Below are 115,343 nucleotides of genomic sequence, written 5' to 3'. Positions count from 1 at the left end.
CTCGGCCCCGAAGTGACCAAGCTGTCGCCACCGGAGATCATCAAGGCCATTCTGCTCGCACCGGTCGATCTGCTGTGGAACGGCGGCATCGGCACCTACATCAAGGCTGCTTCCGAGACCGATGGCGAGGTGGGCGACAAGTCCAACGACGCAGTCCGTGTCAATGCGAATGCGCTGCGGGTCAAGGTGATCGGCGAGGGCGGTAACCTCGGCGCGACCGCGCTCGGCCGCATCGAGTACAGCCGTGGCGGCGGCCGGATGAACACCGACGCGATGGACAACTCGGCGGGTGTCGACTGCTCCGACCACGAGGTCAACATCAAGGTGCTGCTGGACGCAGTCGTCTCCAGCGGTGAGCTCGCAGTCGCCGAGCGCAATCCACTGCTCGCTTCCATGACCGACGAGGTCTCCGAATTGGTTCTGCGCGACAACATCTCGCAGAACTTCCGCATGGGCATGTCGCGCGCCGATGCGGTGGCCATGTCGGGTGTGCACCGGCGGTTGCTCGCCGATCTCGAAGCGCGCCGCGGTCTAGATCGCAGGCTCGAAGCGCTGCCGACGGATACGGAGTTGGAGCAGCGCGCCGCAGAGGGTCGTGGGCTGACCTCGCCGGAATTGGCGAATCTCATGGCACACGTGAAGCTTTCGCTGAAGGCCGATCTGCTTGCAGGGGACCTGCCCGACAGTCCGGCGTTTGCCTCGGTGCTGCCGAATTACTTCCCGTCACCGCTGCGCGAGCGGTTCGCCGCCGCCATCCGCCGCCATCCGCTGCGTCGGGAGATCGTCGCGACCGTGGTGATCAATGATGTGGTCGACTACGGCGGCATCACCTACGCCTTCCGCCTCGCCGAGGAGGCAGGTGCGACCACCGATGATGCGGTGCGCGCCTTCACCGCTGCGGTCGAAATCTTCGATCTGCACGCGCTGTGGCAGCGGATCCGGACCACCCCGATGGCCACCGAGGTGCGCAACGAGCTCGAGCTCGAGACCAAGCGCACCCTGGACCGGGCCTCCAGGTGGCTGCTGGCCAACCGGCCGCAGCCGATCGCGATCGGCGCCGATATCGCCCGCTACCGTGACGGTGTCCGTGCCCTCACCAGCAAGGCGCCTGCCTGGCTGACCGGTTACCTCGCCGACGATCTCATCGCGCGCTCGCACGGCTCGGTCGAACGCGGTGCACCGCAGGACCTGGCCGAGGAAGCGTTCGGGCTCATCCACCTGTTCCCGCTGCTGGATGTGATCGACATCGCCGACATCACCGAGCGTGACTCGGTGGAGGTCGGGGTGCTGCACGCCGCGCTCAACGAGCACTTCGAGATCGAACGGCTGCTGACCGCGGTCGGCAACCTCGAACGCGGCGACCGGTGGCGCACGCTGGCCCGACTCGCAGTCCGCGACGATCTGTACGATTCGCTGCGCTCACTGACGCTGGATGTCTTGAGCGCCACCGAACCGGATGAGAGCGCCGCGGAGAAGATCGCCTACTGGGAATCCACCAACCGGTCTCGCTTGGCAAGGGCCAGTGCGTCGCTCGGGCAGATCTTCGACGTCGGCAGCTACGACCTTGCGACGCTGTCGGTGGCGGCGCGGCAGGTGCGCAGCATGGTGAGCGGTGGCGAGACCACCGCGGTCGCGCCGACCGTCATCGGCTGATATCGACCGCGGGTGTCCGGAGGTTCGACGCGAAAGCGTCAGCCTCCGGACACTTGCGTTCCGCAACTGCCGCAGAACTTTGCCGGGGGCGCGGTTTCCGCGCCGCAGTTGGCGCAATGCCGCGGTGCCGGCGGCACCAGAGGGTTGCCGCAGTTCGTGCAGAAGCGAGCACCCACCGGATTGGTCGTCTGGCAGTGGGCGCACACCGGCTGCGCATCGGCGGCAGGCAGCTCGGCGGGGGATGGCGGCCGCTGCCATGGACTCGGGTGGGCGCCCGTCTGCTGCTGGATGGCGCCTAAACCCAGTGCGGCGCCCAGGAATCCGCCGTCCATACCGTGACCGCCATGTCCACCGTGCGCGAATCCTTGGCTCGCGCCGAGTGCGAGTTCACCTGCGGCATAACGCTGGAAGTCGCCGGCCAGCTGAATGTACTTGACGTCTTTGGCAAGTCGCTTGATGCGTTCGGCGTCTTCCGGATCGAGGGAGATGTCGAAATTGCCCATCCGCGGAATCCGCAGACCGTATTCGTAGAGCGCGATATTGGTCTGCTTCATCACGGCGGACTCGATCGGCTGCAGCTGCGCCGACAACCCGAGCACCTGCCAGTTCCCTGCTGAAATGCCCTGGGTGACAGCAACTTTCATGGACTTGAGCAGCAGGTCGCCACTCCAGCTCTGCACTCTGGTCGGATCCGCGAGATCGGCGGTGCCGGTCAGCGCGGTGAGCATTTCGCGGGGGTCGCGCACCGAAAGCGCGAACTCGCCGAAGGCGCGTAGGGTCACCACTTGCTCGCTGACCGGGTCGAAGATGTCGGCCAGCCGCCCGCCGAACTTGATGCCGGGGGCCTCCCGGGTGGACACGAAATACAGCTCGGCGCGATAGAAGTTTCCGCCGGTGGCCCGATCGATGAGGGAGCCGAGCACCGGCAGTTCATCCGCGTCGACGCGGTGGCGGCCGGGCCCCATGGCGGTGACGACCTGTCCGGACTTGACGAACAGAGCCATCTCATCCGCGTTGACGATCACCCGGCTGTAGCGGCGGATGTTGAGATCCGGCCACTTGTAGACCAATTGGTTCTTGCGGTCCTCGGGGACCGCAATGAACTCCCTTTCGAACCACGCCATGTCCGCTCCTAGCCGATTTTCCTACAGAGCGTACCGATATATAGCGGCTCGCTCAATCATGACGATGACCATTTTCCCTGCTTAACGGCCATGACCCCTGAATGTTCCTGATTGCCATCATGTTACGTCGAGTGTCCGCTATTGAACGTGCCGCTACTTAACGGTACATTGATCGCAGATATGATCGCCGTCACTTGAAAGGCCGTCACCATGACCACAGTTCGACCTCCCTCGGAGCAGGCCGCACCGGCCGACTCGCTCCACGACGAGGACGCGGGGTATCACAAGTCTCTTCGCCCCCGTCAGCTGCAGATGATTGCGATCGGTGGCGCCATCGGCACCGGTCTGTTCCTCGGCGCGGGAGGCAGGCTGGCCCACGCAGGGCCCGGGCTGTTTCTGGTGTACGCCGTCTGTGGCGTGTTCGTATTCTTCATCCTGCGCGCGCTCGGCGAGTTGGTGCTGCATCGCCCCTCCTCGGGGTCGTTCGTCTCCTACGCTCGTGAGTTCTATGGTGAGAAGCTGGCTTTCGCCGTCGGGTGGATGTACTTCTTCCACTGGTGCATGACCGGGATCGTAGACATCACGGCCATCGCCACGTATGTCCACTTCTGGGGAGCTTTCGAGGCGATTCCGCAGTGGCTGATCGCACTGGTTGCGCTGGCGTTGGTGGTCAGCATCAATATGGTGTCGGTCAAGTGGTTCGGTGAGCTGGAGTTCTGGGCCGCGATGATCAAGGTCGTCGCACTGGTGACCTTCCTGATCGTCGGCACCATCTTCCTCGGCGGCCGGTTCAAGATTCAGGATCAGCCCACCGGCTTCAGCGTGATCTCCGAGAACGGTGGACTGTTCCCGAGTGGCATCCTGCCGCTGGTTCTCGTCACCACGGGTGTCGTATTCGCCTATGCCGCCGTCGAATTGGTCGGCACGGCAGCCGGTGAGGCAGAGAACCCGGAGAAGATCATGCCGCGGGCGATCAACTCCGTCATCGCACGCATCGCGCTGTTCTACGTGGGTTCGCTGGTGCTGCTCGGGCTGCTGCTGCCCTACACCGCTTTCAAGTCCGGCGAGAGCCCGTTTGTCACCTTCTTCTCGCGGATCGGTGTCGACGGCGCGGGTTCGGTCATGAATATGGTCGTGCTGACTGCGGCGTTCTCCAGCTTGAACGCCGGTTTGTATTCGACCGGCCGGATTCTGCGGTCGATGTCGATGAACGGTAGTGCGCCTGCTATCGCTTCGCGGATGTCCAGCGGCGGTGTGCCCTATGTCGGCATCCTGGCCACCGGTGCGATCGCACTGTTCGGTGTCGGCCTCAACGCGGTGGTGCCCGAGAAGGCGTTCGAGATCGTCCTGAACATGTCGGCGCTCGGAACGATCGTGGCGTGGACGGCGATCATCGTCTGCCAGCTCAAGCTGTACCGCTGGGCGAACGAGGGCAAGGTGGAGCGGCCCAAGTTCCGGCTGATGGGTGCGCCCTACACGAGCTACGCGACGCTGGTGTTCCTCGTGACGGTGGTCGTGCTGATGGCACTCAGTGATGACGAGTTGCAGCGTGGCGCGGTGATCGCCATGGCTGTCATCGTGGTGCCCGCGATGGTCGGCGGCTGGTTCCTCGCCCGTAAGCAGGTGTTGCGCATCGCGGCGATCCGGGAGGGTTACACCGGTCAGTTCCCGGTGCTCGCGGAGCGGCCTGCCACCCGTTCGGCCAATGACGCCGTAGTGGTTCTCGAAAAGCCAGACGACGAAGAGTGAGCCAGTATCCGCCCCGGGCGACACGCCCGGGGCGGACTTATTCCCAATGTTGAGAACAATGCTTGCACGCGTCGACAGGTGGCGGACCAGAATGAAACCCCGTTTACACGGTGGGTTTGAGAGGTTCGCATGCCGGAGCACCCCAACGCCTCCGACCGTCCGATACCGCACCCATGGGCGAATCGGCGTATGCGTGGCACCGAAGTGCCACGGCGGATGCCGCACCCATGGGCATCTCGGCGACCCTCCAAAACCGAGGTGCCTGCACGTTTGCCGCACCCCTGGTCGAAGCCTTCGAACCGCCCCGTGCCCAGCGCGACCTCGAATGCCACTGCCCCCGGCACCGTTTCGGCCACGTCGACCTCGCGCCGCACGACCGGTACCGAGCGCACGACCGATTCCGAGCGCGCCCTGCTCGCTGCGCTCGACGAGCCCGCTTCGGGCCGCAGCGCCAGATCACGGCCGAGCGTCCGACGGCTCGGCGACGGGCTGGTCGCGATGCCGCAGGTGAGCCCGCTCGATCCACGGACCTCGGTGCTCGAGCGTCCGGAAGTGCCCGAGCACAAAAGGTTCTGCTGGAAGTGTCAACAGCCGGTCGGCCGATCCACCGAGGCCGGACCGGGCGCGGTGGTCGGCGAATGCGACCGCTGCGGCTCGCCCTTCAACTTCCGACCGGCGCTGCAGCCGGGGGAGATGGTGGCGGGCCAGTACGAAGTGCAGGGCAGCCTCGCGCACGGTGGACTCGGCTGGATCTACCTCGCCATCGACCGCAATGTGAGCGATCGATGGGTGGTGCTGAAGGGCCTGCAGAACCCGCTCGACTTCGAGGCGCACGTCGTCGCCCTTGCCGAACGTCAATTCCTGTCCGAGGTGGCCTATCCCGGCATCGTCAAGATCCACAACTTCGTCAAGCACCGGTCGACGCGTGACGTCGCCGACGGCTACATCGTCATGGAATACGTCGGTGGCCGATCGCTGAAGAAAATGCTCGATCTGCGTGCCCCGGAACGCATTTCGGTGCCGGATGCCATCGCCTTCATGATGGAGATCCTGCCCGCGCTCGACTATCTGCACTCGTTCGGGCTGGCCTACAACGACCTCAAACCCGACAACATCATGGTCAGCGAGGACGAGGTCAAACTGATCGACCTCGGCGCGGTCGCCGCCATGGAGTCCTACGGGAGCATCTACGGAACTCCCGGATACCAGGCGCCCGAGATCACCGACACCGGCCCCACCGTCGCCTCCGACATCTACACCGTCGGGCGAACGCTGGCGGCGCTGATACTCGAACTGCCCAAGGACAAAGCAGGTCATTACCTGCCCGGCCTGCCGGCCCCGGAGGATCAGCCGCTGCTGCGCCGAAACCCGGCCCTGTACCGGGTGTTGCAACGCGCCACCGACCTGGATCCGCAGCGTCGATTTCCTTCTGCCTATTCGATGTACAGCCAGCTGGCCGGCGTGCTCCGGATGGTGCTCGCGGCGGAGACCGGCCTCGAACATCCGCAGGCCTCGATCGAATTCGGCTCCATGCGTGGCGATTTCGGCATCGAAACGCTCATCGGCCAGACCGACGGCATGACCGACGGCAGGCACCGACTGCCTGCCCTCGATGCGCCGAGTGTCGTTGCCGCGCTGCCTGTTCCGCTGATGGACAACGAGGACCCGAGCGCCGAGCTGCTGTCCACGCTGTTGCACGGCGATCCGAGACAGGCGCTGGATGCGCTGCGCCGTGCGGCCGACCGCATCGTGTCCGGGACGATCCCGGAACCGGAGTCGTTCGAGCTCGAGGGCACACTGACCGCGATCCGCGCCCACCTCGACCTCGGCGATGTGCGGTTGGCCAGCGATCGGCTCGCCGACCTGCGCCCGCGCTACAACGCCGACTGGCGCCTCGACTGGTACTCCGCGGCCGCCGCGCTGCTGGATGGCCAGCATGCGCGCGCCTTCGAGTACTTCGACCTTGTGCACAGCATGCTGCCCGGTGAGCTAGCACCCGCCCTAGCCCTTGCCGCCACCGCGGAACTTGCACTGCAGCACCTGGATACACCCGCCGAGGCCAAGCGCTGGCACCGGCTCGCGTCGGACTATTACGCGACGGTCTGGAAGACCAACCACGGAATGGTCAGTGCGGCATTCGGCCTGGCTCGTCGGCTTGCGGCCGACGATGCGCTACTCGAAGCCGTTGCGGTCCTCGATCAGGTACCGGAGGCTTCGCGCTATCACAGTGTCGCGCGCATGACCGGTTGTCTGCTGCTGGTGTCGCGGCCGGTCGCCGACATCACCGAGGCCGACCTCACCGAGGCGGCAACCCGCCTGGATGCGGCGCCGGATGAGCCGCGGGCCCTGCAGTTACAGGTGATCGTCGTCGGGGCGGCACTGGAGTGGCTACGGGCAGGCGGGCAACCGGCTGGGCCCCATTCGATAATTCTCGGCTTCCCGGTTACCGAGCTGGGACTGCAAGGCGGTCTGGAAACGAGCCTGCGAGCATTGGCGCGTATCGCACCACACCGCCTGCATCGGTACCGGCTCGTCGATTTGGCCAACCACGTCCGGCCGCAGACCCGCTTCTAGGGCCGCAACGCGCCTGTTCGGACGGCAAGCGCCAGCGCCGCGGGCGCTCCGAACGTCACGAGCAGCGGCCACCAGGTGCCGGTGACGAGGGCGGCGGCCAGGGCGAGGATGGCGATCGCTGCGACGGTCACGACGAGCGTGCGCATCGGGTTCGGCTCCGGGAGCGGCGCGGCGGACGGCAGGCTACCGGGGAGGTCGGCGAACAGTTCGGCGAGCTGAGTTTTGGTGGTGGCCGCAGTCACTGCTGCGCTGCGTTCGTCGAACTCGGCAAGGTCCAGCCTGCCCGAGCCGAGATGGTGTGACAGTTCCAAGAGCGCGCGTTCACGGTCCTCGACACTGACCCTAGAGCCCGCAGAGTCGTCCATTCCGGAAGGATATGCGCAGGTGGAAATGTTGCACAGGCGTCGTTTTCCATGGACGGGAAGACTGTGACCGAACTAGCGTTTGCTGATTCGTCGCTGGCGGCCATGTAAGTGGCCACAACGGCCCGTGTGGCGGCCGTCGATGCGGACTCGGTGTGGTTTCCTTGAACCATGGCTGCCGCTGTTGAATACACGATCGACGAGCTGGCGCGCGAGGCCGGCACGACCGTGCGGAGTCTGCGGGTCTACCACGAGCGTGGTGTCCTGCCCCCACCCCAGGTCAAAGGGCGAACCGGGTTCTATGGACCGGAGCATCTCAATCGTGTCCGGACGATCAGCCGGCTGCTGGATCGCGGGATCAAACTCAACGGCATCAGGGAATTGCTCGACGCCTGGGACCGTGGTGACGACCTGGGTGACATCCTCGGTGTCATCGAACCCGACGCGGCGAAGACGGAGGTTGCCGAGGAGCTTCCAGAGGTAGGTGAAACCATCGCCGCGACGGAGCTCGCCGAGCGCTACCACGAGGTGCCCAACGGGCTCGCCCGCGTGGTCACAGCGGGCCTCTATGAGCCCGTGGACGCCGAAAACTACCGGTTGGCCGACCGCAGACTGGTTCGGATCGTCGAGAAGCTCAGCGTGGCGGGTGTTCCCGCCGCCGAGGTGCTCGACGAACTCGAGAAGCTGCGGGCCGATACCGACCGTATCGCCCGACGTTTCGTCGACCTGTTCCGTCGCACGACCTTTGCGAAGTTCCAGCAGTCCGAAAAGGATTCGGCCGACCGGGCCGAGCTCGCCGAACGCCTTGCCGCGACCAAGAGCATGTCCGGCGAGGCGACCGCGGAGCTCGTGACTCTGTTCGTAGCACGGCATCTCGACCAGGACGCCGAAATCTCCGAGGCGCTGTCGCGGGCCTGACCGGTCGAAAATGCCCCTTCGATGTCCACTATTCCCACGTGTGAAGATACTGACCCGTAACGTGCCGTTAAACAGCGGTATGTTTGCTGGCAGGCAGCGACGGCATCGGAGCCGTCCGCGGAGCGAGAATCGCTGGGCCGGAATGCTATTCGGCTACGCGAAACACCCCGAACCCTTATCGCCCTCGAGGTTCTGTGCCACGCCCTGATGGGCCGACCGAGCAGGTTGGCGGCCATCCAGCGCGCCAGGTCGTGTGATCACTCACGACCTACTTAGGTATGTCGTGAGTTAATCTACCGATGCGCGCTGCCCTCATTCCCCACCACAATCTGACTTCGGCACGAGGGCAGCAGATGGGTTGGGTATGGGAAGCGTGACACTGTGGATGCAGATGTCGCTCGACGGCTTTGCGGAGGGGCCGGATCAGGAGATCCACTGGCCGATGGTGGACGAGGAGTTGTGCGAATCGTTTCTCGACGAGCTTCGCGCGGCCGATCTGTTCATCTACGGACGCAAGACGTACGAGATCATGGCATCGTTCTGGCCGACGGCCGACGGAGATCCGGCAATATCCGAGTTCTATGTCGACTTCGCGCGCTGCTGGAAACAGACGCCGAAGCTCGTCATCTCGCGCAGCCTGCGCAGCGCGGGCTGGAACACGCGAGTCGTGCGCGACGGCATGGTCGACGAGATCTGCGCACTGCGAGACCAGCAGGACTGCAACATGGTTCTGTTCGGCGGTGCCGAGACGGCTTCGGCTTTCATGCGGCACGAATTGATCGATGAATACCGGCTGTTCGTCCACCCGCTCGTTCTGGGTGGCGGCGTGCCACTGTTCCCGGCACCTGCTGCGATGGCGGATCTGCAGCTGGTCGATGTGATGACCTTCGAAAGTGCCGTCGTGCAGATGCACTACCAGCAGCCTGCTCATACGGCGATATGTCGGTCGGCGTAGCACCCCGGTAACCTGAAATTTCCAGCGCGTTCGCGTTGATTCGGCTAACTTTCGTCCTATGTCCCTGGTACAGGCACCCACCAGCGAATTCGTCGGCCGCCAAGTGGAATTGGACCGACTAGGTGGCTTGCTGGCCGGGGGGGCACGGCTGATCACGCTGGTAGGACCTGGTGGCATCGGTAAGACGCGGTTGGTGGGCGAGTTCGTGCGTCGCGTGCACCGCGCCAGGAGCCACCTGGTGTACTGGGCCAGCCTCGCCGAATTGGAAGGCGATTGCCGAGCCACGGCGCAGGATGTCGTGCAGTCGGCGGTATGCACCTTCGGCGGTGGCAGCAACTACTCCGCGGACCGAGCGGTCTTGGTGCTGGACAACTGTGAACATCTGCTCGGCGCGGTGGGTCCGCTGATCGCGGATCTGCTCGCCGCGGCGCCGGGGCTGACGATTCTGGCCACCAGCAGGGAACCGATCGGCTGGGTCGACGAGTACATCGTCACCGTGCCGCCGTTGTCGCCGGTGCAGTCACTCGAATTGTTCAGACAACGGGCCGAACTCGTCGGGTGGGTGATTCCGGATGATTCCCAACAGCTCGCCGTCGCCGCGCGGATCTGCCGCCGCGTCGATCACAATCCGCTATTCATCCGGTTGGCCGCGGCGCGGCTGCGCCATCAACCGCCCGCGATGGTGCTGCGCGAACTCAGCGGCGGTGCCGACGACAAGCGACTACGGTGGACGCACGGCGCGCGGGCGGGCACAGAAGCACGCCACCGCGGGGTGTACGACGTCCTCGCCTGGTCCTTCGCGCTGTGTGGCGTGCGGGAACAATTGCTGCTCGAGCGGCTATCGGTCTTCGCGGCGGGCCATCAGACCGATGACGGCGAATCACCGCACCGGGGTATCGAACTCGATGCCGTGATCGCGGTGTGCGCGGACGATATCCTCCCCGCGGGCCAGATCGAGCATCTGCTCGAACGTCTGACGGAACGTTCACTGCTATCGGTGCACCTCACCCCCGCCGCGATGAGCTGGTATCTGGTGGAAAGCGTGCAAGTCTTCGCGCGTGACCGGCTACATCACCGCGATCGCGCGGCAGCGGAACTGCTGTCCGCGCGGCATCGCCGCTACTTCTGTGACAAGGTCGCCGCCGGGCATGTCGGGTGGCACAGTCCGGCGGACAAATCGTGGATCGACTCGGTCGGTCAGGAGATCCGAAGCGCCGTTGAGGTTTCGCGGCCGCTGCCGGTGCCGCTGCCGGCGCGAACACCCTCGTTGTGGAGCGAGTTGTCCCAGGCAGAACGCGATGTGGCGGTGTTCGCCGCGGCCGGCTGGCCCAACAGCGCGATCGCCGTCCGTCGCCACAGCTCGGTCCGGACCGTCGATGCCCAGGTTGCCACCATCAGGCAGAAGCTGATGATCGCCTCGCGCAACGAGATCGCTCGCCATATTCCCGAGGAACTCGCAGAGCGCGTTCGGCACGAATCCGAACGCAGGCCACGTCGCACCAGTAGAGTTGCTCGTTATCGATAGGCTACTGCTACATGTGGCCTCGAAATCGATAGGTGAGCAAGGATGTCTGCAGTGAGACCCGGCGATGAAGTTCCCGCCGCGGCGCATGAGTTCGTCGGCAGGCACACCGAGTTGCAGCGGATCGGCACTCTGCTGGCTTCCGCGACCGCGCGACTCATCACCCTGGCCGGACCAGGTGGAATCGGTAAGACCACGTTGGCGACCGAAGCGCTGCGGCGATTTCGGCCGACGCCCAACCACACGGTCTATTGGACGCGGCTGTCCCGGCTGGCGGCGGGCGCCGACGCGGGGGTCGTGGCCGAAGAAGTGGTGCAGTCGGTCGTGACGGCGGATATTGCCGCAAGGTCGGCCTGGGACGGTCTGGTGGAGACATTCACCGGTGGTCACATCGCGGGCAGCCATCGGACGATATTGGTGTTGGATAACTGCGAGCATGTGCTCGCGGGGGTCGGCCCGTTGATCGTCGGTCTGCTGGAAGCGGTGCCGAGCCTGACCATCATCGCGACCAGCCGGGAACCGGTGGGGTGGATCGACGAGCACATCGTGACAGTCCCCCCGATGTCGTCAGGTCATGCACTCGAGCTGTTCCGGCGGCGTGCGGAGCTCACCGGCCGGCCGATCTCCGACAATCCGGAAGAACTTGCCGTCGCCAGGCAGATCTGCTGGCACGTGGACAACAATCCGCTGTTCATTCGGTTGGCGGCGGCTCGCCTGCTGCATCGGCCGCCCATCATTGTGCTGCGTGAACTCACCGGCGATACCGACGACCGGCGCATGCAATGGTCCAACGCCGCCCGGCTCGGGACCGAGGAACGGCACCGCAGTGTGCGGGATGTGATCGCCTGGTCCTACGGCCTGTGCACCGCGGGTGAACAACTCTTGCTCGACCGAATGTCGGTGTTCGTGACCGGGTGCGACAGTGACGGCGCCGAACTGCTCGGCAGCGGAGCGGAATCCGAGGCCATCATCGCGGTCTGCGCCGACAAGTCATTACCGGCGGAAGAGATCGAGCCGTTGCTCGAACGCCTGGCGGAGCGGTCGTTGGTCTCGGTCCGCATCGAGCCGACCATGGTCCGGTACTACCTCCTGGAAAGCGTCGGGGTATTCGTGCGGGACCGACTGTCCCAACGCGGTGACGGCATGGACGAAGCACAACTGCTTGCCCGCCATCGGCGCTACTACCGGGACAAAGTCGCCGCTGGCCAGGCCACGTGGTACGGCCCGTACGAAAAGGACTGGCTCGACTGGGCGCGTACCGCGTGGTGCAACATCCTGCTCGGCATCGAAACCAGTCTCGTCGAACCCACCGAGGCCGTCATCGGACTGGAGACCGCCGCCATTCTCATGGCGCTGCGCATTCCGTTCATCACCGGTGCCAACCGCGCCATCGGGGGCATCACCGAACAAGCGCTCGAAGCCATCAGACAGGTCGATCCGCCGCCGACCCAGCTGCGGATCACCGCGACCGCGCTGGTCGGATGGGTGGCAATCTGGCAGGGGCGACATGCCTATACCGCGCAACTGCTGGACGAGTGCGCCGTCGAATGCCTATCCGATCCGGCGCTGCAACAGAACTGGCGCGAGACCGCGCTCGACGATATCGGCTTGCCTGCCCCGGTGGAGTTCACCTGGGGCATAGAGCTGCTGCTGATGCACCTCGACCCGCGGGCCATCGATGTACTGACCCGGGCGAGTAGGAAGTTCGCCGAGGTCGACGATGCGGGCGGGGTGCAGCGCAGCGAACTGTTCGCCGCGCTGTCCTGTGCAAACCTGGGTGACGCCGAGCTAGCGCTCAGCGCCGCGCGGGAGCATCTCGATCGGGCTATCGCCAGCGATTCCCAATGGGCCATCTCCTGGGGGGAGGTGGCGTGGTTGACCGCGGTTTCGCGGCACGGTGATCCGCGCGCTGCGCTGGAAATCGGCCGCGGGGCACTGGAACGTCTGCTGATCTCGGGTGATCGATGGACTGCCGGCTGGATTATCCACTTCAGCATGATGGCGCTGACCTACATTTTGTCCGCCAGGATCGGCGCGCGGGACGGCAGTCGCGCCGAGCTGCGAGCGGCGGCAACCGAAATCGCCTATCTCCAAGGCGGTATCGCCACCTTGCACCGATCGATGGGCATTGCCTCCGAGCGGGTGACGCTGGTGGCTCGTGGGACCGAACACGCGGTCGCGGTGGCGACCTCGGTTCTCGGTACGGCGGATTACACGGCGGCCGCCCGCCGTGGCGCGCGCATGCGGCCGGAACACGATGAGTTGCAACGGTTCATGCTCGGCAGGTTCACCATCGAAGAACTGCCCACCGATGTTCCCGCGGTGCGTGCGCCTGCCTCACGCTGGCAGGAGCTCTCGCCCGCGGAACGCGACGTCGCGGTTCTCGCGGCTGCGGGCTGGGCCAACAGCGCGATCGCCGCGCGTCGCGGTAGTTCCATTCGAACAGTCGATGCCCAGGTCGTGGCCATCCGTCGCAAACTGATGGCGGCCACCCGCGCGGACATCATGTGGCACGTGCCGGGTGACCTCAGCGAGCGGATCCGGCTCGAATCCGAGCAGCGGCCCGCGAGGTCCCCGGCACGTCCCTGAACGCGGCTCTGGGATCTAGGTCAGGTTGCCGTCATAGCAGAGGCTTGCGGACCGCGTCGACCGCTGTGGGCCGGTGCCGCCATCGAAGGTCCACATGTTGATCGACTCAGCGGCCTTCCAGTACACGAAGCCGTTTCGGTCTGCCACGACCTGGTACACGTCCTCGGCGCCTTCGATCAGCTGACTGCCGACGCAATAGTCGTTGTACGAGGTTCCCGGCTGGCGGGCGCCCGGGCTGAACAGACCGGCGGGGTTCGTGTAGGCGCCGGGGTTGTGGACGGTGCTGTGCCCGTTGACCGCATGTCCGCGAACCCAATTAGGGCTGCCGAAGTTATCCGATCGGCAGGTGAAGCTCCAGCCTCCTGCATTCACGGACATGCCCTGGGGGTAGGTGTCGCCCGCCCACCGGCACGGCACGGCGGGCTCAGCTGCGGCGGTTCCCGCGCCGACACCGATGCCCCCTGCCGTCACTGCGGTGATGGCGAGCACGGCTAGTGTCTTGGCCTTCGAAGGGCCCCGATCGGTACACACCGGCGTGGCCTTCTCATGCCCGCTCTTTGTGAACATCGGCTTCTCTCTTTCGTCGTCTGTCCCATCAGCCGACGTCGCTCGGGCTATCCGGGTAGTTCATGCGCCATACAATGTGCCGCTGAGTAGCGGCACGTTCGCTGAGGGGTGTGGAGATATCGATAGTCGAGGCCGCAGCATTGACCGCCGCCGGAGTTCGACTCCGTAACGGCGGTCAATGGCATCGGCTTATTTGCAATACCGCGCCTGGGGCTTGCAGACCTTCCAGCCACCGTTTTCCGAACCCTGAACCTGGTAGGTGCGGGCGTTGTTGGGGGTCTGGATCTGATTCTGGCGCTGGTGGTATTCGGTGCGGGCGTCCTCTTGCTCGATCTCCCGCAGCGGATTGTTTTCGGCGTGGTGGTAACCCATGGGGTCGATGTGATGCGCGCCGGTCGAATCGCCGGAGCTGTAGGAACCGCCGCGGCCCGACCCACCACCGGAATGGTCACCGGGCACTGCGGATGCCATACCTGCACCTGCGGTGGTGATCGCGCCGACGATAGCGGCACAGGTCAGCAGGCGGCGGGTGTTGATATTGGTGGACATTGGATTTCTCCATTCGATTTCGAGCTGTAATCAAGCTGGTGAGGTCTGGGTGCTAACTGGCGTTTCGCTGGTCAGTTAGTGAAAATGCCGCAGAAGAGCGGGCCGGGAATGAATTGCGTTCCGCAGTTCTGGCGACGTTTGTTCTCCTCGTCGCGCCTGCGGTGACGGTGCGAATCGCGTCCCGATTTGTCACGTCCGTGGTGGCTGGGGGATTCGGTCCGCACCGTCGAAACGGCCGGGCCGGGCTGGGCTAGAACCTGCGTGGGCATCAGCACCGCAGGGGTCACCACCGTTGCGCTCACGATCAGCAGGCGGAGCAGGGTTTTTGTGGCCCGTCGCTGTGGGTTGGTCCTGGTCATCGTTTGCGTCCTTCACGATCTCTGGATCGCCCGGGAATCCCCGGCTAGCGACTCACTGTCTATCGTGCCGCTATATAACGTCACATTAATCGACGGTCCGATGGATGTCTAGAGGTTTCTGTCGGGAAATCGCAGTTACGAACAGGTTTCGCAGACGTGTCGAGGAGGGGTCGGTGGCCGTCCGACCGCGGCGATCCGAAATCTGTCGCGAAGAGGGGAACCCGATCGGGTGCGCGCGCGTCGAAGACAGCGAAGGGGATTCGAGGTGTTTCGATCGTGCGAGGAGGGGTTGCACATGGAGCGTTGCCCGGGATGCCATACCGCGTGGCGGCGTGGGATCGGCGCAAAGTCGCGGTTGCGGCCGGTACTGCGAGCTGGAGAACTGTGTGAGCGCTACGCGGCGCGTCGGCGGCGGCCATGGCCGGGGCCCGAATCGGGCTGAGGCCATGGGTAATTCGGTACGGCTATTTCTTCTTCTGGTCCTTACTCCCTCCGGAGTTCCGGAGGGAGTAAGGAATTCAGTGCGAACGCATTATTGCGAACGCATCAGATACGCCGTATAGATCAGCGGACGGCGGCCGCGGCGGCGACCATATTGCGCAGCGACGCTTCGACCTCGACCGGTCCCCTGGTCTTCAATCCGCAGTCCGGATTGACCCAGAGTCGTTCGGCTGGAACAGCTTTCAATGCCGCACGCAGGGCGGCGGTGATCTCGTCGACGCTCGGTACCCGTGGCGAGTGGATGTCGTAGACACCGGGGCCGACGCCGAGGTCGAAGCCCGCGGCGTTGAGATCGTCGAGCACCTCCATGTGGGAACGGGCCGCCTCGATCGACGTCACGTCGGCGTCGAGGCCGGCGATCGCATCGATGACTTCACCGAACTCCGAATAGCAGAGATGGGTGTGGATCTGGGTCGCATCCGAAACGCCCGAGGTCGCCAGCCGGAAAGCCTGCACCGACCAGTCGAGGTAGGCCGGCTGATCGGCGGCCCGCAGCGGCAGCAGCTCCCGCAGCGCGGGTTCGTCGACCTGGACGATGCGGATGCCTGCGGACTGCAGGTCCACCGTCTCGTCCCGGATCGCCAGCGCCACTTGACGTGCCGAGTCGGCAAGCGGTTGGTCGTCGCGCACGAAAGACCAGGCCAGGATCGTCACCGGGCCGGTGAGCATGCCCTTGACCGGCTTGTCGGTGAGTGATTGGGCGTAGGTGATCCAGTCGACGGTCATCGGAGCGCGGCGTGCCACATCGCCGTAGAGGATCGGCGGCCGCACGCAGCGGGTGCCGTAGGACTGCACCCATCCCGCCTCGGTGGCGGCGAATCCGTCCAACTGTTCGGCGAAGTACTGCACCATGTCGTTGCGCTCGGGCTCGCCGTGCACGAGCACGTCCAACCCCAGCTTCTCTTGCAGCGCAATGACATCCGCGATCTCCGCCTGCATCCTGCGGACATACTCCGCCTGATCGATCTCGCCGGTACGCAGCGCCGCCCGTGCCAGCCGGATCGCGGAGGTCTGCGGGTAGGAGCCGATCGTGGTGGTCGGCAGCGACGGCAACTGCAACCGTTCGGCTTGCAGTACCCGACGTTGCTCGGCGGCCGCGCGCCGGACGGTGTCCGGGCCGAGCGCGGTCAGCCTGGCACGCACCTGCGGATTGTCGAGCCGGGGATCGGCTCGACGTGTCTCCAATGCCGCACGGACCGTGTCCAACTCGGCGGCGATGGCTTGCGGGCCCTCGTTCAGCGCGGTGGCGAGCACCCGTACCTCGGCGACCTTTTCCGCACCGAAGGCCAGCCACGACCGCAGCTGCTCGTCCAAGCCGGTTTCGGTGTCGAGGGTGTAGGGCACATGCAGCAGCGAGCAGGAGCTCGACACCGCTACTGTCGCCGCAGATCCCAGCAGGGTGCCGAGGGTGGCCAGCGCCCGATCAAGGTCGGTTCGCCAGACATTGCGGCCGTCGACCACACCGGCGACCAGCAGCTTGTCCGCCAGTGCCGGTACCACGACCACCTCCGAGAGATCGGTCGGCACCGTGAAATCGAGTGCGATGCCCTCGATCTCGGTGCCTGCCAGTGCGGTGAGCGCGGCGCCCGGCTTACCGAAGTAGGTGGCCACCAGGATCGCCGGACGGTCCGGTGCCGCCGACAGCTCCGCGTAAGTGGTTCGTACCAGTTCGATTTCGTCGGCGGTCAGATCGGTGACCGTGATGGGCTCGTCGAGCTGCACCCACTCGGCACCCGCCGCGGCCAGCAGCCGCAGCAGGTCACGGTAGAGCGGAACGAGCTCGCCGAGGCGATCCAGCGCCGCGCCGCCCGTCGTCTTGGCCAGCTTCAGAAAGGTGATCGGGCCGACGACGACCGGCCGTGCTTGCGTCCCCAGGGCGAGGGCCTCATGCAGTTGCTCGAGCAGCTGCTCGGGATGCAGTGCGAATGCGGTGTCCGCACCGATTTCCGGCACCAGGTAGTGGTAGTTGGTGTCGAACCACTTGGTCATCTCCAGCGGCTCGACCGTGTCGGTGCCGCGTGCGGCGGCGAAATAGCGATCCAGCGGATCGGCGATGCCTGCCACCCGCGGCGGCAGGGCGCCGAGCAGCGCGGCGGTGTCGAGCACCTGGTCGTAGTAAGAGAACGTCCCGACGGGAATCGAGTCGAGCCCTGCGGCCTGTAGTTCGGTGAGTTGAGTGCGCCGCAGGTCGCGGGCGACGGTGTGCAGCTGCTCGGCGTCGATGCGCCCGGCCCAGTAGGACTCGGTGGCGCGCTTGAGCTCACGGTGCGGCCCCACCCGCGGCAGGCCGAGAACCGTTGCGGTGAACGGTGTGTGATGTGAAACAGTCACGATGTTTCTCCAGTGCTGAGTTGAGAGCCAGACACCCTACGAGCACACGGAAACCAAGTGACATGTCGGAGAAACCGACAGGAGAGCCCGACACGTCGCACTGGTGGTCCGCGCGCCCAATCCACGAGGCGGTGGCCGCCGGATACGGCGTATCCGGCACGGCTGGCAGGTCTTCGGACTTGCGGGCACGGGCCTTCTGGCCGACCCCGGCCTGCGCCGGGGCTCACCTACTGGCCGTCGCTTCCCAAGTCGAGGGGCAGATCGCCCGTTGAACTCAGTGCCTGTGACGGCGGTCGTTCCTGCATACCGCTGCGGGACAGTCCCGGATTCTCACCGGGTTCCCTCTTCACCCGCGCGCCCGACATTCGGGTCCACGAGCTTCGACTCCGGCACGCGACGTCGGGGCTCCATCTCGTCTGCGCACCAGCGAACCAGCTGCACCAACCAGCATAGGGCAGCGGTCACCGATGAAACCGCACCTCACTCGACTGCGACCCGATAGCGCGCGCAGGGAAGGCGGCTCCCAGCCCCTCGGTAGCCATCATTTCTCTACTCGCACCCGCCCCACGGCTGGCGGTGGATGGTTGTCGGGGCTTTGAGGCCGGGCTGCAAAATGAACGCAGCATTACCGCAACTTCGCAGGGTTGCTAGGTGGCGTTGTGAAGATTCCTGCGAAGGGGCCTTCCGTGTCAAAAGCATCTTCGGGGCCGGGTACCTTAGGTCAATGTTCTCGAAAGTCTTGGTCGCCAACCGTGGCGAAATCGCGATCCGGGCCTTCCGCGCGGCCTATGAGCTCGGCATCGGAACCGTCGCGGTTTTCCCGTACGAGGACCGCAATTCGGTCCACCGGTTGAAGGCGGCCGAGTCTTACCAGATCGGTGAGGAGGGCCACCCGGTCCGGGCGTATCTCTCCATCGACGCCATTATCGAGGCCGCCAAGTCGGCGGGCGCCGACGCGATCTATCCCGGCTACGGCTTCCTGTCCGAGAACCCCGACCTGGCTGCTGCCTGTGCGCGCGAGGGCATCACCTTCATCGGTCCTTCGGCGGAGGTGCTCGAGCTGGCGGGCAACAAGGCGCGCGCCATCGCGGCGGCGAAGGCGGCCGGGCTGCCGGTGCTGCGCTCCAGCGAGCCGTCGGCGGACGTCGAGGCGCTGGTCGCGGCCTCCGAGCAGCTGGACTACCCGATCTTCGTGAAGGCCGTCGCCGGTGGCGGTGGTCGCGGCATGCGCCGTGTTGCCGCCCCCGAGTACCTGCGTGAGTCGATCGAGGCGGCATCGCGGGAGGCCGAGTCGGCCTTCGGTGATCCGACGGTGTTCCTCGAGCAGGCCGTGGTGAACCCGCGTCACATCGAGGTGCAAATCCTCGCCGACCAGCACGGCAACGTCATGCACTTGTTCGAGCGGGACTGTTCGCTGCAGCGGCGGCACCAGAAGGTGATCGAGCTCGCGCCCGCGCCGAACCTGGATCCCGTACTGCGCGAGAAGATCTGCGCCGACGCGGTCGCCTTCGCTCGGCAGATCGGCTACAGCTGCGCGGGCACTGTCGAGTTCCTGCTCGACGAGCGCGGCCATCATGTCTTCATCGAAATGAACCCGCGTATTCAGGTCGAACACACCGTGACCGAGGAGATCACCGATGTGGACCTGGTGCAGTCGCAGCTGCGTATCGCGGCGGGGGAGACCCTCGAGCAGCTCGGTCTGAGTCAGGAGACCGTGCAGATCCGCGGCGCAGCACTGCAGTGCCGTATCACCACCGAGGACCCGGCAAACGGTTTCCGTCCGGACACCGGCCGTATCACCGCCTACCGCACCCCCGGTGGCGCAGGAATTCGCCTGGACGGCGGCGCGAACCTGGGCGCCGAGGTCGGCGCCTACTTCGACTCCATGCTGGTGAAGCTCACCTGTCGAGGCCGCGATTTCGAGACCGCGATCGCGCGGGCTCGCCGTGCGGTGGCGGAGTTCCGAATCCGTGGCGTGGCAACCAACATTCCGTTCCTGCAGGCGGTGCTCGACGATCCCGATTTCCGTGCGGGCCGGGTCACCACCTCGTTCATCGAGGAGCGCCCGCAGCTGCTCACGCTGCGCGGGTCGGCCGACCGCGGCACCAAGATCCTCACCTATCTTGCCGATGTCACCGTGAACAAGCCGCACGGCGAGCGACCGACGGCGGTGTATCCGCATGACAAGCTGCCCGCGCTCGATCTGACGGTGCCGCCGCCTCCGGGTTCCCGGCAGCGGCTGCTGAGCCTCGGCCCCGAGGGTTTCGCGCGGGCGCTGCGCGAACAGAAGGCCGTCGGCGTCACCGACACCACCTTCCGCGACGCGCACCAGTCGTTGCTGGCCACCCGGGTTCGGACCAATGGACTGCTTGCCGTCGCGGGACATGTCGCGCGGATGACACCCGAGTTGCTCTCCATCGAGGCCTGGGGCGGCGCTACTTATGATGTGGCGCTCCGCTTCCTGTACGAGGATCCGTGGGAGCGGCTGGCCGCACTGCGCGAGGCCGTGCCGAACATCTGCCTGCAAATGCTGCTGCGTGGCCGCAACACCGTCGGCTACACGCCGTACCCCGAGCGAGTGACTCGCGCATTCGTGTCCGAGGCCACCGCGACCGGCATCGATATCTTTCGCATCTTCGACGCGCTCAACAATGTCGACCAGATGCGCCCCGCCATCGATGCCGTGCGCGAAACCGGTACCGCCATCGCGGAAGTCGCGATGAGCTACACCGGTGACCTGTCCAACCCGGACGAGACCATCTACACCCTCGACTATTACCTCGAGCTGGCCGAGCAGATCGTGGACGCGGGCGCACATGTCCTCGCCATCAAGGACATGGCAGGTCTGCTGCGCGCCCCCGCTGCCGCCACCCTGGTGACCGCGCTGCGCCGTAACTTCGATCTGCCGGTGCACGTGCACACCCATGACACCCCCGGCGGGCAGTTGGCCACCTATCTTGCCGCCTGGCAGGCGGGCGCCGACGCGGTCGACGGCGCCAGCGCCGCCATGGCAGGCACCACCAGCCAGCCCGCGCTGTCGGCGATCGTCGCCGCCGCCGCGCACAGTGAGTACGACACCGGTCTGAACCTGCAGAACGTCTGCGATCTAGAGCCGTTCTGGGAGGCACTGCGAAAGGTGTACGCGCCCTTCGAGTCCGGGCTGCCCGCCCCGACCGGTCGCGTCTACACCCACGAGATCCCCGGCGGTCAGTTGTCGAACCTGCGTCAGCAGGCCATCGCGCTCGGGCTCGGTGACCGGTTCGAAGAGGTCGAAGCGAAGTATGCGGCGGCAGATCGGCTGCTCGGTCGTCTGGTGAAGGTGACTCCTTCGTCGAAGGTGGTCGGCGACCTTGCGCTCGCCCTCGTCGGCACCGACGTCGACATCGACGACTTCGCGACCGACCCGGGCCGCTACGACATTCCCGATTCGGTCATCGGCTTCCTGCGTGGGGAACTGGGCACCCCGGCAGGCGGCTGGCCGGAGCCTTTCCGCAGCAGGGCGCTGGCAGGTCGGGGACCTGCGAAACCGGAGACCCCGCTGACGGCCCAGGACGAGGCCGGGCTCGCCGGTTCGTCGGAGCAGCGTAGGGACACGCTGAACCGGCTGTTGTTCCCCGGCCCCACGGCCGAATTCCTCGCGCACCGCGAGCAGTACGGCGACACCTCCGGCCTGTCGGCCAACCAGTTCTTCTACGGCCTGCGCCGCGGTGACGAGCATCGGGTGCAGTTGGAGAAGGGCGTGACCCTGCTCATCGGTCTGGAGGCCATCTCCGAGCCCGACGAGCGCGGTATGCGCACGGTGATGTGCATCCTCAACGGTCAGCTGCGTCCTGTCGCGGTCCGTGACAGGTCCATCGCCAGCGAGATCCCGGCCGCGGAGAAGGCGGACAAGACCAATCCGGGCCATATCGCCGCTCCGTTCGCGGGTGTGGTGACTCTGGCTGTGTCGGAAGGTGATTCGATCGGCGCGGGTGACACCATCGGCACCATCGAGGCGATGAAGATGGAGGCCGCGATCACCGCGCCGCGTGCAGGCACTGTCGGGCGGGTCGCGATCGGCCGGGTGCAGCAGGTCGAGGGCGGCGATCTGCTGGTCGAGTTGGTCGTGCGCGAGTCCGCGGGCGAATGACACGGATCGTTGCGGGAACAGCGGGCGGGCGGCGGCTACGGGTGCCGCCCGCAGGCACGAGGCCTACCTCCGACCGGGTGCGTGAGGCGCTGTTCAGCGCGCTGGAGGCGCGGATGGACTTCGACGGCGTGTGCGTGCTCGATCTCTACGCGGGTTCGGGCGCGCTCGGCCTCGAGGCGCTGTCGCGTGGCGCCCGGCACGCGCTGCTGATCGAGTCCGACCGCAAGGCTGCTGCGATCGTGCGCGGCAATATTGCCGATCTCGGCTTGCCCGGCGCGGAACTGCGCGTCGGCGCGGTCACCGCCGTCTTGGCGCACGCCGGCGCCGGTGACTACGACCTTGCGCTGTCCGATCCGCCGTATGACGTGGACACCGCCGCGGTGACCGATGATGTCCGTGCCCTCGCCGAGCGCGGCTGGCTCGCGCCCGGCGCGCTCGTGGTGGTGGAACGCTCCATCCGCTCGCCCGAGATCGATTGGCCCGCAGGGTACTTCCCGGCGAAGGTGCGCAAGTACGGCGAGACCAGGATCGAGCTCGCGGAATTCGTCGGCGGCCTGCCTGCTAGCGTTTGAGCTATGGCAGGAGCGTTGTGCCCGGGCTCGTTCGACCCGGTGACCAATGGACACATCGACGTCTTCAACCGGGCCTCGGCCCAGTTCGACGAGGTCGTGGTGACCGTCATGATCAACAAGAGCAAGAAGGGCATGTTCAGCGTCGAGGAACGCATGGAGATGCTGCGCGAGGCCACCGCCCACCTGCCCAACATTCGGGTGGAGTCGTGGTACGGCCTGCTTGTCGATTTCGCGCGGGAGCAGGGCATCAGCGCGATCGTCAAGGGCCTGCGCGACGCGGGTGACTTCGGCTACGAGCTGCAGATGGCGCAGATGAACAAGAAGCTCTCCGGAGTCGACACCTTCTTCATCGCCACCAACCCGTCGTTCAGCTTCCTGTCCAGCTCCCTGGTCAAGGAGGTGGCGGCCTTCGGCGGTGATGTCACCGACATGCTTCCGCCTTCGGTCCACAAGCGTCTCCTGGATCGCCTCGCCGAGCAGCGCAGCTAGACAGTTACCCCGAAACGCAAATCCGCCCCGGCGCCAGAAATCTTGGCGACGGGGCGGATGTGTTCGGGCTGATATCGAAGGCCTCAGAAGACCAGGCCACGCAGGGCCAGGAAGCGCATTCCGCCGACGACCGCCGTGATTCCGAGGATGGCGGCGGCTTCCGCGGCTCCGCCGATGCCGGGTGTCCAGACATCGAGGGCGGCCAGCCCCGCCGTGGTGATGCCGAGGCCGATCAGCGCCAGGCCGCCACCTTCCCACTGTGCGGTGAACCAGCCGACCCGGCCGGACGCGTGGAAGGTGAGCTGACGGTGCAGCTCGTTGGCGATGATGGTGCTGACGATCGACCCGACCACGTTGGCGATCAGGGGACCGATGCCGTGCATCGCGAAGAACAGCAGGACGTAGGCGATATTGCTCGATCCGCCGACCAGTGCGAAACGGATCAGCTGGGCGAAGGGACGGTCGCCGCGCAGGTACTGCATGAGCTGTTCGAACCGCGGGGCAACCGACGCTGCCGACCGCAGCACCGGGTACGGGCCAGCCCAGGGGGTGTAGATGCTGGCGGCCGTCGGTCGCGGGATTTCCAGAACAGTCATTGTCTTTCCGATCGAACAGAGCCTTTGGTGGGGACAACAGCGATGGTCATCGCATTCCTTCCCGCCGAGGTCTCGAGCAAGTTCCTTGATTACTGCTTGTTCAGTATGTACTGAACAATTGGAACTTGTCAATCATCGGCTTCTGGATGTCCGCCCTTCGGCGTCCTCCTGTCCCACTGTCCCGGTGGGGGCCTGGGATTCGCTTATGAAGACCTTGTTCCGACCTTCTGGATAAATGTAACACCAAGTGGAGGTGGATCCTCCACTTGATTTTGTGGCGTGCGAGACACTGGCACGACACACCGGAGGATGGCTCGGCACTTACGGTGACGAGGGGCACACTGGGCCTCGGTGAGAAAGTTCGCCGTAGTCCGCAGGAGAGTGGGGTAGTGAGCATGTATCGCGTATTCGAAGCACTCGACGAGCTGGTCGCCATCGTGGAGGAGGCGCGCGGCATCCCGCCGACTCGCAGCTGCATTGTGCCGCGCGGTGATGTGCTCGAGCTGCTCGACGACGTCCGCGACGCGTTGCCCGGCGAACTCGACGACGCCCAGGACGTGCTCGACCATCGCGACAAGATCGTCTCGGACGCGCGCTCGGCCGCCGAGACGACGGTGACAAGCGCGGATGAGCAGGCCCGTGAGACCGTCGAGTCCGCGCGCGAGGAGGCTGATCGGATCCTCGCCGACGCCAAGGCGCATGCCGATCGCATGGTGGCCGAGGCGAGCGCGCACGCCGATCATCTGGTGAACACCGCTCAGGCCGAGGCCGACCGCGTCGTCGCCGACGGCAATGCCGAATTCGAGGCCGTCACCGGCCGGGCCCGCACGGAATCCGAGCGCATGGTCGAGGCGGGTCAGGCCGCCTATGACCGCTCGGTCGCGGAGGGGCAGGCCGAGCGGGATCGCCTTGTCGCGCAGACCGAGGTGGTGCGGGCCGCGCACGCCGAGTCGGCGCGCGTGATCGACGCGGCGCACGCCGAGGCCGACCGCATGCGCGACGAGTGTGACCACTACGTCGACACAAAGCTCGCCGAATTCGAGGAGGCCCTCGACAGCACCCTGCGTATCGTCGGTCGTGGTCGCCACCAGCTGCGTTCCGGCGCGGGTGCGCCGGACTATGCGGGGGAATATCGCCGCTAGCCGCCTACCGGCCGGGACAGCAGTGGCGTTTTGGGCTTCGGGTGACCCCTCGCGTATTGTGGTGTGGTTGCCCATTTCCCTTCGAACGTGAGTGAGTTTTGTGATGTCCGCCGGTTCCGGTTCTGCCTCGCGTCCCCATGCGGCTGCGCGCCGCAATCCGGACGCGTTCTTTGTGCTGGACACTCGCAGCCTGGGTCGTCGCCCGGGAACGATGCAGGAGCTCCATCGCATCGTCACCACGAAGGATCGAATCGGGCTGGACCTGATCGCCATACCTGCGGGTTCCGATGTCGAACTCGACCTGCAGCTGCAGGCGGTGTCCGAGGGTGTGCTGGTCACCGGAACGGTGGCGGCGTCGACGGCGGGGGAGTGCACGCGCTGCCTGGAACCGTTCACCGGTGAGGTCGAGCTCAACCTGACCGAGCTGTTCGCCTACCCGGACAGCGCGACCGAGCAGACCACCGAGGACGACGAGATCCACCGTCTGATCGACGACACTATCGACCTGGAACCGGTGATCATCGACGCCATCGGTCTCGAACTTCCGTTGCAGCCGTTGTGCTCTCCGGACTGCGCGGGACTGTGCCCGGAATGCGGTGTACGGATGGCGATTGCGGGTTCCGACCATGGGCATGAGATACTTGACCCTCGCTGGGCCGGGTTGGCGAAGTTCGCCACCGAGTCGCCCGGCACTGGTAGCCCCGATTCGGGTGCCGCCGACCCCGATCATTAAGACCCGGATCAGCAAGACCGATCTGTGAACTGGCAAGCAATAAGACAAGAGGAGAAGTAGTCGTGGCCGTTCCCAAGCGCCGGATGTCCCGTTCCAACACCAGGTCGCGGCGCAGTCAGTGGAAGGCCACCGCGCCGACCCTGATCACGTGCCCGAACCGTGCCTGCGGCGAGAAGACGCTGCCGCACATTGCGTGCCCCTCCTGCGGCACGTACAAGGGCCGCCAGGTCACCGCTGCTGTCTGATCGTTCGACCTGTCGTATCGACGTGACCGTCAGTAAGGACGAACCGGGCTTCTCCGGTGACCATGACCGGCTGCTCGCCGCGCTCGGCGTCGGCGTGCAGCCGGATTTGTTGCGCCTCGCGCTGACCCACCGGTCCTATGCCTATGAAAACGGTGGGCTGCCGACCAATGAGCGCCTGGAATTCCTCGGCGACTCGGTCCTCGGCCTGAGCATCACCGAGCGGCTGTACCACGAGCACCCGGACAAGTCCGAGGGCGAACTGGCAAAGCTGCGGGCGAGCGTGGTGAACATGCACGCACTCGCCGAGGTGGCGCGTGGACTGGGCGAAGGCGGCCTCGGTGTGCACTTGCTGCTGGGTAAGGGCGAAGAGCTCACCGGCGGTCGGGACAAGCCGAGCATTCTCGCCGACGGTATGGAGTCGCTGCTCGGAGCGGTGCATCTCGAGCACGGCATCGATGTGGCGCGTGAGGTAGTGCTGCGGCTGTTCGCCGACCTGCTCGAGCGCGGTCCCCGAATGGGGGCGGGCCTCGACTGGAAGACCAGCCTGCAGGAGCTCACCGCCGAACGCGGCCTCGGTGTGCCCAGCTACGAGATCACTTCGACGGGCCCCGACCACGACAAGGAATTCACCGCGACCACGGTGATCGGCGGTCGCCCGTACGGTTCCGGCATCGGCCGATCCAAGAAGGAAGCGGAGCAGAAGGCTGCGGGCGCCGCCTACCAGGCACTGACCGCCGAAGCCTGACGTGCCCGAACTCCCCGAGGTCGAGGTCGTCCGGCGTGGACTCGCCGAGCATGTGGTCGGCCATGTCGTCGAATCGGTGACGGTGACCCACCCCCGTTCGGTGCGCAGGCACCTCGAGGGCGCCGCCGATCTGGCCGCCAGGATGACCGGGCTGCGCGTGGCCGCGGCGGAGCGCCGCGGCAAGTACCTGTGGCTCACCTTCGACGATCCCGACACCGCATTGGTCGTGCACCTGGGGATGAGCGGGCAGATGCTGGTGCAGCCCGCCGATACTCCGGTGGAGAAACACGCCCACATCCTGGCCACCCTCGACGACGGCACCCAGTTGCGCTTCGTCGATCAACGCACCTTCGGCGGCTGGGCCCTCGCACCGCTGGTCACAGTCGAGGGCACACTGCTGCCCGAGCCTGTTGCGCACATCGCTCGCGACCCGCTGGATCCGCTCTTCGACTCCGAGTCCGTGGTGTCCACGCTGCGCACCAAAGACAGCGAGATCAAACGGCTGCTGCTCGACCAGTCCGTGGTTTCCGGTATCGGCAACATCTATGCCGACGAGTCCCTGTGGCGAGCCAAAATACATGGCAACCGGCCGGCCTCCGGACTGACCAGACCCGCCCTGCGCACCCTGCTCGCCGAGGTCGGCGTCGTGATGGGCGAGGCGCTCGCCGCGGGCGGTACTTCGTTCGACGCGTTGTATGTGAACGTGAACGGTCAATCCGGCTACTTCGAGCGCTCGTTGGCCGTTTATGGCCGCGAGGACGAACCCTGTCGCCGTTGCGGCGCGGCGATCCGTCGTGAGCGTTTCATGAACCGCTCGTCCTATTCCTGCCCACGCTGCCAGCCGAAGCCTCGCCCCCGGACACACTAGCGAGCTACCGTTCTTTCTAGGCGGTTCGGGAGTCACGCCGGCCGTTGAGGAAGGACATATGCGCAAGCCTGTACACGATGCATCGTCACACCCTGTCGAGGAGTGCTGATTCATGCGCAAGCTCACCTACTACGTCGCATCGACCATCGATGGATTCATCGCCACCGAGGACGGCTCGGTCGATTTCTTCCCGGTGGGAGGTGATCACGGTCCGGCGATCATCGCGCAGTACCCGGAAACGCTGCCGACGAAGGTGCGGGAGGCCCTTGGCATCGACAAGCACAACCGCTACTTCGATACGGTGCTGATGGGACGCAAGACACACGACTTCGGTGTCAGGACCGGGACCTCGACCCCGTATGCGCATCTGCGGCAGTTCGTGGTGTCGACGACGTTGCCGGAGAGTCCCGATCCCGCGGTGGAGTTGATCTCCGCCGACCCGCTGGCGAAGGTGCGTGAGCTCAAGCGCGAGGACGGGCTCGGGATCTGGCTGTGCGGCGGTGGTGAGCTCGCCCAGGTGCTGCTGCCGGAGATCGATCAGATCTTCCTCAAGCTGTATCCGATCGTGCTGGGCCGGGGCCGGTCGCTGTTCGGTTCCGGTCCGCGGCTGCCCGACGCGGCCAGGTTCCGGATGATCACCAGCCGGGTGTTCGAGGACGGGGTGGCCTTCATGAAGTACAGCAGGATTCACTAACCGCTGTGGCAGACCATGATCCGATCGCTGAATCGGACCCGAGTGGTGTGCCGGGTCCGGTGGAGGCGCTGCGCGAGATCGGCTTCTGGCTGGAACGTTCGCGGTCGGAGACACATCGAGTGAAGGCCTACCGGCGCGCCGCCGACATTGTGGCGGAGCTGCCTTCCGATGAGCTGTCCGCGCATCGGGCAGCACACAGCTGGAGTGACATCGCCGGTATCGGACCGAAGACCGCAGCCGTGATCGAGCAGGCGTGTTCCGGTGCGACACCGCAGTATCTGCTCGATCTGCGTGCGGCCGCGCAGCCCATCGGTGTGCCGGGCAAGCCGCTGCGGGCCCGGTTGCGCGGCGATCTGCACACCCATTCCGACTGGTCCGACGGTGGCAGCCCGATCGCGGAGATGATGGGCGTCGCGGCGGCCCTCGGCCACGAATACTGTGCGCTCACCGACCATTCGCCGCGGCTGACCGTCGCCAACGGACTCTCGGCGAGCCGGTTACGTCGCCAGCTGGATGTCATCGCGGAATTGAACGAGCAGCTGGCACCGTTTCGTGTCCTCACCGGCATCGAGGTGGACATCCTCGACGACGGCGCCCTCGACCAGGACGCCGATCTGCTCGCCGAGCTCGATATCGTTGTCGCCAGCGTGCATTCGCATCTGCGCGCCGACAGCGAGACGATGACCAAGCGGATGGTCTATGCCGTGGCCAACCCGAATGTCGACGTGCTCGGGCACTGCACAGGCCGACTCGTCGAGGGGGCCCGCGGCACCCGTCCCGAGTCGACATTCGACGCGGAAGTCGTGTTCGAGGCCTGCCGCCACTACGGCACTGCCGTCGAGATCAACAGCCGTCCCGAGCGCCGCGACCCGCCGTCCCGGCTGATCCGGCTCGCGGTCGAGATGGGTTGTGAGTTTTCCATCGACACCGATGCGCACGCGCCGGGCCAATTGGACTGGCAGGGCTACGGCTGCGAGCGAGCGGTCGCGAATGGTGTTGCGGCGGAGCGAGTTATCAACACGTGGCCGTTGGCCGACATGCTGGCCTGGACCAAGTCGGCGTGACACCTGGCTGCATTTGCGCCGCTGCCCGCAGCGCGATCCCGGCGCGGTAGATCGGCTCGATCGAGGCGCCCTGACCATGTATCGCGGGTGGCCGCCGGGTTAACTGTTGTCGAATAATGGTGCCGTCCATGGGCTGATCGCCGATCGCACCCGAAAATGGTTGGTACGACGATCTCTTGGGGAGTGGATTTTCTGGTGGGCGACTTTCCGGTCGAGATCGTGCTGGCGATTATCGCAATCCTGTTGTCGGCTGGTGCTTTCCTGTGGGAGTTCGTCTTCGTGGGGCGCAGGCAGCTCGGCTACCGCGTGCAGATGGATACGCCTGTCACCGGTGAGATCGAATCGGTCTTCCCCGGAGTGCTGCCGCAGCTTCGCCCGGATCTGGACGGCTCGAGTCCGGAGCTGAAAGATCTGTCTGTCGTCTTGGTCCGCATCGAGAACAGCGGTGCCACGACCATCGACAGCCGCGACTATCAGGCACCCGATGCCGGCCGAGTCGGCCTGCACCTGCACTTTCCGCAGCGTCGGGTCATCGGCATGGCGGTGACCGAGCTGAGCGAACCCGGCCTCGCCGACAGTTTGGACCGCGACTCGGGAATCGCGGTGCGGGAGGACATGATCGGGCACATCGGCGTCATCGACCTGCCTAAGGTGTCGTTGAACCGCGGCGATCACTACAAGATCCTGGCCATCCTGCAGCGCTCCGAGGGGACGGGGGAATACCGCGCGCCGGTGCTGCAAGGCGGTATCAAAGGCGGGACGGTCACGGAGACCCAGAGTCGCACGGGTGCGTCCCGAGTGATGCTGGCGCTCACCGCTTTTCTGGTGATGGTGATCGTCGTCCAGCTCGTCGTCGCCGCGGTCGAGCCGGATCCGACACCGCTGGACTGTGCCGCGGGCAAGCTCACGCTGGTCGGGTCTTCCGCGTTCGCCCCGGTCATCCAGGATGCCGCGGCACAGTACCGGAAGCGTTGTACCGGAGCCGAATTCACTTTCGCCTTCGAGGGCACCGAACGCGGCCTCGACCGGCTCATCGAGGAGGGCAAGGACAACCACGATCTGCTGGCGATCACCGACGGGCCGAAGGGCGAGGGGTATGCGGCATTGCTCAAGCGGGCACTCGGTCTGTCGTTGTTCACTATGGTCGTGCACCCGGGCGTGGGTGTCCGCAGCCTGACGGCCGCACAGATCGAGGACATCTACCAGGATCGGATCACCAACTGGCGCGACGTCGGCGGACCGGATCTGCCGATCGTCCTCGTCAATCGCATCCCCGGTTCCGGGACCAGGAATACCTTCGAACGACGACTGCTCACCCAGCCGCAGGTCATCCGATCGCACGTGAGCTGTAAGGCGCTGGAAGACATCCCGCCGCCGAGTGCCGCCCATTGCGACGTCCAGGTCACCAAGGACATGTTGCAAGCCGTCGCAGACCTGCCGGGCGCTATCGGCTACAGCGAGTTCTCCGAGGCGACGAGAGCGGGGGTGCCGACCGTGGCGATCAATGGCATCACCGCGTCCCGCGACAGTGCGATAAACCGCACGTACCCGTTCTGGGGGATCGAATTCGTCTACAGCTATGGGGAATTGCCCGGCGACTCACTGGCCGCCGGTTTCCGGCGCTACCTGACCGACGAGGCGGGGCGGAATGTGCTGAACGCGCACGGCAATGTGGCCTGCGGTGACCTGCCGGATCCGACTCGATGCCAGCCGGATGTGTGACGGCAAGCTCCCCGGATGTCACAGCAGCGGCGGCTATGTCGTCTCCCAGGTGCAGCAGTAAGCACCTGAGAGAGGACGAACACCGTGGCACGAATGAATCTGGCCGAGGTTGCCCCCGAGATCTACCACGCCTGGTTTGCCGCAGAATCGGCGATCCGCCGCGGCCCGTTGGATCCGACGATCCGCGAGCTGGTGAAGATCCGCGGCTCGCAGATCAACGGCTGTGTGTACTGCATCGACATGCACACCACCGATGCTCGCCTGGCAGGTGAAACCGAGAAGCGGATCTTCCAGCTCGACGCCTGGCGCGAATCGGCGTTGTACACCGAGCAGGAGCGTGCCGCGCTAGCCTATGCCGAGGCGGTCACCAAGCTCGGTGAGCACGGCGTGAGTGATGAGATCTGGGCGGATGTCGAGAAGCACTTCGAGACGGGCGCGCGCGCCGGTCTGGTAGCGATCACCGCGATGATCAACCTGTGGAATCGGATCGGCGTGCCGCTGCGGATGCAGCCCGAGCTGCCCTGAGGCCGGTAACCCGGCCGAGCGCTTGCTCGGTCGGGCCCAAAATTGGGGCCCCCTGCCTGGTTTGAATAGTTGATCATGAGGTACGTCTGTGTCGGCCCCCCTGTTCGCGCCCCCGGCGCGAACAGGCCAACCAAGCCCTGATGGACGGCGGTGCAGGCATTGTCTCCACCTCCGCCGCGGCGGCCACCACGTTCGGCGCCCAGCGCTCCGAGTGCTGGGTGGATGCGAGTGCCAACGGTTGCTTGGAAGGATGGTCATGAGTCAACGGTTATCCACGCCCAGTTCGGCGCCGATTGCGTCTTCGGATCTGCTGTCGATCGATCACGTCGGCGAACGATTCCGCATCGCGATGGTTGTCCCCCCGTATTTCGACGTGCCGCCCAAGGCGTACGGCGGTGTCGAGGCAGTCGTCGCGGATCTGGTCGATGCGCTGGTCACCCGGGGCCACGATGTGACGCTGATCGGCGCGGGTGAACCGGGCACCAAGGCCAAGTTCGTCCCGGTGTGGGACCGGGCGCTGCCCGAGCGGCTCGGCGAGCCGTTTCCGGAAGTAGTCCATGCGCTCAAGTCGCGAAGGGCCATCGAGCACATCGCCGCCACCTCTGGCATCGACTTGGTGCACGACCACACCTTCGCGGGCCCCCTCAACGTGCCCGCCTACCAAAAGCTCGGACTGCCGACAGTGGTGACGGTGCACGGCCCGGTCGAGGACGATTCCTATCGGTACTACCGCGAACTCGGCAACGAGGTCGCGCTCGTGGCGATCAGCGACCGTCAGCGCGCACTGGCGCCGGACTTGAATTGGGTTGGGCGCGTACACAACGCGCTGCACGTGGACCAATGGCCGTTCCGTGCGGACAAGGGAAACTATGCATTGTTTCTCGGTCGGTTCAACGAGTGCAAAGCACCCCACCTCGCGGTGGAGGCCGCACACGCGGCGGGTATTCCGCTAGTGCTCGCTGGCAAGTGCAGTGAACCGCCGGAGCTGGCGTACTTCGAGAAGGTGGTGCGACCGCTGCTGACCGAGCACGATCATGTTTTCGGACTCGCCGACGCGGCGGCCAAACGCAAGCTACTCTCCGGTGCGCGTTGTCTGTTGTTCCCCATCCGCTGGGAGGAACCGTTCGGCATGGTGATGATCGAATCGATGGTCTGCGGCACCCCGGTGGTCGCGCTGCGCGGCGGTGCGGTCGACGAGGTGATCGTCGACGGCGTGACCGGACGGATCTGCGACGATCCGGCCGAGCTGCCCGCGGCGATCGCTCAGGTGGGCGAGCTGGATCCGGCCGCCTGCCGGGCGCATGTCGAGGCGAACTTCGGCGCCGACACGCTCGGGCGCGGCTACGAGCAGGTCTATCACCGGCTACTGCGGCAAGGACGGAAGGCCCGAGCCGCCCGCTGGGTCGATGAGACCGTTCCGGTCCGGGTTGCGGCGAGCGAACTGGCATGACAGCAGAGATCGGCGCTGCGCCGAGCCCTGAACCACAGAGCCCACGACCGTTGAACTCCGGCGAGCCCACCGGCCTCGGCGGCTGCGACAGTTCGGTGACGCTGGTCGAGGGCGCGACGTTCTGTCTGTCGAACCGGCTCGGCGATGTCGAGCCGGGCCGGCCGCACGGTCTGTTCTTCCGGGACGCACGCGTCATTTCGCGCTGGGAGCTGCTGGTGGACGGCAAGCCCGCCGAACCGCTTTCGGTGCTGAGCCCGGAAGCGTTCGCGGCACGGTTCGTGCTGCGAAGACCGCCGCAGGCGGGGCTGGCCGACAGCACGCTGCTCGTGGTGCGCGAGCGGCTCATCGCCGACGGGATGCACGAGATACTGACGCTGGAGAATATGGGCCGCGAGCCGACGGCGGTCACATTGGAACTGCATGTCGACGCCGATTTCCTCGATCTGTTCGCGGTCAAAGAGGGCAGGGCCGGGCACGGGAGAGCCGACATAGCGGTGGCCGAGGGCGAGCTGTTGTTGCACGATCACGTCGATCGGGCGCGCGGGCTGTCGGTCACGGCGACCGTCGAACCCACGGTATTGCCCGGCACCTTGGTCTGGCGGATCGTGGTGCCGCCGGGGGGGAGCTGGCAGACCGAGATCATCGCCCAGCCGACTGTGGGAAACCAGCGCGTCCAGGCACCGCTGGCGCCGGGTGAGCACGGTGGGCTCAGCGCACCGAGCCGCAAGATCGAGGCGTGGCGCGATACCGCAACGAAGATCGCCGCCACCGACTTGCTGCTCACTCAGGTGTTGCGGCGCTCGGAAAGTGATCTCGGCGCCTTGCAGATTCACGACGAAACCGGCGAGGGCAGGCCGTTCGTCGCCGCAGGCGCCCCCTGGTTCATGACGCTGTTCGGTCGCGACAGCCTGTTGACCGCATGGATGGCACTGCCGCTGGAGGTCGATCTGGCGCTCGGCACACTGCAACAGCTGGCCGAATTGCAGGGCAAGAAGGTCGATCCGCTTACCGAGGAGGAGCCGGGGCGGATCATGCATGAGATGCGCCGTGGCCCGGCGAGCGGACAGGCACTCGGCGGCAACATTTATTATGGGACTGCCGACGCCACACCGCTTTTCGTAATGTTGCTCGCCGAATGTCACCGGTGGGGCGCGGATCCCGATGCGATAAGGGCCTTGTTGCCCGCTGCCGACGCCGCGGTCGGCTGGTTGACCGAGTACGGCGATCAGGACGGCGACGGTTTCGTCGAGTACCGCAGAGCCAGCGATCGAGGTCTGATCAACCAGGGCTGGAAGGATAGCTTCGACGGAATCAACGACGCCGCAGGTCATCTTGCCGCGGCCCCGATCGCGCTGTGCGAGGTGCAGGGTTATGCGCACGCCGCCCTGCTTGCTCGGGCCGAACTCGCCGATGTATTCGGCGAGCCACGCGTCGCGACTCGGCTGCGCGAGCGGGCCGCCGAACTGCGCGGCAAGTTCGCCGAGCAATTCTGGCTGTCCGACAGAGGCTGGTACGCAGTAGCGCTGGACGGCGGCAAGCGCCAGGTCGATGCGCTGACAAGCAATGTGGCACATTGTCTCTGGGCCGGCATCGCCACCGACGAGCATGCCGCCGAGTTGGTGCAGCGGTTGTCCGGCCCGGATATGGACACCGGTTTCGGATTGCGCACGCTTTCTTCGTCGATGGGCGCCTACAACCCGATGAGCTATCACTGCGGATCGGTGTGGCCGCACGACACCGCGATCGCCGTCGCCGGGCTGCTGCGCTACCGGCAGGTCCCCGGTGCGGTGGAGTTGGCAACCCGTATCGCGAGCGGATTGCTCGATGCCGCAGCAGCTTTCGGTGGTCGACTGCCCGAGCTGTTCTGTGGATTTCCGCGTGATCAGTTCGCGGTGCCGGTGCCGTACCCGACCTCGTGTTCACCGCAGGCATGGGCGAGTGCGGCGCCATTGTTGCTGGTGCGTTCCTTCCTCGGGCTCGACCCGAATGTGCCCGGCCGCACCGTCACTCTGCGCCCACAATTGCCGCCGGAGTGGGGCCGGATCTCACTGACCGATCTGCGCCTGGGTTCGGTGACCATCGATCTGGAGGCGGAGGGCACGCAGGTGATCTCGGCGCGGGTGCCCGACGGCTGGCAGGTGGTCACCCGCTGACTCCGCCGCTGGGCAAGCCGCGGGCCGCAATGCTCGTTGTTCGGTCGCGCGTGCCCGGCTCGGCAGATGTCGATGGAACGACGCTTCGGGTCTATTCCGCAGGCGGCAGGATCGGCCGGGTGAAGTAGTCCTCGATGGGCGTCGGCCCCGTATACCGGCGGCAGCCGCAGCGAACCCATTCGCGCAATCCGGAGCTGCTCCTGCGGGAGCTCTCCGCGTGACAGATGCCCTCTTGTGGGTCGTGCATGGCGAGGTCGTGGCCGCAGCCGCAGGGGGCGGGCGAGGCGGCCGCTGTGCCGCGTCGGCTGAATCGACCCACCGCCCAGCCGACTCCCGCGATCGCCACGCCGACGGTCAAGGTGATGGGGTCGAACATGTCCTCAGTATATGTATGCGTATATCGACAGTCCACCTGTGGAGTGCCGAGGTGTCGGTGGCATCGGTCAGGATGGCGGGATGACCGAACTGTCGCTGCGTGAGCTCAATCGAACCCTGTTGATGCGCCAGCTGTTGGTGCAGCGGGTGTCGATGACGCCGCTCGAGCTCGTGCAACACCTGGTCGCGGTGCAAGGGCAGGAACCGAACTGGCCATACGTCGGGCTGTGGGCCCGGCTGGCGGAGTTCCGGCACGATGAGCTCGAGCAACTGCTGAGAGAGCGGAAGCTGGTGCGCTCGGGCATGATTCGGCGCACCGTGCACCTGGCTGCCGCCGAGGATTTCCGTTGGCTGCGGCCGACGGTGCAACCCGTCGTCAGCGCGGCGTTGCAGGCGGCGTACTTCCGTGACGAGATCGATGGCCTCGACCACCATGCGGTCGCCGCCGCGGGCCGAGAGCTGCTTGCCGGCCGGACCTTGACCCGCAGCGAGCTGGGACTGCTTCTCGCCGAACGCTTTCCGGGCCGGCATACCCGCAGGCTCGCCGAGGCGGTCGAGCTCATGGTTCCACTGGTGCACGGCCCGGACACCGGCGCATGGGGCAGATGGCGCAACCGCTCTGTCACCATCGGCCTCGCGGAGGAATGGATGGGCGCGCCGATGTCCGCGCAACCACAGCGAGAGACCCTCATCCTGCGCTACCTTGCGGGCTTCGGCCCGGCGAGCGTCGCGGATATCCAGGCCTGGGCGGGCATCACCCGGCTGGCCGGAGTGGTCGACGGCATGCGTGCGAACCTGCGCGTCTTCCGTGACGAACAGGGCAGAGAGCTGTTCGACCTGCCCGAAGCGCCGCTGGCCGACCCGCATCTGCCGGTCCCGGTGCGCTTTCTGCCCGCCTTCGACAACTCACTGCTCGGGCACCGGGACCGCCGCCGAATAATCAGCGACGAAGACCGCGGCCGGATCGCCAAGGAGGCGTCCGGGGGTGTCCCGATGTACCTCGTCGACGGTTTCGTCCATGGTCGCTGGGCACTCGACGACGCCACGGTGCGCATCACCCCGTGGCACCCACTCTCGCTCGATGACGAGCAGGCTGTCCGCGTCGAAGCCGAACACCTGCTCACCTTCGTGGTTCCGGAGGCGACGGGCAAGGTCGTCATCGACGCCTGACCTGTCGCAGTGCCTCAGATATCGACCAGATCGTGCTGCCGGACGAAATCGAGGATTCCGTGGAATCACCTGCTCCGGGATCTCCCACAGCAGCCCGTGCCCGGCGCCGGGATAGCTGTCGATCTCGGTTTGCACGCTGCGACCCGCTGTTCCGATGGTGTCGAGTGCGTAGACCACCCCGCGCATTGGTCGCCCTCGTCGCCGATCAGCTCAGGCGTGTCCGGGAAGCCGACCCCTCGTTGGCGGTGGTACCGGATCTCGATGCCGAATTGATCCTGGCCACCACCGGTGGTCTCGCCCAGGGCATGCTGCCCGGGCACTCCACGGCACAGTCGGCCGTGGAGCTCGTCGAGCATCTTCTCGATCGGGTGCTGGGCGCGGCCTAGGGGCTGCGCCGCTTGCAGGCAGTTGTATCTTGTTGTCGCCGAGGATGGCTAGCCTGCTCTTGTGCAGAAAGTCATGGTCGTTCTGGTCGCTGCCGTCGCCCTGTTGGCAGGCGCAGGCCGCGCGTCCGCCGACGACAAATATCGCAACTACGCGGAGCTCGCGGCAGCCAAGCGAGAAGGCATCGACTACCTCAGGACCGCGATTGGGTCAACCGGCGTCAGCACGCCGGTAGCCCACATAGCCATCCACGGTGGTTCGATCGAAGCGGGCACCTCGGAGCTGGCTCGATACGCGGCGCAGAAGGCGGAATGCGCCGGCTACACCTTCGAAGCGATTCAGCCGAAGGACAACGACGACCTGCACATCACCTCCACCCGGTTCGACGAACCCATCGGGGTGCACGTGGTCGAGCAGAGCTCCTACACGGTGTCCTGGCACGGTGTGAGCGGCTCATCTCCCGTCACCCATGTCGGTGGCCGCGACATTGTGCTGATGAAGAAGGTGCGTTCAGTACTGGAGCGTGCCGGATTCACGGTGGCCGACGAGACACCGGACAACATCAACGGCGACTCCCCGCAGAACATCGCCAATCGCAATCGCCGGGGTAAGGGCGTGCAGCTGGAACTGTCCACCGGCCAACGCCGCCAGTTCTTCCGTGACGGCAATCTCGGTCTCGACTGGATCCAGAATTCGAGCAACCGCACCGCGGCGTTCTACCGCTACGTCGATGCGGTGCTCTCGGTTCTACCCGCCGAAATGGTGCCGTACGAGCCGGCCCCGGCGAACTAGCCCGGCCCGAGTCGTCGTCCCGGCCTGCTGGCGCCAGGTTCGGGCCACAAAGTGGAGGGCCGCCTTCGTCGGCTGAGTGCGGATGAAGGCGGCCCTCGGTCGATCTGGGAGTGGGTCAGCTGCGGAACGGGTACTTGCTGTCCAACTCCAGGTTCAGCTCGACCACATTGATGCGTGGTTCACCGAGGAAGCCGAGCGTCCGGCCATCGGTGTGGGCGTCGATGAGTGCCCGCACCTGATCCTCGGAGATGTTGCGGGCCTGGGCGATGCGCGCCACCTGGATGGCCGCGTACTCCGGAGAGATATGCGGGTCCAGGCCGCTGCCGCTAGCGGTGACGGCATCGGTGGGCACCGGGGTGTCGGTCGAGGCGTCACCGTAGATCGGGACTATTCGGCCGACCGAGTAGTCCTCGCCCGGCTTGGCGCACTCGACCTTGACGCCCCTATAGGTGTTCAGGAACGGCGTCGTCGGGCACGCCTCGTTGACGCTGACGACCTGCACCGGCTGCGAGACCTCGCCGTCGGCGTCGCGCGGGCCGATCACCGAGAGCACTGCACCCACACCGTCTTTCGTGCAGAACGGACGGCTGCCGTCGACCCCCTCACGGTCGGCGACTGCCTTGCTGCGCGAGCACACGGTGGACAGGAGGCTCGGCTTCACGTTCGCCGGATCGCCGTCCAGGGTGTCCACGATGCTCTCGGGGCCGAGGTTGGACGCCGCAGTGGACAGCGGGTCGTAGCCGTCGCCGGCCGCCGACGGGCGGCTCTGGAAATACTGCACCAGCGCGTTGCCGTCCTTGTCGGTGAACGACTGCCCGATGATGCTGGAGCCCACTGTCTTTCCGTCGACGGTGATCAGCGAGCCCTCGGCTTTGTCGTGCAGGCCGGGCAGCTGAGCAACCGCGAAAACCACCAGTGGATAAACGATTCCGGTGATCGCGGTGAGCACGAGCAGCGCACGCAACGCGGCTACGTGCTGCCGGATCCAAGTTGACATACGCATATCAGGACATCCCGGGGAGGAGTTGGACGACGAGGTCGATGAGCTTGATGCCGATGAACGGTGCGACGATGCCGCCGAGGCCGTAGATGGTGAGGTTGCGGCTCAACAGTTTCGATGCGTTGGTCGGCGTGTAGTTCACGCCGCGCAAGGCCAACGGGATCAACGCGATGATGACGAGCGCGTTGAAGATGACCGCCGACAGGATCGCCGACTGCGGGCTGGCCAGCCGCATGATGTTCAGGGCGTCGAGGCCGGGGAACAGCACGATGAACAGCGCAGGCAGGATCGCGAAGTACTTGGCGATGTCGTTGGCGATCGAAAACGTGGTCAGCGCACCACGAGTGATGAGCAGCTGCTTGCCGATCTCCACGATCTCGATGAGCTTGGTCGGATCCGAATCCAGATCGACCATATTTCCGGCCTCTTTGGCCGCCGATGTGCCGGTGTTCATCGCGACGCCCACATCGGCCTGCGCCAGTGCGGGCGCATCGTTGGTGCCGTCACCGGTCATCGCGACCAGCCTGCCGCCGTCCTGCTCCTTCTTGATCAGCGCCAGCTTGTCCTCCGGCGTGGCCTCCGCGAGGAAGTCGTCCACACCCGCTTCGTCGGCAATCGCCTTGGCGGTCAACGGGTTGTCACCGGTGATCATGACCGTGCGGATCCCCATGCGACGCATTTCGTCGAAGCGTTCCCGCATGCCCTGCTTGACGACATCCTTGAGATGGATGACGCCGAGCAGGCGGGCCTTGCCGTCTGCGGCCGAACCGACGACCAGCGGCGTGCCACCGGAGGCGGAGACGCCGTCGACGATCACGCCGATCTCGTGGGGTACCTCCCCGCCTTGTGCGCGAACCCATTCGACGACGGCGCTGGCCGCGCCCTTGCGTAGCTGGTGCCCATCGGACAGGTTCACGCCCGACATGCGGGTCTGCGCGGTGAACTCCACCCAGGTCGCGCCGGTCAGCTCACCGGGGGTGCGCTCGCGTTTGTTGAATGCCTGCTTGGCATAGACGACGATGGAGCGGCCCTCCGGGGTCTCATCGGCGAGGCTGGAAAGCTGGGCGGCATCGGCCAATTCGTCGTCCGGAATGCCGGGCACCGGAACGAACCCCGAGGCCTGCCGGTTGCCGAGGGTGATGGTGCCGGTCTTGTCCAGCAGCAGCGTGTTGACGTCGCCGGCGGCCTCTACCGCGCGGCCCGACATGGCCAGCACATTGCGCTGGACCAGCCGGTCCATGCCCGCGATGCCGATGGCCGACAGCAGTGCGCCGATGGTGGTCGGGATCAGGCATACCAGCAGCGAGACCATGACGATTCCGGTGATGCCGTGCACGTCCAGTGCCGAGGTATCCGGCACGCCCGGGTTGTTCGCCTTGGCGAAGATCGCCAGCGGCTGCAGGGTGACCACCGCGAACACGAAGATGATCGTGAGCGAGGCGAGCAGGATGTTCAGCGCGATCTCATTCGGCGTCTTCTGTCGGCTGGCGCCTTCGACGAGGGCGATCATTTTGTCGATGAAGCTCGCGCCGGGCTCCTGGGTGATCTTCACGACGATCCGGTCCGACAGCACCGTGGTGCCACCGGTCACCGCCGAGCGGTCGCCGCCGGATTCCCGGATGACCGGGGCGGATTCGCCGGTGATGGCCGACTCGTCCACGGAGGCAATGCCTTCCACGACGTCACCGTCGCCGGGGATGATCTGGCCCGCCTCGACGACTACGTAGTCGCCGCGCTGCAGCTCGGGTGCGCCGACTTTCTCCTCGACCACGCGGCCGCCGGGCGACCAGTCGACAAGGCGTCGAGCAATGGTGTCGGTCTTCGCTTTGCGCAGCGTGTCGGCCTGCGCCTTGCCACGCCCCTCGGCGACGGCCTCGGCGAGGTTGGCGAAGATTACGGTGAGCCACAGCCACACCACGATCGCCCAGGCGAAGAAAGTAGGGTCGGCGATCGCGAGAACGGTCGACCAGACGGCGCCGATCTCGACGATGAACATCACCGGGTTTTTCCACATCGTGCGTGGGTCGAGCTTGCGTGCCGCGTCCGGCAGGGACGTCAGTAGCATCTTCGGGTCGAGCGCGCCACGCGCGACGCGACCGCCCTTCGGCTCGACCTGCTTCTTCTGCTGCTCGGACACGGCCGTGGAGTCGGTCGATTCAGTAGTGGGACTGGTCATTTCAGTGGATTCCTTCAGCGAGCGGCCCGAGTGCGAGTGCGGGCAGGAAGGTCAGCGCGACCAGGATCACGGTCACGCCGACGACCATGCCGACGAACTGCGGCCGGTGTGTCGGGAGTGTGCCGATCGACTCGGGGGTGGTGCCCTGCCTGGCCAGCGAACCGGCGAGCGCGAGGACGAAGATGATCGGCAGGAACCGGCCGAACACCATCGCGAGGCCGAGTGCGGTGTTGTACCACTCGGTGTTGCCGCTCAGACCGGCGAACGCCGAACCGTTGTTGTTGGCCGCCGAGGTGAAGGCGTACAGCACCTCCGAAAGCCCGTGTGGCCCGGTGTTGGCCATACTGGCTCGCTGACCGGGCATTGCCATCGCCACCGCCGTCCCTACCAGCACGATCAGCGGGCTGATCAGGAAATACGAAGCGGCGAGCTTGATTTCGCGCGGCGTGATCTTCTTGCCGAGATACTCCGGTGTGCGACCGACCATCAGGCCCGCGACGAAGACGGTGATGACCGCGAGGATGAGCATGCCGTAGAGGCCGGAGCCGGTACCGCCGGGCGCGACCTCACCGAGCTGCATGTTGAACATCGTCATCATGCCGCCGAGGCTGGTGTAGGAGTCGTGGAAGGAGTCGACGGCTCCGGTGGAGGTCAGCGTTGTCGCGGACGCGAAGGTCGCGGAATCGGCCACGCCGAAACGGGTTTCGACACCCTCCAGTGATGCGCCGACCGCGGTCGGCACGGTGCCGTGGTGTGCCAGCTGAAAGACGTTCTGCAGCACCGTGCTGATCAGCGCGATGGTGCCCATCACTGCCACGATGGCGTAGCCCTGCTTCTTGCTGCCCACCATGCGGCCGAAGGTGCGCGGCAGCGAGAAGCTGATGATCAGGATCAGGAAGATCTCCACCCAGTTGGTCCAGGTGGTTGGGTTCTCGAACGGGTGCGCGGAGTTGGCGTTGTAGAAGCCACCACCGTTGGTGCCGAGTTCCTTGATGACCTCTTGGCTGGCCACCGGGCCGCCGGTGATGGTCTGCTCGGTGCCGTTGAGTGTTTGCGCGTGATCGTGCAGGTGGAAGTTCTGGATCACGCCACCGGCGACCAGCACGATCGCGAAGACGAAGGCGATCGGCAGCAGGATGCGGATGGTACCCCTCACCAAGTCCACCCAGAAGTTGCCGAGATCGCCGGTGTGCCTGCGCGCGAACCCACGGACCAGCGCGACCGCAACAGCCATACCGACGGCCGCGGAAACGAAGTTCTGGACCGCGAGACCGGCCATCTGCACCAGGTGTCCCTGGGTCGACTCACCGGAGTAGTTCTGCCAGTTCGTGTTCGTCACGAAGCTGATGGCGGTGTTCCAGGCCAGTGCCGGGGTCATCTCCGTGCCGGGATCGTTCAGGTGCAGCGGCAGCTTGCCCTGGATCAGCTGGAAGAAGAACAGGAACAGCACGCTGACCGCGGAGAACGCCAGCACACTTCTGGCATATACACCCCAAGTCTGCTCGACCTCGGGCTGGACGCCGATCGCTCGGTAGATAACGCGCTCCGCGCGGGAGTGCCTCTTGCTGTTGTAGACCCGGAACATGTAGTCGCCGAGCGGTACATGTACCAGCGCGAGCGCGATGATCAGGGACGCTAGAAAGGCGATCCCCGCGGTAGTCGTGTTCACCTAGAACCTCTCGGGGAAAAGAAGAGCTGCGACCATGTACACCGCAACGAGGACGGCCAGAATCAGACCGATCAGGTTCGCGGTCACAGTTTTTCCACCCCCCGCTGGATGAGGCCCAGCAGCGCGAAGATCGCCACGGTGAGCACCGTGAACACCACGACAGACATGTCTTTACAACCTCCATTCGCACTCCATCCGTGGAGCGCGCCAGGCCGAGTCAAGCGTCCGTTAGGCCCTGTGCCGAGGTTCCTTACGACTCCTTAGCGCCGCCGTCATCCGCCTTTGCGGTTCGTTTACGCCCCGGCCGGGGATAGCAGAGAGAATGCCGTCGAAGTCGGCGGCAATACCATCAACACGCCGTGCTGACGCGGGGCCGGTTATCTGCTTGCCGTCCGGTCGATAAGCGGTCGTGCATGCGGGTCGTCGGTCAACTCCCGCGTGCGGAAACGCACCCCTACACCGCGCCTTCCACCTCATTATTCCCAATCATGGGAATAATGGAGCTATTGTGCGGCGTACATTTGCTGGCCTGAAGCCACGACGACGATGATGAGGGAGGTCGGTGTGGCTCAGTCACTGAACGTCGATCTCGGGGCACTGCGTGCGTCGGCATCGGACCTGGACCAACTCGCCGACGAGGCATCTCGCTTCGTCACGGAGTTGAAGACGACGATCGCGCACGAGGGTGCGCCCTGGGGCCAGGACAGTGCCGGGAAGAGTTTCGAGGAGACCTATCTTCCCGACTCCGAGCGCGCGGTGCGCAGCCTGGAACTACTGGTCGCGAACCTCCGTGCTGTGGGCGCCGGCGTCGCTGACGCGGCCGACGCATTCGAAGGCGCAGATCTGGACGGCGCCGCACGAATCCGGCGTTCGGGCCCGATCGGCGGCAATGGGGCGAACCTCGATGTACCCACACCGACCATCGATGGCCCCGCGCCAGCTGTCGACGGACCCGCGGTAGCCGAACCGGCGGAGCCCTTCCCCGGGAACACCCTGGGAGGCCGGCCCCCAGCATCCGTCCAGCACCATGACGACGCGGCCCGAGCAGCCGATCCGGCCGTCGGCCGATACGTCGACACGGTGCAGGCCGCGAGCCTTCCGGAAACGGGGTCCGAACAGTCTGCGGCCCGACAGCCGGGCCCCCAGAGCGACTCCGCGGGCCGATCGCAAGATGTCGACCCCGCCGTGGGAGGCCCGCCAGACCCGATCCAGACATCGGGCACCCCGGTGGCACCGCCGATCTCTGGCGCGACACCGGTCGGATCGAACCCCACAAGCCTTCCTGCGGGGCAGGGGCCGATGACGACTGATCGCGCCGACAACAGCCGGGTGGGCTCCCCGTGGTCGCGAGGTACATCGAGAGCACCGGTGCCGAGGCCGACAGACACGCCGCCCGCACCGGTGAGCAGCGTGCGTCCCAAAGTCTCCGCACCCCAGACACCAGGTCCCCAACCAGGTGCTGCAAGGCCGGCATCGTCGCCGCGCCCGAAGACTCCCCAACGGCGTACGGGATCCGCGGAGCTTCGGATGCCGAGCGATACCTTGACCGATGCCGAAACCATGCGTATCGCCCGGGAGATGGCCGACCGGCACAGCCTGCAGCTGGCTGGTTTCGAAACTGCGGGTGTCGGTGAACACGCGGTAAGGGAGATCGCCGCCGCGCTCGACGACATGCTGGCGACGTACCCGGTTCCCTTCGCCGGTATCGAGCTGGCGGATCGTCACGACGGCACGCTGTCCGGTGTCGTGTCGCGCGATCGAGGCTCGGACGAGGTGAGGTGGCCGTCATCGTCTGTGTGGATCGTCATCGAACGCGCCGCTGCCGCGAATCCTGCACTGCTTGCTACGGCTGTCCGTGCCGAGACCAGGTCGGGAGACCGCAGCCCCGGTTCGGAGGATCGTCCGATGTACTCGACGGTGGTTCACGAATTCGGTCGAGTACTCGTTATCGCGGCAGGTCTCCGCACTCTCCGGGCCGCGCAGCGCGCGCTGATCGCCGAGTATCTGACAGTGAGCGGGACGCGGCGAGGTGACCACCTGGGGCGCGTGGTTGCCGACTACAAGCAATGGCGTCGGCAGCTGAGCGGACGAAGGCTTTCCCAAGGCAGCTTCGACCCTGCCGTGGCGCTGGCGGACGCTTTCGCCACGGTCGAGCTGGGTGCAGAGAAGGCGCAGGGGCCTGCGCAGGTGCTGCATCGGTTGCTTGCGGAGGTGGCACAAGGATCGGCCGGTGCTCGATGAGTCGGACCCCGGTGAACGGTTGGAATCGCTGTGCTGCCGTCCGGATTCCCTGAACCGCTGGTCGAGGCCGTCCTCGGCCCGTGCCCGGACGGCGACCCGTCGGCGATTCGCCGCGTCGGTGACAGCTGGTCCGCCACCTCCGAACAATGCCGGACTTTGGCCGAAACCTATGCGGCGAAAGCTGATTCGACGCCGTCCACGATCAGCGGAGAAGCCGGCAACGGCCTCGCCGAGCGCTACCGGCAGTGCGCGGCCACCCTGCGAGAACACGGCGATTACTGCGACAGCCTGGCCCGACAGTCCTACGAGGGCGCCAACTCCATCGAGCTGGGGCAGCTGACGTGGGTGGGCATGGGCGTGGTTCTGGTCGCGCAGTTGGCCGTCGACGCCATGCTGCTGCATGTCGGCGCGGCCAAAGCCGTCGCGGACCGGGCCGCCGCAAGTGCCGGCTGGCGAGCCTTCCTTGTCAAACTCCTCGACAAGATCACCGCGACCGGACTGACCTTCACTGTCACCCGTTCCCGCATGCTGATCACCGCCACAGTCATCGGCGGTGTCCTCGGCGCCGCAGCCCCGCTGGTGGCGGAACTGAAACAGATACACGATGGGAACCGCAAGGGCCTCGATGTGCAACCGATCGTCACCTACGGCGTCGCCGGTGCCGCAGGAGGCGCCGGGGGCGCGGGTTTGGCCATCGCTGTCGGACCGGCTGTCTCCCGCTTCGTCGCCAATCGCATCCACGCAGCGATCCCGGGCACCATCGTGACCACATTCCTGCTCGGTGGAGCAGGCGGCATCGGTGGTGCCGTCACAGGAACAATGGCCGCCGCGGGTGTCGAGGCCGCATACACCGGCCACTTCGCCCTCCCGACACGTGACGAATTCCTCGCCGGGCTGGTGACCGGCTTCGTCGGTGGCGTCGTCGGCGGTAGCGCGTACGCGTTGCACGCCGGGAACCCGCACACACCGCCGCCGCCTCCACTTGCCACCCCGCGACAGCGGACCGATCCGACACCCGACCCACACCCACCTGCCCGAATCATCGCCGACCCAGAAAGTCCCTCGCCACCGAGCGTGCCGCCGCCGCAGATCGGCAGCCGCGAATTCGAACTAGCTCACACGCAGAGCCATGAACCCGACATCCGCACCTCGACGCACCACGAATCACCTTCGCCTGGTGCCCTCCGACCCGACACCACAACACCGGAACCCGCCCCGCGCGTGTCCCATCGCGACCCCGGCGATGCCCTCCAGCCTGGACCCAAAACTGTCGCCGACGACTCCATCGACCCACTCGCGCCCTACGCCGCCGTCCCTCGGGCTCAACCGGCCGACACCCCCGCAGGGCCGCCACCACAGCGCCCACTCATTGCTGCTGACACCACACCGCTCGGACCTGTCCGACCGGAAATACCCGGCGTCTCCCGTGAACCCGCCGGTGTACCCATGGTGGCCGGGCCTGCCGCACACCCGCCACCGCCGACGTCGATCCCGAGCCACTCTCCGCCAGACGTGCCAAAGGTGAACCACGACGGTGGCTCCCTGCCGCCCGCATCCCGGCCGGATCGCATCAGCCATGCGGCATCGATCGACCAACCACCGCATGCGCGGCCGCCCGACCGTACTCCAGCAGATCCGGGCGGAAATCACGGCAACTCCGGCACTGGAGCGGAATCCGAACGCCCATCGTTGCCCGGCCCGCAGCGCGGTCACGGTGACTCCGGCGACGATCCCGCCGTCGTTGTTCCGCGCGAGCCCGTTGTCGATGCCGAGCAGCGTCACGAGGGGGTGAGGCCTCCCGAGTCCGATGCAGACGCGCACGACACGATCGTCCCGCCCGGCGACGCGGTCCTGCGGCCGCAGCCTCGTGGCGACGAGCCGGTCCCGCCACGGGGCACCGCCGATCGTGCCGAAGCGCCTGTGCGAAAGGACTCCACTGCCGAACCATCCGGCGTGCCCCCTCGCTCGCGCTCGTCCGACCAAGAGTCGAGCAGCAAGACCAAGACGCCGTGGACGAAAACCGAACCCGGCTCCCAGGAACCAGGTGTTGCTCGGCGCACTGGTCTCAGGCCGCAAGATGACCCACACGACAGCCCGCCCGCCGGCGCGCGCGGCCGCGACATCGACCTCACGCCACGGCGGGAAGACGCGGACTCACCTGATACCGCGGGTCTGCGGCGTAACCCGAGTCCGAAGGATGAGATGGCGGAGGATCTTGCCGCTGCTGCTCAGGCTGCGCTCCTTGGGCACAGTATCGGGCTCCCGACCGGCGAGCCCGTCAGCCTATGGCTGGCGGGCGAGACGTTGCTTACCTTGCCGCGCGGCACCGAAGTACTGATCGGGGCCGCGGATCCGGCACTGACTGCCAAGCTCCGATCCCGAGGTATCGCGGGTGGTCACGCGAGCATCGGGGTGGACAACAACGGGAGGACGTGGATACGTGACAACGGCTCCGCGCTGGGAACGAAGGTCGACGGCCGTCCGGTTGTTCCCCTCGAGAAAACGTCGCTGCGCCACCGCGACACGATAGAGCTGGGTTCCACTTTCGAGACCGTCGCACATTTCGAGAAGCGACCGATGGTCGACGGGATTGCGGCGTACGACAACACTCCCGCAGTACTGGAGCAACTCCACGACTTGGGGTTCGTGCCCCAGCGTATATACGACAAGGTCATGGCTTATCTGACGGAAGTGCCCAGTGGCGGCATCATCATCGGTGACAGACCGTTCACACAGCTCCCAGGCACCGAGTTCACCAGGCCATCTCTCACACTCAATGGCCGGCCCTGGGACAGCATAACCGGCGTGTACTTTGCTGGACCGCGGCAGATCTTCATCAACTCCGGTCTCTACCACTACGAAAGCACGATACTTCACGAGTTCGGTCACGCTGTTGACCAGGCGTATGCTGACCAAGGCCGTCTGCTCAGTCAACGGGACGAGTGGAAGGGCGTGCACGAGGCCTTGACGAAGGCCCTCAGCGGACAGCGGGGTTGGGCATCACACCACGACGTTCCAGTTGAATCGTTCGCCGCGGCATTCGCGGCGTGGCGCTCCGGCGCCGAAGCGATGAGGATTTTTACGGTGGACCACCCAGATCTGGCCACACAAGTGAGAGCTTACTTTGACAGCGCACTATGACTCGACCGGTACACCCATGCTTGCCGAGGACGGCGTGACGATCCTGTTGCCGTTCAGCGGCCGGACCGAAGATGGCGTCTACTACGACGGTGTCAGCCGAATCGGGCCCGACGACCCGCGCTACGCAGAGCTTCTTCCGCTCGCCGAGCAGAACCCGCAGCCGCGCCGCACCCGGCCGAGCGGTCCTGTCGATCCGGACACAGCCGCCCGGATACAGCGTGCCCTCGGGCTCGAATAGGTAGCTGCGCGATCGGCTGAGGTACCTATTCGGCCGCGCGGGCTCGACCCGTCCCGCAACGGGCGCGGACCGGATGTGCTTCGGCGAACTCGGTGGTCGAAGGGGGTTCGGTCGACCGCGCCAGGGGTGCGGGAATCGTGAGAGGATCGTCGCCACCAACCCCAACGGGGCCGGCTGAGCCACCGAGGTCGAGGGAGGACGCTCCATGGATGAGTGGACGCATGATGGCCTGCGCTCGGTCAACAATGGATTGCGCAACCAGGTCAACGACATCCTCGATGCCTACGAACAGCACCAGGCTCGGGTAGTCGAAGCGTATCGTCAGCTCGAAACCATACGCGTGCAAGCGACTTCACCCGACCAACTGGTGGTGGTGACAGTGGATGCGCAGGGCGTTCTCAGCGACGTACAGCTGACGATGGCGGCGATGCGCACCACGCCCGAGCAGCTCGGCCGGTCCATCACCGAAGCGACACAGGCGGCGGCGCGTGCGGCGCAAGAGCGGGCCGAGGCGCTGATCGCCGAGACCTCTGCCGCAGCCGACGACATGCCAGACCTCCCCGATATCGTCCCGGACGCACCGAGCCTGAGCGACATCCGTGCGGCCTTCCGCGAAGCCGGCGAGACCCGAGCGGGCGACTGACGAACCTGGGAATACCCGGCAATCAATGCAGACCACGCACAACGACATCGGCGCGGCTATGCGCTGGAAGCGCAGCTACCACAGCTGGTCGCAACCACGTTCCACTCCTTGGGCAGCCGACGCCCGCTTTCGCTATTCAATTACGCCCCGGCCCGGTATAGCTGAAGAAATGCCGTCAAGGTGCGCGGCAATACCGTCAACACACCGTAAAGATCCAGTTCATCGTGCGATCGCGAGGTAGAAACGACAACACCGGCCAGGCGGACCAATCCAGCGCAACCGGTCTTTGTTCGGGTTGTGGAGAGGATTACTCATGTCGGCTGTCACGGTTGCGGTGATCGTCGGATTCGTGTGTTGCGCGTTGGCCATCCGCGCGTTGTCGACATTGGCGGCCGAGCGCGAACTCGGCGCATGGGAAACGGACCTCGCGGCGGACCGGGTACGAGTTGCCGGTGGTACGCCGACGCGCGCGATGATGGAAGAGTGAAACGCGGCCAACTCCGCATCTACCTCGGTGCGGCACCGGGAGTCGGCAAAACCTTCGCCATGCTCGGCGAGGCTCACCGGCGGCTCGAACGCGGTCGCGACGTGGTAGCTGCGGTAGTCGAGACCCATGGTCGGGCCAAGACCGCGGAGTTGCTGGCGGGCATCGAGCGGATACCGCCCTTGACGATCGAATATCGCGGGTCGAGCTTCCCCGAACTCGATGTGGCGGCGGTGCTGCGCAGGCATCCCGCGGTGGTGCTGGTCGACGAGTTGGCGCACACCAATGCACCGGGCAGCAAGCACGAAAAGCGCTGGCAGGACATCGAGGAGTTGCTCGATGCCGGCATGGACGTCATCTCGACGGTCAATGTTCAGCACTTGGAGAGCCTCAACGATGTCGTCGAACAGATCACCGGCATCCAGCAGCGCGAAACGGTGCCCGATGCGGTGGTGCGGAGCGCAGACCAGGTCGAACTTGTGGATATTACGCCAGAGGCACTGCGGCGCAGGCTGTCTCACGGCAACGTCTATGCCGCGGAGAAGGTGGACGCGGCGTTGCGCAATTACTTCCGTCCCGGCAACCTCACCGCACTGCGCGAACTCGCGCTGCTATGGCTCGCCGACCAGGTCGACTCGGCGCTCGCGAAGTACCGCGCCGATCATAAGATCACCGAGTTGTGGGAGGCCCGCGAACGCGTCGTCGTCGCGGTGACCGGTGGTCCGGAGTCCGAGACCGTGGTGCGCCGGGCGAGTCGCATTGCCACCAAGTCGAGCGCCGAACTCGTGCTCGTGCACGTCGTGCGCGGCGACGGGTTGGTGGGGGTTTCGACCGAGCGGATGGCACGGTTGCGCGAGCTTGCCGCCAGTCTCGACGCCAGTCTGCACACCGTGACCGGTGACAACGTGCCGACGGCACTGCTGGAATTCGCGCGCGAGGTGAACGCAACCCAGTTGGTTCTCGGTACCTCCCGGCGTTCGCGGTGGGCGCGCATCTTCGACGAAGGCATCGGGTCGTCGGTGGTGCAGCAGTCGGGCCGGATCGACGTGCACATGGTGACGCACGAGGAGGCCAATCGTGGCCTGCGCTGGCGCTCGTTCTGGCCGCGTCAACCGGTCCTCGCCTGGCTCGCCGCGGTGCTGGTGCCCGTCATCGTGTGTGGGGTCAGCGCCGCGTTCCTCGACGGCATGCTCGAGCTCGGTGGTCTGAGCGCGATGTTCTTCATCGGCGTCGTCGCTGTTGCACTGTTGGGAGGCGTTGTCCCAGCGGCATTTTCGGCGCTGTTCTCCGGCTTGCTGTTGAACTGGTTCTTCGCCGATCCCCGCTACAGCCTCACCATCGCCGAACCCGACAGTTTCGTCACTGTGGTGGTGCTGCTCATCGTCGCGGTCGCGGTGGCGGCACTCGTCGATGTGGCGGCGAAGCGAACCCGGCAGGCGCGTAAGGCTTCCCGGCAGGCCCAGCTGTTGACGATGTTTGCGGGCGCTGTCCTGCACGGCGCGGATCTGCCCAACCTGCTCGAGCAGGTCCGGGAGACCTTCGGCCTGCGCGCGGTCAGCATGGTCTCCGGCAGCCAGGTGGTCGCCGCGGTCGGCGTCGAGCCGCCGCAGCGGGTTGCCGATGCCGAGACCGCGATCGAGGCGGGCGACACCACCAGTTGGTTGCTGCTCGCAGGCAGAACGCTCGACTCGGGCGACCGGCCGGTGCTGCATGCGGTCGCCAACCAGGCCGCGGGATTGGTCCGCCAGTCCCGGCTCGCCGAGGAGGCGAGTGCGTCGGCTGCGCTGCTGGAGGCCGATCGATTGCGGCGAGCGCTACTGTCCGCTGTCAGCCACGACCTGCGCACGCCGCTGGCCGGGGCCAAAGCCGCGGTTTCCAGCCTGCGTAGTGACGACATCGAGTTCTCTCCGGAGGACACCACCGAATTGCTGGAAACCATCGAGGAATCGGTAGACCAGCTGACCGCGCTGGTCGGCAATCTGCTCGACTCGTCGCGACTGGCGGTCGGTGTGATCACCCCGCAAATGCGGCGGGTGTATATGGACGAGGTGGCGCACCGGGCACTGGTGAGCGTCGGGATGGGGACGCGCGGGCTGCGGCGCGCGGCGATGGATCGGGTGAAGGTGGAGGTCGGCGAGGTCTCGGTGCTGGCAGACAGCGGTCTGCTGGAACGGGTCCTTGCCAATCTGATCGACAACGCGCTGCGCCATTCGCCGCGCGACACCCCCGTGCGAGTGACCGCCGAAAGCACCGGTGACGGTGTCTCGATCGCGGTGATCGACGCCGGCCCCGGTGTGCCCGCCGGCACCGAGGAGCAGCTGTTCGAACCGTTCCAACGCCTCGGCGATCGGGACAACACCACCGGTGTCGGCCTCGGCCTTTCGGTGGTACGCGGATTCGTTGAGGCCATGGGCGGCACAGTGCACGCCGAACCGACTCCGGGCGGCGGATTGACGATGCTCGTCGACCTATCTGCCGACGACGACACCACTGGGCCGCCGGAGGGCGCCGCATCTGCTGGGCGCACCGCGGTCGAGCGCTCGGATTCCCGACCCGCCCAACCGGCCTCGACACCCGGGCCGGGTGCGTCCGCCGATCGAGCAGTGGCCGGGCGATCTGCGGATGCCGATTCGACATCCGAGGTCGGCGTGGCGAGGCGCGATCCCTTGCATGCCGAGCCGACGATGAATGTTGGCTCGGGCGTGCGTGTCGATCCGGTGACCGACGATCGCGGGCCGGGTGATCCGCCCGCCGACCGGACTACGGATCACCGACTTGCGACACGTATCGATGTGCCTGCCGACGATCATGAGGCCGGGAGCCGATGATGACAGCGAACGTAATCGACGGTGGCACTGTGGTCGACGCTGGCGCCGCAGCCCACACGACACAGGAAGCCGCAATGACCGACAAGAAGCAGGAAGCGCCTGCGACCAAGGTGCTGGTGGTCGACGACGAACCGCAGATCGTGCGCGCGCTGCGGATCAACCTGTCGGTGCGCGGATATGAAGTGATCACCGCGCCGACGGGTGCTGCGGCCTTGCGCGCGGCGGCCGACAAACATCCCGATGTGGTGATCCTGGATCTCGGGCTGCCGGATATGGACGGCATCGAGGTGCTGGCGGGTCTGCGCGGCTGGACCCAGACGCCGGTGATCGTGCTGTCCGCGCGCACCGATTCGGCGGACAAGGTGGAGGCGCTGGACGCGGGCGCTGACGATTACGTCACCAAGCCGTTCGGGATGGACGAACTGCTGGCCAGGCTGCGCGCCGCCGTCCGCCGCGGCGCCACCGACGGCGAAACGGGAGACCCGGTGGTGGTGACGTCCTCGTTCACCGTCGACCTCGCCGCCAAGAAGGTCACCAAGAACGGCGAGACCGTGCACCTCACGCCCACCGAATGGGGCATGCTCGAAATGCTCGTCCGCAATCGCGGCAAACTCGTCGGCCGCAAGGAGCTGCTGCGTGAGGTCTGGGGTCCGTCCTATGCCACCGAAACCCATTACCTCCGTGTCTATTTGGCGCAGCTGCGCCGCAAACTGGAAGTAGACCCCTCGCACCCCAAACATTTGCTGACCGAAGCGGGTATGGGCTACCGCTTCCAGGAGTAGCCACCGCTTCCAGGGACGCGGCTCGGGGCCCGCACCCGACGCCCCGGGGAAGGATGCGCGTCCGGGCGGGGTTGTGTCCCGCGTCGCACACCCCGGACACGGATCCGCATATTTCCGGGCGGCTGCGGCGGGGGCGCAACCGGACACAAGACGCCGCAGCGTGGTGTGACGGGCACGCGGTGTGGAATGCGGGCGGGCGTCGGGGCGTTGCCAGGCGTGCTCCGTTTCCGACGAAGATGGCAGGATCGAAACCATGTCTGAGCAGACCGTTGCACCCGCGCCCCAGATCACCGCACCGACCGCGCCAGGGGAGACCGCCCTGTGGGTCGAGCGCACCGGGACCCGGGCCTACACCGGCCGTAGCTCGCGCGGCGCCGAGGTGTTGATCGCCTCACAGGGTGTGCCCGGCGCCTTCACTCCTGGCGAGCTGCTGAAGATCGCCTTGGCCGCGTGCTCGGGTCTGAGCGCGGACTTCCCGCTCTCGCGCAAGCTCGGCGACAACTTCGATGCGACCATTCGGGTCTCCGGTGACGCCGATCGTGAAAACGAGGTGTACCCGCAACTGGACGAGGTCTTCGAACTCGACCTCAGCGAGCTCGACGAGCAGGCCCGCGAGCGGCTGCTGGTGACCGTGCAGCGCGCCATCGACAAGGTGTGCACCGTCGGCCGGACCTTGAAGGCAGGCACCAAGGTGACGTTGTCCTTCGACGTCGAGGGGTGAGCCGCGCCGGGCCCTTCGGTGTCCGGTCAGGCGATTGCGCGACGACTATCGGTATCGTCCGGTGCGGGTATCGGCGAGGAGATGCTGGAGGCTGGATGACATTCGATCGGGCAATGCGGATCCGCGCCCGCCGGGTTCGGGTGTCTGTCCTGGCTGTTGCACCGACCCCTGAGGCCCGATGAGCGAAACATCGCATGTCGACGCAGCGTCCGAGGTCGCTCGACTCAGCGCCTGGGTGCACGGCTGGGTGCAGGGTGTCGGATTCCGCTGGTGGACCCGGGCACGCGCGCTAGAACTCGGCCTGGTCGGGCATGCGACCAACGCCCGCGACGGCCGCGTGCACGTGGTGGCCGAGGGGCCGCGGCGCGACTGCGTGCGGCTGCTCGATTTGCTGCGTTCCGGGGATACGCCTGGCCGGGTGGACCTCGTTGTGGAAAGCTGGGACGCCCCGCGGGGCGATTTGACCGGATTCGAGGAGCGTTGAGTGGTGCTAGCGGCGACCAAGGGGAGTGATCGTTGAGTACGCAGGATCCGGGCAGCGGTCACCGCGGCGACCGGCCTGCTTCCGGCGACCCCGATCCGACCTCTGGTACGCCCGCGCCCACCCCACCCGCGACACCGGATCCCACTCGCCCACCCGCCGATTCGGAATTTGCGCATGGATCCCGATCGGAGACGCCGGATACCTCTGGGTCGCAACCGGACGTGCCGACGCTCGCAGAGCACACCGAGCCCGAGCCGCAGCCTCCGACGCTGGCCGAGTATTCGCCGGAAACGGCTGTGCCGCAAGGGGATGCACCGACACTCGCGGAACATTCAGGACCCGATCCTGCCGCTGCGACGCCGCCGGGATCGGATTCCGGAGCCCAGGAAGCGGGTTTACCCTCGCCCGGCTACCCGCCGGCCGACCAGGGGCAGCGTCGTTTCTCGACACCGCCGCGGCACGGCAGCATTCAGCGGCAGGAACCGGGTCTCACCCAGCCGCGTCCGCCGACGGTGGCCGAGGCGCGAGCGCGGGACAAAGCGCGCAAGCGGGCCGAGGAAGAGCAGCGTGCTGCCGCGGTCGCCGAGGAGGCCAAGAAGCGCACACGCAAGCGGATGCTGATCGGTGGTGTCGCGATTGTCGGTGTCGCAGGACTGGTCGGCGGTGGTTATCTCGCCTACCGTGCGCTCACCAAGCCCGATCAGGTGACCGCGTACTGTACTCAGATCGATCAGAACGGCAAAGAGGTCGTCGTCGACGATGATCTCTGCGACAAAGCGTCGGCCAGTTCCAGCGGCGGCCACAGTGGTCTCAACGGCATCTTCATCTACAACGGCAGCCAGTACCGGTACTACTACGGCGGCAACAACTCGGTCGGCAAGCCACCGACGGGCGGCACCACCATTCAGCCCAAGGGCGCCGACATCAAGACCAAGAGCGGCACCAGCATTCAGCGCGGCGGCCTCGGCAGCAGCAGCAAGAGCGGGAGCGGATCGTAATGCGGCGCGTGCGCAGTACGCCACGGCAGGGCTGGCGGCAGATCACCGAGGAGCAGGGGCTGGTCTACGGCTCGCCGGGGCGCGATGCCAGTGGCCAGCCTCGGCCCTACTGGGACGAATCGGTGCACTACGAGTTCGAGATGTCGGAGATCCTCGCGCTGGAGGCCGATGTCGAGTTGCTGCATTCGATGTGTCTGAACGCGGTCGAGCACATTGTGCTCACCGAGCGGTTCAAGGATTTCGGTCTGCCCGAATGGAGTTGGGGTCCGATCGCCGAATCCTGGCGGCGCAGCGACCCGCACGTCTACGGCCGCTTCGACCTGCGCTATGACGCACGACGTCCGGCAAAACTGTTGGAGTACAACGCCGATACGCCGACCTCGCTACTGGAGGCGGCAATTGTGCAGTGGCACTGGCTGACCGCGCTGTACCCGGGTGGCGACCAGTGGAACTCCTTGCACGAGAAACTCGTCGAGCGCTGGACCGAGTTGCGTGACACCCTGCCATCACCGCAACTGCATTTCACCTGGTCCTCCGCGGACGCCACCGGTGAGGACAATGTCACCACGGCCTACATGCAGGAGACTGCCGCGGAGGCCGGATTCGATACCGTCGCGCTGCCGATCGAAGAGGTCGGTGTCGACACCGACCTCGACCGCTTCGTGGATCTGGCCGAGTCCCCGATCGATGCGATCTTCAAGCTCTACCCGTGGGAGTGGGTGCTCGACGACGATTTCGGCAAGCGGGTCGTCGAGAGCCTGCCACAGACCATGTGGATCGAACCGCTGTGGAAGACGCTGCTCAGCAATAAGGCGATCCTCGCTGTGCTGTGGGAGATGTACCCCGGTCACCCGAACCTGTTGCCCGCCTATCTCGATCAACCCAACGAGCTCACCGAATACATCCGCAAACCGAAGCTCGGCCGCGAAGGCGCGAATATGACGATCGTCGGCGCCGGCCTGGAGACGGCCACCGGTGGTGTTTACGGCGAAGAAGGCTTCGTCTACCAATTGCTCGACCCGCTCCCGGAATTCGACGATATGCGTCCGGTGCTCGGCGCGTGGATCGTCGGTGACACCGCCGCGGGGCTCGGCATCCGTGAAACGGCCGGTCTTATCACCGATGACGGCTCGGCGTTCGTCCCGCACCGCATCATCAGCTGACCATTCACTTCACCTCGGAAGGACCATGATGACCGCAGTCGCCCTCGAATCGGGGTACTGGAACTCGCTCGGCGAGGGCGTAGGGGCGATCATCCTCTATGCCATTGTCGGGCTGGCCCTCATGCTCGTCGGCTTCTACGCCATCGACCTGACCACCCCCGGCAAACTGCGCAAGCTGGTGGCCGAGGGAAAGCCCAACGCCATCATCGTCACCGCCGCCGGCATGGTCAGCATGGCCCTCATCGTGGTTCTGGCCACCTACGCCTCGGCGGGCAAACTGTCCGAGGGCCTGATCGCCGCCCTCGTCTACGGGCTTGTCGGCATCATCGCGCAGGTCATCTCGGTCCGGGTCATCGAACGTGCCCTCGGCATCGATATCGGCGCCGCCCTGCACGCCGACACCTACACCACCGAAGTGCTCGTCGTAGCCGCCGCCCACTTCGCCCTCGGCCTGGTTGTCGCGTTCGCCATCCTCTAGCCCTGACGAGTGGCACACCGCGGAAGGGCCTTCTCGGCCTTTCGCGCCGCCATGTGCCACTCGTCGGAAGTCTTTACGAGACTTGGCTGCCGCCAGCGTCCCAGTAGCGCTGGCGGAGGTCGCGTTTGAGGATTTTGCCGGCGCCGGACATGGGGAGGGCGTCGGCGAATTCGATGCTGCGGGGGATTTTGTAGTTGGCGATCAATTGTTTGCAGTGGATGGTGAGTTCGTCGGGGGTTGTTTGCCGGCCGGGTAGGAGGACGACGACCGCGTGGACGCGTTCGCCCCACTGGTCGTCGGGGATGCCGATGACCGCGCACGTCGCGACGGCGGGGTGCTTGGCCAGTGCGTTCTCGACCTCGATGCTGTAGACGTTCTCGCCGCCGGTGATGATCATGTCCTTGAGGCGGTCGACGACGGAGATGTAGCCGTTGTCGTCCATGCGGCCGCCGTCGCCGGTGTGCATCCAGCCATCACGGATCGCCTCGGCGGTGTCCTGCGGCTTGTTCCAGTAGCCGAGCATCACGTTGGCGCCCTTGACGACAACCTCACCGACGGTGCCGCGCGGAACCTCGTTGTCGTCGGCGTCCACGATCCGGATCTCGACGTGCGGCGCGGCGCGGCCCGTTGTTTTGGCCAGCACCGGATCGTCGTGGTCGGCGGGGGAGAGCAGGGTCGCGATCGGCGACAACTCGGTCATGCCGTATGCCTGGGTGAACCCGGCGGCCGGGAAGGTCTTGCGCGCTTTGGCGAGGACCGATTCAGAGATCGGGGACGCACCGTAGACGAGGTGCTCCACGCTGCTGAGATCGACATCCGCCGCCGCGGGGTCGTCGACCAGCATCTGGATCATCGTCGGCACCAGCAGTCCGTCGGTGACCTGGTGCTCCGAGATGGCCTGCAGCACACCGGCAGGTGTGAACATCGGGACGATGACGTGCGTCGAGCCCGCCAGGTTGCCGCACCCCCAGACCGCGAAGTCGGCGAGGTGGAACATGGGGGCGGCGTGCAGCAATCGACCGCCGATGGAGATGACATGGTTGGTGGCGAGCGAGCCGAGCGCCGAGGTGACGACGTTGGCATGACTCAACATGACGCCCTTGGGGAAGCCGGTCGTCCCGCCGGTGTAGAAGACACCGAGCAGTTCGTCACCGCCGACCCGAACGTCTTCGACCGGTTCGCTTTCCGCGATCAGCGTTTCGTAATCGAGGGTTCCCGCCGGTTGCACGCCGTCGCCGATGAAGATCACCGTGCGCAACTCCGGGAACTCCGCCAGGATCGGCCCGATCGCCTGCGCGAACGCGTCGTCGACAAGCAGCACCCTGGTGTCCGAATCCCGGAGGGAGTACACGATTTCCGCGGGACTCCAGCGAATATTGACCGGGTTGACCACCGCGCCGAGCCACGGCACCGCGAAGAAGTATTCGTGATAGCGATCGGAGTTCAACGCCAGGATGGCGACCCGATCGCCCTGCCGCACACCGAGATTGCGGAGCGCGCCGGCGAACCGGGCAATGCGGTTGTGGGATTCGGCCACCGTGCGAACCCGATCACCGAAGATGGTGGCGATCGAATCCGGGCGCTGCTGCATCGCGCGATGCAGCGACTGGGTGAGATACATCGTTTCCTTACTTGCCGATTGCGCGGCCTTGTGGCGTGGCCGCATCCCGGAGATGGTTAATCGATATTCACTTAGGTGGCGGGAGCCTAACGTGACCCAGGCCACTGGCGCAATAGTCGACTCGGGCTGTTGTAGCGGCGGCCGTCTGCCCTGGTGGGCGGTGCTGTGCACGCCGAAACGGGCCGAACTTCCGCACGTCGCGCGGGCGGGCCACTTCGGTGTGAGCTTGTTGTCGCGCTCTCGTGTATTCGGCACCCTTGACATTCCACATTGGAGGGTACATTCTTATGTCACCTTCCACTGTGGAGTGTGGAACTCGTCGTTAGGACCTGGAAATGGAAATCTCACCTGGAACTCGGGCTTCCGACGCGGAGCGTGACAAGGTCGTGAAGCTGCTCAGCAGGCATCTGGCGGACGGCCGCATCGACCTGGTCGAGTACGACCAGCGAGTCGCGCGCGTCTACGCCACCGCCACCCGCGACGACCTGCAGTTGGTGCTGTCGGACCTGCCCAAGCTGTCGAAAGAGTCATCGGCTCGGGCCAAAGCGCCGGCCAGGTTCCCGATCTGGCAGCAGATCGAGGGCACCTCCTGGCTCGGGGTCAGCGTGCTCGTCCTGGCCATCTGGGGTGCTATCTCGCTCAGCGTCGGTGAGTTCACCTATCCCTGGCCGATATGGGTGATCGGCCCCTGGGGCGCGGTCCTCGCCTTTCGCATGGTGGCCGGTTTCGAGTCCGGCCGCTTCGGTCGCCGAACGAGCTGAGACGCCGCCATGCTCGGCGATCCGACAGCGCCGTCCGCCACACCGATACCGGGTCCGGCACCGACATCCAGTCCGGCACCGGCACCTTGATTGCAGGCGGCATTGCCGCGGCCGCCAGACTACGCGAGCACACCGACGGTCATGCGTGGTGATTCGGTCACGGCGGGCAGGATGTCGGGTAGCAGCGGGCTACCGAGCTGGGCGGTCATGTGCTCGGGGCTGGTTCGGGGGCGGCTCGACCCATTGTGCGTCGGAGGGTGGGTGTCCGTACGTGTCGGATGGTTCGTCCCACTGTCGGCTCGGCGACTCGCTCCAGCGTGCGGCCTGCGGTTCGTTCCAGTGCCGGTCAAATGCTCGGGGCTGGTTCGGTGGCGGCGATTCGGTCCACTGTGCGTCGGAAGGTGCGCGTCCGTAGGTGTCGGAAGGCTCGTCCCACTGTTGGTTCGATGGCTCGCCACGGCGTCGGGCCTGCGATTCGTTCCAGCGTCTGTCCGGCGGTTCGTGCGGGAATACGTCCGGTACGTCGATGTCGTGCGCGCCCGACGGCTCGTCGTCCCATGGCGGTCGTGGTACGTCGCGGTGTGATCGAGATGCTCGACTGTGCGGGGGCGGCGGAGGTAGGTCGCGGTGCGGCGATGACCGCCGATCGCGATGCGATCGCGGGGGCGGCTCGTACAACGATGGTGCCTGCTCGCGAATAGCGGGCGATGGCAGGCTGCGGCGAGTCGGCGGTTGGTCGGGGTGTACCGGTGCGGGTTGGTCGTCGTCCGACGGTGCACGTTGATTGCGGTGTGACGGAGATGCTTGGGCGCGGTGCGAAGTCGGCGATTGGTCCTGACGTGCCGGTGCTGTCTTGCTGCGGCGGGACATCGATGGACGATCGCGGTGCGATGTCGAGGTTTTGTCGCGGTGTGCGGCGGCGTCGTTGGCGCGGTGGGATGCTGCCGAGGTGGGGCGGTGCGCGGTTGTCGAATTGTCGCGTCGTGCTGCCGACGACCGATCGTGACTGGACGAAATGGGCTGGGACAGCACGGGTTTGATAATCGGCAGTTTACGAGTGGCATGCGCGGGGTCGACGCCCTTCTCGCGGTAGCGGGCCGGGATGCCGTGGTGGCGTAACCAGGCTCCTGGATCCTGGCGGCAGTGGTGGTCGAGTTCGGGGATGGTGTCCTCGAGGAGGGTGAGCAGATCGCCGCCGCCGCCGCCGAGTACCGCCCGAATGGCGGGGAAGGAGGTGGGGCGGAAGGTCCAGGTCCATTCGTATTCCGGATCCGGGCCGCCGAGGTCGTGTCCGTGGAAGACCAGATTTCCCGAGGTGACGATACTGGCGCGCACGGACCGTCCCGCGGAGGTGATCAGGAACTCGTGCTCCCCGACCCGCTGTGCCACCGTGATCTGGAAATATCCTGCGACAAGGCCCGTGATCCCCAACCCGGTCGCAATGCCGATTTGCACCCACCAGCTCGTCGATTCCGAGTTGTCGCCGAACTCGAACGCATAGAGGAACAGCAGGCTGCCGAGCACCAGCGCGGTGATCCGGGCAAGCCGCAGCGTCACGATGGTTGCGGCCGAGGCGGCTGGCATCCTCTGTGCTCCCAAATAGATTCCGGCGGGCGATCAGAGTGGATCGTATGCGTCGTCCGGGCATCGCGACAGGACAAGCCGGAACTGCGGACGGCCGGTCACGCGCCCGGTGTAAGGGTGGCGTCGAAGTCGAGGAACGTGCCATCCAGAGTGCCGCTCGACGGATCCTCGATAACCTACCTGTGTCTGTGGTTGCAGTATCGGGGAGAACTCGTGCACCAGAGCGTGCCGCGTCCGCGTGGTGCCCGCCCGCTGACGGGGTAACCGGCCGGCGACGGATACCATGACTGGTCGCTCCGCAGGGCTGGGCGACCAGTCCGAATCTCCGGCCACCGCACGGAAGGGTCGTCGAACTTGCACCTGAAGAGCCTGACGTTGAAGGGCTTCAAGTCCTTCGCGTCCGCGACGACGCTGCGCTTCGAGCCGGGCATCACCTGTGTGGTCGGCCCGAACGGCTCGGGCAAGTCCAATGTCGTCGACGCGCTCACCTGGGTGATGGGGGAGCAGGGCGCGAAGGCGCTGCGCGGCGGCAAAATGCAGGATGTCATCTTCGCGGGCACCTCCGGCCGCGCGCCGCTCGGCCGCGCCGAGGTCACGCTGACCATCGACAACTCCGACGGTGCGCTGCCGATCGACTATGCCGAGGTGTCCATCACCCGGCGCATGTTCCGCGACGGGGCCGGCGAATACGAGATCAACGGCAGCTCCTGCCGCTTGATGGACGTGCAGGAACTGCTCAGCGACTCCGGTATCGGCCGGGAAATGCACGTGATCGTCGGGCAGGGCCAGCTCTCGGCCATCCTGGAATCGCGCCCCGAGGACCGTCGCGCCTTCATCGAAGAGGCCGCAGGCGTGCTCAAGCATCGCAAGCGCAAGGAGAAGGCGGTCCGCAAGCTGGAGGCGATGCAGGCCAACCTCGCCAGGCTCACCGACCTCACCACCGAACTGCGCCGCCAGCTCAAGCCGCTCGGCAGGCAGGCCGAGGTGGCGCGGCGCGCGCAGACCGTGCAGGCAGATCTGCGCGACGCACGACTGCGCCTTGCCGCCGACGATCTGGTCACCAGGCGCGGCGAGCTGGAAAGTCAGCAGAGCAAAGAGGCTTACGCGCGCGAGCAGCACATCACGGTGCAAACCGAACTCGATGCCGCGAACGCCGCACTGGCGCAGCAGGAATTCCAGCTCTCCCGGCTGACGCCGAGCGCCGAGGCCGCAGGTCAGATCTGGTTCCAGCTTTCCGCGCTGGCCGAGCGGGTGAACGCCACCATCCGTATCGCAGGCGACCGGGCCCGTCACCTGGACACCGAAACCCCGGTCGGTACCGGCCGCGACCCCGATCAGCTCGAAGCCGAGGCACAGCGGGTGGAGGCCGAGGAGGCTGAGCTGCGTGAGGCGGTGGAGATCGCGGTCGAGACGTTGGAGGCCGCGCGTGACCAGCTCGGCGAACGCGAGCAGGCTGCCAAGGCCGCCGAGCAGGCGCACTTGGCTGCGGTACGGGCCATCGCCGATCGGCGCGAGGGTCTGGCCAGGCTGTCCGGACAGGTCGACACCCTGCGGACCAGGGCACAGTCGGTGGACGCGGAGATCGCCAGGCTCTCGGTAGCGATCACCGAAGCCAGGTATCGCGGGGATGCCGCGCAGGCCGAATACGACACGGTGCAGGGTGAACTCAGTGAACTCGACGCGGGTGAGGCGGGTCTGGACGCGCAGCACGAGCATGCGGTGCAGGCGCTGACGCTGGCCGATCAGCGCGTCGCCGAACTGCGCGAACAGGACCGCGACGCAACCAAGCGGGTCGCCTCCCTCAGTGCCCGCATCGAAGCGCTCGGCATGGGTCTTGCCCGCCGTGACGGCGCGGCCTGGCTGGTCGAGCATCGCGCCGAAGGTCTGCTCGGTCCGTTGTCGGGCTTGATCCGGGTGCACGGCGGATTCGAGGCCGCAGTTGCGGCAACGCTCGGTCCGCTCGCCGATGCGGTGGCGGCCGATACCGGTGCCAGCGCGCATGCAGCGGTGCGGGCGTTGAAAGAAGCCGACGGCGGTCGCGCCGCGGTGGTATTCGGCGCGACCGATGTCTCGATCGCGCAGCGCGGCGCGCTGCCAGGCGGTGCCCGTTGGCTGTCGGATGTCGTGGACGGCCCGGACACCGTGCGTGGTGCCATCGTGGCGTTGACCGCCGGTGTCGCGGTAGTCGATGACCTGGCCGCCGCTGTCGAACTGCTGGCGATCCGACCGGAGTTGCGGGTGGTCACCCGCGACGGCGACCTCACGGGTACGGGTTGGGTGCTCGGCGGATCCGACCGTGCGCCGAGCCAGCTGGAGATCCAGGCCGATATCGACGCCGCCAAGGCCGACCTCGTCGCCGCCCAGCGCCGCGCGGAGGAATTGGAAGCCGCGCTGTCGGGCGCGCTCGCCGAACAAACCGATCGCAAGGACGCCGTCGACCACGCGCTGCTCGCGCTGCACGAATCCGATCAAGCCCTGGTGGCGATCTACGACCGGCTCGGCAGGCTCGGGCAGGTCGCGCGCACCGCACAGACCGACTTCGAAAAGCTGACCGGCCAGCGGGCCGACACCGAGGCCAGTCGCGAGGAGTCGCTTGCCTCGCTCGCCGACCTCGAGACCAGGCTGCGCAACGCCGAACTCGAGCACGCAGACATCGACGCCGACGGCATCGGCGCGGCAGGCACCGAATCCGCGGGCCGGGACCGCGAGGAAGCCGCCGCCGCGCTGGCCGAGGCCCGCTCGATGGAGGTCGAGGCACGGCTCGCGGTGCGCACCGCGGAGGAACGCGCGGAATCGGTTCGCGGTAAAGCGGATTCGCTGCGCCGGGCCGCCCGTGCCGAGCGCGAGGCCCGCGAACGCGCCGAACGCGCCCACGCGGCACGGCGCAAGGCTGCCGAGGTGGCGGCCGCCGTCGCCGAATCCGGTGCCCGTATCGCCGCCGAATTGGAGATCGTGGTCGCCGAGGCCGCCACGCGCCGTGACGATCTGGTGCGACGTCGCACCGAATGCGCCGCGCAGGTCGATCAGGTGAAGGAGCGTTCCCGGGCCCTCACAACCCAGCTGGCTCAGCTCACCGACGCGGTGCACCGCGACGAGGTGGCAAAAGCGCAGGCGGCCTTGCGTATCGAACAGATCGAGGCGACCATCTCCGAACAGTTCGGCATCGCGCTGAACGACCTGATCGCCGAGTACGGCCCCGACGTGCCGACGCCGCCGTCGGATCTGGAGTGGCTGGAATACGAGCAGGCCAAGGAACGCGGCGAGCAGGTCTCCGCGCCCGCGCCCATGCCATACGATCGGCAGACCCAGGAGCGCCGTGCCAAACGCGCCGAGAAGGACCTCACCACCCTCGGCAAGGTGAATCCCCTTGCGCTCGAGGAGTTCGCGGCGCTGGAGGAGCGCTACAACTTCCTGTCCACACAACTCGAAGACGTCAAGAGCGCCCGCAAGGACCTGCTCGATGTGGTCGCCGAGGTGGACGCCCGCATCCTGCAGGTCTTCACCGAGGCGTGGGAGGACGTCGAACGGGAGTTCGTCGGCGTGTTCGCCAAGCTGTTCCCGGGCGGCGAGGGCAGGCTGCTGCTCACGGATCCTTCGGACATGCTCACCACCGGCATCGAGGTGGAGGCCCGCCCGCCCGGCAAGAAGGTCAAGCGCCTCTCGCTGCTCTCCGGTGGCGAGAAGTCGCTGACCGCGGTCGCCTTACTGGTGGCCATTTTCCGGGCCCGTCCCTCACCCTTCTACGTGATGGACGAAGTCGAGGCGGCGCTCGACGACACCAACCTGCGCCGGCTGATCGGCTTGTTCGAGCAGCTGCGCGAGAAGAGCCAGCTGATCGTCATCACCCATCAGAAGCCGACCATGGAAATCGCCGATGCGCTCTACGGCGTCAGCATGCGCGGCGACGGCATCACCCAGGTGATCAGCCAGCGATTGAGCCGGGAGAACCTGGCACCGGCGGGCTGAGCCCGAAGAATCGGACAATTGTGCCGCCGGTGGGACGTCCAGGTCGAAAGCTGCTGTCCTGGGATGTTTTATCGCTATCGTCGTGCTCATGATCAACAGCCGCGGATGGGAAATGGGTGGCCTTGCGGCCATCGTCGGGTGCGCCTTGCTGACCGGCTGCAGCTCGGACGATCAGCATGCGGGCCACTCGGCGACGACGTCGCATGCGCCGGCGCCGGCGACGGCGACATCTGCACTGCCGCAATCGAGTTCGACAGCGGACACTGCTCCGTCGGCCCCGACCTCGAATGTGCCGATCGGCGAGGTCCCCGGCAACGCGAACGCCGCGACGGCGCTGCAACCGTGGGCACGGGACCTGGTCGCCGGTGATGTCGGCCGGCTGGTCGGCAAATGCTGGACCATCGACCCGAAGAATGCCAGGGACATGTACGCCGACAAGGACGGGATCCTCGCCGCGATTGCGCAACCCGGCATCGACGGCCAGTTCGCGATCATCTGGAAGGGGCCGACCGAGACGGTCAGCGTGAAGCGCAGCGAGATCGCCTCTGGGTACGCGTGCCCGAGAGTGGCTCCGACCGGGTCCGATACCAGCCTCAACGAAGGCGACGCCCGCTACGCTGTCCAGCGCTACCTGTCCCGATGGATCGGCAAGCCGGTGCATCCGGACGATGCCGAGGGCAAGTACCCGCTGGTCTGCCCGGGGTCGGTGCAGGCCGCCAACCCGGGAAGACTCACGGGCACCACCGCATTCGCCGACAACCAGCTGACCTCGAGGTCGACGGGCATCGCCGACGTCGAGGTATCGGTGCCGGTGACGAATTCGTCCGGCGTCACCCAGGCCACGGTCTTCACGCTGAACATCGGTCCGGAGGGTTTCTGCATCAACGACGTCAGCGGCTGACGCCGGCGATGCCGCGCCGGGGCGCAACCCAGTGATGCGCGAAACCTGTTGTCAGGCCGATTATCTCGTGTATCACCCGTGTCTTCAGGACCGAAGACACGAAACGGGTTCCAGCCCACGAAGCGAATCGTGTCCGACCGAAACCTGCTCGGTGCGCACGTCCCGCCGTGCCGCTCGAACGATCGACTCGTTTGGCCGGCCTTCGGCTGGCGCCGCTGGATCGGCTGTGCCGCTGGACCGGCTGAACGGCACACCAGCTGGCGCCACCAGCCCGGCTGCGCCACGTCCCGGCCGATGGCGTGGGTGTCAGTGCGTCGAACCCACCTGGTCGCTGTCCAGCTGCGCCTTGATTTTCGCGGCTCCGGTTGTGGCAAGCCAGGATTCGAAGGTTGTCAGCTCGGGGTAGATGTGCCGTAGCTGGGTAAGGTCGGCGTGCCAGCCGCCGGTCTCGCGGACCAGCCGCCACGTGTTGCCGATCTGTTCGCCGATGGCGTCGGCCTCGGATTCGTCGAGCTCGTGGTAGCTGACCTGGTGTCCAATGGCTGCACTGATCAGCGCAACCGCTTTCGAGGGCAGGACTGCGTCGCTGGCCAGTTCGATGGTGCGACCGTGCAGGCGGTCCGGGTCGGCGAAAGCGAGCGCGGCGAAGGCCGCGATATCGGCCAGTGCCACCACCTGCAGCGGCTGATCGGCAGGAAAGATGTGCTTGTGTACACCGTTGATGATTCCGTCTACCGGTGAGGTACGCAGCAGGTAGTTCTCCATGAACCGGACCGGTCGCAACAGTGTGTATCGCAGGCCGCTGGCTGCGACGGCGTCCTCGATGACTCGTTTTCCGCCTTGGCCCCAGGTGGAGGCTGCACCCATCGAGGCGACGCCGGTGAACACGATCTGCTCGACATTGGCGCGCTTCGCCGCGTCCACCACCGCGAGGCCGCGTTCGGCCTCCATATCGACATTCCATCCGTTCGGACCGAAAGCCGCAGGGGGGATGAGGAATACGCCACGAACGCCGGCGACGGCGGCGTCCAACGTGCTCGGAGTGTCGAAGTCGGCGACTGCCAATTCGGCGCCCGCGTCCGCGAGGGCGCGGGCCGCGGGCGCTGCTGGATCGCGCACCAGCGCACGGACCGGGACTCCGTCGGCCAGCAGTCGACGGGCGGTGGCGCCGCCCTGGCTACCGGTGCCGCCGGTGACAAGAATGGGGTACTGCTGAGGGGACATTCGTGCCTTCTCTGCTCGATCGAACTCTGCTCGATAGAATCGGGTCGGACGACCCGTATTCGGACCATACGGGTGTACCGACCCGGTTGGCCAGGTCAGGAATGGGAGGCCGTAACGAATGTCTGCTCCGATATCACCGCTCAGCAGTGCGGCGCGGGCCGACGCCCGACGCAATCGCGCGCTCGTGCTTGCCGCTGCGCAACGGGCCTTCGCCGAGCAGGGCACCTCGGTGTCGCTGGCCGAGGTCGCGCGCAGGGCGGGGGTCGGCGCGGGCACGGTGTACCGCCATTTCCCCACGAAAACCGATCTGCTGGAAGCGGTTATGCAGCAGCGCATCGACCGGCTCGCCACGTTGGCGGCCGATCATATCGACGCGCCGGACCCGGGTGCTGCCTTCTTCGCGGTGTGTACCGAGGTGGTCTCCAGCGCCCCCGGAAGCCAGGCATTATGCGACATGGTCCAGTCCGGCGACGGCTGGCCGAAAGCCCTGGTGCGCAGCGCGGGAGAGCGGTTCCACCAGTCACTCGGCGCGTTGTTGGCCGCCGCGCAACGGCAGGGCGCAGTTCGTGCCGACATCACCCTCGCCGATGTGCTCGACATCTTCACCGGATGTGTTGCCATCCAACGACATCAGCGCCCGGACGGGAGCTTGGTCCGCGCTGCTGTGCTCGTGTTGGACGCGATGCGCGCACACCCCGGAACGCCCGTAACGAAACTCGACATCGAGCCGGGTCGGCGTAACGAAATTGTGGAACGTAACGAAACTGTCGACGTCTCCCGGTGTCCGATCTGCGGCGCGGTCGTGCGGCATGCCGGCACCGGCCGGCCGGCCCGCTACTGCTCCTCGGCTTGTCGCCAGAAGGCACACCGCCTACGCGCTACCCGCGCGGCATCGATTCGGGCCGGGGCCGCGCGCTGACCTGTTCCGAGCCCGCTCGGTACGGCCGCGACGTGGCCGAACATCACCGCCCCTCCGGGCCGGCCGCGACACCCGGATCCTCGCCGCCGTCATGCTGCTGCCATTGCGCTATGTGCATCATCACAATCGAAGCGTGCGATGTCAGCCACTTGTCGGCGGCGATCTTCGTCACACGCGTGGTGAGACGTCGTCGAGATTCTGCTCGAGCCGGTCCCGGATGCCGAAAGCGACGAGGTGGACGCTCGCTCGCGGGCCACCCGAGCCCGCACTCGGATTGTCGCGTGACGGCAGCAGACCTCAGAGTAGGTCGCTGACGTCGTCAGGCACGTCGACGGCGTATTTGCGCAGGATATCCATGGAGATCACTTCCAGCGCGTTCTCATGGGTGGCGGCCAGCACGATGGGTGCGGCGACACCGTCCTCGTGGGCGTGCAGCCAGCGCACGGCCACCACACACCACCGGTCTCCGGGTTGCAGGCCCGGGAAGTTGTTCTCCGGGCGCGGCGTACTCAGATCGTTACCGATGGACGCCTGGTGTTCGAGGAACTCGGCCGTGACGACAGTGCACACCGTGTGGCTGCCCAGATCCTCCGGCCCGGTACTGCAGCAGCCATCCCGGTAGAAGCCGGTGAGAGGATCGGTGCCGCACTCTTCCAGCGGCCCCCCAAGCACGTTTCGATCGGTCACGTCGACGATCCTATTGTCAGTTCGCGAGAAGTTCCGCAGGACAAGAAATCTCGGGGGTTGTGTGTCGGTGCCCGGGCGGCGTGGTAATGCAGACCAGGTGTTCTGCAAGGATGGTCCGCGTGAGTTCCGAAGCCTGGATCCTGATCGCCGCGGTTGCCGCCCTGCTGCTGGTGGTGTTTGTCGCCGGATTCGTCCTGTACAAACGCCGTCGCATCACACTGACGCCGCCGACCCCCGAGAAAGAACTGACCGATCGGTCCGGGGGCTATTCGGCGTCGGGCGGCTTCAACTTCAGCCAGGGCGGCACGGCCACCGCGACACGCCCCGAACCCGTGCCGATCGAGCGCACCGACACCGACGGGCAGCCGCATGTCGGTGACGATGCGGCGATTCCGCGCGACGCGCCCAAGCGCGGCATCACCAATGTTCCGCTGCCCGAGGGCGATGTCGACCTACTAGAGCCCGAATCGGCCGCGGCGGCCGAGCAGGCTGCCGTCGTGGACGACTCGGCTCCTGCGGTGGTCGCGACGACATCGGTCGAATCGGATACCGCCATCGCAGCGCCGGAGGTCGAGGCGCCGGAGGTCGAGGCTCCGGCTGTCGCCGCACCGACCGAGACCGCACCGACCGAGACCGCAGCGCCTACCGACACCGCAGCGCCTGCCGTAACCACGGCCCAGCCCGACGCTGCCGCCCCGGCGGCCCCGGCTCCCACCCTCGACGAGATCGAGCCCACCGAAGGCCGCCTCGTCCGGCTGCGCGGACGGCTGTCGCGGTCGCAGAACGCCGTCGGCAAGAGCCTGCTCGGCCTGCTCGGTGGCGGCGACCTCGACGACGACTCGTGGGAAGAGGTCGAGGACACCCTCGTGCTCGCCGATCTCGGCACCGCGAGCACCGCGGCGATCGTCACGCGGCTGCGCGAAGAGATGGCCGCGCGCAGCGTCCGCACCACCGACGAAGCCCGTGCCGTACTGCGTGAGGTGCTGATCGAGGCGCTGCGCCCGGAACTGGACCGTTCGATCCGCGTGCTGCCGCACGACGATCATCCGTCGATCCTGCTCGTCGTCGGGGTCAACGGCACCGGAAAGACCACCACCACCGGCAAACTCGCGCGAGTGCTCGTCGCCGACGGCCGGCGCGTACTGCTCGGCGCTGCCGACACCTTCCGTGCCGCGGCCGCCGACCAGTTGCAGACCTGGGGCGAGCGGGTCGGCGCAGACACCGTGCGCGGGCGCGAGGGCGCCGATCCGGCCGCGGTCGCGTTCGATGCGGTCAGCGCGGGTATCGACCGCGGCGTCGACGTGGTGATGATCGACACGGCGGGACGGCTGCACACCAAGACCGGCCTGATGGACGAGCTGGGCAAGGTCAAGCGCGTGGTGGAGAAGAAGGCGGCAGTCGACGAGGTGCTGCTGGTGCTCGACTCCACCGTCGGGCAGAACGGGCTGATGCAGGCAAGGGTCTTCGCCGAGGTGGTCGACATCAGCGGTGTCGTGCTCACCAAACTGGACGGAACGGCCAAGGGCGGCATCGTCTTCCAGGTGCAGCACGAACTCGGTGTGCCGGTGAAGCTGGTCGGACTCGGCGAGGGCGCCGACGACTTGGCTCCCTTCGAACCGGGCGCTTTCGTCGACGCACTGCTCGGCTGAGCGGCAAATCAACTCGGCCGAGCGGAAGATTTGCCAGACCTACCCATCGGTAACCGAGTGTCCTGATCCTCCGACACGCATCTCACAACAGGGCAAAACGTCCGGTTTGCATCGCGAAACGTGTTAGCAACACAACTGCGTCATGCGTTCACCTGGGTGAAACACGACAGCGCCGCGAATGAAACACCGAATGAGGACCCTTTCGTTCAGGTCCATTTGCCGGAGTCGGCTGGGCCCGAGATGAGGAGGACATTAAGGTGGCATTTCCCCTTACCGGTGCACCGGACACCGGTGACACCGCATGGATGCTGGCAAGTTCAGCACTCGTGCTGTTGATGACGCCGGGTCTGGCATTTTTCTACGGCGGCATGGTGCGTTCCAAGAACGTGCTGAACATGATCATGATGAGCATCAGCGCAATGGGCCTCGTCGGCGTGTTGTGGTCGCTGTACGGATACTCGACGGCCTTCGGCGACAATAAATTCGGCGTGATCGGTGATCCCGCACAGTTCTTCGGACTGAAGGGCCTGATCGGCGGCAACGCCGTTGCCGAGGTCAAGGACGCCGGCGGCGCGGTCACCACCGCGGCCGTGAACATTCCGCTCGCGGGCACGATTCCGATGAGCGTGTTCGTTGCGTTCCAGTTGATGTTCGCGATCATCACGGTTGCCCTCATCTCGGGTGCAGTTGCTGACCGGCTGAAGTTCGGTGCCTGGCTTTTGTTCGCGGGTATCTGGGTGACGGTCGTGTACTTCCCGGTCGCGCACTGGGTATTCGATTTCGATGTGAAGGACGCCGACGGCACTGTTGTGCACGAAGGCGGCTGGATTGCCAATAAACTCCTCGCGGTCGACTTTGCCGGTGGCACCGCGGTCCACATCAATGCCGGTGCGGCCGGCCTGGCGCTGGTCCTGGTGCTCGGTAAGCGCAAGGGCTGGCCGACCACGCCGTTCCGTCCGCACAACCTGCCGTTCGTCATGCTCGGCGCCGGTCTGCTGTGGTTCGGCTGGTTCGGCTTCAACGCGGGCTCCGCGGTCACCTCGGGTGGTCTCGCCGGTTCCACCTTCATCACCACCACCTTCGCCACCTGTGCTGCGATGCTGGCCTGGCTGCTCGTGGAGAAGTTCCGCGACGGCAAGCCCACCTCGCTGGGCGCGGCCTCGGGCATCGTGGCCGGTCTGGTCGCCATTACCCCCTCCTGCTCCTCGGTCAACGTGCTCGGCGCGCTGATCATCGGTGCGGTCGCGGGTGCGCTGTGTGCACTGGCGGTCGGCCTGAAGTTCAAGTTCGGCTTCGACGACTCGCTCGACGTGGTCGGTGTCCACCTGGTCGGCGGCATCGTCGGCACCCTGATGATCGGCCTGGTCGCCGCTCCGGAGACCGGCGCGGCCAAGACCGGCCTGTTCTACGGCGGCGGTCTCGATCAGCTGTGGCGGCAGGCGGTGGGCGCGGGCGTTGTCTTGGCCTTCTCCTTCATCGCGACGCTGGTCATTGCCTATATCGTGAAGTTCACCATTGGGCTGCGCGCCAGCGAGGAAGCCGAGGCGGTGGGCATGGACGAGTCCGAGCACGCTGAAACGGCATACGATTTCGCTGCTGTGGGTGGCACGGCACGTACGGCCGTCAAGGAGGCATGACGACAATGAAACTGATCACCGCAATTGTCAAACCGTTCACTCTCGAGGACGTCAAGACCGGACTCGAGCAGGCGGGTGTACTCGGGATGACCGTCAGCGAGGTGCAGGGCTACGGCCGCCAGAAGGGCCACACCGAGGTCTACCGCGGTGCCGAGTACTCCGTGGATTTCGTTCCGAAGGTTCGGGTCGAGGTCGTTGTGGACGATGCCTCGGTCGACAAGGTAGTCGAGGTGATCGTCGAGGCCTCTCGCACCGGAAAGATCGGCGACGGCAAGGTCTGGGTCACGCCGGTGGAATCGATCATCCGGGTCAGGACCGGCGAACGCGGTACCGACGCTCTGTAAAACGGAAAATCGAATCGAGCGGCGGCCCCGCTCCCACCGGATTGCCCGGTCGGGGCGGGGCCGCGCGTATTGAATGGGCGGTGGGTTTGTGGCTAGTCAGGACGCCAAAGACGGAAAAGTTTCCAACGGTGCGGCAGATCTGGTCCGCGCTCGGACCCAATTGCTCGACGGCGGGCTGCCCCGCAATCCCCGACTCGATGCCGAATCACTGCGGCTGGCATTGGTCGACCTGTTCGAACTCTGGCTGACAAGTAAAGGCGCCGAACTCGGTATCACCGCGGATAGTGGACTGGCCGTTGTGGCGGTCGGCGGCCTCGGCCGCAAGGAAATGCTGCCGTATTCCGACCTGGATCTGGTGCTCTTGCACGATGACGTCGACCCGGCCCGGGTCGCCGAGGTCGCCGATAAACTCTGGTATCCGTTGTGGGACGCCCACATCAAGCTCGACCACAGCGTGCGGACCGTCCCGCAGGCACTGCGGGTCGCCTCCGATGATCTGATCGCCGCGCTCGGCATGCTCGAGGCCAGGCACATTGTCGGCGACGCGGAATTGAGCAACCTACTCATCGGCGGGGTGCGCCGCGAATGGCGGACCGGGATCCGTTCCCGGTTCGACGAATTGATCGCGCAGGCCGAAGCCAGATGGCAGCGCAGCGGCGAAATCGCGCATCGTGCCGAGCCCGACCTGAAGAACGGCCGCGGTGGCCTCCGCGACATCCAACTGCTCGACGCGTTGTCGATCGCCCAACTGACCGACGCCATGCCGGGGCTCGGTCCCGAGGTACCAGGTGGTGGATTCAAACAGGCGCATCGTCGTTTGCTGGATGTTCGCACGGAGCTGCATCGGGTGGCGGGTCGGGCTCGCGACCAGCTGCGTGCGCAGGACGCCGACGAGATCGGCGGCGCGCTGCGGATCGGTGATCGCTTCGATCTTGCTCGCACACTGAGCGATTCCGCGCGGACGGTGAGTTACTCCGTCGATGTCGGGCTGCGGACCGCCGCCAATGCGCTGCCACGGCGCGGCCTCGCCCGATTGCGGCGGATGCCGGTGCGTCGACCACTCGATGAGGGGGTGGTCGAGCACGCGGGCGAGGTCGTGCTGGCCCGGGACGCGCGGCCGCAGCGCGATCCCGGGCTCATTCTGCGGGTGGCCGCGGCCTCGGCGCAGACGATGCTGCCGATGTCGGCCACCACGCTGAACCGGCTCTCGGAAGACGCGCCGGAACTGCGCGAGCCATGGCCGAAGGACGCGCTCAACGACCTGCTCGTCCTGCTGGGCACGGGGCGTGGTGTCATCGACGCGATCGAGGCGCTGGACCGAACGGGCTTGTGGGGCAGGCTACTTCCCGAATGGGGCGCCGTGCGTGACCTGCCGCCGCGCGACGCCATGCACACCTGGACCGTCGATCGACACCTGATGGAGACGGTTGCCTATTCGAGCGCGCTCAGCACCAGGGTTGCTCGCCCCGACCTGCTTTTGCTCGGTGCGCTGCTGCACGACATCGGCAAGGGCCGCGCCGGCGATCACAGTGTCGTCGGCGCCGAACTGGCCACCCACATCGGCCGCAGGCTGGGCCTGTGGCCCTCCGACGTGCGGACACTCAGCGCCATCGTGCGTAACCACCTGCTGTTGCCCGACACCGCGACCCGCCGCGATCTCGCGGATCCCGACACGGTGCAGTTCGTTGTCGACGCGCTCGGTGGCGATGTGCAGCTGCTGGAGCTGCTGCACACCCTTGCCGAGGCCGACTCGCTGGCCACCGGACCCGGTGTCTGGGGTGACTGGAAGGCCTCGCTGATCGGCGAACTCGTCCGCCGCTGCCGCCTCGTCATGGCGGGCGAACAGCTGCCGACACCCGAGCCGATCGCGTCGGAGCTGCTCGCCAAGGCCGCGGCGGGCGGGGTGCACGTCGATCTGCGGCCAGGCGAGGGCAAATACACCTACACCGTTACTGTCATCGCGCCCGACGCTTCCGGCCTGCTTTCGGATGCCGCCGGCGTGCTGGCGTTGCACTCGCTGCGGGTGCTCTCGGCGGCTCTCGGCGGTGAAGGTGCTTCGGCCGTCAACACTTTCGTGGTGTCGCCCAAGTTCGGTGACCCGCCGGATGCGGGACTGTTGCGGCAGGAGCTGATCCGCGCCATTGCGGGCGATCTCGACTTGCCCGCGCTGCTTGCCAAACGGGAACGCGAAGCCACTGGAGTAGGCCCGAGCCGGTACGCGCAGGCCCAACCGCGGCTGATCTGGTCGGAAACTTCGGCGCCTGGCCAGGTAATCCTCGAGTTGCGTGCCGAGGACCGGATCGGTCTGCTGAGCCGGCTGGCAGCCGCGCTGTCCGGCTGCGGTGCGGGGGTACGCTGGGCAAAGGTGGTCACGATGGGCTCCGCGGTGGTCGATGCCTTCTGCCTCGACCTCGGCCCCGACGATGGTCCCGGCCGTCGCGAAGCCATCGAAAAGGCCATTATGGGCGTCGTTCCCCGGCCTGCGCCGAAGCCGCCCGAGGGCGTTGGTCCGCCCGGTTCCGGGAGCGGCTCCTGACACGATCGGCCGAATAACTAAACTGTTGCGCGAGATTTGCTGGAAGTTGTATGCAGGGCGGTCGGTGAGCCCTAATATCAGAGCGTCTGGCTATCGCGAGCATGAGGGGAGCAGGTCGGTGGCAATTGAAGTCGTTTCAGCGTCGATGATGACGAGTGACGAGACCACGCACATGGCTCGGTGTGTCGGCGGCGACCGGTGGGTCGTCTCCTGGCTGCCCGGCCGGACGCTCACCGGCCAGCAGGCGGTGACGGCGATGACGATTGCCACCACGGTCGAGGCGCACGACGAGCCGACCGACGCCGCGTGGGCCATGCTCGACGATCTGGCCCTCGACCTGGGTCTGACGGCCCGCGAGGCGGTCTACATGGTGGCCATCGAGAATCACGACTATCGCAAGACGGCCAAACCGCGCCGCCGTACTCTCGAATAACTGTTCCTCGAATAGCAGAGCTCTTCTACCTCGAAGGACACACCGCCTGCGCGAACGCGTGGGCGGCCCCATTACCCTGGGATACCAAAGTGACGTCCCTCGAGATCAGGAGCGCGATCGGTGTTCGAATCCCTGTCCGACCGGCTTACCGGTGCCCTCAAGGATCTTCGCGGTAAGGGGCGTCTGTCACCGGCCGACATCGACGCCACCGCTCGCGAGATCCGTCTTGCTCTGCTCGAGGCGGACGTCGCGCTGCCCGTCGTTCGCGGTTTCATCGCGAAGATCAAGGAACGGGCCAAGGGCGCCGAGGTGTCCGCGGCGCTCAATCCCGCGCAGCAGGTCGTCAAGATCGTCAACGAGGAGCTCGTCGGCATCCTCGGCGGTGAGACCCGCCGGCTGACCCTCGCCAAGAATCCGCCGACGGTGATCATGCTCGCCGGGCTGCAGGGTGCCGGTAAAACGACCCTTGCGGGCAAGCTTGCGAAATGGCTGAAGGGCCAAGGACATCAGCCCTTGCTGGTGGCCTGCGACCTGCAGCGCCCCGGCGCTGTCACCCAGTTGCAGGTGGTCGGCGAGCGTGCGGGCGTGCCCGTGTTCGCGCCGCACCCCGGCACCTCGATCGGCGGCGGCGAGAACGCGCTCGGTGTCTCGGCCGCCGATCCCGTGGCGGTGGCCGAGACCGGTATCGCGGAGGCGCGCAGCAAGCAGTACGACGTCGTCATCGTCGACACCGCGGGCCGTCTCGGTATCGATGCCGAGCTGATGGCGCAGGCGGCCGGTATCCGGGACGCAGTGCAGCCGGACGAGACGCTGTTCGTGCTCGACGCCATGATCGGCCAGGACGCGGTCAATACGGCGGAGGCCTTCCGCGACGGCGTCGGTTTCACCGGCGTCGTGCTCACCAAGCTCGACGGCGACGCCCGCGGTGGTGCGGCACTGTCGGTGCGCAATGTGACCGGCGCGCCGATCATGTTCGCCTCCACCGGTGAGAAGCTCGAAGACTTCGACGTTTTCCATCCCGACCGGATGGCCAGTCGCATCCTCGGTATGGGCGATGTGCTCACCCTGATCGAGCAGGCCGAGCAGGTCTACGACGCGCAGCAGGCCGAAGACGCCGCCCGCAAGATCGGCAGCGGTGAGCTGACGCTCGAGGACTTCCTCGACCAGATGCTGGCCATCCGCAAGATGGGTCCCATCGGCAACCTGCTCGGCATGCTGCCGGGCGCGGGCCAGATGAAGGACGCGCTGGCCCAGATCGACGACAAGCAGCTCGACCGGGTCCAGGCGATCATCCGTGGCATGACCCCCGCCGAGCGGGACAACCCGAAGATCATCAACGCCTCCCGCAGGCTGCGCATCGCCAACGGCTCGGGTGTCCAGGTCTCCGAGGTCAACCAGCTCGTCGACCGTTTCTTCGAGGCCAGGAAGATGATGGCCGCGATGGGCCGTCAGATGGGTATGCCCGGAGCGCGGCGCGCCAATGCCAAGAAGGGCAAAAAGGGCAAGAAGGGCGGCCGCGGACCGACGCCGCCGAAGATGCGCGGCGGTTTCCCCGGCCTGCCCGCCGGCATGCCGGGAATGCCCGGCATGCCACCCGGGATGCCGGATCTGTCGGGCATGCCCGCTGGACTCGACCAGCTGCCTCCGGGCCTGGAGGGCATCGACCTTTCGCAGCTCAAGTTCCCCAAGAAGTAGGCAATCAGGCTGCTGGTCTTGGTGCGCCGCATGCGATTTCGCGTGCGGCGCACTGCCGTTTCGGGGTGCTCGACCGCACTGCTCCACTGCGGTGGCCGCCTCGCGAGGGTGGGCTCGACGTTCGCCCGACCAGACTGCGCATATGAAGAGTCACCTCGCTCGAGGGTGACTGTCCTGAGGCCTGGACAGTAGGTTGGAGGCAGCCGGCGACATCCAGGAGGTAGCTGTGCATCTGCGAGGTGTGGTTCTCCCCGATGATGTGGTGCGCGATCTGTGGGTGCGCGACGGGCTGGTGTCGTTCGAACCGGTGCCCGGTGCCGAAACACTGTGCGACTCAGGATGGATCGTGCCAGGGCTGGTCGACGCGCACTGCCACGTCGGTATCCGGTACGGCGGGGGCGAGGAAGACCGGGACGGCGCGATCGCGCAGGCCGAGACCGAACGCGATGCCGGTGCGCTGCTGCTGCGCGATGCCGGGTCGCCGATCGACACCCATTTCATCGACGATCACGAGGACTTGCCGCGGATCATCCGAGCGGGTCGCCACATCGCCCGCCCGCGCCGCTACGTCCGCGAACTCGGCATCGAACTCGACGACGAGCGCGACCTGCCCGAGATCATCGCCGAGCAGGCCCGATTCGGTGACGGTTGGGTGAAGATCGTCGGCGACTGGATCGATCGCTCCGTCGGCGACCTGCGGCCACTGTGGAGCGACGCCATCCTGAAGGAAGCCATCGATGTCGCGCACGCCAACGGCGCCCGCGTCACCGCACATGTCTTCGGCGAGGACGCTCTGCCCGGCCTGATCAATGCGGGCATCGACTGCCTCGAACACGGCACCGGCCTCACCGACGGCACCATCGCGCTGATGGTCGAGCACGGCACCGCCCTCGTTCCCACACTCGTCAACATCGATACCTTCCCGGAGATCGCCGACAACGCGGCCAAATTCCCCACCTACGCCGCCCACATGCGCGATCTCCACCGCCGCGTCCGTACCACCGTCGCCAATGCGCACGACGCGGGCGTTCCGATCTTCGCGGGCACCGACGCGGGTGGTTCCATCCGGCACGGCCGCATCGCCGACGAAATCGCCGCCCTGTCCGAGGCCGGGCTCTCCACCCACGATGCCCTCGGCGCCGCCTCCTGGAATGCGCGTGCGTGGCTGCGCCGCCCTAGCATCGAGCACGGTGCGCCCGCGGACTTCGTTGTCTACCTGGACGACCCTCGCGTCACCCCGGCTGCCCTCACCGAGCCCTACGCAGTGGTCCTGCGTGGACGGGTCGTGAAGACCCGGAATCCAGTGACCGGACATCGTTGAACGTCGACCCGAGGTAGGCCGCAACCCAGCGTCCAAACCGCGTTCTCACCGAGTTGGTGCGGTCCGACGGATTAGTACGTCCCGCCAGGTCGACGCGTCCCGCCAGGTCGGCGCTTTGCTGGGTTTGCGTTCCAAAGGAGTCTCGTGGCGGCTCGGCCGGTGCTGGCGAGGGTGGGTTTCGGTGCGGCCGCGGCCGGGCGATCGGCCGGAAAACGAGAGGTCGAGGGCGTAGGGTCGATCGATGTGACCATTCGCCTCGGTTATCAGATGCCCAACTTCAGTTATGGTCGGTCGGTGCGGGAGTTGTTCCCGACCGTCATCGCGCAGGCCAGGGAGGCCGAAGCCGCGGGCTTCGACACCGTCTTCGTGATGGACCACTTCTATCAGCTGCCCGGTCTCGGCGCGCCGGATGCGCCGATGCTCGAGTCCTACACCGCGCTGGGTGCGCTGGCCACAGCGACCGAGCGAATTCAGTTGTCGGCGCTGGTCACCGGCAACACCTATCGCAATCCTGCGCTGCTCGCGAAGACTGTCACCACGCTCGACGTTGTGAGCGGTGGCCGGGCGGTGCTCGGGATCGGCGCGGGTTGGTTCGAGCTCGAGCACCAGTCCTACGGTTTCGAATTCGGCACCTTCACCGAACGCTTCGAGCGGCTCGATGAAGCGCTGCAGATCATCCACCCGATGCTGCGCGGCGAACACCCGACCTTCGAGGGCAAGTGGTACCACACCGAGAAGGCCATGAACGAGCCGAGGATTCGCGACGATCTGCCGATCCTGCTCGGTGGCGGCGGTGAGAAGAAGACCTTCGGTCTCGCCGCTCGCTACGCCGATCACCTCAACATCATCTGCAATGCCTCCGAGTTGCCCCGCAAGATTGCGGCATTGCACGAACGCTGCACCGAAATCGGACGTGACCCGAAGACATTGGAAGTCAGCTACCTGTGCTTCCTGATGATCGATGAGGACGGCGATCGGGTGCGCAAACAGCAGCAGGACATGATGCGCGGGATGGGTGTCGACCTATCGACCCTCTCCGAGCAGGAGCGCAGGCAAACTCCCGCCGACCGCCAATTCGTGGGCACACCAGCCGAAGTCGCCGAACAACTGCAATCGCGGGTGCTCGATCACGGTGTCCAGGGACTCATTGTCAATATGGTCACCAATGGCCACGAGCCCGGCGCGGTCGCTCTCGCCGGGCGCACCTTGGCGCCACTGGTCGACTGACCACTTCGCCACCGGGCCGCCGACGCGCCGATCGGTGCGAGCGACGGCCGACGAGCGCGTCGCGGGAATACCCTCGGCGCGTGACGATGTGGTGTGTTGCCGGTGCTCGCCATCCCGCGGATCGCCGCCGCGAAACCCTCGGGTCATCACTGGTGCTGTGCCTCGAAAGGATTGGTCGGTGGCGGTGAAGCAGGCGTCCTACGGTGTCGATGCGCCGTTTGTGTTGTTCATGCTCGCCGCGATCGCGGGTGTGTACGCCGTCACGACGGTCGTTGTCGGATACGCCCAGCATGTGGGCTGGATCTGGGTCTGGCTGCTGATTACCGCCGCGATGGCCGCGCAATTCGCGCTGTATCTGCACGCGACTCGACGCGGCAAATTCCAGGTCTGGGATCGGCTGCTCGACGAGCTCGACCTACGTGGTGACGAGTTGCTGCTCGATATGGGCTGCGGCCGCGGCGCGGTGCTGCTCGCCGGGGCCCGCCGACTGCCCGACGGTCACGCCGTCGGCGTCGACCTGTGGCGATCGGTCGATCAGTCCGGGAACAGCGCGGCGACCACCGAATGGAACGCGGCAGCCGAAGGCGTTGCCGATCGCGTCCAGTTGCACACCGGTGACATGACCGAGCTGCCGTTCGCGGACGGCGACTTCGACGTGGTGGTCTCCAGCCTGGCCATCCACAACATCAAAACCGCCGCAGGCCGCGCCGCCGCGGTTCGCGAGGCGTTCCGAGTCCTGCGCCCCGGCGGCCGCCTCGTCATCGCCGACATCGCCAAGACCCGCGAATACGCGGCGGTACTCACCGACCTCGGCGCCGTGGGGGTCGGTGTCGTGCCGCTCGGCTGGCGTATGTGGTGGGGCGGCCCATGGATGTCCACACGCGCTGTCACCGCCACCGCCCCCGGCTGACCCAGCGATCCAGCGGCCGGTTGCGTCTACTTCCACAGACGTAGTGCCGAATGGGAAGCCGGAAGATGCGGGGATAGCCGACCTCCACCCCGTAGCAGCCCGCCCCTTCCGCTACGGCGTCGTCCTCCTCCGCGCTGGACCCACTGAACCGCCCGTGAGCGGCACCTGGCTGCGGCAAACGCCGAGACCGGCTGCCCACCACGTGCCGCGCACCGCGGTCTCGGGGCTCGGGAGGCGATTTCGGGCGAGGCGGGGGTGTCTGGCACAATGGACCACCGTCCTTCCTGGACAGTGTCAGCCCGTCTCCGGTTACGTGCCGCGCGGCGGTCACACACTCCATGCGCAAAACCGGGCTCGCAGACCATGCGGGTCGCTGAATTGCGCCGTGACCACACTATGAAAGGCAATCAGCACATGGCTGTTCGCATCAAGCTCACCCGCCTCGGCAAGATCCGCAACCCGCAGTACCGCGTGGTCATCGCGGACGCCCGCACCCGTCGTGACGGTCGCGCCATCGAGAACGTCGGCAAGTACCACCCGAAGGAAGAGCCGTCGCTGATCGAGATCGACTCCGAGCGCGTGCAGTACTGGCTCGGTGTCGGCGCGCAGCCGACCGAGGCCGTGCAGCGTCTGCTGGAGATCACCGGTGACTGGCAGAAGTTCAAGGGCCTGCCCGGCGCCGAGGGCACGCTGAAGGTCAAGGCTCCGAAGACCTCCAAGCTGGACCTGTTCAACGCCGCGCTGGCCGCTGCCGACAACGAGCCGGTCGCCGACGCCGTCACCCCCAAGAAGAAGGCCGCCAAGAAGGACGAGGCCGCTGAGGCGCCCGCCACCGAGGCCGCCGAGTAATGAGTGCAGTCGTCGCCGATGCCGTCGAACATCTGGTTCGCGGCATTGTCGCCAATCCCGATGACGTCCGTGTCGAGCTGATCACCGGCCGTCGCGGACGCACCGTCGAGGTGCATGTCCATCCCGAGGATCTCGGCAAGGTGATCGGGCGCGGTGGTCGTACCGCGACCGCACTGCGCACCCTTGTCGCCGGTATCGGCGGACGGGGTATCCGGGTCGACGTGGTCGACACCGACGCCTAGATGGAACTCGTCGTAGGGCGGGTCGCCAAGTCGCACGGTGTGCGTGGCGAACTCGTCGTCGAGGTCCGCACCGACGAACCCGAGGCACGTTTCGCGCCGGGCACCACACTGCGTGGCCGTTTGGCGCGATCCAAAGAAGTCCGTGACTTCACCGTGGAGTCGGCCCGAGAGCATTCGGGCCGGCTTCTCGTGCATGTCGCCGGGGTTGCCGACCGCACCGCCGCCGACGCGCTGCGCGGCACGCTGTTCTTCGTCGACAGCGCCGACCTGCCGCCGTCGGAGGATCCGGACGAGTACTACGACCACGAGCTGGAGGGGCTGACCGTTCAGCTGACCGACGGCACCGTCGTCGGCAAGGTCACCGAGGTGCTGCATTCCGCTGCGGGAGAACTGCTTTCGGTGCGCGCCGCCGAAGACGGCAGGGAGATCCTGATCCCGTTCGTCAATGCCATCGTGCCCACGGTGTCGCTGGCCGACGGTCTCGTCGTCATCGATCCACCCGAAGGTCTCCTCGATCCGGAATGAAGGCGGGATGAGACACAGTCACCCAGTGCTCGTGCCGCCGCGGTGTGAGAACTCCTCTGCGGAGGGGTCGGCATGAAACTCGATGTCGTCACGATCTTTCCGGAGTATCTGGAGCCGTTGCGCACCGCGTTGCTCGGCAAGGCGATCGACAAGGGCCTGATCTCCCTCGGTGTGCACGATCTGCGCCGCTGGACGCACGACGTGCACAAGTCCGTCGACGATTCCCCCTACGGCGGTGGGCCCGGCATGGTTATGAAGCCGACCATCTGGGGCGACGCCCTGGACGAGGTCTGCCCCGACGAGGCGCTGCTGGTCGTGCCTACTCCCGCCGGTGTCCCGTTCACTCAGGCGACCGCGCAGCGCTGGGCCACCGAGCAGCACCTCGTCTTCGCCTGTGGCCGTTATGAAGGCATCGACCAACGCGTCTTCGATGATGCGGCCCGCCGGGTGCGCGTCGAGGAGGTCAGCATCGGCGACTATGTCCTGATCGGCGGCGAGGCCGCCGTCCTCGTCATGACCGAGGCGGTCGTGCGTCTGCTGCCCGGCGTCCTGGGCAATCAGCAATCACACCAAGAGGATTCGTTCTCCGACGGCCTCCTGGAAGGCCCGAGCTACACCCGCCCGGTGAGCTGGCGCGGACTGGAAGTCCCGCCGATCCTGCTGTCCGGCGACCACGCCAAGGTTGCGGCGTGGCGCCATGAGCAGTCACTCGAACGAACTCGCGCGCGGCGCCCGGATCTGTTGCCGCCGGACTGATTTCGCGCCACTTGCTGCCGCGGTGTCGGTGCGTCGACCCGGCAACCGGTCGACTACCGCGCCGGTGCTGGTGATCCGGGTCGATCACCGGCGATCGGTGCGTCCGGTCGATCTACGGCAGCAGGCCATGGCGGCGGGCGATCACGACGGCCTCGTGCCGTGAATGGGTATCGAGCTTGCTCATCACATTGCGTAGGTAGCTCTTCACCGTTTCCGGGCCGAGGGAAAGGCGTTGTGCGGCTTCCTGATTGGTGCAACCGAGCGCGATCTGAGACAACACGTCCAGTTCACGGCGCGATAGTCGCGGCGCATCCGGCGTCGGTGCCCCGGTCATGACGCGGGTCAGCCGTTCGCACACATCGTGCAGACGCGTGCGCAGCTTCTCATCCTCGGCCGTGCGCGCCATGCCGCGCAGTTCGGCATGGATATCGCGCAATTCCTCGGTGACCGCGGGCGCGGTGTCCGGGGTCGGTGCGGCCAGCTCGAGCAGTCGGATGCGCCGATCCACCTCGTCGCGGATGGCGATCTCGGCGGCGAGCCGCCGACCGGCCTCGACCATGAGATCGGCGGTGCGGTCACCGAGCGGTGAGCCACCGCGATTGGCGGCGTAGATGACTGCGCGGGAGTGGTCGTCCACGACCACCGGGACCGCGACAACGGAGCGGATGTGCTCGCCGGAGACCGGCGCGTCGTAGTGATGGGTGATCGAGGACGCGTTGCGGTAATCGGCGACCGACGCTGGTCGCCGCATGTCCATGACTCGGCCGCCGAGGCCGGAGGTGCGTAGCACCGACAGTCCGCGCAGCCCGTTGGTCATGGTGCCGACGAACTCCGTCAACAACAGTGCGTCGTTGTGCACCTCGCCGCCGAACACCACCGGGACCCCGGCCTTGTTCGCCACCCAGCGGATTTCGGCGCGCAATGCGTCACCGTCGCGTGGGCGCAGCAGGGGGGTGGTGTGGGTCAAACGACTCACCCCTTTTCGGGGGTAGTGGCGAACATGATGTGACCCACATCCTATTAGACGCGGGGTGAGGTGGATCACGGATGAGGAGAGGCGACATGAGCACGGACCTGAATGCGCGGGTGCGCGAGCTGCTGGAGCGTTATGACGGGCCCGACGCGTGTGCGGCGGAGCTGTTGTGCGACCGGCATTCGGAGGCCAAGGTCGCGTTCACGGTTGTCGATGCCGACCTCGGCTCGATCGACCTCACCTACGGTGAGCTCCGCGAGCGCTCGGCACGGTTCGCCGCGGCGCTGGCCGAGCAGGGTGTCGGGCCGGGGGATCGGGTCGCGACGCTGATGGCCAAGTCGGTGGATCTGGTGGTTGCCCTGCTCGGTATCTGGCGGCGCGGTGCGGTGCACGTACCGCTGTTCACCGCGTTCGCGCCGCCCGCCATTGCATTCCGATTGGCTGCCAGCGGCGCGGTGCTCGTCATCGTCGATGCCGATCAAGCGGGAAAGCTGGCCCCGGGTGCGGACATTCCGGCCGATGCGCCGTGGACGGTCGTGGTCGCCGGCGACGAGGCGACCACGCAGCTGCGGTTTGCCGATCTGCTCGCCGCGCACTCCGCCGATGATCCACGGGCCGTGGCGGTCGCCGTCGGCGGCGAGGGTCTGCTCGTGCAGCTGTTCACCAGCGGCACCACCGGTACGCCGAAGGGCGTCCCGATCCCGGTCCGCGCGCTGGCCTCCTTCCACGCGTATCAAGAGTTCGCGCTGGATGTCCGTCCGGAGGACGTGTTCTGGAATGCCGCTGATCCGGGCTGGGCCTACGGGCTCTATTACGCGATCCTCGGCCCGCTGGCCGCGGGCACGCGCAGTGTGCTGCTGCACGCGGGCTTCTCGCCCGCGCTCACCTGGCAGGTGCTCGCGCGCTTCGGCGTCACCAACTTCGCCGCCGCGCCGACGGTGTATCGAGCACTGCGGGCCGCCGACACCCCGGTGCCCGCGGGAGTGTCGCTGCGTCGGGCCTCCTCGGCCGGTGAGCCGCTCACCCCCGAGGTCGTCGCATGGTCCGCGCAGCATCTCGGGGTGGCCGTGCGCGACCACTACGGGCAGACCGAGCATGGCATGGTCATCTGCAACGCCTGGCACGACGAACTGGACACCACAGTGCCGATCGGCTCGATGGGCAGGCAGCTGCCCGGCTGGACCTGCGCGGTGCTCGCGGACGACGCCGACATCGAGGCGGCGCCGGGACAGCTCGGCCGTGTCGCCATCGACACCGAACGCAGCCCGCTGCTGTGGTTCCTCGGCTACCTCGACGCCCCCGAGCGCACCGCACAGCGCTACACCGCGGACGGGCGCTGGTATCTCACCGGCGATGCGGGCTCGCGGGATGCCGACGGCTTCTTCCGCTTCTCCTCCCGCGACGACGACGTGATCATCATGGCGGGCTACCGCATCGGCCCGTTCGAGGTGGAGAGCGTGCTCGTGCTGCACGAGCAGGTCGCGGAGGCAGCGGTGGTCGGCATGCCGGACGAGCTGCGCGGTGAAGTGCTCGAGGCATTCGTGGTGCTGCGCAACGGCTCCGCGGGCGACGAGGACCTCGCGCAGGAACTGCAGCGGTTGGTCAAGGAGAAGTTCGCCGCGCACGCGTATCCGCGCCGAGTGCATTTCGTGGCAGAGTTGCCCAAGACGCCGAGCGGCAAGGTGCAGCGGTTCGTGCTACGGCAGCAGGGGCGCAAGTGATGTTGTCGGTACCGCTGCCCAGCTATGCGTCGGGCATCTCGGACACGCCCCTGCTCGGTGACACCATCGGCGCCGATTTCGATCGGACGGTGGCCGCCCATCCCGACCGGGAGGCGTTGGTGGACTGCTTGTCCGGTCGCCGCTGGACCTATCGTCTGCTCGCCGACGCGATCGACACGCTGGCCACCGGCTTGGCGGCGCGCGGCATCGGCAAGGGTGACCGAGTCGGTATCTGGGCGCCCAACTGCCCGGAGTGGTTCATGGTGCAGTACGCGACGGCGAAGCTCGGCGCGATCCTTGTGAATATAAATCCGGCCTACCGCACCAGCGAATTGGAGTATGTGCTGCACCAAGCCGGGGTGCGGTTGCTGATTGCCGCGCGCGCCTTCAAATCGTCGGACTACGTCGCGATGATCGAGCAGGTCCGGCCGAAATGCGAAGGGCTGGAGCAGGTACTCGTGTTCGGCATGCCGGAATGGGATGCGTTGGTGCAGGGGGATATCGACGTCGATGGTCTTGCCCGGATTGCGGCGACACTGTCCACCGACGACCCGATCAACATTCAATACACCTCTGGTACAACAGGATTCCCGAAGGGCGCGACGCTCAGCCATCACAACATCCTGAACAACGGCTACTCCGTCGGCGAGCTCTGCGGCTACACCGAGCAGGACCGGATCTGCGTTCCGGTCCCGTTCTACCACTGCTTCGGCATGGTCATGGGCAATCTCGCGAGCACGAGCCACGGTGCGGCGGTGGTGATTCCGGCGCCGTCGTTCGACCCGATCGCGACCTTGCAGGCGGTGGCCGAGGAGCGGTGCACCTCCCTGTACGGGGTGCCGACCATGTTCATCGACCTGCTCACCGCACTGGACAGTGCGCCCGCTGACGCCGCGCCGGACCTCTCGAACCTGCGCACCGGCATCATGGCCGGTTCGCCGTGCCCGGTCGAGGTGATGAAGCGGGTGATCGACCGCATGGGCATGCGTGAGGTCTGCATCTGTTACGGCATGACGGAAACATCGCCGGTGTCCACCCAGACCCGCCGCGACGACAGCATCGAGCGTCGGACCGCGACCGTCGGCCGGGTCGGGCCGCATCTGGAGGTCAAGATCGTCGATCCGGCAACGGGTTCGACGGTGCCGCGCGGCGAACCCGGCGAACTGTGCACCCGCGGCTACTCGGTGATGCTCGGCTATTGGGAGCAGGCCGGGAAGACCGCCGAGGTGATCGACGCCGCCCGCTGGATGCACACCGGCGATATCGGCGTAATGGACTCCGACGGCTATCTGGCGATCACCGGCCGGATCAAGGACATGGTGATCCGCGGTGGCGAGAACATCTATCCCAGGGAAATCGAGGAGTTCCTCTACGCCCATCCCGACATTCTGGACGCCCAGGTGATCGGTGTCCCCGACCCGAAATACGGTGAGGAGCTGATGGTCTGGATCAGGATGCGTGCGGGCGCCGCGCCGTTGGACGCCGACGCGGTACGCGCGTTCTGCACAGGCAGGTTGGCGCACTTCAAGATTCCGCGGTACGTGCACATCGTCGACGAGTTCCCGATGACCGTCACCGGGAAGGTGCGCAAGGCCGAGATGCGGGAGCTGGCGAAGGACTTGCTGGGGTGATCACAGCCGTGCCGAACCGACCGGGTCGACGCCACATACACGTCGGTTCACCTGGGTGCGGCCTCGTTGTCAGCAGACGACGGTAGTGTCTGCGGACGTGACGACAGCGCCCGAGACCGCCAGTGCAGAGTCCAGCCCCAGTTCCGACAGTGCGAACCATGCCAGCGTCAACCGTCGCATCGCCGACGAGCTGGAGGTGCGCGAGAGCCAGGTCCGCGCGGCCGTCGAGCTGATCGACGCCGGCTCGACCGTGCCCTTCATCGCGCGTTACCGCAAGGAGGTGACCGGCGGTCTCGACGACGCGCAGCTGCGCCAGCTCGACGAACGCCTGCACTACCTGCGCGAACTCGACGAGCGCCGGGCCGCGATCGTCGAGTCGATCCGGAGTCAGGGCAAGCTCGAGCCCGCACTGCACCAGCAGATCATGCTCGCCGAGACCAAGGCCAGGCTCGAGGACATCTACCTGCCGTTCAAGCCGAAGCGCCGCACCAAGGCGCAAATCGCGCGCGAGGCGGGCCACGAACCGGTCGCCGACGCGCTGATCACCGATCCCGGCACCGACCCCGCGCAGTACACCGCTGAGCAGCTCGACGGCGCCCGCGCCATCCTGGTCGAACGATTCGCCGAGGACGCCGACCTGGTCGGTGAGCTGCGTGAGCTGATGTGGAACCGCGGTCGGATCACCTCGGCGGTGCGCCAGGGCAAGGAGGAGGCGGGCGCCAAGTTCGCCGACTACTTCGAGTTCAGCGAGCCGTTCACCAAGCTGCCCTCGCACCGGATTCTCGCGCTGCTGCGCGGCGAGAAAGAAGACGTGCTTTCGCTGCAGCTGGAGCCGGACACCGAGGAACTCGCGCCGGGTGAGCGCAGCATCTTCGAGGGCCGGATCGCCGTGCAGTTCGATATCGCCGATCGCGGTCGCGCGGCCGACAGCTGGCTGCTGGACGCCGTGCGCTGGGCATGGCGAACCAAACTTCAAGTGAGCCTTGGCATCGACACCAGGATGCGGTTGCGGCAGGCCGCGGAGAAGGATGCCGTCGACGTGTTCGCCGCCAACCTGCGCGACCTGCTGCTCGCCGCGCCTGCGGGCACCAGGACCACCATGGGCCTCGATCCGGGCTATCGTACCGGTGTGAAGGTCGCCGTCGTCGACGCCACCGGAAAGGCTGTTGCCACCGAGGTCATCTACCCGCACAAGCCGCACGGCCAGACCGAGAAATCGCTCGCTGTGCTGGGTGCGCTGGTCGCCCGGTTCGGCGTCGAGCTGATCGCCATCGGTAACGGCACCGCCTCCCGGGAGACGGATGCGCTTGCCGTCGAACTGATTTCGCGTATTCCGGAGAACAAGCCGACCAAGATCGTGGTGTCCGAGGCGGGCGCCTCGGTGTACTCCGCGTCGGCATACGCCACGCAGGAACTACCCGATATGGACGTGTCGCTGCGCGGTGCGGTATCGATCGCGCGCCGCCTGCAGGACCCGCTCGCAGAACTGGTGAAGATCGACCCGAAATCCATCGGCGTCGGTCAGTACCAGCACGACGTGTCCGAGACGCTGCTGGCCCGCTCGCTGGGCGCGGTGGTCGAAGATGCGGTGAACGCGGTCGGCGTCGACGTCAACACCGCTTCGGTGCCGCTGTTGTCGCGGGTTTCCGGCATTGCCGGTTCGGTCGCGGAAAGCATTGTGGCGCATCGGGATCAGAACGGCCCGTTCCGCAGCCGCACCGCGTTGCTCGACGTGCCGCGGCTGGGGCCGAAGGCGTTCGAACAGTGCGCGGGCTTCCTGCGCATCCGCGGCGGCGACGACCCGCTCGACACCTCCGCGGTGCACCCCGAGGCGTACCCGGTGGTGCGGCGCATCCTGGAATCGACCGGTAAGGGCATGACCGAACTGATCGGCAATACCGGGACGCTGCGCGCGCTGCGGCCCGCCGAGTTCACCGACGAGAAGTTCGGCGTGCCCACCGTCACCGACATCATCACCGAGCTCGAGAAGCCCGGCCGTGACCCGCGTCCCGAGTTCAAGACCGCCGAGTTCGCGGCGGGTGTGGAGAAGGTCGCGGATCTGAAGCCGGGCATGGTGCTGGAGGGTGTGGTCACCAATGTGGCCGCCTTCGGCGCATTCGTCGATGTCGGCGTGCACCAGGACGGTCTCGTGCACGTGTCGGCGATGTCGCACAACTTCGTCAAGGACCCACGCGAGGTGGTCAAGTCCGGTGACGTGGTCAAGGTGAAGGTGCTCGAGGTCGATGTCGCACGCCAGCGCATCGGGCTGTCATTGCGCCTGGACGACGAGCCGGGCACCCCGGCCAAGGGCGAGCGCGGTGACGGTCGCAGCCGCGGTCAGGGCGATCGTGGTCCTGGTAATCCCGGCCGTGGCGGGTCCGCCGGTGGCGGACAGCGGCAGAATGGTCAGGGTCGGTCGCAGGGACAGGGCCGCAGCCAGGGTCAGGGTGGCAATCAGCGCCGAAATGCGCCCGCGCCGACCGGCTCGATGGCCGACGCCCTGCGCCGGGCCGGCTTCGGACAGTAGGACCACAGGCGGAGGTATGTAGGCGGCCATGCGACGGTGGCTCGAAGACGATGTGATCGCGCAGGGCAGGCTTCCGCTGCTGTGCTTTTTGCTCGGGTTCATCGTCGGGTTCCTGTTGATCAGGCTCAGTGTTCGGCTGATCCGCAAGCAGGTGCGCTGGTGGCCGGGCAATCTGCGCTCCGGTGGGGTGCACATCCACCACATGGTGTTCGGGGTCATCCTGGTGCTGCTGTCGGGCATCGGGATGGTCACCATGTACCAGAACATAGACACCCTGACCGCGAGCCTGCTCGCAGCCGCTTTCGGTGTCGGTGCGGCCTTGACCCTCGACGAATTCGCGCTGATCTTCTACCTGCGCGACGTGTACTGGGAAGAGCAGGGCCGCACCTCGGTGGACGCGGTGTTCGTCGCGCTGGCCGTGACCGGGCTGCTCCTGCTCGGGTTCCACCCGCTGTGGTTGTTGGACATCAACGACTTTCGCCGCAATCCCAGCATCGAGATGCGCATCTTCGTCGTCGCGTTCTCGGTGGTGAACCTGGCGCTCGCGGCCATCGTCATCGCCAAGGGCAAGATCTGGACCGGCCTGTTCGGCATGTTCTTCCTGCCGTTGCTCTTCGTCGGTGCGTTCCGGCTGAGCAGGCCGGGTGCGCCGTGGGCACGCTGGCGCTACGGCGACCGACGCCGGATGATGTACCGATCGATAGTGCGAGAACGGCGTTATCGACGCCCGATGATCCGAGCCAAGATCTTCGTGCAAGACCTGATAGCGGGTAAACCCGACGTAGAGCACGTCCGTACTGCCGCCGAGGCGGAGTTGACCAGGACGGTCGTCCCTGCCCCACCGGCACCGCACCATCCCCACCGCCACCACCTCCCGTGGTCATCGGAGCACGAGACCCCTCACTGAGCGGCACCCCACGGCGACCGGCGGCGCTGCGTCGCGGTCGGGTGCCGCTCGCCGGGGCCGGGTTCGGATCTACTGGTTGCCGTGGGCGATGGTGTCGAGGCGGGGCAGGCGGGCCGGGTCCGACAACAGGTCGATTGCGGTGATCTTGCCGTCGCTGGTGGTGAATGCGATGAGGGAGATCGTCTTGTCCCCGTCGGTGTTGAGCAGGCCCGCGAATCCGTTGATCAGAACTGGGTGGGAGGCGAACGCATTGGCGGCACGCCGGAAGACCTCCAGCTGACCGGCCACTGCGGCCGCACCGCGGAACACCCGGATCCCACCGGGCAGCAGAGCCCCGGCGTCGGCACGCAGAACCACCTCGGGGTCGAGGATGGCCAGCAGTGATTCGAATTCGCCGCCGCGCGCTGCGGTCAGGAATGCGTCGACCAGTCGGCGCTGGCGGGGTAGGTCGCGATCGGGTTGTGGCGTCCGACCCTGGACGCGTCGCCGCGCGCGGCTGGCGATCATCTTCGCAGCGGCCGCGGATTTCCCGACTACCGGCGCGATCTGGTCGAACGGCACGGTGAACATGTCGTGCAGCACGAATGTCACGCGCTCGGCTGGATTCAGCGAGTCCAGCACGATCAGCAGCGCCATACCCACCGAATCCGCAAGCACCGCTTGCTGTTCGGGCTGGGTCCGGTCGTCCCGAGCGACGATGGGGTCGGGCAGGTGGGTCTCGAAGGCGTCCTCGCGGCGGGACTTGCGGGCGCGCAACATGTCCAGGCACACCCGGCTGACCGCCGTGGTCAGCCAGCCGCCGAGATTGTCGATCGCATCGGGATCGACACGGTCCAGTCGCAGCCAGGCTTCCTGCACCGCGTCGTCGGCCTCGGTCAGCGAACCGAGCATCCGGTAGGCCACCGCCGTCAGATGTGCGCGGTGCGCCTCGAAGCGGTTGGCCAGAAGTACATGTTCGTCCACCGGGATCTCCTCGACATCGCCTGTAGAGATGACGGATCGAACACCACCGTTGTGACAGTCGGACCACCGGTGTGACGGGGATCACTGCGCGATCGTTACCTTCTCCCGCTGCCATCCGTCAGAGGGGAAGTACGGCGGTGGCGCTGGGCCACTGGCGTTCGGAGTGAAGGAGCGAATCATGAACACCCTGACCAAGAGTCGCATGGCGCGTATTGCGTATCTGGGCGCAAGCGGGATTCTGCTGACCGAATCAGTCGTCGGCTCGTACTGGGATCTCGCCCGAATCTCTTATGTTCGTGAGGTTTTCGATCGTCTGGAATACCCGATGTATTTCGCGACAATCCTGGGCGTCGCCAAGGCTGCCGCGGTCGCGGCGATCGTGACGCCTGGCTTCCCGCGTGCCGAGGAATGGGCCTACGCGGGCCTGACCTTCGTCTATGGCGGCGCTGCCGCCTCGCACATTGCGGTGGGCGATGAGCCGAAGGCATGGCTGGGACCGCTCGGTTTCGCCGGCCTAAGCCTCGCTTCCTGGGCACTGCGGCCGGCGGCCGCGCAGCGGCGTGCATTGCTTCGCCGTCCGTCTTTCGCATGACGTCATCCCGATTCGAAGGAAACCAGCATGAAAAGCAATGTCGACGTACACGGCACGGTTGCAGCGGGATTCGACAGGGTGCGAGAGGAATTCACGGCGGCGGTGGCCGAGGAGCACGGCGAATCCGGTGCTCAGCTCGCCGCTTACATGCACGGCAGGCAGGTGGTCGACCTGTGGTCCGGGCCGCAGGTCGCCGCCGACACGCTGACCGGTCTGCTCTCGGTAACCAAGGGCGCGGCGACGCTGGTCGTCGCCCTGCTCGTCCAGGACGGGATGCTCGATCTCGACCGCACCGTCGCCGGGTACTGGCCCGAATTCGCCGAGGCGGACAAGGTCGCGATCACCCTGCGCCAGGTGCTGACCAACCAATCCGGTGTCATCGGCGTGGACGGCGGATTCACCGTTGCCGAACTCGCCGACGACCAGCTGATCGCGCAGCGAGTCGCCGGGCAGCGGCCGTTCTTCCGGCCGGGCGCGACACAAGGCTACGGCGGCTTCGTCACCTTCGCGATCCTGGGTGAGGTGGTGCGCAGCGTCATGGGCAGTTCGATCCAGGAGCTGTTCGAGGAACGCATCAGAGCGCCGTACGGATTGGACTTGTATCTGGGATTGCCTGCCGCGCTGGAGGATCGGTACCTGCCGATCCTGCCCTGGCTCGCGACACCGCAGATGCAGGCGGCGTTCGAGGCGAATTCGCCCGGTTCGCACAGCATTCCCGGCATCGCCTACAACCTGAACGCGCCGGGCTTCACCCCGGACGACGTGCTCGGGCTCCCGAACGACGCGCAGGTGCGTGCGCAGGGCCAGGCCTCCGCGGGCGCCGTCGGCAGCGCCCGCGGCCTGGCGAGCATGTACGCCGCCGCGATCTCAGAGATCGGCGGACGGGGCCCCTTGCTCGAGCCCGATACCCTCGCCGCGTTCACCACCCTGCAGACGACCGGTGACGACCTGGTGCGCGGTGACCGCGCGCCATATCTGGTCGGGTTCGAGGCCAAGGGACTGATCCATCCACACCTCGGCGCGCGCGCCTTCGGTCATTCGGGCGCGGCGGGCGCCGACGGGTTCGCCGATCCGCACAGTGGCCTGGCCTACGGCTACACGAGGCGCCGCGCCGCGTTCGGCTTCACCGCGCCCGAGAACGAGAGGTTGACGGCGATATTGCTGCGCTGCGCTCGCGGGTAAACTCGACGGCGGTGCCCCGGATACCGCGGAGCGATTCCGTTGTGGACAGGGCGCGGATAGGCCGCCAACAGGGGCCGATTTTCGTCGCGACCCGCTGATCTGGCACAATGCTCAGGTTGCCCTGGGTGGTTGTCGACCCAGCGCACCCCCTTATTCGGAGCATGAACCGGTCGAGCACGTCCAGTGCCGCCAGGGTCCTCTGTTCGCGCAAACATCAGAAGGATGGACATGAACACCCTTGACTTCGTCGACGAAAAGTCGCTGCGCAGCGACGTCCCCGACTTCCGGCCGGGTGACACCCTCAATGTGCACGTGAAGGTCATCGAAGGCTCGAAGGAGCGCATCCAGGTCTTCAAGGGCGTCGTCATTCGGCGCCAGGGCGGTGGCATCCGCGAGACCTTCACCGTCCGCAAGGTGTCGTTCGGTGTCGGCGTGGAGCGCACCTTCCCGGTGCACACCCCGAACATCGACCACATCGAGGTCGTGACCCGCGGTGACGTTCGCCGCGCCAAGCTGTACTACCTGCGCGATCTGCGTGGCAAGGCTGCCAAGATCAAGGAAAAGCGCTGAATCTTTCCGCCGAGCCTTCGGCACGGCGGGTTCGCGGTCGCAGATAGCCGCGAATCGAATTGAATACTCGGTTAGCCCGGCACTACGCGGTTCGTTGCGGTGCCGGGCTAATCTGTTCCGCGTGGCAGACGAAAGTGGGGCGATGACGGTTTCCGAGTCGGGCGATGAAGGATCGGGTGGCCGCCGTGGTAAGCGGCGCGCCAAGAAAAAGCAGCGCCCCTTCTGGCAGGAGCTGCCGATCCTGATCGTGATCGCGGCGGTTATCGCCGCCCTGACGGTCAGTTTCGTCGGACGCCCGTATGTGATCCCGTCGGAGTCGATGGAGCCCACGCTGCACGGTTGTAGCGGTTGCACCGGCGACCGCATCTACGTGGAGAAGCTGAGTTACTACTGGGGCGATCCGACGCCAGGCGATGTCGTGGTGTTCGTCGGTCCGCCGTCGTGGAACGACCGGTACCAGTCGATCCGCTCGGGCAATGCCGTTATCCGCGGTGTGCAGAACTTCTTCTCGTTCTTCGGGTTGGTGCCGCCGGATGAGAACGATCTGGTGAAGCGGGTGATTGCGGTCGGCGGTCAGACCGTGCAGTGCTGTGATGCGCAGGGGCGCATCCTGGTGGACGGCAAGCCGTTGGACGAGCCGTACGTCAAGAGCGACTTCGCCTGGATGCCCGGCCAGCAGAACGCGACCTACCCTTCCGGCCGGGTATTCGGCCCGATCAAGGTGCCGGACGGCAACGTGTGGGTGATGGGCGATAACCGCAACCACTCCAGGGACTCTCGGGCGCATGTCGGCGACGAACTGCAGGGCACGGTTCCGGTCGACAACATCCGGGGCCAAGCGGTTTTCAAGATCTGGCCGCCGAGCCGGATCGGAGCCGTGTGATCTCGGGATCCGCAAACTGCACGCTGATGTGATGAATCGTCCTGGCAGGTCCGGAGTTCGGCATGCCAGGACGAGTCGGTTGTCTTCTCGAGTGAGTTCAGCCGCCGGGCTTCGACTCCGAGTGCTGATCGGATCGGTTGAACAGTTGTCGTGACCTATGATGAAATGTCTTCTGGCACAGTCGGACTGAGCCAGTCATGGGGGCGGGATCATGTCGCAAGAATTCGCGACGTCCAGGTTGCGATTCCAGTGCGTCGTACGCGCAATTCAGCTGTCTCCCGTGAATTGACAGTTCAAGTAGTGGGTTGGGAATCGGCTGCATCATTTGCCGAACCTGACTCGAGAAGGGGAGTGACTATGTTGTCGAAATTCATCGGCTGCGCAGCGATTGCGGGAGCTTTGGTGGTAATGCCTGGGGTTGCCGGGATTGGCATCCGCCTATCTCGGCGGAAATAATCCCCACGGGCCGTACGAAGATTTCGGGGCATGCGACTCGGTCAGGCAGCAGGCTGATTCAGAGGTCAATGGAGTTGTATATCCCTGCTATGTCGGCGATGGAACGAATGGAACCATTTCCGGTAAATATTATTTCATTGTGATGTGGCACTGATCGTGCGCTTCAGCCGTTAGTTGCATGAGGTAGCGGACGTCGCCCAGAGACAGTGGACCTCCGCGTGAAGTGTGAGTGCACGCTGCACGCGGAGGTCTTTGGGGTCTCATGCGGCTCACACCGCGATGACGAATACAGAGACGGCAGGGTGTCGAGATGCACTCCCGAGCAACACTTCCAGCCATAGGGTTAACCTGTTCGGCGTGGCAGACGAAGGTGGGTCGGTGGCGGAGTCCGAGCCTGGCGATGACGAGACCTCGCGAGGGCGCAAGAAGTCGAGGGGTGAAAAACGCAAGCAGCGGCCGTTCTGGCAGGAACTGCCTATCCTGATCGTGATCGCCGCAGTGATCGCTGCTCTGACGGTCAGTTTCGTCGGACGCCCATATGTGATTCCCTCCGAATCGATGGAGCCGACCCTGCACGGATGCGCAGGGTGCACCGGCGACCGTATCTACGTGCAGAAGCTGAGCTATTACTGGGGAGATCCCCAGCCGGGCGATGTCGTAGTGTTCGTCGGTCCGCCGTCATGGAATCGCGACTACCGGTCGATCCGCTCTGACAACGCTGTCGTGCGTAGCGTGCAGAACTTCTTCTCGTTCTTCGGGTTGGTGCCGCCGGATGAGAACGATCTGGTGAAGCGGGTGATTGCGGTCGGTGGTCAGACCGTGCAGTGCTGTGATGCGCAGGGGCGCATCCTGGTGGACGGCAAGCCGCTCGATGAGCCTTACGCCAAGTATGACTTTCCGTATGTTCCTGGTCTGCGCTTCGGTACCGGCAAAGGGGCGCGAGAGTTCAATCCGGTGCAGGTGCCCGACGGCAATCTTTGGGTGATGGGGGACAATCGTGACCACTCTGCAGATTCGCGGTACCACCTCGCTGACGAGCTCCACGGCACCGTCCCGGTGGACAACGTCCGCGGCAAAGCGGTGTTCAAGATCTGGCCGCCTGGCCGGATCGGGCCGGTGCGGGCCGAGGATCCTCGAACGAAGTGATCGGCGCGGCTGCGGGATAATCGGACGGTGGGGCAAGGTCGAGTGACTGGCAGCCGGATGACGGTGCAGAGCAGTGGTTGGCCACCGCGTGTGGTGATGCGCAGGTCAGGCGGATTGCGCACGCTCGAGGCGGCGCTGATCCGCAGCGGACTAGGTCCGGTCGCCGGCGTCGACGAGGCGGGCCGTGGACCGTGCGCGGGACCGCTGGTGGTCGCCGCGTGCCTGCTCGCGCCCAAGGCCTACGACAAGCTGGCCGGGCTCGACGATTCCAAGAAGCTCACCGAGTCGGTGCGCGAGGAGCTCTATCCGGTGATCACCCGGCTGGCGCTCGCGTGGAAGGTCGTCGTGATCCCGGCCTGGGAGATCGATTCGATCGGCATCCACGTCGCCAATATCGAGGGCATGCGCCGGGCCGTCGCCGGGCTCGGGCAGACGCCCGGATACGTGCTCACCGATGGATTCCGGGTGCCGGGCATTCCGGTGCCGTCACTTCCGGTGATCGGCGGCGATGCCGCCGCGGCCTGCATCGCGGCGGCCAGCATCCTGGCCAAAGTCACCAGAGACCGAATGATGGTCGAACTGGACGAGCGGCTGCCCGGGTACGGTTTTGCTGCACACAAGGGTTACAACACGCCCGAGCACACGGCCGCGCTCGAGCGGCTCGGACCGAGCAACGAGCACCGGCGGTCGTGGCGCAATGTGCGCGAGGCCGCCGGCCTTCGCCCCGCCGTCAGCGCGTCTACCTACACCGATGCGGTGCTCGCTGCGGGCAGCGACGACATGGCTTCCGAAGGTCTTCAGGTCTTGGGTGGGGATAGCCGAGTGGCTACCGACGCTGCCCATGCGCGATGATGTCAGCACACGCAGTGCGGCGAGAAGGAGGACGTCCCACCCGATGAGTGCCGAGGACCTCGAGAAGTACGAAACCGAGATGGAGCTCTCGCTATATCGCGAGTACAAGGACATCGTCGGTCAGTTCTCGTACGTGGTGGAGACCGAGCGCCGCTTCTACCTGGCCAATTCCGTCGAGCTGCGGCCACAGAACGCCGACGGCGAGGTGTATTTCGAGGTGCGTATGAGCGACGCATGGGTCTGGGACATGTACCGCCCCGCCCGCTTCGTGAAGCACGTTCGAGTGATCACCTTCAAGGACGTCAATATCGAAGAGTTGGAGAAGCCGGACCTGCGCCTGCCCGAGTAGCACGGTGCACTGACCGTCCGGGGCGGACCAGCCGATATCGCTTGTGGTTGTCCACAGCCGAGCGGCTATCAACAGGGACGCAGTGCGCGCAGGTCGGCGCAGCGGAGCCGTGGACGGCTCGGCGCACGCTGGCTCGGTGACTGACAAACAGGCGCTCGGCGCGCACGGGGAAGAACTGGCGGCACGGTTCCTGCAAGCCGCCGGAATGGATATCGTCGGCAGGAACTGGCGATGCAGGTACGGCGAACTCGATCTGATCGCCCAGGACGCCCGCATCACCGCCTTCATCGAAGTGAAGACCCGATCCGGACTGCAGTTCGGCGCACCCGCGGAAGCGGTCACCTTCACCAAACGACAGCGGATCCGGCGGCTGGCCCTGATGTGGCTCGCCGAACAAGACGGCCCGTGGCGGCACATTCGGTTCGATGTCGTGTCGGTCCTGGTCACTCGCGAGCACGGCCCCGTCATCGACCATCTGAAGGCGGCCTTCTGATGGCCCTGGGGAGAGCGCATTCTGTTGCCGTCACCGGAGTGGACGGCCTGCTGGTCGAGATCGAGGCGGATATCGGGCAGGGGCTGCCCTCGGTGCATCTGGTCGGGCTGCCGGACACTGCGCTGCAGGAATCCCGCGACCGAGTGCGCTCCGCGGTGGCCAACTCGGGGGAGAAGTGGCCCGACGGCCGAGTCATCCTGGCGTTGTCACCCGCGACCCTGCCGAAGGTCGGCAGTGTGTACGACATTGCTTTGGCCACAGCCGTTTTGGATGCTGCAGGTGTGATCCCGTCGGAGCGGCTCGCGAAGACCGTACTGCTCGGCGAACTCGCGCTCGACGGTCGGGTTCGACGGGTGCGCGGCATCCTGCCTGCGGTGATCGCCGCACGCAACGCGGGCCGGCAGACGGTCATCGTGCCCGAATCCGCCATGGCCGAGGCAGGTTTGGTGGATGGGATCAGGGTGTACGGAGCAGACAGCCTGCGCACCCTGGTCGCGTGGCTGCGCGGTGAAGGGGTGCTGGCCGAGCCCGATGGTGTGCTGCCCGGCGACGTTCGTTCCGGTGGCGACCTGAGCGAGGTCGTCGGCCAGGAGGAAGCCAGGTGGGCATTGGAGGTGGCCGCGGCCGGTGGCCACCACCTCCTGCTGACCGGTCCACCTGGCATCGGTAAAACAATGCTGGCGCAACGCCTTCCGAGCCTGCTGCCGCCGCTGTCGGAAACCGAGGCACTCGAGGTGACGGCCATCCACTCGGTGGCGGGCGCGCTGTCCTGCGACCAGCCGCTGATCACGATGCCACCCTTCGTCGCACCACACCACTCCACCTCGGCGGCCGCGATGATCGGTGGCGGCTCGGGCTCGGCCCGGCCCGGCGCGGTGAGTCGCGCCCATCGCGGCGTGTTGTTCCTCGACGAATGCGCCGAGATCGGCACGAAAGTGCTCGAAGCAATGCGAACTCCGCTGGAGGAAGGCGAAGTGCGCATCGCCCGCCGCGACGGCGTCGCCCGCTATCCGGCCCGCTTCCAGCTCATCCTGGCGGCGAACCCGTGCCCATGCGCGCCGGCCCGCGATATCGACTGCATCTGTGCTCCCCTCGCACGCCGCAGATACCTCGGCAAACTCTCCGGTCCGCTGATGGACCGCATCGACATCTGGGTGCAGATGCACGGTCACGTCGGGGCAGGCTTCAGCACCGAGGCCGCCGAAAGCAGTGCAACCGTCCGTGACCGCGTGGCCGCAGCCCGCGGAGTGGCTGTGCAACGATGGCGCGAATACGGCTGGGGCACCAATGCGGAAGTCCCCGGACATGTACTGCGCCAACAATTCCGCCTCCCACGCGAGGCGGTGGCCCCGGTAGAAGCCGCCCTCCGTCTCGGCCGACTGTCCGCCCGTGGTGCGGATCGCGCCATCCGAGTCGCCTGGACCATCAGCGACCTACGCGGCGCCGACCAGCCCACCGCCCAAGACGTCATGGCCGCATTGAACTTTCGCCAGCGCGGCGCACAGTGAGCGAGGTGATGGCCGGCGAGCCGCCGGGTGTGTGCGGTGGCAGAGGCGAGACACCTACGTCCGGCCCGTTGGCTGTGGGTGGCGATGGGACGGTAGTGGAGGGTGCGGGGTCCGCCTCTGTGCCTGTGGATTCAAGCGGCGGTGTGGTTGGGGAGCAGAGTGCGGCGGAGGTGCCGTCTGTACTGGTTGGTGGACGAGGTGATGTGTTCGCTGCAAAGCCGAGGGTGGGCGGGCGTACGTCGATGCAAAACATGGAAACCGGCCCTGGGCAGCAGTATTCGGGGCCTTCGGGCATGCGTGTGGGTGGGAGCGGGTCGGTGGCTGTAGTCGGGGGCGCGAGCGGCGGGGCAGATGAGGTCGAGGAGCGAAGGTTGGCGTGGGCCTATTTGTCTCGGGTTGTCCAGGGGCCTTGTGCGGCACTGTCGGCGTTGATCGAGTCCGTAGGGGTGGTCGAGGCGGCGCATGCTGTGCGGGGGTGCGCGCTGCCGGAGTCGTTACGGGCGCCGACCGAGCAGCGGCGTGGAATTGACAGTGCTGCAAAGGATTTGGATCTGATGTGTCGGATCGGTGGGCGGTTGGTGACACCTGATGATCCGGAGTGGCCCGCCTGGCGGATGTTGGGGCTGAGTCAGCTCGACCCGGGGCGCGACCGGGATGGTGCGGTGCCGCTGGCGTTGTGGGTGCGGGGGCCGCGCTCGCTGCTGGAGTCGAGTGAGCGGGCGCTGGCGTTGGTCGGTGCTCGATGCAGCAGCGGCTACGGCGATCGTGTCACCGGGGAGATCGTCGGCGATCTTGCGGCACAGGGGTGGACGATCGTGTCGGGTGCGGCGTTCGGGATCGACGGTATGGCGCACCGGGCAGCGCTGGCCGTCGGCGGTCCGACTATCGCGGTTCTCGCCTGTGGCGTCGACCGGCCGTACCCGGCTCAGCACGCCCGACTGCTCGCAGAGATCGCCGAGTGCGGACTGGTCGTCAGCGAATATCCACCCGGCACGGTCGCGCACAAGCACCAGTTCCTGGCTCGCAATCGTCTGATCGCGGCATTGGCCGACGGCGTTCTGGTGGTGGAAGCGGGTCTGCGCAGCGGCTCTCGCAATACCGCGAAATGGGCTCGCCGCCTCGGCCGCCCGGCGTTGGCGGTCCCCGGCCCGATCACCTCCGCGTCTTCGATCGGCTGCCACCGGATGATCCGAGAAGGAGAGGCGGTGCTCGTCACCTGCTCGGAGGAGGTGATCGATGAGGCAGGCCCGCTGCGACTATCGCTGTCGACCGATCAGAGACCCGATCCGGGAGATCGCCTGTCCGGCGACGAATCCGCGGTCTTCGCCGCCCTACCGAAGATCGGGTCCCGCCTACCCCGAGATCTTGCCGACCGATCCGGTCTGGCACTGGCCATCGTCCGCGCCGTCCTACCAGCACTCGAGCTGTCGGGGCTGGTCGGCATGGATGAAAACGGCTGGTATCGAATAGAAAGGACAGCGAAATCTTGAGAGCTCGCTCACTGCGTGAGCCGCTGGTCGAGTTGCTCTATCAGCGGTCTCGATCGACCCCGGACATGGAGTCGGCGCGAGAGCGATGTCGCACACCCGCTGACCGGTGTAGGAGGAATCGAAGGAATTGCTCAGCGGCTCGTGTTCGTGCCTGCCATGTCGCGTACCGCTGAACTGGCTTGGGAGCAGAATCGCTCGGCGGCCCCGTGTCTGCGCCAGCACTGCCGGCTGCTTCCCCCAAGTCTTGCCCCACAACCGGCCCGGCGGTCGACTCACCTGTCGGCAAGTAGCCAACGCTGAGCCAAACGTTGGTGCGCGGTACATGGCTCAGGCAAATGCCGAGTAGGCCTCGCCACCACATGCGACTCGTCGAGTAATGAGCTGTGCGGGGTCCGTGGGGACCCACTCGGTGGGTGGATGTAGTTGGACGGGAGTGGGTTCGGTCGCGCGAGGGGATGGCGATCGGGTGCGGGTCGGCGCGCTGGCTTGCCAAGTGGGCTGATGCAGGCGACGGTGGGTGGATGGAGTTGCCGGAGGATCTCGAGGCGTTGCTGGGGGAGTTCGAGCGGCACCTGCGGCTCGGGCGGAACCGGTCGGCGCATACCGCGCGTGCTTATCTGGGTGATGCGCGGTCACTGTTGGCGCATCTGTATGAGCGGTCGGCCGATTCCGCGGTTCGGGAACTGGATCTGGCATTGCTGCGATCCTGGCTCGCGCAACAGGCAAGTGCGGGTGTCGCGCGCACGACGATGGCGCGGCGTGCATCGTCGGCTCGGACCTTCACCGCCTGGCTGACCGGCACCGGCCGGTTGGAAACCGATCCGGGGTTGCGGCTGGGGTCGCCGAAGGCGCATCGGGTGCTGCCTGCGGTGCTCGGCGCCCAGCAGGCCGTCGCGGCGATGGATGCGGCGGAATCCGGTGCGGTGCAGCGTGATCCCATGGCGCTTCGCGATCGGCTGATCGTGGAGCTGTTGTACTCGACCGGGATTCGAGTGAGCGAGCTGTGCGGGCTCGACATCGACGACGTCGATCGGGAGCGACATCTGGTTCGAGTGCTGGGCAAGGGAAACAAGGAACGGTCGGTGCCATTCGGTGTGCCTGCCGACGACGCCATCGGGAATTGGCTGCGGTATGGCCGACCTGTATTGGCCACCACGGACTCGGGGCGTGCGCTGCTGCTGGGCCGTCGCGGCAAGCGCCTCGATCAGCGACAGGCCAGAACTGTTGTGCACGAGGTGGTTTCGGCGATACCCGGCGCGCCCGACATGGGTCCGCACGGGCTGCGTCATTCGGCTGCCACGCATCTGCTGGAGGGCGGCGCCGACCTGCGGGTGGTGCAGGAACTGCTCGGCCACGCCAGCATGGCCACGACCCAGCTGTACACGCACGTTTCCATCGAGCGGCTGAAGAAGGTGCACGACCAAGCTCATCCGCGAGCATAGGCTGCCGCACCCCATGGGCGGTGATCATTTCTGGAACGTGTTCTTATCCGCGGAAGCCATGTTGTAGCCGTTTACATGCCGCTATTCTGACACGAGTTCTAGTCTTGGAGGATTTGTGGACGCCGCACCATCGGGTGATCAGCAGCCGGTCGGCCCATGTCAGGGAGCCCGTATCGTCGCGCGCAGGCGGGCGCGGCGATGACCACCCACACGATTCTTGGCAAGGACATCCACATGCCGGTGCGGATCCGGCTCGCGCGCACCTTCATGGCCACCTATGTGGTGCCCGCCGACGCCGCGCAGCGGGCCATCGACTACTCGGGTCTGGACATCCTGCGCCTGCCCGGTGGCCGTGCCGTCTGCACGCTCGTCTTCGTCGACTATCTCGACGGTGATCTCGGCCCCTACAACGAATTCGGCGTCTCCTTCATGGTCCACCACCACCGCGCCACCACCACCGCGCGCTTCGGTGACCTGCGTGCCATGCTGACCGGTGGCGCCGGTGTCTTCATCCACCGGCTCCCCGTCGACGGCGAATTCACCCTCGCGGCGGGTCGCGGCATCTGGGGATTCCCCAAGGAACTCGCCGACTTCACCGTGCATCGCGACGGCGGTTCGCGCCGCGGTGTGTTGCACCAGGGCGGCAAGCTCGTCGTCAACCTTGCGGTCCGTCCTGGCATCGCGCTGCCTTCGTGGCGCAACACCGCATCGTCGTTCGACGCCTACTCGCACATCGACGGCGTCACACGCTGCACGCCGTGGCATATGGAGCCTTCCGGCATGCGCGCCCGCGCCGGCGGGGCCGACCTCACTCTCGGCGACCATGCCTGGGCGGCCGAGCTGAGCTCGTTGGGATTGCCCAAGCGTGCGCTCATGACCTCTGTCGTCGATCACCTCGCCATGACCTTCCAGGACGCCGTGCCCGTGTGAGGCAATCGAGCCGTCCCGGGTTCGCTGGCGCGCAGCGAGGTTCGTGGACGGTCATCCTGGTGGCGGTTACGCTGACGTTGCGGATTGTTTGCTTACGGCACGAAACCCGACCAGAGATGGAGTGGCGCCCGTGAACCCCGACGATCGGCATCGCACCGCAGAAGAATCTCGTGATCTGGAGAAACATCGCGGTGTCGACGCCGATATATGGGATAGTTTCCGCGCGATGCGCGGCCCCCGGCACATCCTCGACGGTGCGGCGCCCGCCATCGGGTTTCTTCTCGGCTATTCCGTCGCCGGTGCCGAGGCCGGTGTTTTCGTCGCCATTCTGATCGCCGTCGCCTTGGCTGCCGTCCGGCTCGTCCAAGGCGATTCGGTGCGTGTCGTCGCAGTGTCGGTGCTGGTCGTCCTGGTGTTCTCGCTGTTCGTCGACATCACGGGCCAGGGACGCGGCTTCTACCTCCCCGAAGTCGCGCTGTGCGTGGTGATGACTGCGCTGTTCGGCGCGACCCTGCTCACCGGCAAGCCTCTGAGTTATACCGTCCGCCGCCGGATCCGGCTCGAACCGGCCGAGCCCGCCGATCCGGCCACGCGGCTGCGACTACATCAGCGAATCACGTTGGCCTGGTTCGTATTCTGGGCGGCGCCTGTGCTAGTGATGTTGCCGCTCTACCCGGCCGACAAAGTCGCCATTCCCGGCACCGTTGCTCTCGTTCTCGGCAAACCAGCGCTGGTCATCATGCTTGCCGTGACCTGGCTGTGGGTCCGCGACAAATCGGGTCAGCCGACGAGCCGAGCCGAGGCGATGTGACGCTCCCGAGCCCGGCCGAAGAGTCCGGCGATGATGAAGAGGAAATCGACTACCGCTTCACTCTCGCGAACGAGCGCACCTTTCTGGCCTGGATACGCACCTCGCTCGGTTTGCTCGCAGGCGGTGTCGCCGTGCACACCCTGGTCCAGCCGTTCCGGATGTCCGGGTTGCGACGGGCGATCGCGCTGAGCTGCATCGTGCTCGCGGTGATCATCGCGATCGGCGCCTATACGCACTGGCGACGCGTCGGCACCGCGATGCGCCGCGGCGACCCGCTGCCCGTCACCGTCATGGTGCCGATCCTGTCGGTAGGCATCGCGCTGGTGTCGGTGCTGGCGTGCGTGGCGGTGTTGCTGCGATGAGCCCGGCAAGTCTTGCCGCGGAGCGCACCGCATTGGCGTGGCGACGCACCGCGATCGCCGCGATGGTCATTGCCGTGTTGTTCCTCAACCACGCGGCGACCAGTGGCTGGCGGGCGGCGGCGATCGGACCGATCGGTGCGGCGGTCACGCTGACCGCTTTGGCGGGAATCTGCTATTCGCGCAATCGCAGCCTGCACGAGGGCCGATTCGGCTACGGAGCCCGCGTCATCGCCGCGACAGTGGTGGCCGTTGTCGCCGTCGCATGCGTAGCTGCCGTAATCGGGTTCACGGATCCACAACTCTAATGCGTTCCGGCCCAGGCAATTCGGCTACCAACCAGGAGGATGGACATGAGCACAGCGACCGAGCCGAGCGACTTCGTCATCGCCGGACAGCAGCGCGCCGCCGCGGCGCTGCCGTTCGCGGACTCCGCCGATCTCGCGGATGTCGATCGCGGGTTCATTGCCGCGCTGGAACCGGGTGTGGTTACCGCATCGGATGGAACTGTGGTGTGGGACAACGACTCCTATGGCTTCCTGCGTGAGCCCTGCCCCGCCTCGGTCCATCCGAGCCTGTGGCGGCAGTCCGGGTTGGCCATCCGGCAGGGTCTGTACGAAGTCACCGAGGGGATCTACCAGATCCGCGGCCTCGATCTGTCGAATATGACACTGGTCGAAGGCGATACCGGTGTGATCGTCATCGATCCGCTGATCTCCGCGGAAACCGCCGCCGCCGGGCTGGCGCTGTATCGCGCGCATCGTGGCGACCGGCCGGTGACCGGGCTCATCTACACCCACTCCCACGCCGACCATTTCGGCGGCTCGCTCGGCGTGACGACCACCGAAGATGTTGCGGCAGGGCGCTGCCCGGTGATGGCTCCCATCGGATTCCTGGAGCACGCGGTGGCCGAGAATGTCTACGCCGGCACCGCCATGGCGCGCCGGGCTGCCTACATGTACGGCGCTGCGCTGCCGCGTGGTCCGCTCGGACAGGTTGGCGCCGGACTCGGCCAGACCACCTCCCTCGGCACCGTGACCCTGATCCCACCAACCGTCGACATCATCGCCACCGGTCAGGAGGAGACCCTCGACGGAGTTCGGATCGTCTTCCAGATGACTCCGGGCACCGAGGCGCCCGCCGAAATGAACTTCCATTTTCCCGATCATCGGGCGCTGTGTATGGCCGAAAATGCCACGCACACAATGCACAATCTGCTTACCCTGCGCGGTGCGCTGGTGCGTGATCCGCACGTCTGGGCGAAATACCTCACCGACGCGATCAACCTGTTCGCCCGCGATTCCGATGTGGTGTTCGCCTCGCACCACTGGCCGACCTGGGGCACCGAGCGCCTCGTGGAATTCCTTGCACTGCAACGTGATCTGTACGGTTACCTGCATGATCAGACGCTGCGGCTGCTGAACCAGGGTTATGTCGGCAACGAGATCGCCGAGATGATCGCGCTGCCACCGGCCATCGAGAATGCCTGGCACACACACGGGTACTACGGGTCGGTCAGCCACAACGTCAAGGCCATCTATCAGCGGTACATGGGCTGGTTCGATGGCAATCCGGCCCATCTCTGGGAACACTCGCCGGTCGAATCCGCGCAGCGCCATGTGGAATTCATGGGCGGTGCCGACGAAGTGCTGCGCAAGGCGCAGGTCTCCTACGATGCGGGCGACTACCGCTGGGTTGCGCAGGTGGTCAACTACGTCATCTTCGCCGATCCCACCAACACGGCCGCTAAAGCATTGCAGGCCGACACCTTCGAGCAACTCGGCTATGGCTCGGAAAATGCCACTTGGCGAAACTTCTACCTCAGCGGCGCCTACGAACTGCGCAACGGAACTTTCGGCACCCCGAGCAAACCCGACTCACCCAGCGTGCTCGCCGCACTGACCGTCGAGCAGATCTTCGACGTATGGGCTTTACGCGTGGACGGGCCGAAGGCATGGGACCGGCGCGCGGTCGTCGACTGGCACATCAGCGACGAGAACCGGATCCACCGCCTGGAGTTGCGCAACGGCCTGCTCACCCACTACGACCTGCCCACCGGCGTAACCATGCCCGACCCATCTGCCGCGTTCACCCTGTCCCGCGCAACCCTCATCCGGGTGCTGGTGGCGGGCGGGGATTTCGGCGCCGCCGCCGCCGCGGGCGACATCAGCCTGAGCGGCGACCCGACCAAGCTCACCGAGATCGTCGGCGTCTTCGACAACCCCGACCCGAACTTCGCCATCGTCACCCCGTGATCGCGAGCGACGCCACACCTCAACCGCGCAATCGTCGTTCGTGGGCGGTGCGCAGCCGTCGCGCGATGGTGGTGCGCACCGATTGTGTGGTGGCGGTGGGTGATCGTGGTTGGTGTGGTGTGTAAGGGCTGGCTCAGCGGTGGTGCGTGAGGGCCTCTCGGTGCTGGTCTGTGAGAGCTGCTCGGTGCTGTGCAGCGGTTCGTTCGTGGTGTGCGCAGCTGTTGTGCGGTGACCGTGCGCGTCGTTTGTTGGTGACCGTGGGGCAGCAATGCCATGACCGAACGCTCAGGTCTCGTGTGTCGGGCGAGTAATTGCCTCGACGGTCGCGGTCGCGACGCGTACGGTCGGCGACCATGTCCATCGGAATCGTCGACAAGTCTGTGCCGCTGCGTGAGCGCCTGCGTGCTGCCCTGCCCGTCGCGATAAAGGTCCGTGACCGTAATGCTATTGCCGCGCTGCGGTCCGCCCTCGGCGCGATCGACAATGCCGAGGCCATCGACACCGTCGACGTCCGCGCAGGCGCCATCGAGAACAGCGCCGTCGGCCTCGGTGCGGCCGAGGCCCGTCGCCGCGACCTCACCGAAGCCGATATCGAACAAATCGTCCGGGTGGAAATCGCCGACCGACGCACCGCCGCAGACGAATACGACAGCCTGGGTCGCACGGACCGTGGCGATTCTCTGCGCGCCGAGGCCGCGACCCTGGACGCGCTGCTGTAACCACAGCGATTCGAGACGCAACCACGACCGGGCGCTCTATGGAGGGGCCCCGGGGCGCGTACCCGGCCGTCGCGCTGGACGCCCTGTTGCAAACGAGCCAGTACAACTGCCGTTAGGTCTGCGCCTCAGTCGGCAGCGCGTCGATGTACTTGCCAGCGATGAAGCGCTGGATGAGCCGGACCACCGGCCCGCCGATGCGCGCGTACCAGGCTGCATTGCGGGAGAACGCGGTAACCAACCCGTACACGGTGTCATCGGCGGGGTCGTACTCCACAGCGAAGAGTTCCTCGCCGATTTCCGGGTGGCCGGGCAGCGTGCCATAGGCGAAGCCGCACCGATCGGACTCGTCGAGCACGTACACCACGCGGCAGGGCGCCGTTATTGCCAAGGGGCCGAAGCCCAGTCGCACTGTCAACCGAGTGCCGGGCTCGGCGGTCGGTGTGCTCGCCTCTCGAAAGATGCCGGTGCCCTTCTGCATTCGATACGCCAGGATCTCCGCGCCCGCGTGCACGAACAGTGCTCGTCCGTGCCCGATCCGTCGCCGCAGCCGGAACCTACGGTAGCCGTCGGGCAGCGGCCCCTTGGTGGCGCCGACCTCGGAGTAGGTGAACGAAGGGTCGCCGAGCGCGTTGTCCATACGTCGATCTTCGCCGTCGGAACCGAGGTTCGGAAGTGATCGTCGACAAACGCCTCAGCCATGGTTGAGCACAGGCTTGAGTCGAAGCGGAACCGCATGCAACAACCCGAGCGGATCCACGTACTCACGCCGGTCGCGTCCGCCCGCCTCCCGCCGGGCACCCCAATGCAGGCACGCCGCCGCGGCGCAGCCCTCATGACCGGCCTCCAACTTCCCGATCGGCGTCCCACGCCCGACCCGGCTTCCCGCCGATACTGCTGCCTCGACCGGCTCGTAGGTGGTCCGCAACCCACCAGGATGGTCGATCGACACCACTGGCTTGTCCGCGACCTTCCCGGCGAACACGATGATCCCGTCCCCGGCCGCCAACACCACCTGACCGGCCATACCTGCTAGATCGACTCCGCGGTGACCGGGTAACCAATCGTGCTCGAGCTTGTCGAACCGCCGCTCGATCGATGGCCGCGGATGCAACGGCCACCCGAACTGCCCGGCCGGAGCTGCCGCAACCGGCCGCTCCGCCGCACTCAGCAGAGCGGCCACACCGATGACGACGAACACCGCCCGCCGCCCGCTGCGTCGACCGGCCAGCGCGCACTGTCCCGTGCCACCCGTGCCACCCGTGCCACCCGTGCCACCCGTGCCACCCGTGCCACCCGTGCCCGCTCTGCTGAAGCGATACATCCGAGATTCAGTGCGGAGGCAGCGGAAGCGGTACCTGCCGGACAAGATCCAACAGCCGGAGCAGATCACCGACAATGCGTGGCAAGTCACCCGCCGAACCGGTCCCCACCCCGAGCAGAGCTCCCGACCGCAACGGATCAGGACGCAGCAAGCCAGGCAAAGTTCCCAGGCCCGGGACCGGCTGAGCGAAGGCGCCCACCGAGCCCGTGCCCGCGGCGAGCACGGCCTCCCACCTGCTCGGCGCAGGGCGTGGCGGCAAGGACGCGTGGATATCGGCGGGAACAGGCGCAAACGGCCCGAACGTTTCCGGTGGCGTAGCCGCAGCGTTCGGAGCCATGCCCAGTGAGCCTGCGAACAACAGGGGAATGAACATTGTCAGGAAAATGCTGATGCGATTCATTCCTCAACCCTCACCCGCCCACACCCCCGGCAGTACCCCCGATCCGCCGATTGTGGACAACATCCGCAACTGTGGAGATCACGCATTTCTCCTGCACAGGAACCGTTCGGAGATCCTTCTTCGAAGGCCGATTTAGCCGTGGGCCGCCCAAGACGTAGACTGATCGAGCGGTCTGTGCGTGCATGGGCCGACTTCGCGCGCCACCCCGTGCTTGTTTGCAACGGCGCTGTTCGAACCGGAGCTCAATTCGTTCGCGGCAGTGTATTTGCGGAGCAGGGAATCGTCGGCTGGTCCTGATCTTCGTGGTCGGGTCCGATGATTCGGAGGCGCCAGGGCAGTAGATCGCCGATCTGCTGCGTCAACCGGCAATGAAAGAGAGATACGGGAGCTATGGCTGTCGTAACAATGAAGCAGCTGCTCGACAGCGGCGCGCACTTCGGACACCAGACTCGACGCTGGAACCCGAAGATGAAGCGGTTCATCTTCACCGACCGCAACGGCATCTACATCATCGACCTGCAGCAGACGCTGACCTACATCGACAAGGCCTACGAGTTCGTCAAGGAGACCGTCGCCCACGGTGGCACCGTTCTCTTCGTCGGCACCAAGAAGCAGGCCCAGGAGTCGATCGCGGCCGAGGCGACTCGCGTCGGGATGCCCTACGTCAACCAGCGCTGGCTGGGTGGCATGCTCACCAACTTCTCCACCGTGCACAAGCGCCTGCAGCGCCTCAAGGAGCTCGAGGCCATGGAGCAGACCGGTGGCTTCGAGGGTCGCACCAAGAAGGAAATCCTCATGCTCACGCGTGAGATGAACAAGCTCGAGCGCACCCTCGGTGGTATCCGCGACATGGCCAAGGTGCCTTCGGCCATCTGGGTCGTCGACACCAACAAGGAGCACATCGCCGTCGGCGAGGCCCGCAAGCTGAACATCCCGGTCATCGCGATCCTGGACACCAACTGCGATCCCGACCTGGTCGACTACCCGATCCCGGGTAACGACGACGCGATCCGTTCCGCCGCTCTGCTCACCAAGGTCGTCGCCTCCGCGGTGGCCGAGGGCGTGCAGGCGCGGGCCGGCGTCTCCTCCGGTGACGAGAAGCCGGAAGCCGGCGCGGGCGAGCCGCTCGCCGAGTGGGAGCAGGAGCTGCTCGCGCAGGCTGCCCCCGCCGCTGCCGAGGCCGAGGCCCCTGCCGAGGTCGAGACCGCCGCTGACGCCGCGGTCGCCGAGGTTCCGCCGGCCACCACTCCGGCCGACTTCTGAGCCTCTCGACGGCTTTTGTTCACCTTGCCGGCCTCTTCCAGTACGGGAGAGGTCGGCAAGGTGGTGTTACCACCCATTGACAACACACAGGAGGATCGCCACCGATGGCGAACTACACCGCCGCTGACGTGAAGCGGCTGCGGGAGCTCACCGGCTCCGGGATGATGGACTGCAAGAACGCGCTGGTCGAGACCGAGGGTGATTTCGACAAGGCCGTCGAGGTGCTGCGCATCAAGGGCGCCAAGGACGTCGGCAAGCGCGCCGAGCGCGCCACCGCCGAAGGCCTGATCGCCGCCAAGGGCGGTGTGCTGGTCGAGATCAACTCCGAGACCGACTTCGTCGCCAAGAACGACGAGTTCCAGGGTCTGGCCGACAAGATCGTGACTGCTGCCGCGGCTGCGAAGCCGGCCGACCTGGACGCGCTCAAGGCCCTCGACCTCGGTGGCCAGACCGCCGACGACGCCCTGCAGGCGCTGGCCGCCAAGATCGGCGAGAAGCTCGAGCTGCGTCGCGTCGTTTCCTTCGACGGCCCGGTCGCCACCTACCTGCACAAGCGGGCCACCGACCTGCCGCCGGCCGTCGGCGTGCTGGTCGAGTTCCAGGGTGAAGGCGACGCTGCCGCCGAGGCCGCGCGTGCCGTCGGCATGCAGGTCGCCGCGCTCAAGGCCAAGTACCTGACCCGCGACGAGGTTCCGGCCGAGGTCGTGGACAACGAGCGTCGCATCGCCGAGGAGACCGCCCGCGAAGAGGGCAAGCCCGAGGCCGCGCTGCCGAAGATCACCGAGGGCCGCGTCAACGGCTTCTTCAAGGATGTCGTGCTGCTCGAGCAGTCGTCGGTCACCGACTCCAAGAAGACCGTCAAGGCCCTGCTGGAAGAGGCCGGTGTCACCGTGACCCGCTTCGCCCGCTTCGAGGTCGGACAGGCCTGATCTACCTTCGAGACCCCTCGCGCTCCGCATCGGTGTGCGAGGGGTTTCGGCTGTCCGGGCTTGCTTGCCCCCGATTCCTTTGTCTGACCGGGCGAGCCCGGCAGTTCGGAGGGGGCCTTTTGCCGCCGGGGAATCCGGATAAGGCAGGATAGGTTCGCTCTACATTGCTGTCCGGCCGACCTGCTTGCCGTGAGACCGAATCCATCGCCGAAGGAGAAGTACACCCATGACGGACCCGGGGATCGACCGCCCAGGATATCGCCGGGTGCTGCTCAAACTAGGTGGGGAGATGTTCGGCGGCGGCAAGGTCGGGCTCGATCCCGACGTCGTGCAGGCGGTCGCCGAGCAGATCGCCGAGGTCGTCGCCTCCGGTGTCCAGGTGGCCGTGGTGATCGGCGGCGGCAACTTCTTCCGTGGCGCCGAGCTCGAGGAACGCGGTATGGAGCGGGCCCGTTCGGACTACATGGGCATGCTCGGCACCGTGATGAACAGCCTTGCGCTGCAAGACTTTCTGCAGCAGCAGGGGGTTGACACCCGGGTGCAGACCGCGATCACCATGGGCCAGGTCGCCGAGCCGTACCTGCCGTTGCGGGCCAAGCGGCATCTGGAGAAGGGGCGCGTGGTCATCTTCGGCGCGGGGATGGGCATGCCGTATTTCTCCACCGACACCACCGCCGCCCAGCGCGCCTTGGAGATCGGTGCCGATGTGGTGCTGATGGCGAAGGCGGTCGACGGGGTGTTCACCGCCGACCCTCGGGTGGACACGAGCGCCACCATGTATACCGAGATCACCCATAAGGAAGTCATCGAGCGCGATCTGAAGGTCGCCGACGCGACGGCTTTCAGCTTGTGTATGGATAACCAGATGCCAATCCTGGTGTTCAATTTATTGACGAAGGGCAATATTGCCCGCGCGGTCGCCGGTGAGAAGATCGGCACATTGGTTCGGTCCTGACCCCGCGACCTGCGGATCATGACGCTGACGACGCTGTGGAGGAAACGGTCGTGATTGATGAAGCGCTCTTCGATGCCGAGGAGAAAATGGAGAAGGCTGTCTCGGTTGCGAAGGACGATCTGGGTTCCATCCGGACCGGTCGCGCGAACCCGGGCATGTTCTCCCGGATTGTCGTCGACTACTACGGGTCGCTGACCCCGATCACCCAGATGTCGAGCATCACGGTGCCGGAGCCGCGGATGGTGGTGATCAAGCCCTATGAGCAAGCGCAGATGGGTCCGATCGAGACCGCGATCCGCAATTCCGACCTCGGGGTGAACCCGACCAACAACGGTGACATCATCCGCATCTCGATCCCGCAGCTCACCGAGGAGCGCCGCAGGGAACTGGCCAAGCAGGCCAAGAGCAAGGGTGAAGACGCCAAGGTGTCGATCCGAAATGTCCGCCGCAAGGCCATGGACGAACTGTCGCGCATCCAGAAAGATGGCGAGGCGGGTGAGGATGAGGTCGGGCGCGCCGAAAAGGAGCTCGACAAGACCACCGCGAAGTACGTCGGCCAGATCGACGAGCTGGTCAAGCACAAGGAATCTGAACTGCTCGAGGTCTGACGCCCTCGGCGTATGCCGATGTCATCGGACGTGGCGGCATGAGCGACGGGCCCGGAGGCGGCAGCTTGCGTAACCACGTAGGGCACCGGGAATGCCGCCAATGGAAGACAGCCGAGCGCCCGCCTCCGGGCGGGGAACGAACGGAACGACGAGTGAGCGACGGGACAATCGTGGCCGAGAACGCCGACGCGACCGGTGCGGCCGCAACGCCGCCGCCGGCGAACGGCACACCTGATGCAAAGCACGGGGACGTGCGTGACGCCGCGACCGCCGACAATGCCTCCGGTGGTGCGACCATCGACCAGGGTGCCGGCGCGGCCGACGCGACGACTTCTGAGGCCGTTCCAGCGGCGGCGAAGTCGCGGGCGGGCCGGAACCTGCCCGCCGCGCTGGCCGTCGGCTTCGGCCTCGGTTTATCGCTCATTGCGATCTTGCTCTTCGTGCCGAAGGTGTTCATCGGCGTTGCGGCCGCTGGCGTCGGCGTCGCCACCTGGGAGGTCGCCAAGCGGCTGCGCGAGGCCGACGTGTTGGTGCCGAGGATCCCGCTGATCGTCGGCGGCCAGACGGTGTTCTGGCTCGGTTGGCCGTGGGGCGCCAGCGGCGTCGCGGGCGCTTTCGCCGCCACCACATTGGTCTGCATGGTGTGGCGCCTGTTCGATCACGGACTACAGACCGCGCCACGAAACTTCCTGCGTGACACCGCGATCGCCATCTTCACGCTGGCGTGGATCCCGCTGCTCGCTTCCTTCGCCACCCTGCTGCTGCTGGAACCGGACGGCAACCTGCGGGTGCTGACCTTCATGATCCTGGTGGTGTGCTCCGACGTCGGCGGCTACGTGGCGGGCGTGCTGTTCGGCCGCCATCCGATGGTGCCGTCGATCAGCCCGAAGAAGTCGTGGGAAGGCTTCGGCGGCTCACTGGTCTTCAGCGTCATCGGCGGTCTGCTGACGGTCACCCTGCTGCTGGATGCCAACTCGATGATCGGTGTGGTGCTCGGCATCGGCCTCGTCCTGGTCGCGACGGTCGGCGACCTCATCGAGTCGCAGATCAAACGGGAACTCGGCATCAAAGACATGGGCACCCTGCTGCCCGGTCACGGCGGCATCATGGACCGCCTCGATTCGATGCTGCCCTCGGCTTTCGTGTCCTGGCTCGTGCTTTCCACGTTCCTCTGACGCCCGACGCGTGCGTGCCGGGAGCGTCCGGATACGCTCGGCGCGTTGATCTTCGGACGGAGTGGCTGCAGTGGGATTGTTTCGTCATGTGCCCCAGCGTGATTCGGCAGTCTTGCCGCGTGACGCCGAGTTCGAGTTCCTGTCGGAGGGCGAGGGCAGCAGGCTACGCGAGACGGTGTACCGCGCCTTCGCCGAACGTGGCTTCGAGGTAACGGTTTTCGGCACGCACGTCACCGATGACTCGGGGAACGAGTTCGGTTTGTACAACATCGCGGCCGCATGCCACAACGCCGCCGAAGGTCCCGAGATCTGGCCCGCGCTGATCGAACGCCACGTCGATCTCGTACTGCACAGCATCGATGGGGCGACCGATACGTCTGCGATGCCGACCGCCGAGGTGTGGTCGCTGCTCTATCCCAAAGTGGCGGGCGAGCATCAACTGGCCACCGGCGGGGACTACGGCTATGCCGCCGAACTGGCTCCCGGTCTGCACGCGGCGCTCGCACTCGATCTGCCCGACAGCGTCCAGACGTTGCCGTGGCAGTCGCTGACCGACCTCGGCGATCTGGATCAGCTGCGAGCGCGGGCGATGGACAACCTGCGCGAGCTACCCATCGAGCAGCACGATGTCATCGAAGACGAGGACGGCACGCGATTCGATGTGGTCGCAGGCGACTCGTACCTGACCGCGTCCTGGGCGCTACTGCTGGACGAACTAGTGGCGAAGCTTGTCGGTGCGCCGCTCGGCGACGACGGCGCGCTGGTGGCGGTACCCTTCCGCCACCTGGTCGCCTTCCACGTCATCGAGGGTCCTCAGCTGATCCCTTCACTGAACGCTATGGCTGGATTCGCGGCCGCCGAATACGCGGACCAGCCCGGCGCGATCAGCCCCTATGTGTTCTGGTGGCGTCGGGGACGGTGGACTCAGCTCACCCGGATCGACGACGAAGGTCTGGCCATCGTCGTCGACGAAGAGTTCCACGAGGTGCTCGAGCGCATGGTCGGCCACTAGCCACTCACGGGCGCTTGGCGACCCGCCTGAGCTGCACGATGCGGACTCCGCCGACGAGCGCCATCACCAAGGCGCCCGCGATCGCCGACAAGAGCACCAGGATTCCGACCGGCAGCGAGAAATCCCAGAACAGCAGATCCACTCTTTGCTGTTCGAGGTTCTGCAGAATGAAGATCAGCACCAGGATGCCGATCAGCGCGGCGACGATGAGGCCGATCCAGGTGTATCCGGTCCGGGACTTCGCCAAGGTCCTGGCGACGGGCTTCGGCGGTGTGGGAGGGACAACAGGTTCTGTCGGCCGACCGAGCTGCGGTTCGGACGACTCCTCAGCGTGGCTCGTCATGGTCCGATCATCGTCGATCGCTATGACCCGCGCACGTATTTGCGCGCGGGGGATCCGTATGGTCGCCGGATCGGAACCTGTCTGCCTTTCGGCACGGTGATCCGAGCCTCGAGCAGTGACCTTCGTCGCGTCGGGCGTCGCGAT

At 66.3% G+C, this 115,343-nt stretch carries 102 protein-coding genes and 1 riboswitch (1 of these 103 running past the window's edge); of the genes, 80 read left to right on the top strand and 22 right to left on the bottom strand.

Annotated elements, in window-relative coordinates; genetic code table 11:
- A protein-coding gene (locus OHA42_RS32640; protein ID WP_406231631.1) for an NAD-glutamate dehydrogenase crosses the window boundary here: on the top strand, positions 1–1,653 show its 3' portion. Its footprint begins 3,279 nt before the window's first position; only the last 1,653 of its 4,932 coding nucleotides appear in the window; the start codon falls outside the window, past its left edge; it ends in the stop codon at positions 1,651–1,653.
- A 38-nt stretch (positions 1,654–1,691) separates the two neighbouring features.
- Here the strand turns inward: OHA42_RS32640 and OHA42_RS32635 are convergent, their stop codons facing one another.
- The gene (locus tag OHA42_RS32635; protein ID WP_406231629.1) at positions 1,692–2,777 is read right to left on the bottom strand and encodes an SPFH domain-containing protein; all 1,086 of its coding nucleotides are present in this window, start codon (positions 2,775–2,777) and stop codon (positions 1,692–1,694) included.
- Between the two features lie 210 nt (positions 2,778–2,987).
- Here OHA42_RS32635 and OHA42_RS32630 point away from each other — a divergent pair, with 210 nt between their 5' ends.
- On the top strand, positions 2,988–4,526 hold the full coding sequence (locus OHA42_RS32630) for an amino acid permease (RefSeq protein WP_406231628.1): 1,539 nt from the start codon (positions 2,988–2,990) through the stop codon (positions 4,524–4,526).
- A gap of 306 nt (positions 4,527–4,832) precedes the next feature.
- Positions 4,833–7,100, top strand: coding sequence for a tetratricopeptide repeat protein (locus OHA42_RS32625; protein WP_406231626.1), 2,268 nt, complete (start codon positions 4,833–4,835; stop codon positions 7,098–7,100).
- On the opposite strand, the gene OHA42_RS32620 is transcribed toward OHA42_RS32625, so the two are convergent.
- Positions 7,097–7,465: a DUF1707 domain-containing protein gene (locus OHA42_RS32620; RefSeq protein WP_406231624.1), complete on the bottom strand. Its 369-nt coding sequence runs from the start codon at positions 7,463–7,465 to the stop codon at positions 7,097–7,099. The genes OHA42_RS32625 and OHA42_RS32620 overlap by 4 nt on opposite strands.
- Before the next feature lie 168 nt (positions 7,466–7,633).
- On the opposite strand from OHA42_RS32620, the gene OHA42_RS32615 reads away from it, so the two are divergent.
- From OHA42_RS32615 to OHA42_RS32600, 4 genes are all read left to right on the top strand, one after another.
- Positions 7,634–8,380 (top strand): MerR family transcriptional regulator, encoded by a 747-nt coding sequence (locus OHA42_RS32615; RefSeq protein ID WP_406231622.1) that lies wholly within the window; start codon positions 7,634–7,636, stop codon positions 8,378–8,380.
- Positions 8,381–8,744: 364 nt separating this feature from the next.
- Positions 8,745–9,335, top strand: coding sequence for a dihydrofolate reductase family protein (locus OHA42_RS32610; RefSeq protein ID WP_406231620.1), 591 nt, complete (start codon positions 8,745–8,747; stop codon positions 9,333–9,335).
- Positions 9,336–9,393: 58 nt separating this feature from the next.
- A complete protein-coding gene (locus tag OHA42_RS32605) occupies positions 9,394–10,860 on the top strand; it encodes a LuxR C-terminal-related transcriptional regulator (protein ID WP_406231618.1) in 1,467 nt (488 codons plus the stop codon).
- Positions 10,861–10,902: 42 nt separating this feature from the next.
- Positions 10,903–13,446, top strand: coding sequence for an ATP-binding protein (locus OHA42_RS32600; protein ID WP_406231616.1), 2,544 nt, complete (start codon positions 10,903–10,905; stop codon positions 13,444–13,446).
- Between the two features lie 15 nt (positions 13,447–13,461).
- On the opposite strand, the gene OHA42_RS32595 is transcribed toward OHA42_RS32600, so the two are convergent.
- The 4 genes from OHA42_RS32595 to metE form a co-directional block, all read right to left on the bottom strand.
- On the bottom strand, positions 13,462–14,013 hold the full coding sequence (locus tag OHA42_RS32595) for a hypothetical protein (RefSeq protein ID WP_406231614.1): 552 nt from the start codon (positions 14,011–14,013) through the stop codon (positions 13,462–13,464).
- Positions 14,014–14,202: 189 nt separating this feature from the next.
- A complete protein-coding gene (locus OHA42_RS32590; RefSeq protein ID WP_406231613.1) occupies positions 14,203–14,562 on the bottom strand; it encodes a hypothetical protein in 360 nt (119 codons plus the stop codon).
- A 71-nt stretch (positions 14,563–14,633) separates the two neighbouring features.
- Positions 14,634–14,921: a hypothetical protein gene (locus OHA42_RS32585; RefSeq protein ID WP_406231611.1), complete on the bottom strand. Its 288-nt coding sequence runs from the start codon at positions 14,919–14,921 to the stop codon at positions 14,634–14,636.
- 564 nt (positions 14,922–15,485) lie between these two features.
- Positions 15,486–17,753, bottom strand: a complete 2,268-nt coding sequence (metE, locus tag OHA42_RS32580) for a 5-methyltetrahydropteroyltriglutamate--homocysteine S-methyltransferase (RefSeq protein WP_406231609.1) — start codon at positions 17,751–17,753, stop codon at positions 15,486–15,488.
- 146 nt (positions 17,754–17,899) lie between these two features.
- A riboswitch (cobalamin riboswitch) is annotated at positions 17,900–18,131 on the bottom strand.
- 346 nt (positions 18,132–18,477) lie between these two features.
- On the opposite strand from metE, the gene OHA42_RS32575 reads away from it, so the two are divergent.
- Genes OHA42_RS32575 through coaD form a run of 3 tightly spaced genes read left to right on the top strand, consistent with a single transcriptional unit; the run spans position 18,478 to position 22,943 of the window.
- Positions 18,478–21,882 (top strand): pyruvate carboxylase, encoded by a 3,405-nt coding sequence (locus OHA42_RS32575; protein ID WP_406231607.1) that lies wholly within the window; start codon positions 18,478–18,480, stop codon positions 21,880–21,882.
- Entirely contained in the window at positions 21,879–22,454 is a 576-nt protein-coding gene (gene rsmD, locus OHA42_RS32570) for a 16S rRNA (guanine(966)-N(2))-methyltransferase RsmD (protein ID WP_406231605.1), read from the top strand. Before OHA42_RS32575 ends, rsmD begins: the two co-directional genes overlap by 4 nt.
- A gap of 3 nt (positions 22,455–22,457) precedes the next feature.
- Positions 22,458–22,943, top strand: coding sequence for a pantetheine-phosphate adenylyltransferase (coaD, locus tag OHA42_RS32565; RefSeq protein WP_406231603.1), 486 nt, complete (start codon positions 22,458–22,460; stop codon positions 22,941–22,943).
- Between the two features lie 83 nt (positions 22,944–23,026).
- On the opposite strand, the gene OHA42_RS32560 is transcribed toward coaD, so the two are convergent.
- On the bottom strand, positions 23,027–23,539 hold the full coding sequence (locus OHA42_RS32560; protein ID WP_406231601.1) for a GtrA family protein: 513 nt from the start codon (positions 23,537–23,539) through the stop codon (positions 23,027–23,029).
- 395 nt (positions 23,540–23,934) lie between these two features.
- Here OHA42_RS32560 and OHA42_RS32555 point away from each other — a divergent pair, with 395 nt between their 5' ends.
- The 11 genes from OHA42_RS32555 to OHA42_RS32505 all read left to right on the top strand — a co-directional run bounded on the left by OHA42_RS32555 (position 23,935) and on the right by OHA42_RS32505 (position 34,880).
- Positions 23,935–24,681, top strand: a complete 747-nt coding sequence (locus OHA42_RS32555) for a DivIVA domain-containing protein (RefSeq protein ID WP_406239776.1) — start codon at positions 23,935–23,937, stop codon at positions 24,679–24,681.
- A gap of 103 nt (positions 24,682–24,784) precedes the next feature.
- Positions 24,785–25,414, top strand: a complete 630-nt coding sequence (locus OHA42_RS32550) for a YceD family protein (protein WP_406231599.1) — start codon at positions 24,785–24,787, stop codon at positions 25,412–25,414.
- Positions 25,415–25,476: 62 nt separating this feature from the next.
- Positions 25,477–25,659: a 50S ribosomal protein L32 gene (gene rpmF / locus OHA42_RS32545; RefSeq protein ID WP_014987105.1), complete on the top strand. Its 183-nt coding sequence runs from the start codon at positions 25,477–25,479 to the stop codon at positions 25,657–25,659.
- A gap of 22 nt (positions 25,660–25,681) precedes the next feature.
- Complete coding sequence (gene rnc / locus OHA42_RS32540) at positions 25,682–26,404, top strand: ribonuclease III (RefSeq protein ID WP_406231596.1); 723 nt, start codon at positions 25,682–25,684, stop codon at positions 26,402–26,404.
- A gap of 1 nt (position 26,405) precedes the next feature.
- Positions 26,406–27,272, top strand: a complete 867-nt coding sequence (gene mutM, locus OHA42_RS32535) for a bifunctional DNA-formamidopyrimidine glycosylase/DNA-(apurinic or apyrimidinic site) lyase (RefSeq protein WP_406231594.1) — start codon at positions 26,406–26,408, stop codon at positions 27,270–27,272.
- 112 nt (positions 27,273–27,384) lie between these two features.
- Positions 27,385–27,966, top strand: a complete 582-nt coding sequence (locus OHA42_RS32530; RefSeq protein WP_406231593.1) for a dihydrofolate reductase family protein — start codon at positions 27,385–27,387, stop codon at positions 27,964–27,966.
- Between the two features lie 5 nt (positions 27,967–27,971).
- Positions 27,972–29,030 carry a PHP domain-containing protein gene (locus OHA42_RS32525; RefSeq protein WP_406231591.1) on the top strand — a complete coding sequence of 353 codons (1,059 nt, stop codon included), beginning with the start codon at positions 27,972–27,974 and terminating at the stop codon, positions 29,028–29,030.
- Positions 29,031–29,225: 195 nt separating this feature from the next.
- Entirely contained in the window at positions 29,226–30,752 is a 1,527-nt protein-coding gene (locus OHA42_RS32520) for a PstS family phosphate ABC transporter substrate-binding protein (protein ID WP_406231589.1), read from the top strand.
- 93 nt (positions 30,753–30,845) lie between these two features.
- On the top strand, positions 30,846–31,277 hold the full coding sequence (locus OHA42_RS32515; protein WP_328413271.1) for a carboxymuconolactone decarboxylase family protein: 432 nt from the start codon (positions 30,846–30,848) through the stop codon (positions 31,275–31,277).
- A 349-nt stretch (positions 31,278–31,626) separates the two neighbouring features.
- Positions 31,627–32,727 carry a glycosyltransferase family 4 protein gene (locus tag OHA42_RS32510; protein WP_406239774.1) on the top strand — a complete coding sequence of 367 codons (1,101 nt, stop codon included), beginning with the start codon at positions 31,627–31,629 and terminating at the stop codon, positions 32,725–32,727.
- Positions 32,724–34,880 carry a glycogen debranching N-terminal domain-containing protein gene (locus OHA42_RS32505; protein WP_406231587.1) on the top strand — a complete coding sequence of 719 codons (2,157 nt, stop codon included), beginning with the start codon at positions 32,724–32,726 and terminating at the stop codon, positions 34,878–34,880. Before OHA42_RS32510 ends, OHA42_RS32505 begins: the two co-directional genes overlap by 4 nt.
- 91 nt (positions 34,881–34,971) lie before the next feature.
- Here the strand turns inward: OHA42_RS32505 and OHA42_RS32500 are convergent, their stop codons facing one another.
- On the bottom strand, positions 34,972–35,256 hold the full coding sequence (locus OHA42_RS32500; protein WP_406231586.1) for a hypothetical protein: 285 nt from the start codon (positions 35,254–35,256) through the stop codon (positions 34,972–34,974).
- An 80-nt stretch (positions 35,257–35,336) separates the two neighbouring features.
- Here OHA42_RS32500 and OHA42_RS32495 point away from each other — a divergent pair, with 80 nt between their 5' ends.
- The 3 genes from OHA42_RS32495 (at position 35,337) to OHA42_RS32485 (ending at position 37,601) form a co-directional block, all read left to right on the top strand.
- The gene (locus tag OHA42_RS32495) at positions 35,337–36,425 is read left to right on the top strand and encodes a winged helix DNA-binding domain-containing protein (RefSeq protein WP_406231584.1); all 1,089 of its coding nucleotides are present in this window, start codon (positions 35,337–35,339) and stop codon (positions 36,423–36,425) included.
- A 164-nt stretch (positions 36,426–36,589) separates the two neighbouring features.
- Positions 36,590–36,811, top strand: a complete 222-nt coding sequence (locus OHA42_RS32490) for a hypothetical protein (protein WP_406231582.1) — start codon at positions 36,590–36,592, stop codon at positions 36,809–36,811.
- Between the two features lie 61 nt (positions 36,812–36,872).
- Entirely contained in the window at positions 36,873–37,601 is a 729-nt protein-coding gene (locus tag OHA42_RS32485) for a poly-gamma-glutamate hydrolase family protein (RefSeq protein ID WP_406231580.1), read from the top strand.
- Positions 37,602–37,716: 115 nt separating this feature from the next.
- On the opposite strand, the gene OHA42_RS32480 is transcribed toward OHA42_RS32485, so the two are convergent.
- From OHA42_RS32480 to kdpA, 3 genes are all read right to left on the bottom strand, one after another.
- Positions 37,717–38,604 (bottom strand): potassium-transporting ATPase subunit C, encoded by an 888-nt coding sequence (locus tag OHA42_RS32480; RefSeq protein WP_406231578.1) that lies wholly within the window; start codon positions 38,602–38,604, stop codon positions 37,717–37,719.
- A 1-nt stretch (position 38,605) separates the two neighbouring features.
- Positions 38,606–40,666 (bottom strand): potassium-transporting ATPase subunit KdpB, encoded by a 2,061-nt coding sequence (gene kdpB, locus OHA42_RS32475; RefSeq protein WP_406239772.1) that lies wholly within the window; start codon positions 40,664–40,666, stop codon positions 38,606–38,608.
- 112 nt (positions 40,667–40,778) lie between these two features.
- Complete coding sequence (gene kdpA / locus OHA42_RS32470; RefSeq protein ID WP_406231577.1) at positions 40,779–42,446, bottom strand: potassium-transporting ATPase subunit KdpA; 1,668 nt, start codon at positions 42,444–42,446, stop codon at positions 40,779–40,781.
- Positions 42,447–43,010: 564 nt separating this feature from the next.
- Between kdpA and OHA42_RS32465 the strand changes: the two genes are divergently transcribed.
- The 12 genes from OHA42_RS32465 (at position 43,011) to OHA42_RS32410 (ending at position 56,647) form a co-directional block, all read left to right on the top strand.
- The gene (locus OHA42_RS32465; RefSeq protein WP_406231575.1) at positions 43,011–44,687 is read left to right on the top strand and encodes a hypothetical protein; all 1,677 of its coding nucleotides are present in this window, start codon (positions 43,011–43,013) and stop codon (positions 44,685–44,687) included.
- Between the two features lie 30 nt (positions 44,688–44,717).
- Positions 44,718–47,828, top strand: coding sequence for an FHA domain-containing protein (locus OHA42_RS32460; protein ID WP_406231573.1), 3,111 nt, complete (start codon positions 44,718–44,720; stop codon positions 47,826–47,828).
- Positions 47,812–48,066, top strand: a complete 255-nt coding sequence (locus OHA42_RS32455; protein WP_406231572.1) for a hypothetical protein — start codon at positions 47,812–47,814, stop codon at positions 48,064–48,066. The genes OHA42_RS32460 and OHA42_RS32455 overlap by 17 nt, the downstream gene beginning before the upstream one ends.
- A gap of 205 nt (positions 48,067–48,271) precedes the next feature.
- Positions 48,272–48,709: a YbaB/EbfC family nucleoid-associated protein gene (locus OHA42_RS32450; protein WP_406231570.1), complete on the top strand. Its 438-nt coding sequence runs from the start codon at positions 48,272–48,274 to the stop codon at positions 48,707–48,709.
- A gap of 313 nt (positions 48,710–49,022) precedes the next feature.
- Entirely contained in the window at positions 49,023–49,196 is a 174-nt protein-coding gene (locus tag OHA42_RS32445) for a hypothetical protein (RefSeq protein ID WP_406231568.1), read from the top strand.
- Positions 49,193–52,021 carry an ATP-binding protein gene (locus tag OHA42_RS32440; protein ID WP_406231567.1) on the top strand — a complete coding sequence of 943 codons (2,829 nt, stop codon included), beginning with the start codon at positions 49,193–49,195 and terminating at the stop codon, positions 52,019–52,021. Before OHA42_RS32445 ends, OHA42_RS32440 begins: the two co-directional genes overlap by 4 nt.
- A gap of 74 nt (positions 52,022–52,095) precedes the next feature.
- Positions 52,096–52,803 (top strand): response regulator, encoded by a 708-nt coding sequence (locus OHA42_RS32435; RefSeq protein ID WP_406231565.1) that lies wholly within the window; start codon positions 52,096–52,098, stop codon positions 52,801–52,803.
- 253 nt (positions 52,804–53,056) lie between these two features.
- The gene (locus OHA42_RS32430; protein WP_366527307.1) at positions 53,057–53,524 is read left to right on the top strand and encodes an OsmC family protein; all 468 of its coding nucleotides are present in this window, start codon (positions 53,057–53,059) and stop codon (positions 53,522–53,524) included.
- A gap of 178 nt (positions 53,525–53,702) precedes the next feature.
- The gene (locus tag OHA42_RS32425) at positions 53,703–54,008 is read left to right on the top strand and encodes an acylphosphatase (protein ID WP_406231563.1); all 306 of its coding nucleotides are present in this window, start codon (positions 53,703–53,705) and stop codon (positions 54,006–54,008) included.
- A gap of 32 nt (positions 54,009–54,040) precedes the next feature.
- Positions 54,041–55,006 (top strand): hypothetical protein, encoded by a 966-nt coding sequence (locus tag OHA42_RS32420; RefSeq protein ID WP_406231561.1) that lies wholly within the window; start codon positions 54,041–54,043, stop codon positions 55,004–55,006.
- A complete protein-coding gene (locus OHA42_RS32415; protein WP_406231560.1) occupies positions 55,006–56,169 on the top strand; it encodes a glutathionylspermidine synthase family protein in 1,164 nt (387 codons plus the stop codon). The genes OHA42_RS32420 and OHA42_RS32415 overlap by 1 nt, the downstream gene beginning before the upstream one ends.
- Positions 56,170–56,197: 28 nt before the next feature.
- Entirely contained in the window at positions 56,198–56,647 is a 450-nt protein-coding gene (locus OHA42_RS32410; protein ID WP_406239770.1) for a DUF350 domain-containing protein, read from the top strand.
- 73 nt (positions 56,648–56,720) lie between these two features.
- On the opposite strand, the gene OHA42_RS32405 is transcribed toward OHA42_RS32410, so the two are convergent.
- Positions 56,721–58,268: a long-chain-fatty-acid--CoA ligase gene (locus OHA42_RS32405; protein ID WP_406239768.1), complete on the bottom strand. Its 1,548-nt coding sequence runs from the start codon at positions 58,266–58,268 to the stop codon at positions 56,721–56,723.
- A 335-nt stretch (positions 58,269–58,603) separates the two neighbouring features.
- Here OHA42_RS32405 and OHA42_RS32400 point away from each other — a divergent pair, with 335 nt between their 5' ends.
- Positions 58,604–59,029, top strand: a complete 426-nt coding sequence (locus OHA42_RS32400) for a DUF1707 domain-containing protein (RefSeq protein WP_406231558.1) — start codon at positions 58,604–58,606, stop codon at positions 59,027–59,029.
- A gap of 189 nt (positions 59,030–59,218) precedes the next feature.
- Here OHA42_RS32400 and OHA42_RS32395 read toward each other — a convergent pair whose 3' ends face one another.
- Positions 59,219–60,613: a hypothetical protein gene (locus OHA42_RS32395; protein WP_406231557.1), complete on the bottom strand. Its 1,395-nt coding sequence runs from the start codon at positions 60,611–60,613 to the stop codon at positions 59,219–59,221.
- 354 nt (positions 60,614–60,967) lie between these two features.
- On the opposite strand from OHA42_RS32395, the gene smc reads away from it, so the two are divergent.
- Positions 60,968–64,579, top strand: a complete 3,612-nt coding sequence (gene smc, locus OHA42_RS32390) for a chromosome segregation protein SMC (RefSeq protein ID WP_406231555.1) — start codon at positions 60,968–60,970, stop codon at positions 64,577–64,579.
- Positions 64,580–64,667: 88 nt separating this feature from the next.
- Positions 64,668–65,480: a hypothetical protein gene (locus OHA42_RS32385; RefSeq protein ID WP_406231553.1), complete on the top strand. Its 813-nt coding sequence runs from the start codon at positions 64,668–64,670 to the stop codon at positions 65,478–65,480.
- A 306-nt stretch (positions 65,481–65,786) separates the two neighbouring features.
- On the opposite strand, the gene OHA42_RS32380 is transcribed toward OHA42_RS32385, so the two are convergent.
- Positions 65,787–66,704: an NmrA family NAD(P)-binding protein gene (locus OHA42_RS32380; RefSeq protein ID WP_406231551.1), complete on the bottom strand. Its 918-nt coding sequence runs from the start codon at positions 66,702–66,704 to the stop codon at positions 65,787–65,789.
- Between the two features lie 118 nt (positions 66,705–66,822).
- Here OHA42_RS32380 and OHA42_RS32375 point away from each other — a divergent pair, with 118 nt between their 5' ends.
- Entirely contained in the window at positions 66,823–67,623 is an 801-nt protein-coding gene (locus OHA42_RS32375) for a TetR/AcrR family transcriptional regulator (RefSeq protein WP_406231549.1), read from the top strand.
- A 43-nt stretch (positions 67,624–67,666) separates the two neighbouring features.
- Here OHA42_RS32375 and OHA42_RS32370 read toward each other — a convergent pair whose 3' ends face one another.
- Both OHA42_RS32370 and OHA42_RS32365 read right to left on the bottom strand, forming a co-directional pair.
- Positions 67,667–67,795: a hypothetical protein gene (locus tag OHA42_RS32370; RefSeq protein ID WP_406231548.1), complete on the bottom strand. Its 129-nt coding sequence runs from the start codon at positions 67,793–67,795 to the stop codon at positions 67,667–67,669.
- Positions 67,796–67,920: 125 nt separating this feature from the next.
- Positions 67,921–68,310, bottom strand: coding sequence for a DUF2237 domain-containing protein (locus tag OHA42_RS32365; protein WP_328404030.1), 390 nt, complete (start codon positions 68,308–68,310; stop codon positions 67,921–67,923).
- 110 nt (positions 68,311–68,420) lie between these two features.
- Between OHA42_RS32365 and ftsY the strand changes: the two genes are divergently transcribed.
- The 13 genes from ftsY (at position 68,421) to trmD (ending at position 82,434) form a co-directional block, all read left to right on the top strand.
- Positions 68,421–69,959 carry a signal recognition particle-docking protein FtsY gene (ftsY, locus tag OHA42_RS32360; RefSeq protein ID WP_406231546.1) on the top strand — a complete coding sequence of 513 codons (1,539 nt, stop codon included), beginning with the start codon at positions 68,421–68,423 and terminating at the stop codon, positions 69,957–69,959.
- Between the two features lie 257 nt (positions 69,960–70,216).
- On the top strand, positions 70,217–71,596 hold the full coding sequence (locus OHA42_RS32355; protein ID WP_328404026.1) for an ammonium transporter: 1,380 nt from the start codon (positions 70,217–70,219) through the stop codon (positions 71,594–71,596).
- 5 nt (positions 71,597–71,601) lie between these two features.
- A complete protein-coding gene (locus OHA42_RS32350; protein ID WP_040780799.1) occupies positions 71,602–71,940 on the top strand; it encodes a P-II family nitrogen regulator in 339 nt (112 codons plus the stop codon).
- Positions 71,941–72,028: 88 nt separating this feature from the next.
- On the top strand, positions 72,029–74,476 hold the full coding sequence (locus OHA42_RS32345; protein ID WP_406231544.1) for a [protein-PII] uridylyltransferase: 2,448 nt from the start codon (positions 72,029–72,031) through the stop codon (positions 74,474–74,476).
- A 118-nt stretch (positions 74,477–74,594) separates the two neighbouring features.
- Complete coding sequence (locus OHA42_RS32340; RefSeq protein ID WP_406231542.1) at positions 74,595–74,909, top strand: hypothetical protein; 315 nt, start codon at positions 74,595–74,597, stop codon at positions 74,907–74,909.
- A 120-nt stretch (positions 74,910–75,029) separates the two neighbouring features.
- Positions 75,030–76,604, top strand: coding sequence for a signal recognition particle protein (gene ffh / locus OHA42_RS32335; RefSeq protein ID WP_406231540.1), 1,575 nt, complete (start codon positions 75,030–75,032; stop codon positions 76,602–76,604).
- A gap of 226 nt (positions 76,605–76,830) precedes the next feature.
- Positions 76,831–77,925 carry an amidohydrolase family protein gene (locus OHA42_RS32330; RefSeq protein ID WP_406231539.1) on the top strand — a complete coding sequence of 365 codons (1,095 nt, stop codon included), beginning with the start codon at positions 76,831–76,833 and terminating at the stop codon, positions 77,923–77,925.
- A gap of 243 nt (positions 77,926–78,168) precedes the next feature.
- On the top strand, positions 78,169–79,152 hold the full coding sequence (locus tag OHA42_RS32325) for an LLM class F420-dependent oxidoreductase (protein WP_406239766.1): 984 nt from the start codon (positions 78,169–78,171) through the stop codon (positions 79,150–79,152).
- A 229-nt stretch (positions 79,153–79,381) separates the two neighbouring features.
- The gene (locus OHA42_RS32320; RefSeq protein ID WP_406239764.1) at positions 79,382–80,062 is read left to right on the top strand and encodes a class I SAM-dependent methyltransferase; all 681 of its coding nucleotides are present in this window, start codon (positions 79,382–79,384) and stop codon (positions 80,060–80,062) included.
- A 414-nt stretch (positions 80,063–80,476) separates the two neighbouring features.
- Entirely contained in the window at positions 80,477–80,911 is a 435-nt protein-coding gene (gene rpsP, locus OHA42_RS32315) for a 30S ribosomal protein S16 (protein ID WP_366527328.1), read from the top strand.
- Positions 80,911–81,153 (top strand): RNA-binding protein, encoded by a 243-nt coding sequence (locus OHA42_RS32310; protein WP_163822793.1) that lies wholly within the window; start codon positions 80,911–80,913, stop codon positions 81,151–81,153. Before rpsP ends, OHA42_RS32310 begins: the two co-directional genes overlap by 1 nt.
- A complete protein-coding gene (gene rimM, locus OHA42_RS32305; RefSeq protein ID WP_406231537.1) occupies positions 81,154–81,678 on the top strand; it encodes a ribosome maturation factor RimM in 525 nt (174 codons plus the stop codon).
- A 72-nt stretch (positions 81,679–81,750) separates the two neighbouring features.
- Positions 81,751–82,434: a tRNA (guanosine(37)-N1)-methyltransferase TrmD gene (gene trmD / locus OHA42_RS32300; RefSeq protein ID WP_406231535.1), complete on the top strand. Its 684-nt coding sequence runs from the start codon at positions 81,751–81,753 to the stop codon at positions 82,432–82,434.
- A 112-nt stretch (positions 82,435–82,546) separates the two neighbouring features.
- Here the strand turns inward: trmD and OHA42_RS32295 are convergent, their stop codons facing one another.
- Positions 82,547–83,401 (bottom strand): response regulator transcription factor, encoded by an 855-nt coding sequence (locus OHA42_RS32295; RefSeq protein WP_406231533.1) that lies wholly within the window; start codon positions 83,399–83,401, stop codon positions 82,547–82,549.
- A gap of 95 nt (positions 83,402–83,496) precedes the next feature.
- Here OHA42_RS32295 and OHA42_RS32290 point away from each other — a divergent pair, with 95 nt between their 5' ends.
- From OHA42_RS32290 to OHA42_RS32275, 4 genes are all read left to right on the top strand, one after another.
- Positions 83,497–85,128: an AMP-binding protein gene (locus tag OHA42_RS32290; protein WP_406231531.1), complete on the top strand. Its 1,632-nt coding sequence runs from the start codon at positions 83,497–83,499 to the stop codon at positions 85,126–85,128.
- On the top strand, positions 85,128–86,759 hold the full coding sequence (locus tag OHA42_RS32285) for an AMP-binding protein (RefSeq protein WP_406239762.1): 1,632 nt from the start codon (positions 85,128–85,130) through the stop codon (positions 86,757–86,759). Before OHA42_RS32290 ends, OHA42_RS32285 begins: the two co-directional genes overlap by 1 nt.
- 97 nt (positions 86,760–86,856) lie before the next feature.
- Complete coding sequence (locus tag OHA42_RS32280) at positions 86,857–89,286, top strand: Tex family protein (protein WP_406231529.1); 2,430 nt, start codon at positions 86,857–86,859, stop codon at positions 89,284–89,286.
- A gap of 28 nt (positions 89,287–89,314) precedes the next feature.
- Complete coding sequence (locus OHA42_RS32275; protein ID WP_406231528.1) at positions 89,315–90,193, top strand: hypothetical protein; 879 nt, start codon at positions 89,315–89,317, stop codon at positions 90,191–90,193.
- A 69-nt stretch (positions 90,194–90,262) separates the two neighbouring features.
- Here the strand turns inward: OHA42_RS32275 and OHA42_RS32270 are convergent, their stop codons facing one another.
- A complete protein-coding gene (locus OHA42_RS32270; protein ID WP_406231527.1) occupies positions 90,263–91,156 on the bottom strand; it encodes a sigma-70 family RNA polymerase sigma factor in 894 nt (297 codons plus the stop codon).
- 178 nt (positions 91,157–91,334) lie between these two features.
- On the opposite strand from OHA42_RS32270, the gene OHA42_RS32265 reads away from it, so the two are divergent.
- The 17 genes from OHA42_RS32265 to OHA42_RS32185 all read left to right on the top strand — a co-directional run bounded on the left by OHA42_RS32265 (position 91,335) and on the right by OHA42_RS32185 (position 107,193).
- Positions 91,335–91,748 carry a DoxX family protein gene (locus tag OHA42_RS32265; RefSeq protein ID WP_406231526.1) on the top strand — a complete coding sequence of 138 codons (414 nt, stop codon included), beginning with the start codon at positions 91,335–91,337 and terminating at the stop codon, positions 91,746–91,748.
- Between the two features lie 27 nt (positions 91,749–91,775).
- Positions 91,776–92,930, top strand: a complete 1,155-nt coding sequence (locus tag OHA42_RS32260; protein ID WP_406231525.1) for a serine hydrolase domain-containing protein — start codon at positions 91,776–91,778, stop codon at positions 92,928–92,930.
- 228 nt (positions 92,931–93,158) lie between these two features.
- Positions 93,159–93,500, top strand: a complete 342-nt coding sequence (gene rplS / locus OHA42_RS32255) for a 50S ribosomal protein L19 (protein ID WP_029893064.1) — start codon at positions 93,159–93,161, stop codon at positions 93,498–93,500.
- A gap of 142 nt (positions 93,501–93,642) precedes the next feature.
- Positions 93,643–94,383, top strand: coding sequence for a signal peptidase I (gene lepB / locus OHA42_RS32250; RefSeq protein ID WP_406231523.1), 741 nt, complete (start codon positions 93,643–93,645; stop codon positions 94,381–94,383).
- A gap of 834 nt (positions 94,384–95,217) precedes the next feature.
- Positions 95,218–95,985 (top strand): signal peptidase I, encoded by a 768-nt coding sequence (gene lepB, locus OHA42_RS32245; protein WP_406231522.1) that lies wholly within the window; start codon positions 95,218–95,220, stop codon positions 95,983–95,985.
- A gap of 57 nt (positions 95,986–96,042) precedes the next feature.
- Positions 96,043–96,837: a ribonuclease HII gene (locus OHA42_RS32240; RefSeq protein ID WP_406239760.1), complete on the top strand. Its 795-nt coding sequence runs from the start codon at positions 96,043–96,045 to the stop codon at positions 96,835–96,837.
- Positions 96,838–96,880: 43 nt separating this feature from the next.
- Complete coding sequence (locus tag OHA42_RS32235; RefSeq protein ID WP_011210678.1) at positions 96,881–97,186, top strand: DUF2469 domain-containing protein; 306 nt, start codon at positions 96,881–96,883, stop codon at positions 97,184–97,186.
- A 136-nt stretch (positions 97,187–97,322) separates the two neighbouring features.
- Complete coding sequence (locus OHA42_RS32230; protein WP_328403981.1) at positions 97,323–97,679, top strand: YraN family protein; 357 nt, start codon at positions 97,323–97,325, stop codon at positions 97,677–97,679.
- Positions 97,679–99,187 (top strand): YifB family Mg chelatase-like AAA ATPase, encoded by a 1,509-nt coding sequence (locus OHA42_RS32225; protein ID WP_406231520.1) that lies wholly within the window; start codon positions 97,679–97,681, stop codon positions 99,185–99,187. The genes OHA42_RS32230 and OHA42_RS32225 overlap by 1 nt, the downstream gene beginning before the upstream one ends.
- A 371-nt stretch (positions 99,188–99,558) precedes the next feature.
- Complete coding sequence (dprA, locus tag OHA42_RS32220) at positions 99,559–100,677, top strand: DNA-processing protein DprA (RefSeq protein WP_406239758.1); 1,119 nt, start codon at positions 99,559–99,561, stop codon at positions 100,675–100,677.
- A gap of 521 nt (positions 100,678–101,198) precedes the next feature.
- The gene (locus OHA42_RS32215) at positions 101,199–102,119 is read left to right on the top strand and encodes a tyrosine recombinase XerC (RefSeq protein WP_406231518.1); all 921 of its coding nucleotides are present in this window, start codon (positions 101,199–101,201) and stop codon (positions 102,117–102,119) included.
- Between the two features lie 198 nt (positions 102,120–102,317).
- On the top strand, positions 102,318–103,049 hold the full coding sequence (locus OHA42_RS32210; protein WP_406231516.1) for an acetoacetate decarboxylase family protein: 732 nt from the start codon (positions 102,318–102,320) through the stop codon (positions 103,047–103,049).
- A 130-nt stretch (positions 103,050–103,179) separates the two neighbouring features.
- Positions 103,180–103,860, top strand: coding sequence for a DUF3159 domain-containing protein (locus OHA42_RS32205; RefSeq protein ID WP_406231514.1), 681 nt, complete (start codon positions 103,180–103,182; stop codon positions 103,858–103,860).
- On the top strand, positions 103,857–104,222 hold the full coding sequence (locus tag OHA42_RS32200) for a YidH family protein (protein WP_406231512.1): 366 nt from the start codon (positions 103,857–103,859) through the stop codon (positions 104,220–104,222). Before OHA42_RS32205 ends, OHA42_RS32200 begins: the two co-directional genes overlap by 4 nt.
- A complete protein-coding gene (locus OHA42_RS32195) occupies positions 104,219–104,527 on the top strand; it encodes a DUF202 domain-containing protein (RefSeq protein ID WP_406231511.1) in 309 nt (102 codons plus the stop codon). Before OHA42_RS32200 ends, OHA42_RS32195 begins: the two co-directional genes overlap by 4 nt.
- Positions 104,528–104,572: 45 nt before the next feature.
- The gene (locus tag OHA42_RS32190) at positions 104,573–106,474 is read left to right on the top strand and encodes an alkyl/aryl-sulfatase (protein ID WP_406231509.1); all 1,902 of its coding nucleotides are present in this window, start codon (positions 104,573–104,575) and stop codon (positions 106,472–106,474) included.
- 353 nt (positions 106,475–106,827) lie between these two features.
- A complete protein-coding gene (locus tag OHA42_RS32185; RefSeq protein WP_406231507.1) occupies positions 106,828–107,193 on the top strand; it encodes a hypothetical protein in 366 nt (121 codons plus the stop codon).
- Positions 107,194–107,305: 112 nt separating this feature from the next.
- Here the strand turns inward: OHA42_RS32185 and OHA42_RS32180 are convergent, their stop codons facing one another.
- Genes OHA42_RS32180 through OHA42_RS32170 form a run of 3 tightly spaced genes read right to left on the bottom strand, consistent with a single transcriptional unit; the run spans position 107,306 to position 108,914 of the window.
- The gene (locus OHA42_RS32180) at positions 107,306–107,830 is read right to left on the bottom strand and encodes a DUF1990 domain-containing protein (RefSeq protein ID WP_406231505.1); all 525 of its coding nucleotides are present in this window, start codon (positions 107,828–107,830) and stop codon (positions 107,306–107,308) included.
- Between the two features lie 54 nt (positions 107,831–107,884).
- A complete protein-coding gene (locus tag OHA42_RS32175) occupies positions 107,885–108,514 on the bottom strand; it encodes a M23 family metallopeptidase (RefSeq protein WP_406231503.1) in 630 nt (209 codons plus the stop codon).
- A gap of 7 nt (positions 108,515–108,521) precedes the next feature.
- Positions 108,522–108,914 (bottom strand): hypothetical protein, encoded by a 393-nt coding sequence (locus OHA42_RS32170; RefSeq protein WP_406231501.1) that lies wholly within the window; start codon positions 108,912–108,914, stop codon positions 108,522–108,524.
- Between the two features lie 390 nt (positions 108,915–109,304).
- Here OHA42_RS32170 and rpsB point away from each other — a divergent pair, with 390 nt between their 5' ends.
- The 6 genes from rpsB to OHA42_RS32140 all read left to right on the top strand — a co-directional run bounded on the left by rpsB (position 109,305) and on the right by OHA42_RS32140 (position 114,856).
- A complete protein-coding gene (rpsB, locus tag OHA42_RS32165) occupies positions 109,305–110,177 on the top strand; it encodes a 30S ribosomal protein S2 (protein ID WP_406231499.1) in 873 nt (290 codons plus the stop codon).
- A gap of 104 nt (positions 110,178–110,281) precedes the next feature.
- Complete coding sequence (gene tsf, locus OHA42_RS32160) at positions 110,282–111,106, top strand: translation elongation factor Ts (protein ID WP_406231497.1); 825 nt, start codon at positions 110,282–110,284, stop codon at positions 111,104–111,106.
- A 226-nt stretch (positions 111,107–111,332) separates the two neighbouring features.
- Positions 111,333–112,061: a UMP kinase gene (pyrH, locus tag OHA42_RS32155; RefSeq protein ID WP_406231495.1), complete on the top strand. Its 729-nt coding sequence runs from the start codon at positions 111,333–111,335 to the stop codon at positions 112,059–112,061.
- A gap of 50 nt (positions 112,062–112,111) precedes the next feature.
- A complete protein-coding gene (gene frr, locus OHA42_RS32150) occupies positions 112,112–112,669 on the top strand; it encodes a ribosome recycling factor (protein ID WP_379067672.1) in 558 nt (185 codons plus the stop codon).
- 296 nt (positions 112,670–112,965) lie between these two features.
- Positions 112,966–113,844 carry a phosphatidate cytidylyltransferase gene (locus tag OHA42_RS32145; RefSeq protein ID WP_406239756.1) on the top strand — a complete coding sequence of 293 codons (879 nt, stop codon included), beginning with the start codon at positions 112,966–112,968 and terminating at the stop codon, positions 113,842–113,844.
- 70 nt (positions 113,845–113,914) lie between these two features.
- Complete coding sequence (locus OHA42_RS32140; protein ID WP_406231493.1) at positions 113,915–114,856, top strand: hypothetical protein; 942 nt, start codon at positions 113,915–113,917, stop codon at positions 114,854–114,856.
- 4 nt (positions 114,857–114,860) lie between these two features.
- Here OHA42_RS32140 and OHA42_RS32135 read toward each other — a convergent pair whose 3' ends face one another.
- Positions 114,861–115,199: a lipopolysaccharide assembly LapA domain-containing protein gene (locus OHA42_RS32135; RefSeq protein WP_406231491.1), complete on the bottom strand. Its 339-nt coding sequence runs from the start codon at positions 115,197–115,199 to the stop codon at positions 114,861–114,863.
- Between the last annotated feature and the right edge of the window lie 144 nt (positions 115,200–115,343).

Source organism: Nocardia sp. NBC_01009 (assembly GCF_045208035.1).
GTDB lineage: Bacteria > Actinomycetota > Actinomycetes > Mycobacteriales > Mycobacteriaceae > Nocardia.
This window is presented reverse-complemented; position numbering and strand designations above follow the sequence as displayed.

Coding starts and splice junctions, on each gene's coding strand:
- OHA42_RS32415 (WP_406231560.1), top strand. CDS start 55,006: ATGCGGCGCGTGCGCAGTACGCCACGGCAGGGCTGGCGGCAGATCACC.
- OHA42_RS32385 (WP_406231553.1), top strand. CDS start 64,668: ATGATCAACAGCCGCGGATGGGAAATGGGTGGCCTTGCGGCCATCGTC.
- OHA42_RS32175 (WP_406231503.1), bottom strand. CDS start 108,514: ATGTATCGCTTCAGCAGAGCGGGCACGGGTGGCACGGGTGGCACGGGT.
- tsf (WP_406231497.1), top strand. CDS start 110,282: ATGGCGAACTACACCGCCGCTGACGTGAAGCGGCTGCGGGAGCTCACC.
- OHA42_RS32600 (WP_406231616.1), top strand. CDS start 10,903: ATGTCTGCAGTGAGACCCGGCGATGAAGTTCCCGCCGCGGCGCATGAG.
- OHA42_RS32450 (WP_406231570.1), top strand. CDS start 48,272: ATGGATGAGTGGACGCATGATGGCCTGCGCTCGGTCAACAATGGATTG.
- OHA42_RS32515 (WP_328413271.1), top strand. CDS start 30,846: ATGAATCTGGCCGAGGTTGCCCCCGAGATCTACCACGCCTGGTTTGCC.
- rpsP (WP_366527328.1), top strand. CDS start 80,477: ATGGCTGTTCGCATCAAGCTCACCCGCCTCGGCAAGATCCGCAACCCG.
- OHA42_RS32480 (WP_406231578.1), bottom strand. CDS start 38,604: ATGCGTATGTCAACTTGGATCCGGCAGCACGTAGCCGCGTTGCGTGCG.
- OHA42_RS32235 (WP_011210678.1), top strand. CDS start 96,881: ATGAGTGCCGAGGACCTCGAGAAGTACGAAACCGAGATGGAGCTCTCG.
- OHA42_RS32285 (WP_406239762.1), top strand. CDS start 85,128: ATGTTGTCGGTACCGCTGCCCAGCTATGCGTCGGGCATCTCGGACACG.
- OHA42_RS32555 (WP_406239776.1), top strand. CDS start 23,935: ATGTATCGCGTATTCGAAGCACTCGACGAGCTGGTCGCCATCGTGGAG.
- OHA42_RS32400 (WP_406231558.1), top strand. CDS start 58,604: ATGGAAATCTCACCTGGAACTCGGGCTTCCGACGCGGAGCGTGACAAG.
- pyrH (WP_406231495.1), top strand. CDS start 111,333: ATGACGGACCCGGGGATCGACCGCCCAGGATATCGCCGGGTGCTGCTC.
- OHA42_RS32260 (WP_406231525.1), top strand. CDS start 91,776: ATGAAAAGCAATGTCGACGTACACGGCACGGTTGCAGCGGGATTCGAC.
- OHA42_RS32275 (WP_406231528.1), top strand. CDS start 89,315: ATGCGACGGTGGCTCGAAGACGATGTGATCGCGCAGGGCAGGCTTCCG.
- OHA42_RS32560 (WP_406231601.1), bottom strand. CDS start 23,539: ATGACTGTTCTGGAAATCCCGCGACCGACGGCCGCCAGCATCTACACC.
- OHA42_RS32430 (WP_366527307.1), top strand. CDS start 53,057: ATGTCTGAGCAGACCGTTGCACCCGCGCCCCAGATCACCGCACCGACC.
- OHA42_RS32620 (WP_406231624.1), bottom strand. CDS start 7,465: ATGGACGACTCTGCGGGCTCTAGGGTCAGTGTCGAGGACCGTGAACGC.
- ftsY (WP_406231546.1), top strand. CDS start 68,421: ATGGTCCGCGTGAGTTCCGAAGCCTGGATCCTGATCGCCGCGGTTGCC.
- OHA42_RS32375 (WP_406231549.1), top strand. CDS start 66,823: ATGTCTGCTCCGATATCACCGCTCAGCAGTGCGGCGCGGGCCGACGCC.
- OHA42_RS32135 (WP_406231491.1), bottom strand. CDS start 115,199: ATGACGAGCCACGCTGAGGAGTCGTCCGAACCGCAGCTCGGTCGGCCG.
- rsmD (WP_406231605.1), top strand. CDS start 21,879: ATGACACGGATCGTTGCGGGAACAGCGGGCGGGCGGCGGCTACGGGTG.
- OHA42_RS32320 (WP_406239764.1), top strand. CDS start 79,382: ATGCTCGCCGCGATCGCGGGTGTGTACGCCGTCACGACGGTCGTTGTC.
- OHA42_RS32350 (WP_040780799.1), top strand. CDS start 71,602: ATGAAACTGATCACCGCAATTGTCAAACCGTTCACTCTCGAGGACGTC.
- OHA42_RS32530 (WP_406231593.1), top strand. CDS start 27,385: ATGCGCAAGCTCACCTACTACGTCGCATCGACCATCGATGGATTCATC.
- OHA42_RS32425 (WP_406231563.1), top strand. CDS start 53,703: ATGAGCGAAACATCGCATGTCGACGCAGCGTCCGAGGTCGCTCGACTC.
- OHA42_RS32495 (WP_406231584.1), top strand. CDS start 35,337: ATGACCGAACTGTCGCTGCGTGAGCTCAATCGAACCCTGTTGATGCGC.
- OHA42_RS32240 (WP_406239760.1), top strand. CDS start 96,043: ATGACGGTGCAGAGCAGTGGTTGGCCACCGCGTGTGGTGATGCGCAGG.
- OHA42_RS32590 (WP_406231613.1), bottom strand. CDS start 14,562: ATGTCCACCAATATCAACACCCGCCGCCTGCTGACCTGTGCCGCTATC.
- OHA42_RS32610 (WP_406231620.1), top strand. CDS start 8,745: ATGGGAAGCGTGACACTGTGGATGCAGATGTCGCTCGACGGCTTTGCG.
- OHA42_RS32190 (WP_406231509.1), top strand. CDS start 104,573: ATGAGCACAGCGACCGAGCCGAGCGACTTCGTCATCGCCGGACAGCAG.
- OHA42_RS32505 (WP_406231587.1), top strand. CDS start 32,724: ATGACAGCAGAGATCGGCGCTGCGCCGAGCCCTGAACCACAGAGCCCA.
- OHA42_RS32225 (WP_406231520.1), top strand. CDS start 97,679: ATGGCCCTGGGGAGAGCGCATTCTGTTGCCGTCACCGGAGTGGACGGC.
- OHA42_RS32170 (WP_406231501.1), bottom strand. CDS start 108,914: ATGAATCGCATCAGCATTTTCCTGACAATGTTCATTCCCCTGTTGTTC.
- OHA42_RS32210 (WP_406231516.1), top strand. CDS start 102,318: ATGACCACCCACACGATTCTTGGCAAGGACATCCACATGCCGGTGCGG.
- OHA42_RS32215 (WP_406231518.1), top strand. CDS start 101,199: ATGGAGTTGCCGGAGGATCTCGAGGCGTTGCTGGGGGAGTTCGAGCGG.
- OHA42_RS32265 (WP_406231526.1), top strand. CDS start 91,335: ATGAACACCCTGACCAAGAGTCGCATGGCGCGTATTGCGTATCTGGGC.
- OHA42_RS32575 (WP_406231607.1), top strand. CDS start 18,478: ATGTTCTCGAAAGTCTTGGTCGCCAACCGTGGCGAAATCGCGATCCGG.
- OHA42_RS32290 (WP_406231531.1), top strand. CDS start 83,497: ATGAGCACGGACCTGAATGCGCGGGTGCGCGAGCTGCTGGAGCGTTAT.
- trmD (WP_406231535.1), top strand. CDS start 81,751: ATGAAACTCGATGTCGTCACGATCTTTCCGGAGTATCTGGAGCCGTTG.
- OHA42_RS32310 (WP_163822793.1), top strand. CDS start 80,911: ATGAGTGCAGTCGTCGCCGATGCCGTCGAACATCTGGTTCGCGGCATT.
- OHA42_RS32595 (WP_406231614.1), bottom strand. CDS start 14,013: ATGTTCACAAAGAGCGGGCATGAGAAGGCCACGCCGGTGTGTACCGAT.
- OHA42_RS32635 (WP_406231629.1), bottom strand. CDS start 2,777: ATGGCGTGGTTCGAAAGGGAGTTCATTGCGGTCCCCGAGGACCGCAAG.
- OHA42_RS32510 (WP_406239774.1), top strand. CDS start 31,627: ATGGTTGTCCCCCCGTATTTCGACGTGCCGCCCAAGGCGTACGGCGGT.
- OHA42_RS32615 (WP_406231622.1), top strand. CDS start 7,634: ATGGCTGCCGCTGTTGAATACACGATCGACGAGCTGGCGCGCGAGGCC.
- rplS (WP_029893064.1), top strand. CDS start 93,159: ATGAACACCCTTGACTTCGTCGACGAAAAGTCGCTGCGCAGCGACGTC.
- OHA42_RS32395 (WP_406231557.1), bottom strand. CDS start 60,613: ATGCCAGCCGCCTCGGCCGCAACCATCGTGACGCTGCGGCTTGCCCGG.
- kdpB (WP_406239772.1), bottom strand. CDS start 40,666: ATGCTACTGACGTCCCTGCCGGACGCGGCACGCAAGCTCGACCCACGC.
- OHA42_RS32380 (WP_406231551.1), bottom strand. CDS start 66,704: ATGTCCCCTCAGCAGTACCCCATTCTTGTCACCGGCGGCACCGGTAGC.
- OHA42_RS32185 (WP_406231507.1), top strand. CDS start 106,828: ATGTCCATCGGAATCGTCGACAAGTCTGTGCCGCTGCGTGAGCGCCTG.
- OHA42_RS32630 (WP_406231628.1), top strand. CDS start 2,988: ATGACCACAGTTCGACCTCCCTCGGAGCAGGCCGCACCGGCCGACTCG.
- OHA42_RS32435 (WP_406231565.1), top strand. CDS start 52,096: ATGACCGACAAGAAGCAGGAAGCGCCTGCGACCAAGGTGCTGGTGGTC.
- OHA42_RS32180 (WP_406231505.1), bottom strand. CDS start 107,830: ATGGACAACGCGCTCGGCGACCCTTCGTTCACCTACTCCGAGGTCGGC.
- OHA42_RS32195 (WP_406231511.1), top strand. CDS start 104,219: ATGAGCCCGGCAAGTCTTGCCGCGGAGCGCACCGCATTGGCGTGGCGA.
- OHA42_RS32605 (WP_406231618.1), top strand. CDS start 9,394: ATGTCCCTGGTACAGGCACCCACCAGCGAATTCGTCGGCCGCCAAGTG.
- OHA42_RS32585 (WP_406231611.1), bottom strand. CDS start 14,921: ATGACCAGGACCAACCCACAGCGACGGGCCACAAAAACCCTGCTCCGC.
- OHA42_RS32500 (WP_406231586.1), bottom strand. CDS start 35,256: ATGTTCGACCCCATCACCTTGACCGTCGGCGTGGCGATCGCGGGAGTC.
- rimM (WP_406231537.1), top strand. CDS start 81,154: ATGGAACTCGTCGTAGGGCGGGTCGCCAAGTCGCACGGTGTGCGTGGC.
- OHA42_RS32445 (WP_406231568.1), top strand. CDS start 49,023: ATGTCGGCTGTCACGGTTGCGGTGATCGTCGGATTCGTGTGTTGCGCG.
- OHA42_RS32405 (WP_406239768.1), bottom strand. CDS start 58,268: ATGTATCTCACCCAGTCGCTGCATCGCGCGATGCAGCAGCGCCCGGAT.
- rpsB (WP_406231499.1), top strand. CDS start 109,305: ATGGCTGTCGTAACAATGAAGCAGCTGCTCGACAGCGGCGCGCACTTC.
- OHA42_RS32410 (WP_406239770.1), top strand. CDS start 56,198: ATGACCGCAGTCGCCCTCGAATCGGGGTACTGGAACTCGCTCGGCGAG.
- lepB (WP_406231523.1), top strand. CDS start 93,643: ATGACGGTTTCCGAGTCGGGCGATGAAGGATCGGGTGGCCGCCGTGGT.
- OHA42_RS32550 (WP_406231599.1), top strand. CDS start 24,785: ATGTCCGCCGGTTCCGGTTCTGCCTCGCGTCCCCATGCGGCTGCGCGC.
- coaD (WP_406231603.1), top strand. CDS start 22,458: ATGGCAGGAGCGTTGTGCCCGGGCTCGTTCGACCCGGTGACCAATGGA.